Origin of the sequence: Methylobacterium sp. Leaf125, assembly GCF_001423085.1 — a bacterium.
GTDB lineage: Bacteria > Pseudomonadota > Alphaproteobacteria > Rhizobiales > Beijerinckiaceae > Methylobacterium.
This window is the reverse complement of the sequence record NZ_LMNU01000048.1, coordinates 38,319-151,188: the sequence shown is the minus strand read 5'-3', so window position 1 is coordinate 151,188 and position 112,870 is coordinate 38,319. Positions and strand designations below refer to the sequence as shown.

The 112,870-nt window shown below is 70.2% G+C and carries 99 protein-coding genes and 7 pseudogenes (1 of these 106 running past the window's edge); 56 read left to right on the top strand and 50 right to left on the bottom strand.

Annotation, left to right across the window (positions count from 1 at the left end):
* The 4 genes in view from ASF58_RS23635 to ASF58_RS23620 are tightly spaced (at most 51 nt apart) and all read left to right on the top strand, a layout consistent with a single transcriptional unit that may run on beyond the window.
* Window positions 1–246, top strand: partial view of a sigma-70 family RNA polymerase sigma factor gene (locus tag ASF58_RS23635; protein ID WP_055958572.1) — the final stretch only. Its footprint begins 285 nt before the window's first position; 246 of the gene's 531 nt are visible here — the last part of the coding sequence; the start codon falls outside the window, past its left edge; the stop codon is at window positions 244–246.
* Window positions 243–1,016, top strand: coding sequence for an anti-sigma factor (locus ASF58_RS23630; RefSeq protein ID WP_156375865.1), 774 nt, complete (start codon window positions 243–245; stop codon window positions 1,014–1,016). Before ASF58_RS23635 ends, ASF58_RS23630 begins: the two co-directional genes overlap by 4 nt.
* Before the next feature lie 51 nt (window positions 1,017–1,067).
* The gene (locus tag ASF58_RS23625; protein WP_055958569.1) at window positions 1,068–2,180 is read left to right on the top strand and encodes a catalase family peroxidase; all 1,113 of its coding nucleotides are present in this window, start codon (window positions 1,068–1,070) and stop codon (window positions 2,178–2,180) included.
* Complete coding sequence (locus tag ASF58_RS23620; protein ID WP_055958540.1) at window positions 2,177–2,725, top strand: cytochrome b; 549 nt, start codon at window positions 2,177–2,179, stop codon at window positions 2,723–2,725. Before ASF58_RS23625 ends, ASF58_RS23620 begins: the two co-directional genes overlap by 4 nt.
* 256 nt (window positions 2,726–2,981) lie before the next feature.
* Here the strand turns inward: ASF58_RS23620 and ASF58_RS27370 are convergent.
* Window positions 2,982–3,300, bottom strand: a pseudogene (locus ASF58_RS27370) (PLP-dependent aminotransferase family protein); the annotation flags it as partial.
* A 7-nt stretch (window positions 3,301–3,307) separates the two neighbouring features.
* Between ASF58_RS27370 and ASF58_RS26355 the strand changes: the two are divergent.
* The 4 genes and pseudogenes from ASF58_RS26355 to ASF58_RS23600 all read left to right on the top strand — a co-directional run.
* Window positions 3,308–3,711, top strand: a pseudogene (locus ASF58_RS26355) (IS3 family transposase); the annotation flags it as partial.
* Between the two features lie 127 nt (window positions 3,712–3,838).
* Window positions 3,839–4,222, top strand: a complete 384-nt coding sequence (locus ASF58_RS23610; protein ID WP_055958793.1) for a VOC family protein — start codon at window positions 3,839–3,841, stop codon at window positions 4,220–4,222.
* Between the two features lie 219 nt (window positions 4,223–4,441).
* Window positions 4,442–5,257 carry a methyltransferase domain-containing protein gene (locus ASF58_RS23605; RefSeq protein WP_055958534.1) on the top strand — a complete coding sequence of 272 codons (816 nt, stop codon included), beginning with the start codon at window positions 4,442–4,444 and terminating at the stop codon, window positions 5,255–5,257.
* A 351-nt stretch (window positions 5,258–5,608) separates the two neighbouring features.
* The gene (locus ASF58_RS23600; RefSeq protein WP_055958531.1) at window positions 5,609–6,472 is read left to right on the top strand and encodes a class I SAM-dependent methyltransferase; all 864 of its coding nucleotides are present in this window, start codon (window positions 5,609–5,611) and stop codon (window positions 6,470–6,472) included.
* Between the two features lie 563 nt (window positions 6,473–7,035).
* Here ASF58_RS23600 and ASF58_RS23595 read toward each other — a convergent pair.
* Window positions 7,036–7,944, bottom strand: coding sequence for a LysR family transcriptional regulator (locus ASF58_RS23595; RefSeq protein ID WP_055958528.1), 909 nt, complete (start codon window positions 7,942–7,944; stop codon window positions 7,036–7,038).
* Window positions 7,945–8,180: 236 nt separating this feature from the next.
* Between ASF58_RS23595 and ASF58_RS23590 the strand changes: the two genes are divergently transcribed.
* The 6 genes from ASF58_RS23590 (at window position 8,181) to ASF58_RS23565 (ending at window position 15,223) form a co-directional block, all read left to right on the top strand.
* Window positions 8,181–9,662, top strand: a complete 1,482-nt coding sequence (locus ASF58_RS23590; RefSeq protein WP_055958783.1) for an ABC transporter substrate-binding protein — start codon at window positions 8,181–8,183, stop codon at window positions 9,660–9,662.
* Window positions 9,663–9,716: 54 nt separating this feature from the next.
* Window positions 9,717–10,631, top strand: coding sequence for an ABC transporter permease (locus tag ASF58_RS23585; RefSeq protein WP_055958525.1), 915 nt, complete (start codon window positions 9,717–9,719; stop codon window positions 10,629–10,631).
* 50 nt (window positions 10,632–10,681) lie between these two features.
* Window positions 10,682–11,581, top strand: a complete 900-nt coding sequence (locus ASF58_RS23580; protein ID WP_055958522.1) for an ABC transporter permease — start codon at window positions 10,682–10,684, stop codon at window positions 11,579–11,581.
* Between the two features lie 41 nt (window positions 11,582–11,622).
* Entirely contained in the window at window positions 11,623–13,044 is a 1,422-nt protein-coding gene (locus tag ASF58_RS23575) for a M20 family metallopeptidase (protein WP_055958519.1), read from the top strand.
* 2 nt (window positions 13,045–13,046) lie between these two features.
* The gene (locus ASF58_RS23570; RefSeq protein WP_055958516.1) at window positions 13,047–14,660 is read left to right on the top strand and encodes an ABC transporter ATP-binding protein; all 1,614 of its coding nucleotides are present in this window, start codon (window positions 13,047–13,049) and stop codon (window positions 14,658–14,660) included.
* 140 nt (window positions 14,661–14,800) lie between these two features.
* A complete protein-coding gene (locus ASF58_RS23565; RefSeq protein ID WP_055958513.1) occupies window positions 14,801–15,223 on the top strand; it encodes a hypothetical protein in 423 nt (140 codons plus the stop codon).
* A 283-nt stretch (window positions 15,224–15,506) separates the two neighbouring features.
* On the opposite strand, the gene ASF58_RS23560 is transcribed toward ASF58_RS23565, so the two are convergent.
* The 12 genes from ASF58_RS23560 to ASF58_RS23505 all read right to left on the bottom strand — a co-directional run bounded on the left by ASF58_RS23560 (window position 15,507) and on the right by ASF58_RS23505 (window position 28,643).
* Window positions 15,507–16,754 (bottom strand): amidase, encoded by a 1,248-nt coding sequence (locus tag ASF58_RS23560; RefSeq protein ID WP_055958511.1) that lies wholly within the window; start codon window positions 16,752–16,754, stop codon window positions 15,507–15,509.
* 33 nt (window positions 16,755–16,787) lie between these two features.
* Window positions 16,788–18,107, bottom strand: coding sequence for an amidase (locus tag ASF58_RS23555; RefSeq protein ID WP_055958508.1), 1,320 nt, complete (start codon window positions 18,105–18,107; stop codon window positions 16,788–16,790).
* Window positions 18,108–18,176: 69 nt separating this feature from the next.
* Window positions 18,177–19,154 (bottom strand): ABC transporter substrate-binding protein, encoded by a 978-nt coding sequence (locus ASF58_RS23550; RefSeq protein ID WP_055958505.1) that lies wholly within the window; start codon window positions 19,152–19,154, stop codon window positions 18,177–18,179.
* A 128-nt stretch (window positions 19,155–19,282) separates the two neighbouring features.
* Window positions 19,283–20,185 (bottom strand): ABC transporter permease, encoded by a 903-nt coding sequence (locus ASF58_RS23545; RefSeq protein ID WP_055958502.1) that lies wholly within the window; start codon window positions 20,183–20,185, stop codon window positions 19,283–19,285.
* On the bottom strand, window positions 20,185–20,970 hold the full coding sequence (locus ASF58_RS23540) for an ABC transporter ATP-binding protein (RefSeq protein ID WP_055958499.1): 786 nt from the start codon (window positions 20,968–20,970) through the stop codon (window positions 20,185–20,187). Before ASF58_RS23540 ends, ASF58_RS23545 begins: the two co-directional genes overlap by 1 nt.
* Before the next feature lie 84 nt (window positions 20,971–21,054).
* Window positions 21,055–22,035: a quinone oxidoreductase gene (locus ASF58_RS23535; protein WP_055958498.1), complete on the bottom strand. Its 981-nt coding sequence runs from the start codon at window positions 22,033–22,035 to the stop codon at window positions 21,055–21,057.
* Window positions 22,036–22,263: 228 nt separating this feature from the next.
* On the bottom strand, window positions 22,264–23,220 hold the full coding sequence (locus tag ASF58_RS23530) for an acetamidase/formamidase family protein (RefSeq protein ID WP_055958495.1): 957 nt from the start codon (window positions 23,218–23,220) through the stop codon (window positions 22,264–22,266).
* Between the two features lie 22 nt (window positions 23,221–23,242).
* A complete protein-coding gene (locus tag ASF58_RS23525) occupies window positions 23,243–23,956 on the bottom strand; it encodes an ATP-binding cassette domain-containing protein (RefSeq protein WP_055958780.1) in 714 nt (237 codons plus the stop codon).
* An 11-nt stretch (window positions 23,957–23,967) separates the two neighbouring features.
* Window positions 23,968–24,678 carry an ATP-binding cassette domain-containing protein gene (locus ASF58_RS23520; RefSeq protein WP_055958491.1) on the bottom strand — a complete coding sequence of 237 codons (711 nt, stop codon included), beginning with the start codon at window positions 24,676–24,678 and terminating at the stop codon, window positions 23,968–23,970.
* The gene (urtC, locus tag ASF58_RS23515; RefSeq protein WP_082513285.1) at window positions 24,675–25,790 is read right to left on the bottom strand and encodes an urea ABC transporter permease subunit UrtC; all 1,116 of its coding nucleotides are present in this window, start codon (window positions 25,788–25,790) and stop codon (window positions 24,675–24,677) included. The genes ASF58_RS23520 and urtC overlap by 4 nt, the downstream gene beginning before the upstream one ends.
* On the bottom strand, window positions 25,787–27,424 hold the full coding sequence (gene urtB / locus ASF58_RS23510; RefSeq protein ID WP_055958485.1) for an urea ABC transporter permease subunit UrtB: 1,638 nt from the start codon (window positions 27,422–27,424) through the stop codon (window positions 25,787–25,789). The genes urtC and urtB overlap by 4 nt, the downstream gene beginning before the upstream one ends.
* Window positions 27,417–28,643, bottom strand: a complete 1,227-nt coding sequence (locus tag ASF58_RS23505) for a transporter substrate-binding protein (RefSeq protein ID WP_055958482.1) — start codon at window positions 28,641–28,643, stop codon at window positions 27,417–27,419. Before ASF58_RS23505 ends, urtB begins: the two co-directional genes overlap by 8 nt.
* 205 nt (window positions 28,644–28,848) lie before the next feature.
* Between ASF58_RS23505 and ASF58_RS23500 the strand changes: the two genes are divergently transcribed.
* Window positions 28,849–29,265: a transposase gene (locus ASF58_RS23500; protein WP_156375863.1), complete on the top strand. Its 417-nt coding sequence runs from the start codon at window positions 28,849–28,851 to the stop codon at window positions 29,263–29,265.
* Between the two features lie 280 nt (window positions 29,266–29,545).
* Here the strand turns inward: ASF58_RS23500 and ASF58_RS23495 are convergent, their stop codons facing one another.
* Genes ASF58_RS23495 through ASF58_RS23485 form a run of 3 tightly spaced genes read right to left on the bottom strand, consistent with a single transcriptional unit; the run spans window position 29,546 to window position 34,454 of the window.
* The gene (locus ASF58_RS23495) at window positions 29,546–31,003 is read right to left on the bottom strand and encodes an efflux transporter outer membrane subunit (RefSeq protein ID WP_055958476.1); all 1,458 of its coding nucleotides are present in this window, start codon (window positions 31,001–31,003) and stop codon (window positions 29,546–29,548) included.
* Window positions 31,000–32,991: an ATP-binding cassette domain-containing protein gene (locus tag ASF58_RS23490; protein ID WP_082513284.1), complete on the bottom strand. Its 1,992-nt coding sequence runs from the start codon at window positions 32,989–32,991 to the stop codon at window positions 31,000–31,002. Before ASF58_RS23490 ends, ASF58_RS23495 begins: the two co-directional genes overlap by 4 nt.
* Window positions 32,991–34,454, bottom strand: a complete 1,464-nt coding sequence (locus ASF58_RS23485) for an efflux RND transporter periplasmic adaptor subunit (RefSeq protein ID WP_244477465.1) — start codon at window positions 34,452–34,454, stop codon at window positions 32,991–32,993. Before ASF58_RS23485 ends, ASF58_RS23490 begins: the two co-directional genes overlap by 1 nt.
* 136 nt (window positions 34,455–34,590) lie before the next feature.
* Between ASF58_RS23485 and ASF58_RS27365 the strand changes: the two are divergent.
* The 5 genes and pseudogenes from ASF58_RS27365 to ASF58_RS23475 form a co-directional block, all read left to right on the top strand.
* Window positions 34,591–34,948, top strand: a pseudogene (locus tag ASF58_RS27365) (cupin domain-containing protein); the annotation flags it as partial.
* A gap of 1 nt (window position 34,949) precedes the next feature.
* Window positions 34,950–35,331, top strand: a pseudogene (locus ASF58_RS27360) (cupin domain-containing protein); the annotation flags it as partial.
* Between the two features lie 140 nt (window positions 35,332–35,471).
* Window positions 35,472–35,755: pseudogene (locus ASF58_RS25450) on the top strand (cupin domain-containing protein); the annotation flags it as partial.
* A gap of 1 nt (window position 35,756) precedes the next feature.
* Window positions 35,757–35,865 (top strand): annotated as a pseudogene (locus tag ASF58_RS27355) ((S)-ureidoglycine aminohydrolase); the annotation flags it as partial.
* Window positions 35,862–36,368: an ureidoglycolate lyase gene (locus tag ASF58_RS23475; protein WP_055958768.1), complete on the top strand. Its 507-nt coding sequence runs from the start codon at window positions 35,862–35,864 to the stop codon at window positions 36,366–36,368. The pseudogene ASF58_RS27355 and the gene ASF58_RS23475, both read left to right, overlap by 4 nt.
* A 49-nt stretch (window positions 36,369–36,417) precedes the next feature.
* Here the strand turns inward: ASF58_RS23475 and ASF58_RS23470 are convergent, their stop codons facing one another.
* A complete protein-coding gene (locus ASF58_RS23470) occupies window positions 36,418–37,656 on the bottom strand; it encodes an MFS transporter (RefSeq protein ID WP_055958470.1) in 1,239 nt (412 codons plus the stop codon).
* 94 nt (window positions 37,657–37,750) lie between these two features.
* Between ASF58_RS23470 and gcvA the strand changes: the two genes are divergently transcribed.
* Window positions 37,751–38,635 (top strand): transcriptional regulator GcvA, encoded by an 885-nt coding sequence (gene gcvA / locus ASF58_RS23465; protein ID WP_055958468.1) that lies wholly within the window; start codon window positions 37,751–37,753, stop codon window positions 38,633–38,635.
* Between the two features lie 44 nt (window positions 38,636–38,679).
* Here the strand turns inward: gcvA and ASF58_RS23460 are convergent, their stop codons facing one another.
* Together ASF58_RS23460 and ASF58_RS23455 are read right to left on the bottom strand one after the other, a co-directional pair.
* The gene (locus tag ASF58_RS23460) at window positions 38,680–40,098 is read right to left on the bottom strand and encodes a phosphatase PAP2 family protein (RefSeq protein ID WP_055958465.1); all 1,419 of its coding nucleotides are present in this window, start codon (window positions 40,096–40,098) and stop codon (window positions 38,680–38,682) included.
* 156 nt (window positions 40,099–40,254) lie between these two features.
* Complete coding sequence (locus ASF58_RS23455) at window positions 40,255–40,467, bottom strand: hypothetical protein (protein WP_055958462.1); 213 nt, start codon at window positions 40,465–40,467, stop codon at window positions 40,255–40,257.
* Window positions 40,468–40,642: 175 nt separating this feature from the next.
* Between ASF58_RS23455 and ASF58_RS23450 the strand changes: the two genes are divergently transcribed.
* From ASF58_RS23450 to ASF58_RS23430, 5 genes are all read left to right on the top strand, one after another.
* Window positions 40,643–40,873: a hypothetical protein gene (locus tag ASF58_RS23450; protein ID WP_055958459.1), complete on the top strand. Its 231-nt coding sequence runs from the start codon at window positions 40,643–40,645 to the stop codon at window positions 40,871–40,873.
* Between the two features lie 358 nt (window positions 40,874–41,231).
* Window positions 41,232–41,900, top strand: coding sequence for a DUF4142 domain-containing protein (locus ASF58_RS23445; protein WP_055958456.1), 669 nt, complete (start codon window positions 41,232–41,234; stop codon window positions 41,898–41,900).
* A 143-nt stretch (window positions 41,901–42,043) separates the two neighbouring features.
* Complete coding sequence (locus ASF58_RS23440; RefSeq protein ID WP_055958453.1) at window positions 42,044–43,354, top strand: MFS transporter; 1,311 nt, start codon at window positions 42,044–42,046, stop codon at window positions 43,352–43,354.
* Window positions 43,347–44,249 carry an amidohydrolase family protein gene (locus ASF58_RS23435; RefSeq protein ID WP_055958764.1) on the top strand — a complete coding sequence of 301 codons (903 nt, stop codon included), beginning with the start codon at window positions 43,347–43,349 and terminating at the stop codon, window positions 44,247–44,249. Before ASF58_RS23440 ends, ASF58_RS23435 begins: the two co-directional genes overlap by 8 nt.
* Before the next feature lie 32 nt (window positions 44,250–44,281).
* The gene (locus ASF58_RS23430) at window positions 44,282–44,542 is read left to right on the top strand and encodes a hypothetical protein (RefSeq protein WP_156375862.1); all 261 of its coding nucleotides are present in this window, start codon (window positions 44,282–44,284) and stop codon (window positions 44,540–44,542) included.
* A gap of 203 nt (window positions 44,543–44,745) precedes the next feature.
* On the opposite strand, the gene glmS is transcribed toward ASF58_RS23430, so the two are convergent.
* Genes glmS through ASF58_RS23415 form a run of 3 tightly spaced genes read right to left on the bottom strand, consistent with a single transcriptional unit; the run spans window position 44,746 to window position 48,212 of the window.
* Window positions 44,746–46,572, bottom strand: a complete 1,827-nt coding sequence (glmS, locus tag ASF58_RS23425; RefSeq protein WP_055958447.1) for a glutamine--fructose-6-phosphate transaminase (isomerizing) — start codon at window positions 46,570–46,572, stop codon at window positions 44,746–44,748.
* A 34-nt stretch (window positions 46,573–46,606) separates the two neighbouring features.
* A complete protein-coding gene (locus tag ASF58_RS23420; protein WP_055958444.1) occupies window positions 46,607–47,509 on the bottom strand; it encodes an NAD-dependent epimerase/dehydratase family protein in 903 nt (300 codons plus the stop codon).
* Between the two features lie 4 nt (window positions 47,510–47,513).
* Window positions 47,514–48,212 carry a sugar phosphate nucleotidyltransferase gene (locus tag ASF58_RS23415; RefSeq protein ID WP_055958761.1) on the bottom strand — a complete coding sequence of 233 codons (699 nt, stop codon included), beginning with the start codon at window positions 48,210–48,212 and terminating at the stop codon, window positions 47,514–47,516.
* 398 nt (window positions 48,213–48,610) lie between these two features.
* On the opposite strand from ASF58_RS23415, the gene ASF58_RS23410 reads away from it, so the two are divergent.
* Entirely contained in the window at window positions 48,611–52,042 is a 3,432-nt protein-coding gene (locus ASF58_RS23410; protein WP_055958441.1) for a PAS domain S-box protein, read from the top strand.
* 29 nt (window positions 52,043–52,071) lie between these two features.
* Here ASF58_RS23410 and ASF58_RS23405 read toward each other — a convergent pair whose 3' ends face one another.
* From ASF58_RS23405 to ASF58_RS27580, 3 genes are all read right to left on the bottom strand, one after another.
* The gene (locus ASF58_RS23405; RefSeq protein WP_156375860.1) at window positions 52,072–53,373 is read right to left on the bottom strand and encodes an SLBB domain-containing protein; all 1,302 of its coding nucleotides are present in this window, start codon (window positions 53,371–53,373) and stop codon (window positions 52,072–52,074) included.
* Between the two features lie 62 nt (window positions 53,374–53,435).
* Window positions 53,436–54,896, bottom strand: a complete 1,461-nt coding sequence (locus tag ASF58_RS23400; RefSeq protein ID WP_156375859.1) for a hypothetical protein — start codon at window positions 54,894–54,896, stop codon at window positions 53,436–53,438.
* Between the two features lie 954 nt (window positions 54,897–55,850).
* The gene (locus ASF58_RS27580; protein WP_280137574.1) at window positions 55,851–55,982 is read right to left on the bottom strand and encodes a hypothetical protein; all 132 of its coding nucleotides are present in this window, start codon (window positions 55,980–55,982) and stop codon (window positions 55,851–55,853) included.
* A 104-nt stretch (window positions 55,983–56,086) separates the two neighbouring features.
* Here ASF58_RS27580 and ASF58_RS26345 point away from each other — a divergent pair, with 104 nt between their 5' ends.
* The 5 genes from ASF58_RS26345 to pelG all read left to right on the top strand — a co-directional run bounded on the left by ASF58_RS26345 (window position 56,087) and on the right by pelG (window position 61,332).
* Window positions 56,087–56,251, top strand: coding sequence for a hypothetical protein (locus ASF58_RS26345; protein ID WP_156375858.1), 165 nt, complete (start codon window positions 56,087–56,089; stop codon window positions 56,249–56,251).
* Window positions 56,252–56,587: 336 nt separating this feature from the next.
* Window positions 56,588–57,496, top strand: coding sequence for a hypothetical protein (locus ASF58_RS23390; RefSeq protein ID WP_156375857.1), 909 nt, complete (start codon window positions 56,588–56,590; stop codon window positions 57,494–57,496).
* Window positions 57,496–58,416 (top strand): hypothetical protein, encoded by a 921-nt coding sequence (locus ASF58_RS23385; RefSeq protein ID WP_055958427.1) that lies wholly within the window; start codon window positions 57,496–57,498, stop codon window positions 58,414–58,416. Before ASF58_RS23390 ends, ASF58_RS23385 begins: the two co-directional genes overlap by 1 nt.
* On the top strand, window positions 58,413–59,984 hold the full coding sequence (pelF, locus tag ASF58_RS23380; protein ID WP_055958424.1) for a GT4 family glycosyltransferase PelF: 1,572 nt from the start codon (window positions 58,413–58,415) through the stop codon (window positions 59,982–59,984). The genes ASF58_RS23385 and pelF overlap by 4 nt, the downstream gene beginning before the upstream one ends.
* An 88-nt stretch (window positions 59,985–60,072) precedes the next feature.
* A complete protein-coding gene (gene pelG, locus ASF58_RS23375) occupies window positions 60,073–61,332 on the top strand; it encodes an exopolysaccharide Pel transporter PelG (protein WP_244477478.1) in 1,260 nt (419 codons plus the stop codon).
* Here the strand turns inward: pelG and ASF58_RS23370 are convergent.
* Window positions 61,310–61,699, bottom strand: a complete 390-nt coding sequence (locus ASF58_RS23370; RefSeq protein WP_156375856.1) for a hypothetical protein — start codon at window positions 61,697–61,699, stop codon at window positions 61,310–61,312. The two genes, pelG and ASF58_RS23370, sit on opposite strands and share 23 nt — an antisense overlap.
* Before the next feature lie 376 nt (window positions 61,700–62,075).
* On the opposite strand from ASF58_RS23370, the gene ASF58_RS27350 reads away from it, so the two are divergent.
* Window positions 62,076–62,408: hypothetical protein (locus tag ASF58_RS27350; protein ID WP_244477464.1), on the top strand; the 333-nt coding region annotated here is incomplete at its 5' end.
* Window positions 62,409–62,503: 95 nt separating this feature from the next.
* Entirely contained in the window at window positions 62,504–63,502 is a 999-nt protein-coding gene (locus ASF58_RS23360) for a GDP-mannose 4,6-dehydratase (protein ID WP_082513279.1), read from the top strand.
* A gap of 598 nt (window positions 63,503–64,100) precedes the next feature.
* Here the strand turns inward: ASF58_RS23360 and ASF58_RS23355 are convergent.
* Together ASF58_RS23355 and ASF58_RS23350 are read right to left on the bottom strand one after the other, a co-directional pair.
* Window positions 64,101–64,856: a Crp/Fnr family transcriptional regulator gene (locus ASF58_RS23355; RefSeq protein WP_156375855.1), complete on the bottom strand. Its 756-nt coding sequence runs from the start codon at window positions 64,854–64,856 to the stop codon at window positions 64,101–64,103.
* 428 nt (window positions 64,857–65,284) lie between these two features.
* A complete protein-coding gene (locus tag ASF58_RS23350) occupies window positions 65,285–65,833 on the bottom strand; it encodes a thioesterase family protein (RefSeq protein ID WP_055958409.1) in 549 nt (182 codons plus the stop codon).
* A gap of 341 nt (window positions 65,834–66,174) precedes the next feature.
* On the opposite strand from ASF58_RS23350, the gene ASF58_RS23345 reads away from it, so the two are divergent.
* From ASF58_RS23345 to ASF58_RS23330, 4 genes are all read left to right on the top strand, one after another.
* Window positions 66,175–67,083 carry a LysR substrate-binding domain-containing protein gene (locus ASF58_RS23345; RefSeq protein WP_055958755.1) on the top strand — a complete coding sequence of 303 codons (909 nt, stop codon included), beginning with the start codon at window positions 66,175–66,177 and terminating at the stop codon, window positions 67,081–67,083.
* A 135-nt stretch (window positions 67,084–67,218) separates the two neighbouring features.
* Complete coding sequence (locus tag ASF58_RS23340) at window positions 67,219–68,412, top strand: CaiB/BaiF CoA-transferase family protein (RefSeq protein WP_055958406.1); 1,194 nt, start codon at window positions 67,219–67,221, stop codon at window positions 68,410–68,412.
* Complete coding sequence (locus tag ASF58_RS23335) at window positions 68,409–69,365, top strand: hydroxymethylglutaryl-CoA lyase (RefSeq protein ID WP_055958403.1); 957 nt, start codon at window positions 68,409–68,411, stop codon at window positions 69,363–69,365. The genes ASF58_RS23340 and ASF58_RS23335 overlap by 4 nt, the downstream gene beginning before the upstream one ends.
* 154 nt (window positions 69,366–69,519) lie before the next feature.
* Window positions 69,520–70,842 carry an MFS transporter gene (locus ASF58_RS23330; protein WP_055958401.1) on the top strand — a complete coding sequence of 441 codons (1,323 nt, stop codon included), beginning with the start codon at window positions 69,520–69,522 and terminating at the stop codon, window positions 70,840–70,842.
* 44 nt (window positions 70,843–70,886) lie between these two features.
* Here ASF58_RS23330 and ASF58_RS23325 read toward each other — a convergent pair whose 3' ends face one another.
* From ASF58_RS23325 to ASF58_RS23310, 4 genes are read right to left on the bottom strand one after another with little or no spacing between them, the layout of a single operon-like run.
* Window positions 70,887–73,970: an efflux RND transporter permease subunit gene (locus tag ASF58_RS23325; protein WP_055958398.1), complete on the bottom strand. Its 3,084-nt coding sequence runs from the start codon at window positions 73,968–73,970 to the stop codon at window positions 70,887–70,889.
* A 48-nt stretch (window positions 73,971–74,018) separates the two neighbouring features.
* Complete coding sequence (locus ASF58_RS23320; protein ID WP_055958395.1) at window positions 74,019–75,263, bottom strand: efflux RND transporter periplasmic adaptor subunit; 1,245 nt, start codon at window positions 75,261–75,263, stop codon at window positions 74,019–74,021.
* On the bottom strand, window positions 75,260–75,889 hold the full coding sequence (locus ASF58_RS23315) for a TetR/AcrR family transcriptional regulator (RefSeq protein WP_055958392.1): 630 nt from the start codon (window positions 75,887–75,889) through the stop codon (window positions 75,260–75,262). Before ASF58_RS23315 ends, ASF58_RS23320 begins: the two co-directional genes overlap by 4 nt.
* A gap of 2 nt (window positions 75,890–75,891) precedes the next feature.
* Window positions 75,892–76,125, bottom strand: coding sequence for a hypothetical protein (locus tag ASF58_RS23310; RefSeq protein ID WP_156375854.1), 234 nt, complete (start codon window positions 76,123–76,125; stop codon window positions 75,892–75,894).
* A 249-nt stretch (window positions 76,126–76,374) separates the two neighbouring features.
* On the opposite strand from ASF58_RS23310, the gene ASF58_RS23305 reads away from it, so the two are divergent.
* From ASF58_RS23305 to ASF58_RS23295, 3 genes are all read left to right on the top strand, one after another.
* Complete coding sequence (locus ASF58_RS23305; protein ID WP_244477463.1) at window positions 76,375–78,240, top strand: glycoside hydrolase family 15 protein; 1,866 nt, start codon at window positions 76,375–76,377, stop codon at window positions 78,238–78,240.
* Window positions 78,241–78,325: 85 nt separating this feature from the next.
* A complete protein-coding gene (locus tag ASF58_RS23300) occupies window positions 78,326–78,541 on the top strand; it encodes a hypothetical protein (protein WP_055958383.1) in 216 nt (71 codons plus the stop codon).
* A gap of 67 nt (window positions 78,542–78,608) precedes the next feature.
* The gene (locus ASF58_RS23295) at window positions 78,609–79,487 is read left to right on the top strand and encodes an SDR family oxidoreductase (RefSeq protein WP_055958380.1); all 879 of its coding nucleotides are present in this window, start codon (window positions 78,609–78,611) and stop codon (window positions 79,485–79,487) included.
* A gap of 64 nt (window positions 79,488–79,551) precedes the next feature.
* Here ASF58_RS23295 and ASF58_RS23290 read toward each other — a convergent pair whose 3' ends face one another.
* The 3 genes from ASF58_RS23290 to ASF58_RS23280 form a co-directional block, all read right to left on the bottom strand.
* A complete protein-coding gene (locus tag ASF58_RS23290; protein WP_055958376.1) occupies window positions 79,552–81,102 on the bottom strand; it encodes a GMC family oxidoreductase in 1,551 nt (516 codons plus the stop codon).
* Window positions 81,099–82,505, bottom strand: coding sequence for an alpha/beta fold hydrolase (locus ASF58_RS23285; protein WP_055958373.1), 1,407 nt, complete (start codon window positions 82,503–82,505; stop codon window positions 81,099–81,101). The genes ASF58_RS23290 and ASF58_RS23285 overlap by 4 nt, the downstream gene beginning before the upstream one ends.
* Before the next feature lie 103 nt (window positions 82,506–82,608).
* Complete coding sequence (locus ASF58_RS23280) at window positions 82,609–83,097, bottom strand: MarR family transcriptional regulator (RefSeq protein WP_244477462.1); 489 nt, start codon at window positions 83,095–83,097, stop codon at window positions 82,609–82,611.
* 212 nt (window positions 83,098–83,309) lie between these two features.
* Here ASF58_RS23280 and ASF58_RS23275 point away from each other — a divergent pair, with 212 nt between their 5' ends.
* On the top strand, window positions 83,310–84,407 hold the full coding sequence (locus tag ASF58_RS23275; protein ID WP_055958370.1) for a branched-chain amino acid aminotransferase: 1,098 nt from the start codon (window positions 83,310–83,312) through the stop codon (window positions 84,405–84,407).
* A gap of 16 nt (window positions 84,408–84,423) precedes the next feature.
* Here ASF58_RS23275 and leuD read toward each other — a convergent pair whose 3' ends face one another.
* On the bottom strand, window positions 84,424–85,032 hold the full coding sequence (gene leuD / locus ASF58_RS23270) for a 3-isopropylmalate dehydratase small subunit (protein ID WP_055958367.1): 609 nt from the start codon (window positions 85,030–85,032) through the stop codon (window positions 84,424–84,426).
* Window positions 85,033–85,034: 2 nt separating this feature from the next.
* Entirely contained in the window at window positions 85,035–86,465 is a 1,431-nt protein-coding gene (leuC, locus tag ASF58_RS23265) for a 3-isopropylmalate dehydratase large subunit (protein WP_055958364.1), read from the bottom strand.
* 222 nt (window positions 86,466–86,687) lie between these two features.
* Between leuC and ASF58_RS23260 the strand changes: the two genes are divergently transcribed.
* Window positions 86,688–87,617, top strand: coding sequence for a LysR family transcriptional regulator (locus tag ASF58_RS23260; protein WP_055958362.1), 930 nt, complete (start codon window positions 86,688–86,690; stop codon window positions 87,615–87,617).
* 4 nt (window positions 87,618–87,621) lie between these two features.
* On the opposite strand, the gene ASF58_RS23255 is transcribed toward ASF58_RS23260, so the two are convergent.
* From ASF58_RS23255 to ASF58_RS23240, 4 genes are all read right to left on the bottom strand, one after another.
* Complete coding sequence (locus ASF58_RS23255) at window positions 87,622–88,734, bottom strand: hypothetical protein (protein ID WP_055958359.1); 1,113 nt, start codon at window positions 88,732–88,734, stop codon at window positions 87,622–87,624.
* Between the two features lie 145 nt (window positions 88,735–88,879).
* Entirely contained in the window at window positions 88,880–89,884 is a 1,005-nt protein-coding gene (locus ASF58_RS23250; protein WP_146056459.1) for a glycosyltransferase family 4 protein, read from the bottom strand.
* Between the two features lie 31 nt (window positions 89,885–89,915).
* Window positions 89,916–90,734 carry a hypothetical protein gene (locus tag ASF58_RS26585; RefSeq protein ID WP_210166884.1) on the bottom strand — a complete coding sequence of 273 codons (819 nt, stop codon included), beginning with the start codon at window positions 90,732–90,734 and terminating at the stop codon, window positions 89,916–89,918.
* A gap of 119 nt (window positions 90,735–90,853) precedes the next feature.
* On the bottom strand, window positions 90,854–92,083 hold the full coding sequence (locus tag ASF58_RS23240) for a lytic murein transglycosylase (protein ID WP_082513289.1): 1,230 nt from the start codon (window positions 92,081–92,083) through the stop codon (window positions 90,854–90,856).
* Between the two features lie 290 nt (window positions 92,084–92,373).
* Between ASF58_RS23240 and ASF58_RS23235 the strand changes: the two genes are divergently transcribed.
* Window positions 92,374–92,604 (top strand): hypothetical protein, encoded by a 231-nt coding sequence (locus tag ASF58_RS23235; RefSeq protein ID WP_055958346.1) that lies wholly within the window; start codon window positions 92,374–92,376, stop codon window positions 92,602–92,604.
* 13 nt (window positions 92,605–92,617) lie between these two features.
* Here ASF58_RS23235 and ASF58_RS26340 read toward each other — a convergent pair whose 3' ends face one another.
* Window positions 92,618–92,755 (bottom strand): hypothetical protein, encoded by a 138-nt coding sequence (locus ASF58_RS26340; RefSeq protein WP_156375853.1) that lies wholly within the window; start codon window positions 92,753–92,755, stop codon window positions 92,618–92,620.
* Window positions 92,756–93,030: 275 nt separating this feature from the next.
* Here ASF58_RS26340 and ASF58_RS23225 point away from each other — a divergent pair, with 275 nt between their 5' ends.
* On the top strand, window positions 93,031–93,828 hold the full coding sequence (locus ASF58_RS23225) for a lytic transglycosylase domain-containing protein (protein ID WP_055958339.1): 798 nt from the start codon (window positions 93,031–93,033) through the stop codon (window positions 93,826–93,828).
* A 45-nt stretch (window positions 93,829–93,873) separates the two neighbouring features.
* Here ASF58_RS23225 and ASF58_RS23220 read toward each other — a convergent pair whose 3' ends face one another.
* The 4 genes from ASF58_RS23220 to ASF58_RS23210 all read right to left on the bottom strand — a co-directional run bounded on the left by ASF58_RS23220 (window position 93,874) and on the right by ASF58_RS23210 (window position 96,766).
* On the bottom strand, window positions 93,874–94,248 hold the full coding sequence (locus tag ASF58_RS23220; RefSeq protein WP_055958336.1) for a hypothetical protein: 375 nt from the start codon (window positions 94,246–94,248) through the stop codon (window positions 93,874–93,876).
* Between the two features lie 121 nt (window positions 94,249–94,369).
* Window positions 94,370–94,516 carry a hypothetical protein gene (locus ASF58_RS26335; protein WP_156375852.1) on the bottom strand — a complete coding sequence of 49 codons (147 nt, stop codon included), beginning with the start codon at window positions 94,514–94,516 and terminating at the stop codon, window positions 94,370–94,372.
* A gap of 296 nt (window positions 94,517–94,812) precedes the next feature.
* A complete protein-coding gene (locus ASF58_RS23215) occupies window positions 94,813–96,165 on the bottom strand; it encodes an L-serine ammonia-lyase (RefSeq protein WP_055958333.1) in 1,353 nt (450 codons plus the stop codon).
* Between the two features lie 178 nt (window positions 96,166–96,343).
* Window positions 96,344–96,766, bottom strand: coding sequence for a hypothetical protein (locus ASF58_RS23210; RefSeq protein WP_055958330.1), 423 nt, complete (start codon window positions 96,764–96,766; stop codon window positions 96,344–96,346).
* A gap of 629 nt (window positions 96,767–97,395) precedes the next feature.
* On the opposite strand from ASF58_RS23210, the gene sfnG reads away from it, so the two are divergent.
* Both sfnG and ASF58_RS23195 read left to right on the top strand, forming a co-directional pair.
* The gene (gene sfnG, locus ASF58_RS23200) at window positions 97,396–98,511 is read left to right on the top strand and encodes a dimethylsulfone monooxygenase SfnG (protein ID WP_055958324.1); all 1,116 of its coding nucleotides are present in this window, start codon (window positions 97,396–97,398) and stop codon (window positions 98,509–98,511) included.
* A 43-nt stretch (window positions 98,512–98,554) separates the two neighbouring features.
* On the top strand, window positions 98,555–99,814 hold the full coding sequence (locus ASF58_RS23195; RefSeq protein WP_055958321.1) for an SfnB family sulfur acquisition oxidoreductase: 1,260 nt from the start codon (window positions 98,555–98,557) through the stop codon (window positions 99,812–99,814).
* Between the two features lie 188 nt (window positions 99,815–100,002).
* On the opposite strand, the gene ASF58_RS23190 is transcribed toward ASF58_RS23195, so the two are convergent.
* Window positions 100,003–102,873, bottom strand: coding sequence for an ATP-binding protein (locus ASF58_RS23190; RefSeq protein ID WP_082513275.1), 2,871 nt, complete (start codon window positions 102,871–102,873; stop codon window positions 100,003–100,005).
* Between the two features lie 517 nt (window positions 102,874–103,390).
* Between ASF58_RS23190 and ASF58_RS23185 the strand changes: the two genes are divergently transcribed.
* Window positions 103,391–103,885, top strand: coding sequence for a TadE family protein (locus tag ASF58_RS23185; protein WP_055958318.1), 495 nt, complete (start codon window positions 103,391–103,393; stop codon window positions 103,883–103,885).
* 3 nt (window positions 103,886–103,888) lie between these two features.
* A complete protein-coding gene (locus ASF58_RS23180) occupies window positions 103,889–104,536 on the top strand; it encodes a TadE/TadG family type IV pilus assembly protein (protein WP_055958315.1) in 648 nt (215 codons plus the stop codon).
* A 49-nt stretch (window positions 104,537–104,585) separates the two neighbouring features.
* Here the strand turns inward: ASF58_RS23180 and ASF58_RS23175 are convergent, their stop codons facing one another.
* Window positions 104,586–105,971 carry a pilus assembly protein TadG-related protein gene (locus tag ASF58_RS23175; protein ID WP_055958313.1) on the bottom strand — a complete coding sequence of 462 codons (1,386 nt, stop codon included), beginning with the start codon at window positions 105,969–105,971 and terminating at the stop codon, window positions 104,586–104,588.
* A gap of 152 nt (window positions 105,972–106,123) precedes the next feature.
* Complete coding sequence (locus ASF58_RS23170) at window positions 106,124–107,131, bottom strand: HD domain-containing phosphohydrolase (RefSeq protein WP_055958308.1); 1,008 nt, start codon at window positions 107,129–107,131, stop codon at window positions 106,124–106,126.
* 466 nt (window positions 107,132–107,597) lie between these two features.
* Here ASF58_RS23170 and ASF58_RS26830 point away from each other — a divergent pair, with 466 nt between their 5' ends.
* The 7 genes and pseudogenes from ASF58_RS26830 to ASF58_RS26900 all read left to right on the top strand — a co-directional run.
* Window positions 107,598–107,753, top strand: a complete 156-nt coding sequence (locus ASF58_RS26830) for a hypothetical protein (RefSeq protein ID WP_200930243.1) — start codon at window positions 107,598–107,600, stop codon at window positions 107,751–107,753.
* Window positions 107,754–107,832: 79 nt separating this feature from the next.
* Window positions 107,833–109,140 (top strand): acyl-CoA dehydrogenase family protein, encoded by a 1,308-nt coding sequence (locus ASF58_RS23160; RefSeq protein WP_244477461.1) that lies wholly within the window; start codon window positions 107,833–107,835, stop codon window positions 109,138–109,140.
* A 12-nt stretch (window positions 109,141–109,152) separates the two neighbouring features.
* Window positions 109,153–109,740 carry a class I SAM-dependent methyltransferase gene (locus ASF58_RS23155; RefSeq protein WP_055958747.1) on the top strand — a complete coding sequence of 196 codons (588 nt, stop codon included), beginning with the start codon at window positions 109,153–109,155 and terminating at the stop codon, window positions 109,738–109,740.
* An 11-nt stretch (window positions 109,741–109,751) separates the two neighbouring features.
* Window positions 109,752–110,477 carry a cytochrome b/b6 domain-containing protein gene (locus tag ASF58_RS23150; protein ID WP_055958300.1) on the top strand — a complete coding sequence of 242 codons (726 nt, stop codon included), beginning with the start codon at window positions 109,752–109,754 and terminating at the stop codon, window positions 110,475–110,477.
* Window positions 110,470–111,210: a molybdopterin-dependent oxidoreductase gene (locus ASF58_RS23145; protein ID WP_055958297.1), complete on the top strand. Its 741-nt coding sequence runs from the start codon at window positions 110,470–110,472 to the stop codon at window positions 111,208–111,210. The genes ASF58_RS23150 and ASF58_RS23145 overlap by 8 nt, the downstream gene beginning before the upstream one ends.
* Window positions 111,211–111,426: 216 nt before the next feature.
* Window positions 111,427–112,549: pseudogene (locus ASF58_RS26825) on the top strand (MCP four helix bundle domain-containing protein); the annotation flags it as partial.
* A 1-nt stretch (window position 112,550) separates the two neighbouring features.
* A partial coding sequence (locus ASF58_RS26900; protein WP_244477460.1) for a methyl-accepting chemotaxis protein occupies window positions 112,551–112,870 on the top strand: 320 nt, incomplete at both ends.

Sequence of the window (112,870 nt, the reverse complement as noted above, 5' to 3'; positions counted from 1 at the left end):
GAGAGCGGCCTGCGCCATCGGGACCTGATGACCGCCCTGGACGCCCTGCCGGAGGAGCAGCGCAGCGTCCTCCTCCTCGTGACGGTGGAGGGTCTGTCCTACGCCGAAACCGCCGACATCCTCGCGATCCCGACCGGGACCGTGATGTCCCGTCTGTCCCGGGCCCGGGACCGGATGATCCAGCTCATGGACGGCACCGACGCCGCCGTTCCCGCCAAGCGACCGCTCCTGCGGAGGGTAAAATGACCATGCGTCCGATCGGCGACGATGATCTCCAGGGCCTCGTGGACGAGCGGCTCGAGGCCAGCCGCAGGCGGGAGGTCGAGACTTATCTCGACGACCATCCCGAGGCGCGCATGCGGGTCGCGCGCATGGTCGGCCTGCGTGAGGAGATGCGTGCCGCGTTCGCACCCGTCGCAGCCGAACCCGTGCCGGCCCGCTTGAACCTGGCACGGATCGTCGAGGCGCGCCGTCGATCGGCGCGGCCCGCCTGGCAGGCGATGGCGGCCGGGCTTCTGCTCCTCATCGGGGGAGCGGGAGGCTGGGGCCTGCGCGAGGTGGTCTCGCCCGCGCCGACCGGCATCGAGGCGTTGGCCCAGTCCGCGAGCATGAACTACGCCGTCTACGCGCCCGACCACACCCGGCCCGTCGAGCTCGCCGCCGCGAACCGGGACGAACTCGCCGGCTGGTTCTCGGCGCGGCTGAAGCGGCCGGTGGGCGTGCCGGACCTCAGCGGCTCAGGCTATCGCCTGATGGGTGGACGCCTCGTGGCAACGCCGCAGGGACCGGCCGGGCTGCTGATGTACGATGACGGGCACGGCGCGCGCTTCGTCATGCTGATGCGGCCCATGCACGTGCCGGGCGATGCGCCGATGCGTCCCCATACGACGGAGACCTCGAGCGGCTACGCCTGGGCCCAGGACGGGCTGGGCTACAGCCTCGTGGGTGCGGCCGACGACAGCGTTCTGCATCCGCTCGCCGACGCGGTTCGACGCGCCACCGCCAAGTCTCTCTAAAAAATCGCAAAGTCTCTTTGAAGGCCCGCAAAGTCTCTCTGAAGGTCCACCATGTCTCTCCTGAACGACCTCATCGGCGCTAGTCCCGACTTGCGTCCGCGTGCCGTCCTCCTGCGTCTCGGCGCGATCGGCGCCCTGGTGACCGGCACCGCGGGGGCTTTCGCGTATGCCGGCGGTTGGCTCTCGCCGGGCATGCTGACCCAGGCGCGGATCGTGGATCGCTTCGAGGCGGTCAACGGTTCCCACCCGGGGTTCCGGCGCAACCACGCCAAGGGGCTCTGCCTCGCCGGACGCTTCGAGAGCAGCGGCCGAGGCGCGCGCGTGTCGAGGGCCTCGCTGTTCGCCCCCGACCGGGCCACGCCGATCACCGGACGCATCGCACTGGCGGGGGGCCAGCCCTACGCGGCGGACGCAGCCACGACGGTGCGCAGCCTCGCGCTGCGCTTCCAGCTTCCCGACGGCGAGGAATGGCGTACCGGCAACAACGACATCCCGGTCTTCCCCGTGCGCACCCCGGAGGCGTTCTACGAACAGCTTCTCGCCGCCAAGCCCGACCCGGCCACGGGCAAGCCCGATCCCGAGGCGCTGAAGGCCTTTTTCGCCGCGCACCCGGAGAGTGCGAAGGCAGCCGCCCAGATCAAGGCGCGGGCAATCACTTCCGGGTTCGCCGACGACACCTTCCGAAGCCTCAATGCCTTCCGGTTCGTCACGGCGGACGGCACGCGGACACCGGTCCGATGGGCGTTCATCCCGGAGCAGACCGCTACGGCGCAGAGCCCGGCTCAGGCTGCGGCCACGGACAAGAATTACCTGTTCGACGCGTTCGCCGACACGGTCCGTCAGACTCCCGTGCGCTGGCACCTCGTTGTCACGCTGGGAGACGCGGGCGATCCGACAGCGGACGCGACGCGTCCTTGGCCCGCCGAGAGACCAAGCCTCGACGTCGGGACGGTCATCATCGCCGAGACGCAAGCCGAGGCGGACGGCAATTGCCGCGACGTGAACTTCGACCCCCTGGTTCTGCCCGCCGGCATCATGGCGTCGGACGATCCGCTGCTCAGCGCCCGCTCGGCCGCCTACTCGGTCTCGTTCACGCGGCGCGCCGGCGAGCCGAAGGGGCCGAGCGCCGTCCACGACACACCCGTTTCAGGAGCCGGACTGTGAGCACCACCGCACGCTTCAACCGGCCGGCCCGACTTCTTCACTGGACGATGGCCGTCATGATCCTGGCCATGCTGTTGATCGGCGTGGCGATGGTGACCTCCGTGGCCCACTATCATGCGCTCGTCGCCCTGCACCGGCCGCTGGGCCTCGGCATCCTCGTCCTGGCCCTGCTGCGCCTCGCGAACCGCTGGCGCCATCCACCGCCGGAACTGCCGTCCGACCTCCCGGCCTGGCAGCGGCGGGCGGCACACGCCTCGCACCTCCTGCTCTACGGCTTGATGCTGGGGCTGCCGCTTGTCGGCTGGGCGATGCTGTCGGCCGCCGGTTACCCCATCGGGCTCGGCGGCGCGGTGGTGCTTCCGCCGATCCTGCCGCGCGATCCGAGCCTCTATGCGTGGCTGCGTTCGCTGCACACCCTCCTGGCCTATGCTTTATTCGGGGTCATCCTCGTCCATCTCGGCGCAGCTCTGATGCACGGGCTGATCCGCCGGGACGGGGTCTTCTCCAGCATGGCCTCGCGCCCGATCCCATACCGGTCCCGCTGAAGCGATGGCCGCCGCGATCCACGTCCGGCCAAGGAGCACCTGAGGGCGGACGCGAGCCGTAGGCCGGGGTCCGCCAGCCAGAGCGGGCTCTTCGCGACTGCGGCTTTAACGTCCGCTCGGGGACCTATGCGCTTCGTTCTGGCGCGGAAACCACCCGAAGACCATCCACTAGACTGCGCCTCGACTGTCTCCGTTGCCGGTCGGGGCGAGGTTTGGCGAGCCTTCAAACGCGTGGGCGTGCACCATCCAAGCCCTACGTGGTCTGCTGCCGGGTCGAGGGGCCGCTCAGGCTGAGGCGCACCGTCTCCGGTGGCGTCCCTGCCACGCAGAAGGGGTCGCTGCCGACCACGCCAAGCCCCGCCGGCCGTCCCTGACTGGCGAACGTCGCGCGCGTCCAGCCCTCAGGAAGCATGATCCAGACGGGGAAGCCGTGCGGGTCGGCGGTGTAGGTCCCCTCTGGAAGCAGCGAGGCCACGATGCGCTGGCGCAGCCGACTCCTGTCGAACGAATTGCACGATGGCGTCCGCCGTGCCGTCCATGATCCCGCGCGTCGTCAGAGCCGTGGAGATCGGCGAGGGCATGAAAGACGGTGGCCTGCAGATCGTCAAAGCGCGCCGGATGAAGGATCCGGAGCGTCAGAACGCGCAATTGCGCCGGCTCGTGGCTGACTCGTCCCTGGAGGGTCCGGTCCTGGCGGGTGTCGCCTCGGGAAACCTGCAGCCCCCGAGCGACGCCGTCAGGCGATCGACGGGATGCGGGAGAAGGACGGCCTCTCGGTGCACCACGCCTGCCGGATCATCGGCCAATACCGGGGCTCGCAACGCGACGTGTCGACGGTCCCCGCTGACGAGGATGCGTGGACCCGCGCCCTTGTCGCCCTTGCATTCGCGTACGGACGCTACGGCTCTCGCCGCGTCACCGCGCTGCTGCAGGCAGCCGGGTGGCAGGTGGGCAAGGACGGGTTTCAGCGCACCTGGCGCCGAGAGGTGCGGAGAGGCGCGTTGATGGATCGTCTCTCACCAGCATCCCGCCCAGACGCGGAAGGGCCCGCGGTTGCAGCCGGGGCACCGGACGCGGTAGCTCAGCGAGCGGATGATCGCGGAAGGGAACCACATGTTCAGCCATATGGTGGTCGGCAGTAACGACCTCGCCAAGTCGAAGACGTTCTACGACGCGCTGTTCGGAGCCATGGGTGGCGAGGCCGGCAAAACCGATGCCCTCGGGCGCCTGGTCTACGCGCATCGCGGCAGCCGCTTCGTCATCACCAAGCCGATCAACGGAGATCCGGCGACCGCCGCCAACGGGGGCACGATCGGGTTCGCGATGGACAGCCCGGACGAGGCCAAGGCTTGGCACGAGGCGGGGGTCACCCACGGGGGGACGTCCGTCGAGAACCCGCCGGGCGAGCGTCAGACGCCGATGGGCCGAATCTATCTGGCTTACCTGCGCGACCCGGACGGCAACAAGCTCTGCGCCCGCTACAAGGTAGCGGACTGACGGGCCCCTGGCCCCTGCCGGCAGGGGGAAGCGGCGCGAGGGCCGCACCCCATCGCGCCACGACCTGGCGACAACGGAGGGCGCTTGCTGGGCCTCCTGGTCCACAGCTGTGAAAGCGTCCCTCTGAGCGGCGACACGTCCGAGGCCGATGGCCCTCGCCAGAGCCGGGCGGGGGCGAGCGACTTGGCGGAGAAGCGCTTTGCTCCTACCGGTGAGGCCATGTCCCATGTCGCCTCGCCCGCTCTCGCATTGCCGCCTGCCGTCGCGCAGGCCGCCCCCAACCCGGCCAACGGACCCAGTGCCCGATTCTTCGCCGAGATCGGCCTCGCCCCCGGTATGCGCGTGCTCGATGTCGGCTGCGGGAACGGGGACCTGAGCCGCTTGGTCGCCCGCTTGGTGGGACCGGACGGCGAAGTCATCGCGATCGACCGGAGCCCGGAGGCGATGGCGATGGGCCATACGGCCGAGGCGGGACTGCAGGCGGCGCCGATCCGGTACCGGCAGGCGGACCTCGCGGGTGCGTTGCCCGAACTGGGCCGTTTCGATGCCATCGTCGGGCGCCGCGTCCTGATGTACCTGCCCGCCGCCGCGGCGACGCTCGCGCGTCTCGCCGCTCTCGGGAAGCCCGGGGCGATCCTGGCGTTCCAGGAGCACGGGCGTGCCGGACTGCCCGCCGGGCTCGGCCCGCTGACGCTGCATCGTCGGCTCTACGATTGGCTGTGGGACACGGTCGCAGCGGAGGGCGGCGATCCGGGGCTGGCGCTGCGCCTGGTGGACCTGATGCGGGCGGCGGGGCACGGCATCGAGGTGGCACGCAGCGAAGGGGTGCTCCTGCAGCCTGGCGAGCCGTCCTTCCTGGCGACGCTGGCCCAAGCCATGCTCCCCCGCATGATCGAGCGCGGCGTGACGAGCGCGGATGCGCTGGGCCTCGACACGCTGGCGGATCGTCTCCGGGAGGAGCATCGGGCGGCGGCCGGCACGATCGTCTGGGACTTGGCGTTTCTCGTCTCGGCGCGGATCGCGCGCGACGCGTAGGTGATCCGAGGCGTGCGCCGAAACTGCCAAACGTTCTTCTGCAATGCCACCATCCGAACATTCTGGATGACATTCGCGGTGCAGTCGGGGCGCCTGTGATTGCACGGTTCCGGGTGCACGAGGGACGCCTCTTCGACAGACATGGTGTTTTACACAGCGTCGTTCTCACCGATCCGTCGTGCGACTGGATTGGATGGGCTGCACCCGAGATGCAGTCGCGGAGGGATGTCGGCTTTCCGCGGCCTGAGCGCGACGAACGCGCATCGCTAGACTTTCTTTTGTCTTGTGCAGCCGATCTGTAGGGCACTATCAGATTCGACATGTACCCTTGGCTCTGAAAAAGGATCAGGCATGGCCGAGCGAAATGCCGATCAGATCGCCGATTGGAATGGCCGAAGCGGGGAGCGCTGGGTCGCATACCAGTCACGGCTCGACGCTATGCTGGCGGTGTTCGGCGAGGCCGCGATCGAAGCCGCCGCGCCCGGGACAGATGAGTGCGTGCTGGACGTCGGCTGCGGCGCGGGCGCGTCGAGCCTGGCTTTGGCCGCCCGCGTCGGCGCGGGGGGCCAAGTGCTGGGCGTGGACATTTCCGAAGCACTGATCGACCGCGCGCGCACGCTTGCACCACAGGAGATTCCGGCCCTGTTCCAGGTGGCGGACGCCGGCAGCGCGGCGCTGCCCCAGGGGGCGTTCGACATCCTCTTCTCGCGTTTCGGCGTGATGTTCTTCGACGAGCCGACCGGGGCGTTCTCCCATATGCGCCGCGCGCTCCGGCCGGGCAGGCGGGTCGCGTTCGTCTGCTGGCGCGGGGCGGCCGAGAACGATTGGGTGCGCCTGCCGATGGGCGCGATCAAGGGCATCGTCCAGCCGACTGAGCAGCCCGATGCCGAGGCGCCCGGCCCTTTCTCGTTTGGCGACCGGGGTCGGGTGGAGCGTATCCTATCGGCGGCCGGCTTCACCGAGATCGCGATCGCGCCCTTCGATGCGTCTATCCCGTACGGCGAGGGCGAGACGTGGGACGCGGCGATCGACGACGCGGTGGAGATGGCATCCAAGGTCGGCCCCTTGTCGCGCGCGCTCGCGGATCAGCCCGACGACATCCGCGCCCGCGCTTTGACCGCAGTCCGGGCCGCCTTCGCGAACCGCCCCGGCGCGCGGTCGGTGATGATCGACGGCGCGGCGTGGATCGTTCGGGCACGCAACCCGGCACGCTGACAGGGACGGGCAGGGGGAGACGCCCCGTCTCGCTGGCTCGGCGTCAGCCGGCACACGACTCCCCCCCCCCCGCACCCCTTGGGCGGCGGATCGAAGCTATCGTGTGGCGGGGTCGCACCTTGGTCTCAGCGACGGGAATCCGCGCGGGGCGCTGGATTTCCTCGACACCCCAGAACTCCAGGCACTTTTCGAGCTAGGCACAAGATTAGACCGAGAAACAAACTTATTCGCGAAACCTTCAGCAGCTCGGTCTCAGGACCCTCGGACGAGACGGTCTTCCCAATCGGTATCGCTGACAACGTCCCTGCTGCGCGCGATGCGCGTGACCGCGCGGGTCGACCCGTTTCGGTCGTCCCCCCCGCCGGCCCTGGGACCCGGATGGGTGGAGGTCAGAACGGCCAGCCTTCGCCCCGGCCTCCTGGCAAAACGGACCCGGGCCGGCGCCGCACCGAGGCTCTCGGCGGCTAGGCCGCGGACGTCGCCCATGGGGCGCTGGTCAGACCGGACGTGCGCGGGATCGGGGTCGCGGGACAACCGGTCAGGTCCCGCCGCTCCAGGCCTGATCAGATTGTTGCGCGCCCCGCCTGCGGCAGCGCAGCGATGAGCTGGCGCAGGAACGCCTGCACGGCATGTGGCAGCTTGCGGTCGCGCATGACCTGGACCTGGATGCCGCGCATAAGGCTCGCTCGGGCGCGCACCGGGATGCAGACGAGTTCGCCGAGACGCACCGGAGTCTGCACCGTCAGCGCCGACATCAGCGCCAATCCCTTCGTCCGGCGGACGAAGGGCAGCAGGGCCGAGAGCACGTTGGCCGTCAGGGTCGGCTCAATGGTGATCCCTTCCGCCAGGCAGGCCGCGTCGAAGACCCGGCGAGCCGTGGTATCGAGGGTCGGCACCGCGACCGGATAGGCCCGCAGGTCCGTGAGCTGGATCGCGGGCTGGCGCGCGAGGGGGTGATCGGGGGCGCTGAGCGCGACCATCTCGACCGCGTTGTCATAGACGACCGACACGAGGCTCGATGGCGCCATGGCGAAGGTGATGCCGATATCGGCGTCGCCCGCCGCCACCACCTGCGTGACTTGGGCCGGCGGCAGCATCTGCACCTCGAAGCGGATGCCCGGATGGACGGCGTGGAACTCCGCGATGGCGTTCGGCAACAGGTCGAGGGCGAAGCCCTCCGACGTCGCGACCCGGATGAAGCCGCGGGCCAGACCCTGCAACTCCTGAATCTCGGCCGCCACCTGCTCGGCCCGCATCAGGGTCTGGTGTGCGTGCGCCGACAGGAGCTCGCCCGCGGGACTCGGCACCATGCCGCGCGGGCGGCGCTCGAACAGAATACAGCCGAGTTCGGCCTCGAGATTGGCGATCTGCCGGCTGATCGCGGACGCCGCGACGTTCAGCTGTGTCGAGGCGGCAGCAATCGAGCCCGTGCGGGCGACGGCTAGGAAGTAACGCAGACTCGCACTCTGCATGGCCTCTCTCCGTCGGTGAAACCGTCGCTATCCGTTGCTGAATCGGCACGGCAGCAATCGCAAAATTCTACTTGTTGCGATGTTAATTGCACAACACCATGGCAGGGCTAAAAAAGTGGCAGGACGGAGCGGTCACGGCTTCGCCGGCTCATGCCAGCGCTGAGAGGAACCGGATCATGGCGAATGAGACTGGAGCGCGACACGGCTCCGCGCTGCGCGCTGCGCTCACCCTGCTGATGCTGGCGCCGAGCGCGCCCGCATTCGCCGGCAAGGCCAACGACACCTTGGTCTACGCCTCCGACACGGAGCCGGAGAATGTCAGCCCCTATCACAACAGCGCCCGCGAGGGCGTCGTCCTGGCTCGCAACGTCTGGGACACGCTGATCTACCGCGATCCGAAGACCGGCACCTACCAGCCGATGCTGGCCACCGCCTGGACATGGATCGATCCTGTCACCCTCGAGCTGACCCTGCGCGAGGGCGTGACCTTCCACAACGGCGACGCCTTCGGCCCCGAGGACGTGGCCTTCACCTTCAACTACGTGCTGACGCCGGACGCCCGCACGGTGACGAAGCAGAACGTCGACTGGATGAAATCGACCGAGGTCGTCGATTCGCATACGGTCCGCATCCACCTGAAGACGGCGTTCCCGGCAGCACTCGAATACCTGGCCGGCCCGACCCCGATCTTCCCCGCGGCCTACTTCAAGAAAGTTGGCCTCGACGGCTTCGCCAAGGCGCCCGTGGGCACCGGCCCCTACCGCGTCACCGCGGTGGAGAACGGGCGCGGCGTGAAAATGGAACGCTTCGCCAAGTACTGGCCCGGCAGCCCGATCGGTTCGGCGAAGATCGGCAAGCTCGAATTCCGCGTCATCCCAGACGCCGACAGCCGCATGGCCGAACTCGTCACCGGCGGAATCGACTGGATCTGGCGGGTGCCGAGCGACCAAGCCGACCAGCTGAAGGCCGCCCCGAACGTCACCGTGCTCAGCGCCGAGACCATGCGGGTCGGCTTCCTGCAGTTCGACACCCTTGGACGGGCCGCCGCCAACTCGCCCCTCAAGGACGCGCGCGTGCGCCAAGCGATCTCCTACGCCATCGACCGCAAGGCCATGGTCGACAACCTGGTGCGCGGCGGCAGCCGGGTGATGAACGCCGCCTGCTTCATCGATCAGTTCGGCTGCACCGACGAAGGCGTTCCGCGCTACGCCTACGACCCGGCCAAGGCCAAGGCGCTCCTGAAGGAGGCCGGCTACCCGGATGGCTTCGAGATCGACCTCGGAGCCTACCGCGAGCGCGACTACGCGGAGGCGGTGATCGGCTACCTGCGCGCGGTGGGCATCAAGGCGCGGCTGAACTACCTGCGCTACGCCGCCCTGCGCGACCTGATCCGCGGCGGCAAGGTCTCGATCGCCTTCCAGACCTGGGGCTCGTTTTCGGTGCTCGACGTCTCGGCCTTCACCGGCGTCTACTTCCGCGGCGGCGACGAGGACCTGACCAAGGATCCCGAGACCATCGCGGCCCTCCAGGCCGGGGACGGGGCCACCGATCCGGCCGTGCGGAAGGTGAAGTACGCCGAAGCCCTGACGCGCATTGCGGGCCAGGCCTATGCCCTGCCGCTGTTCTCCTACTCGACGAACTACGCCTTCACCTCGGACCTGACCTTCACGGCGCAGCCCGACGAGCTGCCGCGCTTCTACGCGGCCCAGTGGAAGTGACGGCCGGTCCCTGACGCCGAACCGACCGCCAACATCGAGCGAGGGAGCCGGACCATGCTCAGGTTCATGATCCAACGAAGTCTCGTGGCCCTCGCGGTCGCCGTGACGGTGTCGGTGGCGAGTTTCATGCTGCTGCACCTCTCCGGCGACCTCGCCACCGCCATCGCGGGGCCGGAGGCGACCTCCGTGCAAGTGGAGGCGATCCGCGTCCAGTACGGGCTCAACCAGCCCCTCCTGGCGCAGTTCGTCGCCTGGGCGGGGCGCGCGATCCAGCTCGATTTCGGCAATTCGTTCTATTTCCGCGAACGTGTGATCGACCTGCTGGCCGCCCGCCTGCCGATCACCCTGTTCCTCGGCGTGGTGGCGCTGGCGGTCGCGCTCTTCGTGGCGATCCCCCTCGGGGTGCTCGCCGCGGTCAAGCGCGACACCTGGATCGACCGGGCCGCCCTCTCGGTCTCGGTGCTGGGCCAGGCGATGCCGAGCTTCTGGTTCGGCCTGACCCTGATCATGATCTTCTCGGTGAACCTGCGCTGGCTGCCGGTCTCCGGCAACACGACCTGGAAGCACTTCGTGCTGCCGGCCGTCGCTTTGGGCTACTACGCCATGCCGGCGGTGATGCGGCTCACCCGCAACGGCATGCTCGAGGTGCTGGCCTCGGACTATGTCCGCACCGCCCGGGCCAAGGGCCTGCCCCCGCGGAAAATCCTGATCCGGCATGCCCTGCGCAACGCCGTCATTCCGGTGATCGCGCTCGCCGCCGTCCAGTTCGGCTTCATGCTCGGGGGCTCCATCGTGATCGAGGCGGTGTTCTCGCTCCAGGGGCTGGGCCAGCTCGCCTGGGAGTCGATCGCCCGCAACGACTTCCCCGTGGTGCAGGCGATCGTGCTGGTTCTGGCGATGATCTACATCGCCCTGACGCTGGCCGCCGACCTCCTCAATGCCGCCCTCGATCCCCGGCTGCGCCAATGACCCTCCAGCCATCCGTATCCCCGCTCCGCGCCGGCCTTCCGGAGACGCCCATGACCGGTCCGACCGACGCTGCGGCCTCGCTGCCCGCCGCCCGCTCGCCCACCGCCCTGGCCCTCCGGCGCGGCCTTCACCATGGCGGCTTCCTCATCGGTGCCGGCATCCTCGGGATCATCCTGCTCTGCGCCCTCGCCGCGCCCCTGATCGCCCCCCACGATCCCTATGCCCAGGACGTCTCCCGCCGCCTGATCCCGCCGATCTGGCAACAGAAGGGCACCTGGGAACACGTGCTGGGTACCGACAAGCTCGGGCGCGACTACCTCAGCCGCCTGATCTACGGCAGCCAGATCTCGCTCCTGATCGGGATCGCGGCCGCCGCCATCTCGGGCATGATCGGCACGACGCTGGGCATCTGTGCCGGCTATTTCGGCGGCCGGGTCGACGCGGTGGTGAGCTACGTCGTGACCACGCGGCTCGCCATGCCGGTGGTGCTGGTGGCCCTCGCCATGGCCTCCCTGGTGGGCGGCTCCCTGAAGGTCGTGGTCCTGGTGCTCGGCTTCCTGCTCTGGGACCGCTTCGCCGTGGTCACCCGCGCGGCGACCCGGCAGATCCGCGACCAGGATTTCATCGCGGCGGCGCGCGCCACGGGCTTTTCCCCGGCCCGCATCCTGTTCCAGGAGGTGCTGCCGAACATCCTCAACGCGCTCATCGTGGTGGCGACCCTGGAGATGGCCCACGCCATCCTGCTCGAGGCCGCCCTGTCCTTCCTCGGCCTCGGCGTCCAGCCGCCCCTGCCGTCCTGGGGCCTGATGATCGCCGAGGGCAAGCCGTACATGTTCTTCCAGCCCTGGGTCATCACCATCCCGGGCGTCGCCCTCCTGGTCCTCGTCCTGGCGATCAACCTGCTCGGCGACGGCATCCGCGACGTCACCGCCCCCGAGGGGCGGCGCTGAGCGCCCCTCCCACCGACCCGTCACCGAGATCGAGTGAGTCCATGTCCCGACACGATGCGATCGCGCGCGCCGCGCGCCACTACGACGAGGGCGCTTTCCTCCAGGTCCTGCAGGAGGCCGTCGCCCGTCCCACCGAGAGTCAGGCCCCCGGCCAACTGCCGAAACTGCGCGCCTACCTCGACGAGTTCCTCGTCCCGCTGATCGCGCCGCTCGGCTTCACCAGCCGTATCCTCGACAACCCGGACGGCACGCACGGCCCTTTCCTCATCGCCGAGCGCCACGAGGGATCCGACCTGCCCACGGTGCTGATGTACGGGCACGGCGACACCGTGCGCGGCTATCCCGAGCAGTGGCGCGACGGGCTCGCCCCCTGGACCATCACCATCGAGGGCGAGCGCTGGTACGGGCGCGGCACCGCCGACAACAAGGGCCAGCACATCCTCAACCTCGGCGCGCTGGCGGCCGTGATGGCGGCGCGGGACGGACGCCTCGGCTTCAACACCAAGCTTCTGGTCGAGATGGGCGAGGAATCCGGCTCGCCGGGCCTGCGCGAGATCTGCCGCGCCGAAGCCGAGGCCCTGAAGGCCGACGTGCTCATCGCCTCGGACGGACCGCGGGTCAGCGCCGAGCGCCCGACCGTCTTTCTCGGCTCGCGCGGCGGCTACACCTTCGAGATGCTGCTGGATCTCCGCGAAGGCAGCCACCATTCGGGCAACTGGGGCGGCCTCCTGCGCAATCCCGGCACGGTGCTGGCCAACGCCATCGCGACCCTCGTCGACGGACGCGGCAGGATCCTCCTCGACGCCCTGCGGCCGCCCGCGATCCCCGACACCGTGCGCGCAGCGCTCGCCGACATCACCGTCGGCACCGACCCGACCGCGCCGACGATCGATACGGATTGGGGCGAGCCCGGCCTCAGCGCCGCCGAGCGGGTCTTTGCCTGGAACACCCTCGAGGTGCTGGCCTTCAAGACCGGCGACCCGGACGGCCCCCTCAACGCCGTGCCGCCCACCGCCAAGGCAACCCTGCAGCTGCGCTTCGTCGTCGGCACCGATTGGGAGGGCATCCTGCCGGCACTGCGCGCCCATCTCGATGCGCACGGCTATCCCATGGTCACGGTCCGCGCCGCCCGGACCGAGGTGTTCCGCGCCACCCGGCTTCCCGTCGAGGACCCGTGGGTCACCTGGGCGCTGGATTCGATCGCCGCGAGCACCGGCAAGCGGCCGGCCCTGCTGCCGAACCTCGGCGGGTCCCTGCCCAACGACGCCTTCTCGGAGATCCTCGGGCTGCCCACCCTGTGGGTGCCCCATTCCTATCCGGCCTGTCTCCAGCACGGACCCGACGAGCACCTGCTCGGGCCGCCCTCGCGCGAGGCGCTGATGCTGATGGCGGGCCTGTACTGGGACCTCGCGGAGACCGGACCGGCGGTGCTCGCCCGGCGCGCCACCCTCAAGGGAGCCTGAGCATGACCGAGCCCGTCGTCCGCATCCGGAATCTCACCCTGGCGCTGCCGAAGGGCTCGGACCGGCCCCACGCCGTCGAGGACCTCTCCCTCGACCTGATGCCGGGCAAGATCCTCTGCGTCGTCGGCGAGTCGGGCTCGGGCAAGTCGATGAGCGCCTACGCGCTCACCGGCCTCCTGCCCCGGGCGCTGAAGCCGGTCGGCGGGGAGATCCTGTTCGAGGGCCAGGATCTCCTCACCCTGGGCGAGCGCGGCTGGCGCGGCTTGCGCGGTCGCCGCATCGCCATGGTCTTCCAGGAGCCGATGACGGCGCTCAACCCGGTCATGCGCATCGGCGACCAGATCGCCGAGATGTTTGAGGCACACGGTCTCCTCACCCCGGCCGAGCGCAGGGCCCGGGCGATCGCCCTCGCGACCGAGGTCGGCTTGCCCGACCCGGCCCAGATCGTGCGGGCCTACCCGCACCAGCTCTCCGGCGGCCAGCGCCAGCGCGCAATGATCGCCATGGCGCTCGCCCTCGAACCCTCGATCCTCGTCGCCGACGAGCCGACCACGGCCCTAGACGTCACCACCCAGGCTCAGATTCTCAAGCTGATCCGGGAGTTGCAGCAGCGCCGGGGCATGAGTGTCCTGTTCATCACCCACGATTTCGGCGTGGTGGCCGACATCGCCGACCACGTCGCCGTGCTCCAGCGCGGCCGGCTGGTGGAGCAGGGCAGCGCCGCGGCCGTCCTGCGGGACCCGCAGCACCCCTACACCCAGGCCCTGCTCGCCGCGGTGCCGAGCCTGGTACCGCCGGCGCGCGCCTCCCGTGCGACCGAGCCGCTCGCTCTCTCGGCCATCGGCCTGACCAAGACTTACGAGACTCGCACCGGCCTGTTCGGCAAGCCGCGCGTGGTCGCGGCGGTCAAGGCGGTGGCCTTCGACGTCCGCCGCGGGGAGACCCTCGGCCTCGTGGGTGAATCCGGCTCGGGCAAGTCCACCACCGCCCGCCTCGCGATCCGGCTGATCGAGCCCGACCGGGGCACGGTGCGCCTCGGTAGCCTCGACTACACGGCGCTGCCCCCCCGCGCCCTGCGGACCGAGCGCAAGCGCATCCAGATGATCTTCCAGGACCCCTTCGCGTCCCTGAACCCGCGCCGCACCGTCGAGCAGATCATCACCGCCGGACCGATCGCGCACGGCACGCCCGCGCGGGAGGCCCGCGCTCGGGCCCGCGACCTCCTCGACCTCGTGGGCCTCTCGGCGAGCGCAGCCGAGCGCTACCCCAACGCCTTCTCCGGCGGCCAGCGCCAGCGTATCGGCATCGCCCGGGCGCTGGCCATGGAGCCCGACGTGCTGGTGGCCGACGAGGCGGTCTCGGCCCTCGACGTCTCGGTCCAGGCGCAGGTGCTGGATCTCCTGGAAGACCTCAAGCAACGCCTGAACCTCGCGATGCTGTTCATCACCCACGACCTGCGCGTCGCCGCCAAGATCTGCGACCGCATCGCCGTGATGCATCGCGGCAGCATCGTCGAGATGCGTCCCACCGCCGAGCTGTTCCGCGCTCCGGAGCACGCCTACACGCGCGATCTCCTCGGAGCCGTACCGGGCCTGCAGACGGCGCGCCCCCACTAACCGTCGCTCCAGGGGGAGGAGGCTCAGGCCACGGATGTGCCGGTGGCGAGCCCCAGCGGCGCGGGCGCCTGATCCCTTAACGGGTGCGATTTCGACGACGACGTACCCGACGGCGCAGGTTTGAAGGTCGTGCATCGTCGGTGGCTCGAAGCCATATCTATCGGGAGAACCACGTTTCAGGGGCAGGCCAGACGCCCCTTGCCGATTGGCGGCACGGCCTGCGCATCACCTTCTCCAACCCGAAGGCCGCCGCGGCCTCTGCCTCCGTCGCGGCCTTCCTCTACGGTGCCGGTCTGACCCCGTTGCAGGTGCTCGGCTGCGCTTCCGCGCTCCTCATCACCCGCGGTTACCCACTGCTGGTCTCTACGGGACCGGTGCGGCGGATCCAGGCGCGGCTCGCGCGTACCACGGAGGCTCTGTTGGGACTGGCCTTCGGCGCGATCGGCACCCGCATCCTCACCGATGGCGTGCACGAAATCGTTCGGCCCCGACACTTGAACGGCCCGATCGCCGCCTTGGTGGGTCGCAGCGATCGCAGGACGTCCGTAGGCGGCGCGATTTGACCATCGGCGCCAAGTCCGAATCGGGTCGCCACCGGCCTGTCCGCGCTCGACCGGATCCAGCGGGATTCGACTGGTCCGGTCTCGATTGGCCGCCTTCCGAAAAGGGACAGGAAGCGGCGAGGGGGACCTAAGCAGACCTGCGATAAGGCCGGCGGCTCGGCGAAGATCGTGCGAATATCACAGCTCCAATGACTTACCCTGCTTCGGCAGATCAACGACGCCAATCAAGTATTCCGCAGGACTATCACCCTTACTCTAACGGGAAAACCCGTTGGCGAGAAACCTAGCCGCGCATTCGCGTTTCGACGAAATGGGCCGCCTGGATGGCGCGGGCATCGTCGCCGAGGCGGGCGATCACCTGCACACCCAGCGGCAGGCCCGCCGCGGTACTTCCCACCGGCACGGTCACGCAGGGGACGCCCATGAGGGTCCAGAGCCGGTTGAAACGGGAATCCCCCGTGCTGGCATAGCCTTCCGGCGCCGGGCCGGGGGCCGAGAGCGTCAGGATCACGTCGAGATCGTACGCGGCGAAGAAGTCCGGCAGTTGCCGCCGCGCGCGGTCCGCCACCGCCAGTGCCGCGTCGTAGGCGGCGGGGCGGACCGCTTGCGCGGCGTCGAGATGCGCGCGCAGAAGCGGGCCGAGATCCGCGCGATGGGTCGCGTATTCCCAGTCCAGGGACTGGGCCGCCTCGTAATCCTGGATCGTGCCGTGAAGGCCGAAGGCCTCGGCGAAGACCGCGGGCAGGACCAGGTCGCGCACGCGGGCTCCGGCGGTCTCGATGGCGGCACGCACCCGCGCGAGGGCGTCCAGGGCCTCGGGCTCCCCGGGGGCGCAGAAGTCCGGCAGCACGACGCCGATCCGCGGGGTGCCCGGGTCGGCGGCGGAGAGGTCGAGACCGGGGCGTCCCGTCATCAGCGCGAGGGCATGGGCGGCATCCGCGACGCCGGCGGTGAACAGGCCCAGCGTGTCGAGCGTCCAGGAGAAACACTTCATCCCCACCGTCGGCAGCAGTCCGAAGGAGGGTTTCATTCCCACGACGCCGCAATAGGCGGCCGGGCGGATCACCGAGCCTCCGGTCTGGGTGCCGAGGGCCAGAGGCAGCATCCCGGCGGCCACCGCGGCGGCGGAGCCCGCCGACGACCCACCCGGCGTATGGCCGGGATGGCGCGGATTGCGCGTCTCGGTCGGGTCGAGGAAGGCGAAGGCCGTGGTGGTGGTCTTGGCGAGGGGAACGGCACCGAGGCGCTTGAGGCGTGCCACGACCGCCGCATCGGCGCGCGGGCGCCAGCCGTCATAGATCGTCGAGCCCATCTGCGTCGGAAGGTCCGCAGTGTCCAGGATGTCCTTCACGCCGACGGCGAGGCCGGCGAGGGGCCCCCGCTCCGGCACGATCGGGTCGGTCAGTCGGCTGACCATGGCCCTGACGACCGGTTCATGGGCGGTGATGGCGGCTTCCGCATGTGCGATGGCTGCGCGCGGCGTGAGGGATCCGGCATCGATCTGCTTTCGCAGCGACAGGAGGGAGAGCATGGGAAAGTGGTCCGGTGACGCGAGGACGGCCCTTCAAAGGGCGGGGAATGCGAGGGGACGGGCGAGGGCCGTCTCGCACCAGAGAGCCGTGCTGAGCAATGCGCGATCGGTCCGGTAGGGGCCAACGAGCTGAAGCCCGAGCGGGAGACCCTCGTGCGTTCCGGCCGGGAGGGCGACGGCCGGAACGCCGAGGCAGGTCCAAGGCACGCAGAAGGCAGGATCGCCGGTCGAGGCCAAGCCTTCCGGGGCAGGCCCGGAGGCGGGCAGGGTCAGGACCGCGTCGTAGCCCGCGAGCACGGTATCGAGTTCCGCCCGGAGCGCGGCCTGCTGGTGCAGGGCGCCGAGATAGGCGACGGCCGGGATCCGCGCCCCCTCCGCGACGAGGTCCTTGAGGACCTGGCTCGTCCGATCCGGGAACCGGGCCACGAGGGGCCCGAAGCAGGCGCTGGCCTCGGCAGCGAGGAGGAGGCGGGCGCAATCCCAGAGGCCCTCGAAGGCCACCGGCAGCGTCAGGTCGGACACCTGCGCTCCGGCCGTTCGGAAGGCCGCCGCCGCGGATTCGAGCATCGTGTGCTGTTCCGGCTCGGCCCGATCCCACAGCGTCGTCCGAACCAAGGCCAGGCGCGGGGCGGCGCGCGGGGCGAGCTCCGTGTCCAGATCCAGGGCGAAGGCCGGCAGCGGGCGCCCATGCCGATCCGCGTCATCCTGGCCGATCAAGTGAGACAGGGCGAAGGCGGCATCCCGCACCGAGCGGGTGAACAGGCCGACGTGGTCGAGAGACGGGGCGAGGGGATGCACGCCGGTGCGCGGAATCGCACCGTAGCTCGGCTTGAAGCCGACGACGCCGCAATAGGCCGCCGGTCGGATCACCGATCCGAAGGTCTGCGTCCCGAGGGCGAGGGGTACGATCCCGGCCGCGACGGCAGCGGCCGAGCCGCTGGAGGACCCACCAGGCGTGAAGCCCCGCTTCCAGGGATTGTGGGTCGGTCCCGGGTGGCGCCAGGCGAACTCGGTGGAGACCGTCTTGCCGAGAACCGAGGCCCCGAGGGCGTTGAGGCGCGCGACGGTCCAGGCATCTGCGGCGGGCACCCGATCGGCATAGATCGGCGAGCCGTTCGTGGTCGGCATGTCGGCGGTGGCGATGATATCCTTGACCCCGACGGGGATGCCGCCCCAGGGACCGTCCTGCGCCGTGAGCTCAGGCACCGAGAGCTCCGGCACCAGAAAGGTGAACGCGGCCAGATCGGTGCGGGCGCGGGCCGCCTCATGGCAGGCCGCCAGGTAGGCGCCGGGCGACGCGCGCCCATCGCGGAACGCCCGCAGGGCATCGACGAGACCGAGGTGGTTGAGCATCGGGGGGTCCATTGTGTTGGGCGGGCGGAGGCCGCGCCGATGCGGCACGGCCTCCGGGGATGCACGCCGTCAGTTCGCCGCGAGGCTCTTCTCGATGAAGTCGCGGCGCACGAAGGTCGCGTAATCGGGCAGGGCCGAGAGGTTGCCCAGCGCCACCTGCGTTTCCATGCCTGTCTTGAGAGCTTCGGCCGTGATGTCGACGCTGTCCGGATAGACCTTCTCCCGCATCATCCGCTTGACGGCCGCCTCGACAACGGCCGGATCGAGGGTGGGAAACTGCTTCTTGGCGATGGCGACGGTCTTCTCGGGCTCGGCGTGCATGAAGCGGATCGCCTTCTGCAGTCCGGTGACGACCTTCTGGGTGACGGCGGGATCGACGTCCTTGCGGGCGCTCACGGCCGAGAAGGCGTAAGGTCCGTAGCGCTCGGGAAAGCCCAGCACGACCTTCATGCCCCGGGCCACGACCTGGTCCAGGCCGGGCTCGTACATCACGGCGATCTTGGCCTGGCCGGCCAGGAGGGGCCCCGGCTCGGAGCCGAGCTGGACCTGTGTCATCTCGACGTCCTCGGGCTTGAGCCCGCTCTCCTTCAAGAGCTTCAGGAACAGCGACGTGCTCGTGGTCGGCATCAGCCCGGTGACGATCTTCTGGCCCTTCAGATCCTTCACGTCGTTGAAGGTCACGTCGGGCGCGGTGGCGATCCAGACGGCGGCCCCGTTGACCACGTTCGCCACCACGTTGACCGGGGCGCCCTTCGAAGCGGCGATCGCGGTCCATTCGGGCCCGTGGATCGAGTATTGCGCGCTCTTCGAGATCACGGCCGAGAGCGCGACCGCGGGGGCGCCTGCCGTCTCCTTCGTGACCTCGACGCCTTCGCCCGCGAAGAAGCCACCATCCATGGCGACGTAGAACGGCAGGTAGAGCATGGACTGGAAGGCTTGCGAGATCGTGACCTTGTCCGCCGCCCGGGCCGGCAGCGTCGCGAGACCGGCGAACCCGAGGGTCGCCGCCAGGGTGGTCGAGAGACGCAGACGCTTGCAGCGGATCATCCGAGAGGCCCTTCTTCGAAAGATGGTCGGGAGGTTCGATGGAGGCAGGATCCAGCTGCGCCCGCCCGGCCTCGATTCAGCGCGAAAGCACGGGCCGGAGACACGGGCGGACCTGGCGAGAGGTGCGATCAGACCTGGACCTGCCCGGCCGTGGTGACTTGGCGCCAGGGCAGGATGCGACGCTCGGCGAAATCGATGACGTGGTAGAGCAGGAAGCCCACGAACATCAGCACGAACAAGCCGACCCAGACCGTGTTGAGGTCGTAGAGGCTCGAGGCCGCGTAGATCAGATGCCCGAGCCCGCGCTGGGATGAGATGAACTCGCCGACCACCGCGCCCACGAGGGCGAAGCCGATGTTGATGCGGAACATCCCGATGATGGCCGGCAGGGTCGAGGGCACGATCACGCTCTTGAAGATGCGGTTCTTCGAGGCGCCCATCGAGGCCAACAGCGCCTGCAGGTCGGGGTCGGCGTCGCGCGCGGCCTGATAGGCGGCGATCAGGGCGACGAGGGCGGTGAGGGAGACCGCGAGTGCCACCTTTGAGACGAATCCGGTGCCGAACCACAGGATCACGATCGGGGCCAGGGCGATCTTCGGCACCGAGTTGATCGCCACGATGAAGGGCTCGACGAGCCGGGCGACGAAGGCCGAGTACCACAGCCCGAGACCGGCCACCGAGCCCAGGAGGGTGCCGATCAGGAACCCGATGATCGCCTCGATCACGGTGTACCAGGTGTCGACGGGCAAGGACCCGTCGAGCAGGGAAGCGAGGAAGACCCGCCCGATGCCCGATGGGGCGCCGACCAGGAATTCCGTCAGCCAACCGGCCCGGACCGCGACCTCCCAGGCCAGGAAGAACGCCGCGACGGCCAGAAGTTGGATGACGGCGCGCCCCAGGGTCGTGTCCGCAGCCCGCGCGAGGGATCCCGGACCTGGGCGGGACCGCGCGGACGTCGCGCGTGCCGGCCGCGTCGCCGTCGCCGTCGCAGGCTTCAGGGTCGGGGAGGACTTCAGCGTCTGCGTCGCCATCAGGCAGCCCTCTGACGGGTCTGGATCTCGAGTTCGCCACAGAGGGTCTGGAAGTAGTCCGAGAAGCGCGGATCGCTCCGTGCGCCGATCGGCGATCGGGCATCGAGCCCGATCTCGTGGACGGACTTCACGGTCGTGGGACGGTTGCCGAGAACGACCACGCGCTTGGACAGGGCCACGGCCTCGTCGATATCGTGCGTCACCAGGACGACGGTCTTGTGGAAGGTCTCGACCGCGTCCAGCAGAACCCCCTCGAGGTAGAGTCTCGTCTGGTAGTCGAGGGCGGAGAAGGGCTCATCCAGCAGCAGGATGTCGGGATCCATGATCAGGGTCCGGATCAGGGCGGTCCGCTGGCGCATGCCGCCGGAGAGCATCTTCGGATAGGCGTTCTCGAAGCCCGAGAGCCCAAAGGTCGAGAGGTATTCTCGCGCCGTGTCGAGGGCCTGGGCCCGGTCGACGCCCTTCATCTCCAGGCCGAGCATCACGTTCTGCAGAACCGTCCGCCAGGGGAAGAGCAGGTCCTTCTGCATCATGTAGCCGACCCGGCCCTGCAGCCCGGACACCACCTCGCCGCGGAACGTCATCGTCCCGCTGTCGGGTTCGAGCAGCCCGGCAATCACGTTGAAGACCGTCGTCTTGCCGCAGCCGCTGGGCCCGATAATGCTGACGAAGTCGCGTTCGAAGATGTCGAAGCTCAGTCCGTCGAGAACCGGCACCGATCCGCCCTTGCCGGGAAATGACTTGCGAATACTGTCCAGGCGGAGTTGGACCGAGGAAGCCGTCATGAACCCTCCGTGTCTGTGACAGGGCTCCAGCAAACCTCGGGCCAACCGAATTATGGATGCAACATCGGCCCGGTGACCGATCGTCTACGGTGTAATGAGGAGTGCTCCGCTGCAGCGACGCTCCTCCGCCGCGCGGTGGACCTCCACGATCGCGTCGAGCGCGAAGCGGCCGCCGATGTCGACGGTCACGTGCCCCCGGGCGATGGCATCGAAGAGGTCGGCCGCGTTGGCCCGGAACGTTGCCGGATCGGCGTTGTGCGGGAAGACGGAGGGGCGGGTGAGGAAGAGGCAGCCCTTCTTGTTGAGCAATTCGGGATCTACCGCCGGAGCCTTGCCGGACGACGCGCCGTAGCAGACCACGAGCCCGAAGGGCGCGGCGCAGTCGAGGGATCGGATCAGGGTGTCCTTGCCGACCGCATCGTAGACGACGCGGGCCTTGCGACCGCCGCTCGCCGTCAGGAACGCCTCCGGCCAGTCCGGGTCGTTCAGGTCGACCACCGCGACGCATCCGGCGGCACGCGCGGCTTCGTGCTTGTGCGGCGAGCCCGTGGTTCCGATCACCTCCGCCCCGAGCGCCGTCGCCCAGCGGGTCAGGATCTGCCCGACGCCGCCGGCGGCCGAATGAACGAGCAGGAGATCCCCCGCCTGGACCGGGTATGTCCGGCGCAGGAGGTACTGGGCGGTCATGCCCTTGAACAGGAGGGTGGCCGCAGCCGCGTCGGTGATCGTCTCGGGCAAGGTGACGAGCTTGTCGGCGGGCACGTTGCGCAGGTCCGCGTAGGCGCCGACCCCGGCATTCATGTAGGCGACCCGGTCGCCGACCCGAAGGCCGGCGACCTCCGACCCGACCGCGTCGACGACGCCGGCCGCCTCGAAGCCGAGGCCGGTCGGCAGGGGAAGGGGATAGACCCCCTTGCGCTGGTAGATGTCGATGAAATTGAAACCGATGGCGGTCTGGCGAACCCGCACCTCACCGGGCGCGAGCGGGGCAAGCGCCTCCCGGACGATCGAAAGGACCTGCGGCGCGCCGAACGCGGTGAGCTTGACGACTCGTCTCATGACCATGCGGCTGAGATTCCCTGGCGGCTTGGTTGGGTCAGACCTCAGTAAGCCGCGAGGCCGGCCGTTGCACGCACCAAACCCGGCTCCTCCGCGAGGATGTCCGCGAACAGCCTCGTCCATCCGGCCCTGGCGGCTCGGTTCGCGACGGCTCAACGCCCCGGCGTGAGCCCGGCCTCAGGAGGCCGGCCTTCGCAGCCCGGGGCCCGCGCGAGCCGCGAGGGCCCTTCGGGATCAGAGGGCACGCTTCGACATCAGAGCCTTCTTCGGCATCAGCATGTGCACGCCCTTGTTACCGTCCACCGTCTGGGTGATCCGCAGGTTCCCGGCGAGGGAGCACAGCATGTAGGCCTGGTTGCGGGTGAGGTTCGTGCGGTCGCAGACGTGACGCACCATCTCGCGCACGGCCTGGCGCATCGCCTCGTCCAGGCTCTCGTGCAGGCCGATCGACATCAAGTCCGTGGGCGTCTCGGCGAAGGGCCACGCGTAGCCGAGATCCTTGCGCACGGTGAGGCGGAACGTGCCGGTGAGGCCCGTCTCCAGGGCCGTGATGCAGACCTCGCCGTCCCCCTGCACGCCGTGTCCGTCGCCTGCGTAGAAGCCGGCGCCCGGATTGTAGACCGGCAGGTAGAGGGTGGTGCCGACCCTGAGCTCCTTGTTGTCCATGTTCCCGCCGAAGCCGCGGGGGACCGGGGTTCCGACCCGGCCCCAGGCGGCCGGGGGCGCCGTGCCCATGATGCCGAAGAACGGATCGAGGGGCAGTTCCGTGCCCCAGGGCAGCACGGCGACGCCGCGGGCGACGTCGATGTCGGGGTGGATGATCTCGTAGTCGGTGAACTCGTCCGGCAGGGTACCGAGGAGCGGCAGGATCGCGACGAAGCCCCAGTCCATGCGGAACTTCAGGTCCAGGATGTCGACCTGGAGCACGTCGCCGGGTTCGGCACCGCGCACGTGGACGGGTCCGGTGACGAAGTGGGGGCCGGGCCCCTGCGCCAGGGTGTCCAGGGCGAACCGGTAATCCGCGGGCACGCGGGCGGGATCGGGGTGGAGGGATTCCCGTCCGCCGGCCGGGAACGAGTGCAGGGTCACGGTGTCGCCGGAGGCCACCTCCAGCACGGGGGGCAGGGTGGCGTCGAAGTAGCCCAGCACCATGCTCTCGGGGGTCGCGGGGATCTCGTGATGCGTCGACATGCGGGCTCCTGGGTCGGGCGGGTCAGACGGCGATGTGCCGGGAAACGGCGTCGTGGTTCAGGTCCTGGCGCAGGCCCTGTTCGACCACGGCGCCGCGCGAGAGAACGACGAAGGCGTCCGCGAGCCGGATCGCGAAGGCGAGGTACTGCTCCACCAGGACGACGGTGACGCGGCCCTGGAGCCCGGCGATCACGCCCTCAATGGCGGAGACGATCGAGGGCTGGATGCCCTCGGTCGGTTCGTCGAGGAGCAGGACGCGGGGCCGCGTCGCCAGGGCCCGGGCCATGGCGAGTTGCTGCTGTTGGCCGCCGGAGAGGTTGCCGCCCGGGCGGTGCCAGAGGTCGCGCAGGGCCGGGAACAGCGAGACGGCGTCGTCGACGGCGCCACTCCGGTCCAGCCCGTGCGCCCGGGCCGCGACCCGGAGGTTCTCCGCGACGCTGAGGTCGGCGAAGATCTCGCGGCCCTGCGGCACGAGGGCGAGCCCGGAACGGGCCCGCCGGTCGCAAGGCTGACGCGTGAAGTCCACGTCATCGAGGGTGACCGTCCCCCGAGTCACCGGAATCAGGCCGGTGAGGCAGCGCAGCAGGGTGGTCTTGCCGGCGCCGTTGCGGCCGAGCACCGCGAGGCAGGTGCCGGGCGCGACGCTGAAGCCGACGTTCCGGAGCACCTGGGCGCTGCCGTAGTGCTGGTCTAGCCCCGTCACCGTCAGGCTGGCCGGATGTGCGGGGGCTGGCATGGGGGCGCGCGTCATCGGCCGAGGAACACGTCGATCACGCGGGCATCGGCGCGGGCTCCCGCCATCGCGCCTTCGAACAGGGTCCGGCCCTCGTGCAGCACCGTGACCCGGTCGGCCACCGCCTCGACGAAGGCCATATCGTGCTCGATTACCAGGATGGCCCGGTCGGGCCGGCGCAGGGCGCCGATGAGTTCGGCGGTACGCGCGGTCTCGTCGTCGGACAGGCCCGCCACCGGCTCGTCGAGGAGGAGGACCCGGGGCTCGGACGCCAGCACCATTCCGATCTCGAGCCATTGCTTCTCGCCATGGGCGAGGGCGCCGGCCGGCACGCTGGCGCGCGCTTCGAGGCCGGTTTCCGCCAGGGCCCGCGCCAGGCGGACCGGCCGCTCCCGCGCCGGACAATCCGGGCCACAGCCGAGGCCGAGATTCTCGCGCACCGTCAGGGCCGGAAAGACGCTCGGCTTCTGGAATTTGCGGCGTACCCCCGCCCGGGCGATCTCGGCCTCCGAAGCCTGGGTCAGGTCGCGCCCGTCGCCGAGGAGGATGCGCCCGGATCTCGGTCGGGCAATCCCCGTGATCGCATCGAGCAGCGTGGTCTTGCCGGCCCCATTGGGACCGATCACCGCGCGGACCTCACCCGGATCGACGGCAAGGGAGAGGCCGTCCAGGGCCCGGAAGGCACCGAACACGACCTCGAGGCTGTCGATGACGAGGGCGCTCACGGCTGCGGTCCCGCGCGCTGGAGCCAGTTCGGCTTCAGCCGGAGCGTGGCGAGGTCGAGGAGACCGTTGGGCAACCCGAGGACCACGACAAGGACGAGGCCCGAGAGGATGAAGGGCCAGGCTTCCGGCATCGCCGCGCTGAGCCAGAACTTGAGGGCGTTGACCGCGATCGCGCCGATCACGGCGCCGCCCAGCCGGCCCATACCACCGATGGCGACCCAGACCGCGATCTCGATCGACAGGTCGGGGCTGAGCACCCGCGGATTGATGATGCCGACCTGGGGCACGTAGAGGAGACCCGCCAACGCCGCGATGGCGGCCGAGAGGCACCAGATTCCGAGCTTGAGGCGCGTGGTGCCGTAGCCGAGGGTGCGCAGCCGCGCCTCGTCGTCCCGGCAGGCCAGCATGCGTCGCCCGAGGGGGCTCGCCACCAGGGCCCGCGCACCGACCAGCACGGCCGCGAGGGACAGGAGCGTCGCCACAGCGAGACCGGTGACGACCCCGGGGGAGCCCATGGGCCAGCCAAACAGCAGCGAGAACCCCGTCATGCCGTTGTTGCCGCCCAGACCCGTATCGTTGCGAAACATCAGCAGCATGGCGACGTAGACCAGGGCCTGGCTGATGATCGAGAAGTAGACGCCGTTCACCCGGGAGCGGAACGAGGCGAGACCGAACACGAAGGCGACGGCCGCCGCCAGGCCCAGCGCCAGGGCCAGGGCGTAGGGCGCACTGGTCAGGCCGGTCCAGTAGACCGGCAGGCTCTTCCAGCCCATGAACTGCATCAGGTCCGGGGCCGTGCCGGTGACCACGTAGGCATGGGCGAGAAGGTGCATCGCGCAGACGTAGCCGCCGATAGCGAAGAACAATCCGTGCCCGAGGCTGAGGATACCGAGATAGCCCCAGACGAGGTCGAGGGAGACCGCGAGAATTGCGAAGGCCGCGAGCTGCCCGATCATGTTGACGAGGTAGGGGGCGGGTGGGAGCAGCACGAGGCCGAGGGCCGCCGCCAGGACGAGCCCGACGAGGCCCGCCAGGAGCGGGTCGCCCCCGAGGATCAGGCCGCGCCGTCGGGCCGCCGGAATGCCGGGCGACAGGTCGAGAGCGCCGCTCATCGCCGGCGCCGCACGGCGAACAGGCCCTCGGGGCGGCGCTGCAGGAACAGGATGATGCCGGCGAGCACGATGACCTTGGCAGCCACGGCCCCGTAGAGCGGCTCGATCAGGACGTTGGCGCCCCCGATGCCGAGCGCCGCCACGAGGGTGCCCACCACGGTGCCGACGCCGCCGAGCACCACCACCATGAAGCTGTCGATGACGAAGTTCGCGCCCATCCCGGGATTCACGCTGTAGATCGGGCAAAGGGCCACCCCGGCGAGGCCGGCCAGCCCCGAGCCGAAGCCGAAGGCGAGCCGGTCGACCCGCCGGGTGCGAATGCCGAGGCAGGCGGCCATGTCGCGGTTCTGCGTCACCGCGCGGATGTCGAGGCCCAGCGGCGTCCGCTTCAGGATCACGAGGGTCAGCACCAGGGTCACGGCCGCGAAGGCGATGGCGAACAGGCGATTCCAGGTGACCACGAAGTCGGCATAGAGCGGGACGCCACCGCTGACGTAGGGCGGCATCGCGAATTGCAGGTTCTGCGACCCCACCGCGACCCGTACCCCGTTGATGAGGAACAAGCTCACCGCCCAGGTGGCGAGCAGGCTCATCAGCGGTCGTCGATAGAGATGGCGCAGGATCAGGGCCTCGATGGCGATGCCGACCAGCGCCGAGGTCAGGAACGCCACCGGGATCGCGGCCAGCAGGTACGCGTCGAGCCAGCCCGGCGCGATGCGCCGGACGGCTTCCTGTACGCCGTAGGTCGCGTAGGCGCCGATCATGATGAATTCGCCCTGGGCGAGGTTGATGACGCCCATCAGCCCGAAGATGATCGCGAGGCCGGCCGCCGCCATGAACAGGATGCTGGCAAAGCTCAGGCCGTTGTAGAGCACGGCGAGACCGTTCCCGATCGACACGGCCCGCTCGACGCGGGCCAGGGCGGCGTCGAGGGCGCTGCGGAAGGCGGGATCGCTGCCGTAGGCCGCGTCGGCCTTGAGAGCGGAGAGCCGCGAGAACGCCGCGCCCGAGGGCGCCTCCGACACGGCCCGGATCGCCGCGAGGCGGCGCGCCGGATCGACGGAGGACAGGGCGGCCGATTGCGCGATCGCCGCGAGGCCGGCCCTGAGGCCCGGATCGCTCTCGGCGGAGGCGGCGCGCAGGAGGAGGGCTTCCGGAACGGTGGCGATCCGGCGCTCCAGGGCGGCAAGGCCGGCCCGGCGCAACTCGACATCCGCCCCGGTCAGCAGCGACGCCGCTCCGGAGGCGGTCTCGATGAGGGCGCGCTGGCGCAGGCCGAGCACCGGCGAGCGCCCGCCCGTGACCGGGCGCGCCGTGCCGGTGGCCGCGTCGCGACCATCGGTGGCACCGGCTCGGTCGAGGACCAGGGCAGACTCACCGAGGCAGGCCAGGCGCCGATCGAGGAGGGCGCGCAGGATCGTGCCGGCCCAGGCGAGGTCACCGGATGTCGCCTCCGCAGAATTGCGCAGGACCCCCTCCACCGCCTTGGCCTGCGCCGCGCCGTCTCCGCAGAGCGCCGTGGCGAGGGCGCCGCGATCGAGCGTCGCTTCGGCCGCCAGGGCCGGCGGCATCACCAGGCTCGAAGCCCAGAGCAGGAGAGCGACGAAACCGAACCGTCCCGGGCCCTTAACCATACGGGCTGAACGGCACGGGCTTGGGAGCATCGGGCGATTGCCAGAGGATGTCGAAGCCCTGCTTCTCGTTGACCGAGCCGATGAAGACGCCCCGGGCGACGTAGTTGTTCTCGCTCCCCATGGTCAGCGTGTAACCGGACGGGTCGGCGAAGCTGAGGCCGGGGAAAGCCTTGCGGACCTCCGGTACGTCGAAGCTGCCGGCCTTGGCGGCGGCGAGCGCCCAGAGCTGGACGCTGTCATAGGCCGACACCATGGGGTCGATGACCGTGTCGGCACTGAAGGGGACGCCCTTGGCCTTCACGTAGGCTGCCCACTCGGACAGGAACGTCGTGTTCGCCTCGGCCTTGGCGGCCTGGAGATAGGCCCAGCAGTTGAGGTGGCCGACGAGGGGGGCGGTGTCGAGGCCCTCGAGGTCCGCCTCCACCATGTCGAGGCCGAGGATCGGAACGTCGGTGGCGCGGATGCCCTGATTGGCGAATTCCCGCAGGAAATCGGGAATCGAGGAGCCGACCACGGTGAGTACTACGATAGGCTGTCCACCGGGCTGCGCGGCGAAGCTGCGGATCTGGTTCACCAGGGTCTGGAAGTTGGAGAAGCCCAGCGGCACGTATTCCTCGCGCCACGCGGTCTCGGGCACGCCCTTGGACGTCCAGTAGGCCTTGAGCTGCTTGTTGATGGTCCGCGGCCAGACGTAGTCCGAGCCGATCATGAAGAACCGCTTGGCCCCGACGCCCTCCGCACCCATGAGGTAATCGACCGCCGGCAGCACCGAGCTCGCCGGGGGCGAATTCACGTAGACGATGTTCTTCGAGTTCTCGTCGCCCTCGAAGTGGAGCGGATAGAACAGCAGCCCGTCATTCTGCTCGACCACCGGCAGCACGGACTTGCGTGAGACGGAGGTCCAGCAGCCGAACAGGGCGGCGACCTTCTCCTGCTGCAGCATCTGTCGACCGATCTGCGCGTAGAGCGGCCAGTCGGAGGCCGGGTCCGAAGTCACCACCTCGAGGCGACGCCCGTTGACGCCGCCCTTCGCGTTGATGCCGTCGGCGGCCATCCGCACCACGTGGTTCAGGCGGCCCTCGATGTTCGCCATGGTGCCCGAGGACGAGAACAGGCAGCCGAGCTTGACGGTGTCGGCGGCCCAGGCCGGGCGGATGATGGCCGGAGCGGACAGGGTCGCCGCCGTTCCCAGGAAGCTGCGTCTCGTGAATTCGACCATCGCTCTCGCCTCGTTCCGTGACCGGCGAATTGTCCGAGTTGAGCGCTCGGGGAGGAAGGCCAAATAGGCTGCAGAGCGGCGGCGGCTTGCGTAAAACCACGGCGTTCCGCCCACGACGCGTGCGCTCCCGCAGGTCGAACGTCAAAAATTGCATTCTGGACCGAGCGACAGGTCTTTCCGCACCCATCGGTCGGCGGTGCGTTTCTTGCTGGGCCGCGTCCTCGGAGACTCGCTCGATTGGCTGAGGCGCATGCGTCGATCCCAACATACCGATCAAGAGATCGCTTTCCTGCTGCAGGAGGCGGCCAGCGGAACCGCCATCGCGACCATCTGCGCGACCGCCCACGTCTCCATCGGCACGTTCTACCGCTGGCGCCGACGCTTCGGTGGCCTGTCGCCGGCCGGTGTCACGCGCCTGGGGGACGTCGAGCGCGAGAACGCGCGCCTGCGGAGCGAAGTCATGTCTCTCCGGCAGGCACTTCTCGCATCGGCATCGGCCGGGAGGGAGCGTGGATCCCCGCCACGCGCGACCCCGATGCCCGGATCGGCAGGTCCGGCGACCGGCTTCAGGGGCGGCCACGCCTCGGTCGGTCGCTATGCCGGTCTCAGGACCGCGACCTGAGCTCCGAAGGACCGGACGGGCGCGGGCCAGGTCCACGGGGCTCCATCGATGCGGACCGGATCGGGACCCAGACCCCGGCAGTGCCATCCCAGAGAGACGACACAGCCCGGCAGGGTGAACCGATCCAGGTCCCGGGGGCAGAGCCAGCGACCGCCGGCGCAGCGCCCCGGGGCCGGGCAGGCGGGATCGTCGTCGAGAGGGCCACGGTGCAGGTCGATCGACAGGATCGCCGTAAACTGGCGCCGTGGCCTTCCGCCTTGGACTTCAGACCGGATCGCGATCAGTCGATGTCCGGCTGGAACCGGTTCCGGCCCAGGGCCTGCTGAAGCGCCACCGTGTCGATGAGGCGTTGGCTCTGAGCCGCGAGACGGGTGAGCGTTGCCGAGGCGTAGCGGACCTGGCTCAGAAGAAGGCCCGAATAGGCGAGGGACCCAGCCTTGTACTGAACTTGGGACGCCGTGAGCGCTTCCTGAGCGAGAGTTTCCGCCTGCATGGCGCCGGTCAGAATCTTCGCATCCGCCTCGAGCGCCGTCAGCACATCGGCAGTGTTCTGGAACGCGTTCAAGACCGTCATGCGGTAGGTCGCCAGGGCGATCGCGTAGCCCTCCGAAGCCGCCGCCTGTCGGGCCGCCAGGGCTCCTCCGTCGAAGAGCGGCTGCGCCAGCCCGAGCCCGGCCCCCCAGACGCTCGATGCCGCCAGGCTTGCGAGGGTCGCGGCGCTCGCAGCCAGGTTGGCGCTCAGGGTGACGTTGGGCAGCCGGTTCGCGGTCGCCACACCGATGCCGGCCGAGGCGGCGTGCAACTGAGCTTCGGCCGCGCGGATGTCCGGACGCTGCTCCAGCAGGCGGGACGGCAGGCTGATCGGAAGGCGCCGGGGCAGCGTCAGCTCGCGAAGGCGAAAGCTCGGGCGTTCGTACGCGCTGGGCAGTCGCCCCAGGAGCACGGCGAGTCGGTGCCGCGTCTGGATCCGCGCGGCTCGGCTGGCGATGATCGTCACCTCCTGCGAACGGATCAAGCTCTCCTGACTCAGGACGTTGGCGATGGGCTCGGCCCCCGCGTCGTAACGGACCTTCACGAGCGCCAGTTGATCTCGGTACTGGCGCAGGATCACCTCGGAGAGGGCGATCTGCTCCGACACGGTCGCTTCCTGGATCGCCGCGGTGACGATGTTGCCCGTGAGCGCGAGCGTCGCCGCGCGCAGCTGCTCGCTCGCCACCACCTCCAGGGCCGCCTGGGCTTCGACGGCGCGGCGAATCCCGCCGAACAGGTCGGGCGTGTAACCGGCCGTGACGCTGGCACCATACAGCCCGTACGAGACAGGGCCGGCCTGTCCCAGGCCGCCACCGCCGGCGCGCGTGGCACCGACGGAGAGGTTCGGCAGCATGTCCGCCCGCACGGACTGGGTCAGGGTCTGGGCTTGGCGGAGGGCGGCCTCGGCCTGCTCGACGGTGGGGTTCGCCGAGAGGCCTTCGCGCACCAGGGCATCGAGACGACGGGAGCGGAACAGGTGCCACCACGCGTCGGGCAGGTTGGCTCCCGCGATCAGAACCTGCGTTCCCCCGACCCCGGGGGCGACCAGATGCGTCGGATCGGCTCGCTCGCCGTACCGGGAAACATCCGGCGGGACGGGCGGCACGAAGTCGGGCCCCACCACGCACCCGCCCGCCATCAGCAGGGCGGCCGTCAGGAGGGCGGCCATCGCCAGAAACGGCATCGGGCCGGTGGCGGGTGGTGTCATCGGGTCAGCGCCTCGACCGGATCGACCTGAGCGGCCCGCCGCGCCGGCACGACGCCCGCCCCCAGGCCGGCGAGGCTGGCACAGAGGAACGCGGCCACCGCCGAGCGCCAGCCGAAGGCCAGGGTGAAGGGCAGCGTGACGACCTGCGCCACTTCTCCGAGCGCGAGGGCCAGGCCGGTTCCAAGGGCCCCGCCCACGACACACAGGGTGGAGGCCTCGATGAAGAACTGCAGCATCACGTCCGAACGCCGTGCGCCCAGCGCCATCAGCAGACCGATCTCACGGGTTCGTTCGGTCACCGCAACGAGCATCATGTTCATCACGCCGACGGTGGCGATTACCAGGGCGATTCCAGCGATGGAGACGGTCACCAACCCGAGGATGACCTTGGCTTTCAGCATGGCCTCTCGCTGGGCTTCGGCGTCGAACAAGATGAAATCCTGAGCGCCGTGCCAGGCGCGCAACGACTTGAAGATGGCGGCCAGGGCCACGTCGCGGTCCACGGTCTCGGCGATTTGGAGCGTCAGATGTCCGAAGTACGCGTGGCCCGAGATGCGATAGCTGAAGGTCTTGTTGAGGATGGCGGCGAATGGCCGACGCCCGAAGCGGGACGAACCATCGATCTGCGCGATGCCGACGACGCGCGCCGGAACCATCCCAACCAGGATGAGGGCGCCGAGCGGATCTTCACCCGGTGCGAACAGCGACGCACGTATCGACGCATCGATGATGATCTCGACGCCTGAACTTCGCGCGCCGCCTTCCGTAAAGTTTCGCCCCAAGACGATCGGAAAATCGTGAATGCGAAAGAAGGCCGGCTCGACACCGTACACCGTCCCAGACATGACCATGTTCTGATGGCGAAGAACGCTCGGCTTCTCCTCACTGGGCGTTGCCCCCGTCACGAAGGAGAAGGCCGAAAATCGGTCGAGGTCCGCCTGGGACAGGGATCCCCTCTGACTTCCCAGGCCGGAACTGTAGTAGGATCGAGACAAGACTTCGGTCCTGTTGCTCCCGAGGCCCTTCATCTTTTCCAGCACCTCTTGCTCCGAGCCCTGGCCGATCGCCACGGCAAGGATGACCGCGGCGATCCCGATCACGATCCCCAGCATGGTGAGGACGTTGCGCAGACGATGCGCGAGGAGGGTGCCGATCGCACTCTTGACCGCCTCCGGAATCTGATTGGCCCAGCGGCGCGATCCGTCCGGGATCGGCTGGAGGGGCGGGCGGGTCCCCTGACCCATCCGCTGCGTGCGATCCGTGCGGATGCGCCCGTCGGCGATCTCGACGACCCGGTCGGCCGTCGCGGCCACCTGGGGATCATGCGTCACGATCACCACTGTGTGGCCCTCGTCGCACAAGGTCCTGAACAGGGTGAGAAGCTCCGCGCTCGTGCGGCTGTCGAGCGATCCGGTCGGCTCGTCCGCCAGGATGATCCGCCCACCATTCATGAGCGCCCGGGCGATGCCGACGCGCTGCTGCTGTCCACCGGAAAGCTGGGTTGGACGATGATCGAGGCGTTCCCCGAGGCCGAGCCGGACGAGCAGGGTGGCGGCCCGCCGTTTGCGCGAGGCGGCGGCTTCCCCGGCGTAGATCGCCGGAAGGGCGACGTTGGCCCAAGCCGGGAGTCGCGGCAGCAGATTGTGGCTCTGAAAGACGAAGCCGAAGGTGTGCCGGCGCAGCGCTGCCATCGCGTCGGGATCGACCCCGGCGGTATCGCGCCCATCGATGCAGTAGCGGCCCTCGCTCGGTCGATCGAGGCAGCCGAGGAGGTTCAGCAGGGTCGACTTGCCGGAGCCCGACTGCCCGATGATGGCCACGAATTCCCCGGCCCGGATCCGCAGGTCGATCCCGTCGAGCGCCGCCACGATCTGGTCGCCCATCCGGTAAGTCCGGTGCACGTTCTCCAGGACCAGCAGGACCGGCGCCTCGGCGTCGGGGGCCGTGCCCCCGACGCGCGGCGTCTGCGGAGCCTCGCGCCGTTCCATTACGAGCGCTTCCGGGAATTGGCAAAACTGGCACCGTCTCGCGGGTCGGCGATGATCACCACCTCCCCGGGGGCGACCCCCTCGAGGACCTGAAGCTGTGCCCCGTTGCTCAAGCCGGTCCGAACGCTGCGCTCCTCCGGCCGTCCGTCCCGACCCAGGATCCGCAAGCGGCCCTGGCGCGGACCGGTCCGCTCGACGGCGGCGGCAGGCACCAGGACCGCATCCTTGGCTTCCTCCAGGATGAAGCTCACGAGGGCGGTCATCAGCGGCTTGAGCGCCCCATCCGCGTTCGCGATCTCGAACCTTGCATTGAAGTAGACCGCCGGGTTCTCCGTGCTGGACGCATTGGCGCCGCCGGCCTGCGTGGAGGCATTCGCCTCGATCGCGATCTGATCGGGCGCCGGATCGATCGTCTTCAAGGTCGTTTCGTAGCGCCGGTTGGGCTGCGCCAGGGTACTGAGGAGGACGGACATGCCCGGCTTGAGACGTCCGATATCGGCCTCCGAGACCCTGGCCTTGACCGACATGGTACCGAGATCGGCGAGGCGGACGATCGTCGGCGCGGTCTGGGACGAGATCACCGTCTGTCCCTGCTTCGTGACGATCGCCACGACGGTGCCGCCGATCGGGGCGGTGATCTGCGTGTAGGTAAGTTCGGTGCGTGCGTTCCGGACGTTGACCGTCGCTCCCTCGATCTGCGCGTCGAGGGCGGCGATGTCGGTCTGGGCGATCCCGTAGGCCGCTTCGGCCGCCTCGTAGTCCTGACGGGTCCCGGCCTTTCCAGCCACGATGTCGCCCTGGCGGCGAAAGGCCGACTCGGTCTGCTTGAGAACCACCTTCGCGCGCTCGCGTTGCGCCTGGAGGGCATTCAGGGCCGCTTGATTGCGCTGCACGGCGTTCATCTGAGGCATCGAGTCGATCTCGGCGATGCGCTGCCCTTCCGTCACCTGCTGCCCGAGTTGGACATGAAGGCCCACCACCCGTCCGGACACCTGTGCGCCGACGCTGACGAGTCGGATCGGCTCAATCGAGCCGCTGGCCGCGATGATGGTGGTGATGTCGCCGCGATAGGCCGGCGCCGTCACAAAGCTTCCCTGTTCCGTGCCACGGGATCGGAAAGCCACATAGGCTCCCGCCAAGATGACAAGCACAGCAACCGTGGAGACGAATGCCTTGAGCTTTTTCGGCATATTGTTGCCCTGACGCCAGACATACGGATCTGTTGAAGAGATCAACGACCATAAAAAGCCGGGATCGTTGGCAATCGGCGAATGGCGCCGCGACGCCGTGTTGCGAGCCCGTTTCTCGCGGCGATCCCGTGAGCGCAAGCCAGGACGCCGCCTCCGAAGCCGACGCGGCAAGCTTGGCAGGGTTTCACATCCCCTGTGAAACGAGATCGAAAAACCGCCACGCCGTGTGGCGGGTGCACCGGCAGCTTGACGCGTTCCGGGGAAGTTCGTCACACCTGTCGGACACGGAGCCCTTTGGATGCCCCCCTTGCCCTACCACCCGCCCTGCGGCGGCCTGCCGCCCCAGACCGCGCTGATGACCGGCCGGGCCGTGTTCACCGAGGCCTACGCCGTCATCCCCCGGGGCGTNGCCCTACCACCCGCCCTGCGGCGGCCTGCCGCCCCAGACCGCGCTGATGACCGGCCGGGCCGTGTTCACCGAGGCCTACGCCGTCATCCCCCGGGGCGTGATGCGCGACATCGTCACCTCCGTGCTGCCCTTCTGGGAACACGCCCAGGCCTGGATGCTCGCCCGACCCCTCTCGGGCTTCGCCGAAACCTTCGCCCAGTACCTCGTCACCCTCGCCCCCGGCGGCGGCAGCGAGCGCCCCGAACCCGACCCCGAAGCCCAGGCCGTGCTCTTCCTCGTCGAGGGCCAGGCCCGCCTCGTCTGCGACGGACAGGCCCACGCCCTCACCCCCGGCGCTTACGCCTACCTGCCCCCCGGCNAGGCCGTGCTCTTCCTCGTCGAGGGCCAGGCCCGCCTCGTCTGCGACGGACAGGCCCACGCCCTCACCCCCGGCGCTTACGCCTACCTGCCCCCCGGCWCCACCTGGARCCTGCGCAACGACGGAACCGGACCCACCCGCTTCCACTGGATCCGCAAGGCCTACGCCCGCGTRCCCGGCCTCGAGCCGCCYCCCGCCTTCGTCACCCACGAGACCGCCGTTACCCCCGTGCCCATGCCCGGTACCGACGGGGCCTGGGCCACAACCCGCTTCGTCGCCCCCGATGATGTCCGCCACGACATGCACGTCAACATCGTCACCCTGCGCCCGGGCGCCTCCATCCCCTTCGAGGAGACCCACGTCATGGAGCACGGCCTCTTCATNCGTGGCCCTTGCGACGAGGATTTGAGGGAGAGGGCCTCCCATCCTGCGCCCGCCATCCCCCCTCATCCGACCGTGATCGCGCCGCGAAGCGGCCCCCCTCACATGTTCGGGTAGTTCGGTCCGCCCGGTCCCTCCGGGGGCCCCCGATGATGTCCGCCACGACATGCACGTCAACATCGTCACCCTGCGCCCGGGCGCCTCCATCCCCTTCGAGGAGACCCACGTCATGGAGCACGGCCTCTTCATCCTCGAGGGCAAGGCCGTCTACCGGCTCAACCGCGACTGGGTCGAGGTCGAGGCCGGCGACTTCCTCTGGCTGCGCGCCTACTGCCCCCAGGCCTGCTACGCCGGGGGACCCGGACCCTTCCGCTACCTCCTCTACAAGGACGTCAACCGACACCCCGCGCTCGACCCCATCCGGGCNCTACTGCCCCCAGGCCTGCTACGCCGGGGGACCCGGACCCTTCCGCTACCTCCTCTACAAGGACGTCAACCGACACCCCGCGCTCGACCCCATCCGGGCTCGCCGATGAACGACCGCCGGATCGTCGCCGCACCGCTGACGGCGGAGGCCTTCGCCCCGTTCGGCACCGTGATCGACAAGGACGCCGTCGCGCCGCGCTCCATGAATGCCGGCAAGGCCCGCCGCTTCCACGACCTCGCACAGGTGCGGGTGGCGGGCGAGGATGGGCATGTGGTGATCGGCTACGTGGAGGCCGAACCCTACGGCCTGCCCCTCGCCGTGAGCCTCGTGGAGCGCCACCCGCTCGGAGCACAGGCCTTCCTGCCCCTGGATGCCGCGCCGTTCCTCGTGGTGGTCTGCCCCGACGAGGGCGGTCGCCCCGGCCGGCCGCACGCCTTCGTCACGGCGCCGGGGCAGGGCGTCTGCTACGGCATCGGCACATGGCACGGGGTGCTGACCCCCTTCGGCGCGCCCCAGGACTTTCTCGTGATCGACCGCGGCGGGCTCGGCACGAACCTGGAGGAATACGTGTTCGACCAGCCCTGGACGATCGAGGCCCCCGCAGCGCCCTGAGCGGCTTCGCGCTTCTGGAACGCACAGGCAGCAGGCGTGCGCCCGCTCGTCAGCGCGCCTTTGCGGCGGGGGAGGCGAGGCGGGGCGACAGGACGATCATAAGCGGCACGACGGCCAGCGCCGTCGCGGCGGCAGCCAGCATCGCGACGCGGGGTCCGGCAGCATCGCCCAACCGTCCGTAGAGCAGGGGGGCTGCCAGGGCGCTTCCGCCCAGGGTCCAGGTGTAGAAGACCGCGAAGGCCTTCTCGACCTGCCCCCCAGGCGCCAGATCCGGCACCGTGCCGTAGAGCACGGAGGAAGTCCCGTTCAGCATGATGCCGAGCACCGGCAGGAGCGCCAGGGCCGGCCAGAGCGGGAGCACCACCACGGCCAGGATCGCCAGCGCCGTGCCGGCCTCCGTCAGGATCACGGTCCGGGTCACGCCGAACCGCTCGCCGAACCGCCCGCAGACGGCTTTGCCGAGAGCGCCCCCGATGAACACCGCCGAGAGGGCGAAGCCCACCGTGGTCAGGCCGGCGCCCTTCTCCTGAAGCAGGAACGGCAGGTAGAGCAGGAAGGCCGGGCGGGCGGCATTGTCGAGGGTGCCGATCGCCACGAGCAGCCGGAAGCCGGCGCCTCCGGTCCCGTCGGGCGTCAGGGGTCGCGGCGTCCTGGCCGGGCTCCCGTCCCGTGATGCCGGGTCACGCGGCAGCAGGCGCAGGAGGCCGAGTGCCACCGCGAGGCCCAGGGCGGCGATGAGCCAGAGCGCCGAGCGCCAGTCCATCAGCGACAGCAGCAGGCCGAGCAGGGGTGGTACGCTGGCCTTCCCAAGATCGCCCGTGAAGTTGTAGGTGCCGAGCGGCCCGCGGGCCGACCCGCCGTAGGCGCGGGTGATCACCGCCGAGGCCAGGGGATGCTGGGTGCTGCTGCCGATGCCCCCGAGCGTCAGGGCAAGGCAGAGACCGGCAAGGCTCCCCGAGAGGCCGGCCAGCGCATAGCCCCCGGCGCTCAGCAGGGTCCCGAGCACCAGCACCCGCCGCGCGCCGAAGCGCGCCGCGAGCCTGGCCGACGGCATCTGCAGGGCGGCGAGGGCCCCGTTGTACAGGCTGCGCAACAGGGCGAGAGCGGCGTAGCCGAGGGCGAACTCCGCCTGCCAGACCGGCAGAAGCACGTAGATCAAGTCCGTATAGCCGTCGTGCAGGGCGTGGTTCAGGCCGACGGCCACCAGCGTCCGCTGCGCCTCCGGATGAGGCAGGGCGTCGACGGCGGACGCTCGACATGAGGCGCTCAGGTCCTGGGCGGACGACATGCGGGAATGATCCTCGTTTGCCGACGCAGGATCGCCCGCTCGTCCACGGCTGACAAACGTCTTATGTTGACGCTCGCGTGAGGAAACCTGACCCGTGCTGCGTCGTCTGCCGCCCCTGAATGCGCTGAAGGCCTTCGAGACCGCCGGGCGCCATGCCAGCTTCACCCGGGCTGCCGAGGAGTTGCGCGTCACGCACGGGGCGGTGAGCCGGCACGTCCAGGCCCTGGAAGCCTGGCTCGGCCAGCCGCTGTTCGAGCGTCACAACCGTCGCGTGGTCCTGACGGAGGCGGGCGCGAGCTACCTTGCCGAGATCGGCGCCGCCCTGGACCGCATCGCCCTGGCAACGACGCGACAGTTGGAGCGCGGACGGCCACGCCTGCTCCGCGTGAACGCCCTGGCGACCTTCACCCTGCGCTGGCTGATCCCGCGGCTCTCCGGTTTCCAGCGCGCCCATCCCGCCGTAGAGGTGCGGCTGACGACTTCGAACGTGCCCTTGGCCAACCTGGCCGAGCCCTTCGACGTTGCCATCCGGGGTGGCCCCGACCTGCGGCCGGGCCATATCGGGCGCCCCTTTCTCACCGAGCGCCGCATCCCCGTCTGCAGTCCTGGCCTGCTGCGGCGCCTGCCCCTGACCGAGGCGGGCGCGCTTCGGCACCACACGCTGCTGCACGCAGCGACGCTGCCCCAGGTCTGGCCGCAATGGCTGGAAGCCGCCGGCGTGCCGGGCCTGGAGCCGCAGGCCTCGGTGACGCTGGAGCATTTCTACCTGACGCTCCAGGCGGCCCTCGACGGCCTCGGCGTAGCGATGGGGCCCGACCGGCTGATCGCCGACGACGTCGCGGCCGGCCGGCTGACCTGCCCCTTCGCCGGCCCCGCGCTGCCGGCCCGCAGCTACTTCACCTACGTGCCGGAGGCCCGCGCGGACGATCCCGCGGTCCGCGCATTCTGCGCCTGGCTGGTCGCCGCGGCCGACCCTTGAGGCGCCGGCCCGCCGCGCTCCCGGCGGGGCCCGCCCCGCCCGTCTTAGCGGGCGGTGGGAGAGGGGGCGGCCTTGCGGGCGGCCAGGGCAGCAGCCTTGCCGGCAGCCGCGTAGAGATTGAGGCGCGCATACACGCCGAAGGCCGATCCATCGTCCAGGAACCCGCCGCCCGGCCCCTGGGTCTCCGTCAGGATGGCGTTGGCCTCCGCGAGGCTGAGCGCCGGGAAGGCGGCCGTGAGCAGGTGTCCGGCCTCCGGCGCGATCCGGCCGACATCGTCCGTCGTGCCCACCCGCTGCGGATGCACGACGGGCAGGCCGTAGGTCTGTGTCGCGTCGTAGAGGGCCGCATTGGCGGCGGCATCGCGGAAGCGGCCGGTATCGGCGCGCGCGCAGGTCGCGACCGTGTCGCCGCAAGCCTCCTTCAGGAAGGCGGTCAGGTCCGTGCGGGCGGCTTCAAGGGCCGCACGATAATCGGTGACCGTCACGGCCGTGTTCGTCCCGCGGCTCATGTCGTTGACCACCGCCGGGTTGCGACGCATCTGGCCCACATAGGCGGGATCGTTGGCGAGGAGATGGGCGACCGCGTGCAGGGCGACGGCCCGTCCGCCGAGCACATCCATCGCGTAATGCGCCCCGACGACGATGCGGTTGGTGCCGTACTCGGCGGCGCGCGTGATCATCTGCTGGTAGCGCTCCGGCACCAGGATCGCGAGCACGACGGATTCGGTATAGCCGTAGGTGGTGTGCCCGCTCGGATACGAGGGGCTGTCGAGCAGGTTCATGCGCGGGCCTCGCAGCCAGTCCAGACTGTGGGACGGCCGGCCGAAATAGTCGATGCCGCGATAGGCGAACAGGCTCGGCAGGGTCTGGAACGGGCGGGCATCGCCGTGGACATCGCTGCCCGGCGTCCCGGCGGGTCGGCCATAGGCCTTGCCGAATACGTCCGTCGTGCCGCCGCGCTCCGTCAGGATGACGGCGGCAGCCTCCGAGACCGGCGCCTTGCCGTTGGTGGTGGCGTTCGCGAAGAAATACTTGCCCGCATTCGAATCCGACTTGGCGACGTTGTTGGTGTAGCCGAGGAGGTCGGTGACGGACGCGGCCACGTTGGTGAAGGTCTCGTCAGCGGCGTAGCGGGCCTTGGCCTGATAGAGGCCGCCGAGCTTGCTGCCGAGCCCGTCGGCGAGTTCCGTCGCGTTTCCGTCGGTGATGAAGGAATCGCGCAGGGCGAGCTGACGCTGCTCGCTGAGCGGCAGCAGGAAGGGCACCTTGCCGGCACCGGCCTGAATCGTGCCCGTGACCGTCAGGTTGGCGTCGAGGGCGTCTCGTCCTGCCGCGCTCTCGCCCAGGGCGCTGACGGGCGCGAGCCCCCTGAGGGCCGTCAGGTTCTGCGCCGATTGCGCGGCGGCCGGGAGGGGCGCCAGGAGGCACAGGGCCGTCGTCCAGGATCTCAGGGTCTTCGCCATGGGGTCGTCTCCGGTGCTCGCTGCCAGGTCCGGTCCAGAGGCTCCGGAACCCTAAACTCCGAGCCCAGACGCGGCGGAATCGGGCAGCTCGGATCGGGTCATAGAAGTTGCACGTGACAGGCGGACGTCAGGAGCGTGCCCGAAGCAGTCGAGTGTTCAGGCCGATCGAGCCGGGCCGATCGCGGCGCCCCGGTCCGCGTCGAGCTGGAGCATCAGCTCGGCGAGCCGTGGGTCGAGCGGCTCGTCGATGACGGGCTCGTAGAGGGCTTGCAGCTGACGGCCGAGACGGAGCCGGGTGGTCTCGTTCAAGGTCGGCAGGGTTATCTCATCGGGACGGCGATGCCGTTCGTGCTCAAGATCGCTGGCCATGAGCCTCATGTGGCGGACGAACGGTTGCCGGCAATGGGTGCGGCCGTCCCCAACCACAGCCTTTCGCGCCCTCGCTTGCCCCTCCCCGACCCGTCCGGCGCCGGAACACGTTGATCCTGCATCCGGTTGGACGCTCACGACGAGCGGAAGAATTACCCGTCAAAAGGAGTCATCCATGAAAATCAGTCTCGCCTGTACGGCTGGCCTCGCCCTGGGTCTCATCGCCCTCGGGGGTCAGGCGGATGCCAAGGGCTGCATCAAGGGCGCGGTCGTCGGCGGCGTCGCCGGGCACATGGCCGGGCATGGAAAGATGGGGGCCGCCGCCGGCTGCGCCGTCGGGCACAGCAAGGCGAACAAGAAGGACCAGCAGCCGAGCGGAGGTCAGCAACAGCCGCAACAGAACTGAGGCCTTGAAGCCCCTCCCGCGGCGGCAGCCCCGAACGTGGGTGGGACCGGAGACGCAGGCCGGCCTCCTTTGGGACAGGCCTCCTCTTCGAGTCAGGTTGCTTCGAGCCAGTTTTCTCCGGGCAAAAATTCTCGAAAATGCCTCTGCGCATCCACGAGGAAGCTGCGGAAGGCTTTGTCGAACAAGACTTGGTCGAACAAGACTTGGTCGAGCGAGATTTTCTCGACCAAGTCTTGCGTGAGGGTATCGCGGGGCGATCGAAGTTCAGGGAACAGGGCCTTCAGAAAACCGGTTCCCGAGGACGTGCCCTGAGCTGCGTGTTGCTGCCCGGGTGCCCCCTTTCCCTTGGAGTTCCTCGATGCATCGTCGCGATTTTCTCTTCAGCATGCTGACGGCCACGGCGGCCTTGGCGGTGACCCGCACGGCGGTCGCGCAGCCGACGCCCGCCGGTGCCATCCCGACCCCCGTCTACCTGAACATGGCGACCAAGGGCGGCCTGTTCCTCGAGAACACGGCGCGGGATGCCTTCGACAAGACCCAGAATCCACGCGTCAAGAAGTTCTCCCGGGCCGAGGTGGTCGAGCAGGTGAACCTCTCGAAGAAGCTCGCGCCCTATACCGGTGGTATGGCGGCCGCGGCGGCCGGCGGCCCGCCCGGACCGGGCGGCCTGATCGGTGGCCTCGTCACGGCACCCCTTGCCGTCGCCGGCGGCGTCGCGGGGGCGACGGTGGGTGCAGTGGGCGGTGTCCTCGGCGCGCCCCCGTCCGGCGGCATGACCTCGGACGAGCAGAAGGCGCAAATCCTGTCGCAGCTGTCCGGGATGCAGCCAGGGCCGCAATACGACGCAGCCTTCGTCAACGCCTCGCTGCAGGGCCACCAGGAGGCCTACGCGATCCACGGCGGCTACGCGGAGACCGGGGAGGATCCCCAGTTGCGCCGCATCGCCCGGGGCGCCATCCCGCTGATCCAGCTCCACATCTCCCAGCTCACGAAGATGCAGGGCATGATGGGCGGCCGGGCCGGCTGAGCCCAGCGCGCGCCCGGGCATCTTCCGGGCGCGCGGAACGCTGCGCACTCCCGGAGGCGCCGGCTACCCAGGGCCGGCGCCGTGCGCTAGCCTCCCTGCATCGCATTGGCCCGGCACCGGCGGGCCGGGCGAGGGGAGGCGGCATGAGCGGAACGACCCAGGCGCAAGCTGGCCTCTCCACCCCCGCGGCCGTCCCCATCGAGGACACGAGCCGCACCGGGTTCTACGCCGACATGACGACGCCCGAGCGGCGCACCTTCTGGGCCTGCGCGGCCGGGTGGGCCCTCGATGGCATGGACTTCATGATCTATCCCCTGGTGATCGGGACGATCATCAAGCTCTGGAACGTCGATGCCGGGACGGCGGGTCTCGCCGGTACGGTGACGCTCCTCGCCTCGGCCCTCGGGGGCTGGGGCGCAGGGTACCTCGCCGATCGGATCGGTCGCGTCCGCACGCTGCAGTTCACCATCCTGTGGTTCTCGTTCTTCTCCCTGCTCTGTGCCTTCGTCCAGGACTTCAACCAGCTCCTGATCTGCCGCGCCCTCCTCGGGCTCGGCTTCGGTGGCGAGTGGGCGGCGGGGGCAGTGCTCATGGGCGAGACGATCCGCGCCCAGTACCGCGGCCGGGCCGTCGGCTCGGTGCAGTCGGGCTGGGCGGTGGGCTGGGGGCTGGCCGTGCTGGCGCAGGCCGCGCTGTTCTCCCTTCTACCGGCCGAGCAGGCCTGGCGCTGGATGTTCGCCCTCGGCGCCCTGCCGGCGCTGCTCGTGTTCTACCTGCGGGCCTATGTCGAGGAGCCGGCGGTAGCCGCTGAGGCCCGGGCGCGGGCGGCGGCCGCCGGGGACCGGCCGGCCCTCTGGGAGATCTTCTCCGGCCCGATCCTGAGGACGACGGTGCTGGCTTCCCTGGTGGCGACCGGATGCCAGGGCGGCTACTACGCCATCACCTTCTGGGTGCCGCGCTTCCTGACCACGGAGCGCAAGCTCTCGATCGTCTCCTCGACCGGATACCTCGCCGCGCTGATCGCCGGCTCCTTCGCGGGCTACCTCGCCGGCGCCTGGTTCGCCGACCGATACGGGCGCCGTACCCTGTTCCTGGTCTTCTCGCTCGGAGCCATCGCGGTCATCCTCGTCTATACCCAGGTGGCGCTCTCGAACGAGCTGCTATGGGTCCTCGGGTTCCCCCTCGGCTTCTTCGCCTCCGGCTACTTCTCCGGCATGGGGGCCTTCCTCACTGAGCTCTACCCGACGCGGCTGCGCGGCTCGGGACAGGGATTCTGCTACAACTTTGGCCGCGGCGTCGGCGCCCTGTTTCCCTTCCTGGTCGGTGCCCTGTCGCAGACCACGACCCTCGCCAACGCGATCTGCCTGTTCGCGGTGGGTGCCTACATTCTCTTCTTCGCGGCCGCCTACGCGCTGCCGGAAACCCGGGGCCGCGTTCTCCATGCCGATGCGTGAAGCCGTTCCCTCCGTCGACGAGGCGCCCGCCTGCCCTGGGCCGCAGCCGCACCCGCGTGGGCCGACCCGCTACACCGTTCCGCCAGGGGCCGTCGACACCCACGCCCACGTCATTGGACTCCCGCCGGACGATCCCTTCGTCCGGCCGCGCAGCTACACGCCGCCGGCCGCCGCCGCGCCGGATTACCTGGCGATGCTCGATGCGACCGGGATGGCCTACGGCGTCCTCGTCCAGGTCAGCGTGCACGGCACGGACAATCGCCTCCTCCTCGAGACCCTGCGGGCGCATCGCCAGCGCCTGCGCGGCGTCGCGGTGATTCCCCTCGGCCTGCCCGACCGGGCGCTCGCCGCACTCCAAGAGGCCGGCGTGACGGCGCTCCGTCTCAACGTGCTCTTCGGCGGCGGCGTCGGTCTCGCTGACGTCGAGGCCTACGGGCAGCTCGCCCGCGAGATGGGCTGGCACCTGCAGTTCCTCCTCGACGCGCGCGACCTGCCGCCGGTGGCCACCCGCCTGTCGCGGCTGCCGGTGCCGGTGGTCATCGATCACATGGGCCATCTCCCCACCTCCGCCGGCCTCGACGATCCGGGCTTCCGCTCCCTCGTCGACCTCGTGCGCGACGGCGCCTGGGTGAAGCTCCAGGGCGCGTTCCGCACCTCTACGGCGGGGCCGCCCTACGCCGACACGGTCCCGTTCGCGCGGGCCCTGAACGAGGCCGCGCCGGATCGCTGCCTCTGGGGCTCGGACTGGCCGCACGTGGCAACCTGGGGGCCGATGCCCGCCATCGGCGACCTGCTCGACCTGATGGCCGACTGGGTTCCGGACCCGGAGCGACGGCGAAAGCTCTTCGTCGACAACCCGCACAGGCTCTACGGCTTCCCGCCAGGGCTTCGTTAAGGCTCTGTGCAGGACAGGCGGATTACGGTCCGGTGATGCGCTACATCCCGGCCGCCGGCCTGCTCCTCTGCGTCTCGCTCCACGCCTCGGCCGTGGCGGCTGGACCGCTCGATAGCCTGATGGGTGCGCCCGACACGCCCGGCGTGGTCACCGGCGGCACCTTCGGACCGAGTGGCAATGACTATTACGGTGACATGCGCCTGCAGCGCCCGGCTTCCGGGCCGCGCGCGACCCGATACGCCAGGGTCAAGCCGCGCCACACCAAGGTCGACAAACCGTTTCCGAAATCCTGACGCGGACACAAGAAACCCGCCGCGGCCGGAGCCGGGCGGGTGGAGGTGTTCGCCTTGGGAGGAAAGCGTCTGTCCTTCCTACCGGGTCCTCCGACCGGCACCACTTCGCCGGGCGCGGGTCTGGTATGCCACGGTGGCGCGCCGCCTGGGGCCGGGCCGTCCCCCTCGCATTTCGACCCCGCATGGTCACGCCATGGTGACGATCACTCTACGGTGACAGACTTGGCGAGGTTGCGGGGCTGGTCGACATCCTTCCCCATGGTCACCGCCGCGTGGTACGCCAGGAGCTGGATCGGGATGGCGTAGAGGATCGGCGCCACGGCCGGCTCGACCTCCGGCATCATCACCGTCGCCAGGGTATCCAGGCCGTGTGCGGCCGCGCCGGTGGCATCACCGATGAGGACGATCCGTCCCCCGCGCGCGGCAACCTCCTGCATGTTCGACACCGTCTTCTCGAACACCGCGTCGTGCGGCGCGATCACGATGACCGGCATCGCCTCGTCGATCAGGGCGATCGGGCCGTGCTTGAGCTCGCCCGCCGCGTAGCCCTCGGCGTGAATGTAGGAGATCTCCTTCAGTTTCAGGGCACCTTCGAGGGCGAGCGGATAGGCGGTACCGCGGCCGAGATAGAGCACGTCGCGGACCTTCGCGATCTCCTGGGCCAAGCCCTGGATCTCGGATTCCTGGCGCAACGCCTGCGCCATCAGGCCCGGCATGGCGATCAGCGCGTCGACGAGCCGGCGCTCCTCGGCCGCGTCCAGATGTCCCCGGGCGCGGCCCGCCGCGATGGCGAGGCACAGGAGCGTGGTCAGCTGGCAGGTGAAGGCCTTGGTGGAGGCGACACCGATCTCAGGTCCGGCGAAGGTCGGCAGCACCGCATCCGATTCCCGCGCCATGGTCGAGGTCGGCACGTTGAGGACCGCCAGGATGTGCTGGCCCTGGGCGCGGGCGTAGCGCAGGGAGGCCAGGGTGTCGGCGGTCTCGCCCGATTGCGAGATCACCAGGGCGGCCTCGCCCGGGCTCAGCGGGGCCTCGCGGTAGCGGAACTCGGAGGCGACGTCGATCTCGACCGGCAGTCGGGCCAGGCGTTCGAACCAGTACTTGGCCACGAGGCCGGCATAGTAGGCCGTGCCGCAGGCGGTGATGGAGAGGCGCGTCAGGTCGGCGAAGGCGAACGGCAGCGTCACGGGAAGCCGGACGCGGCTCGCCGCGAGGTCGATGTAATGGGCCAGGGTCCGGCCCACCACTTCGGGTTGCTCGTGGATCTCCTTGGCCATGAAGTGGCGGTGGTTGCCGCGGTCGACGAGGTAGTTCTGGGTCACGATGGTCTGGCGCGTCCGGATAGCCGGCGCTCCGGCTGAATTCCGGATCTCGGCCCCCTGGCGCGTCAGCACGGCCCAGTCGCCGTCCTCCAGGTAGGTGATCGAATCGGTCAGCGGAGCTAGCGCAAGGGCATCCGATCCGAGATAGGTCTCGCCCGCACCGAACCCCACCGCCAGGGGAGCGCCGTGGCGGGCTCCGATCAGCAGGTCGGTCTCGCCGGCGAAGAGGAAGGCGAGGGCGAAGGCGCCGCGCAGCTGGGGCAGGGTGGTGGCCACCGCCTCTACCGGGTCCAGGCCGCGCTCCATGTGCCAGCTCACCAGCTGGGCCACGACCTCGGTGTCGGTCTCTGTCTCGAAGGCGACGCCGTCGGCCTCCAGCCTCCGTTTGAGCGTGCGGAAGTTCTCGATGATGCCGTTATGGACCACCGCCAGCCGGGCGGTGGCGTGCGGGTGGGCATTGGTCTCGTTGGGCCGCCCATGGGTCGCCCAGCGGGTGTGACCGATGCCGATGGGGCCGGTGAGCGGCGACTGGATCAGCTTGAGCTGGAGGTTGACAAGCTTGCCCTCGGCCCGGCGTCGTTCTAGCCGCCCTGCCTCCAGGGTCGCCATCCCGGCGGAATCATAACCCCGGTACTCGAGGCGCCGCAGCGCCTCGACCACGGGCCCCGCAACAGCCTCGCGGCCGACGATTCCGACGATTCCGCACATGGGTGGTCTCCTCAAGGCTGAGTGGAAGGCAGGATCAGGCGGCGCGCAGGGGAGCCGTCAGCATCGTACCGGCGGCTTGGCGCAGGTCGCGCCGCGGCGGCTTCGCGCCGAGGGCGGCCAGAGCGTCGGGCGAGCCGACGATGACCCGGCGCTCGCCGCCGCGCAGACGGGCCGGCGAGGCCAGGATCATGCCCTCCAGCAGGTCGCCGATGCGGGTGGGTACGCCCGTGCACAAATTGACCACCCCGGAAGCGGCCGGATTGGCGGCGAGTTGGGCGAGGGCCCAGGCCACGTCGTCGACGAGGAGCATGTCGCGGCAGACCTCGATGTCGCCGGTGACGAGGGTCCCGCCGCCCGGTCCGATCGCGTCGATCTGCCGGGCGAAATCGCCCAGCGCGAGATGGCCGGGCAATCCCCGGCCGATCGGGTTGAAGATCCGCGCCACGAGCACGCGGATCCCGGTCTCGGCCGCAAAGGTGAGGGCGGCCCGGGTCTGGGCGAGCTTGCTCCGGCCGTAGGCCGTGAGSGGTGCACAGGGCGCATCCTCTCGCACCGGTACCCCATCGACGACGGCGTCGCCGTACTCGGCGGCGCTTCCCGCCACGATGACGGTCGGCCGCAGCCCGGTGCGGCGCAGGGCGGCGAAGAGCGCCTGGGCTAGGCCGAGATTGACCGCCTGCAATCCCTCCGGCGTCCCCTGCGTCGCGCCCGCCAAGTGGAACACCGTGGTGGGCCGGAAGTGGTCCAGGGCCTTTCCCCAGGTCGCGACGCTCCAGTGCCCGGGCGCCACGGTCCAGTGCTCGGCCCGGACATCCCGCCGGGTGCCGACCGTCGCGACGGGCAGCCCCCGCCCGTCGAGGTGGGCGGCGAGGGCCCGGCCAATGAAGCCTCCCGCGCCGCTGATCAGGATGCCGCCGCCCGGCTGATGCGACGACATCGCGTCACGAGGCCAGGAACAGGCTGCGATCCGAGACGAACATCTGCTGGGCGAGGGCGAAGTCGTCGGGACGCCCGATGTCGAGCCAGACGCAATCCTCGTGGAAGCAGGCCACGTCGCCGCCGGCCGCCTTCACCTTGGCGATGAGGTTGGGCATGTCGAGGTAGGTATTGGGTACGAGGTGCTGGCGGACCGCCTCCCGCGACAGGGCGTAGACCCCCATGCTGACGAAGTGCGTGCTCTTCGGCTTCTCGCGATAGGCCGTCATGCGGCTGCGCTCGTCGATCTCGATCAGGCCGAAATCGATCTTCACCTCGCGCTCGAACACGCCGATCGAGATGTCGGCCCCGGCCTCCCGATGGGCAGCCATCATGTTCTTGAGGCTGAGGGTCGTGAGAAGGTCGCCGTTGGTGACGAAGAAGGCCTCGTCGAGGTCGTCCAGCATGGCGCCGAGGGCGCCGGCGGTRCCGAGGGGCTGGTCCTCAAGCCGGTAACGGATGTTGAGGCCGAGGCGCTCGCCGTCCCGGAAGAAGGCCTCAAGCAGGTGACTGAGATGGTTCACCGCCAGGATCACATCGGTGATGCCCGCGCATTTCATCTGTCGCAGCAGCAGCTCCAGGACCGGCATGTCGTTGAGGGGCATCAGGGGCTTGGGAAACAGCGCCGAATAGGGATGGAGCCGCGTCCCCTTGCCACCGGCCATGGTCGACGTGACCTGCGGCACCAGACGCGCGGATGACGCGTCGTAGAGATGCAACGCATGCGCAGCTTCCGAAGATCTCAGATGATGATCTGTCCGGTCTGGAACGACTTCAAGCATTGCACCCTCCTGAATAATTTGATAGAAATTGAATTTAATTCTCTCGAATATTATCCCCACAGATAAGATTAACGGATTTTTAAGACTTCATAGCAACCGCCTTGGTGGGCTTAGCAGCCGTATCCAAGGGAAGCGCGCACTAACCCGATTTCGCTACGGCGTAGGGCAGTTGGGGGGAGCCTCGCCAAAGCGTGATGGCCGGACATCGTTCCGAGCTTGGAAGCAGGGCCCTCACCGACTTACCGTTAAGTCGCATTTACGGACTTCCGTCGAAGAGGTTGATGCGTGGCCTCACCGGTCACAGCTCCGCTCCAGGCCAGCTCACCCGCATGTCGCCGATGTCATCCAACGAGGCCGCACGCCTGGCGGCGCTACGAGCCCTGGCGCTGGTCGGCAGCCCGCCCGAGCCGCATTTCGATGCGGTGTGCCGGACGGCACAGGTGCTGTTCGACGTGCCGATCTGCCTGATCTCGATCGTCGAGGAGCGGGAACAGTGGTTCAAGGCCCGGTGTGGGCTCGACCTGGAACGGACCCCTCGGGAGATCTCCTTCTGCAGTCACGCGATCCACGCTGATGCGATCCTGGTCGTCGAGGACGCCAGCCGGGACAGCCGATTCGCCGCCAACCCCCTGGTGACGGGTGAACCGCACATCCGATTCTACGCCGGCGCCCCGATCATCCTGCAGCCGGGCATCCGGGCCGGCACCCTCTGCCTGATCGATTCGAAGCCCCGCACCTTCTCGGCGCAGCAGGCCGACCAACTCGCGGATCTCGCCCGAATCGTCGCCGCCCATCTCCGCCTGCAGCAGACGCTGGTGGCCAACAGGGCCCATGCGGACGAGCGGGCCCGGGCCGAGCGGGCACTCCAGGCCAGCGAGGCCAATTACCGCCGCCTCGTCGAAGGTGTGAGCGACCACGCCATCTACATGCTCGATCCGGCCGGGCTGGTGCGAAACTGGAACGCCGGCGCCGAGCGGATCCAGGGCTACCGTGCCGAGGAGATCATCGGGACGCACATCGCGCGCTTTTACGGCGAGGACGACCGGCGGCAGGGCGCCCCGAAGGGCGCCCTCGACACTGCCCAGCACCTCGGTGTCTTCAAGGACGAGGGCTGGCGCCTGCGCAAGAACGGCGAGCGTTTCTGGGCGAGCGTCGTGATCCACCCGATTCGGGACGAAGCCGGGACGCTCCTCGGCTTCACCAAGATCCTGCGGGACTCCACGGAGCGGCGGGCCGCGGAGATCGCCCTCCAGGCGAGCGAGACGCGCTATCGGCTCCTGGCCGAAAACTCCTCCGACGTCATCATCCAGAGCGACCTCGACACGACCCGGCGCTACGTCTCGCCGGCCTCCCTGAACGTCCTGGGCTACACCCCGGAAGAGATGATCGGACTGCGCCCGACGGACTGCGTGCATCCGGAGGATGCCGAAGCCTACCGGGTCGTACTCGACAGCCTGACATCCGAGCGCGTGGAGCGGACCGCCAGCCAGCAACGCTACCGGCGCAAGGATGGCACCTGGATCTGGACGGATATTTCCTTCACCCTGACCCGGAGTCCCGTCGACGGCCGCGCCACCGGCTACGTCGCATCCCTCCGGAACATCGATGCCCGCAAGCGGGCCGAACGCGCCGCGGCGGAGAGCGAGGCCCGCTACCGGGACGTGGCCGAGACGGCGCACAACGCCATCCTGGCCCAACTCGCCGAGGGCGTGATCGTCACGGATACGGCGGGCCGGATCACTCTCGTGAACGAGGCCGCCGCCGCGATCCACGGGGTCGCGCGCCTGGACGTCGAGCCGGACGACTACAGCAAGTCCTATCACCTCTACACCGAGCACGGGGCGCCCTACGTTCCGGGGAACCTGCCCCTGGCGCGGGCGGTGCGGGGCGAGAGCGTGCAGGATGCCCGCTGGCGGGTGCGGCGGCCGGACGGCGTCGAGGTCCTGGCGATCGGTTCGGCCCGGCCCCTGGTCGGTCGCGACGGACATCAGGTCGGCGCTGTCCTGACCATGCGCGATGACACGGCGCGCGACGCCGCCGAGCGCTCCCTGCGCGCGAGCGAGGCGGCCCTGCGCGAACTGAACGCGACGTTGAGCGATCGCGTCGCGGCCCGGACCCGCGACGCGGAGGCGGCGCGCCTGGAGGCGGAGCGCGCGAGCGCGGCCAAGACCGATTTCCTGGCCTCCATGAGCCACGAGATCCGGACGCCCCTCAACGCCATCATCGGCTTCACCGACCTCATGGTCAGTTCCGGCCGGCTCCCGCCCGACCTGCAGCGCCAGGCCGAACTCGTGCGCACCTCCGGGGGTGCCCTGCTCACTGTCGTCAACGACATCCTCGACTTTTCCAAGGTCGAGGCCGGCGCGATCGACCTGGACCGGCAAGCCTTCGACCCCTACGCCCTGATCGACAGCTGCCTGACCATCATCCGCGGTTCGGCCGAGCAGAAGGGCCTGGAAATCCGGTCCGTCGTCGATCCGGCAATCCCGCACAGCCTGTTCGGCGACGAGGCGCGCCTTCGGCAGGTGCTGCTCAACCTCCTCAACAACGCGATCAAGTTCACCGCATGCGGCGGCGTGACTCTCAGCGTCCGGCACGCTGGAACCGACGAGGCCGGCGAGCGCCTGCGCTTCGGCGTGTCGGATACCGGGATCGGGATCGCGCGGGACCGGCAGGACCGGCTGTTCAAGCGGTTTTCCCAGGTCGACGGCTCGATCGGGCGGGATTTCGGCGGCACCGGCCTCGGCCTGGCCATCTGCAAGCAGTTGATCGGCCTCATGGGCGGTGAGATCGGCGTCCTCTCCGAGGCGGGCGTCGGCGCCACCTTCTGGTTCGCCCTGACCCTGCCGCCCGGTACCAACGCACGGCCCCTCGCGCTGGTGAGAACCGCACGCCCGCCTCGCCGGAGCGGGCGTCTGCTGGTCGTCGAGGACAATCCGATCAACCAGGAACTCGCCCGCGCGGCCCTCGAGATCGGCGGCTATGCGGTCGACGTGGTCTCGGACGGGGCATCCGCCGTCCGGGCGGTGGCGGAGACCGCATTCGACCTCGTGCTGATGGACGTGCAGATGTCCGGCATGGACGGGCTCACGGCGGCCCGCCGCATCCGGACCCTGAACGTGGCCGCCGCCGCGATGCCGATCATCGCCATGACCGCCAACGTGCTGCCCGAGCAGATCCGGATGTTCCGAGAGGCGGGGATGGAGGACCATATCGGCAAGCCGTTCAACCGGGCCGCCCTCTACCAGATGGTCGACAAATGGCTGTCGTCGGGGACGGGGGCGGTCCCGCCCGCCGATCAGGCGGCCGCGGAATCCAACCTCCTCGATCGCGGCATCTACGACGAGATCGTCGCCCTGATCGGCGCACCGCGCACCACCGGCCTCCTCCAGGCCCTCGCGGAGGAACTGGACGCCCGCTTCCTGCACGAGGCCGAGACCGAGGGGGAACGCAACAGCCTGCGCTTCGAGGCGCATAGCTGCGTCTCATCGGCGGGAACCCTCGGCTTCACGGCGCTCTCGGACGCCTGCCGCGCCCTCGAACGCTGCGACGAGCGGCGGATCGCGCAGGCTGGCCCCGAGACCTTTCGCCGGCTGCTCGGCGAGGCACGGATGCTGGCCCGCCAATCCGCCGAATGCGCGGCGGCGCTCGCCGCCTGGGGCCGGCCGCGGGCGACCAGCCCGACGACCCATCCGCGATCCGCCGTCGGCTAGGACCGACCTTCCGGTGTTCGATCCGGGGCCTAGGGTGCCGGGTCGGTCCGGGATGGCGCGGCCTCGGCTGTGGCGTTCCGGGAATGCTCGTCCCCGCGCGGATCGATCACGACCTTGAGCACGTCGCCGGGCTCGAGGGTGTCGGTCTCCGTGGCGGAGAGGACCTGTGCGCCGCCGGCCCCGCTGCGCACGATGCGATAGGCGAGGGCCGGATCGCGAGCCCAGCCTGCACTCATCGTCGCGCCCACGACGGAAGCCGTCGACAGGGCCCGTTCGGCGGATGCGATCTCGGCATCGACCAGGGCGATCTCGCGCTCGGCGGCGAGGCGCTGCCGGGCATTGCCCTGGTCCAGGGCCTCGCGGGCCATCCTCTGGCGCTGCTCCGCCTGAAGGATCCCGACTTCGTAGTCGCGCCGACGCCCCTCCATGTCGATGAAGTCGCGGCGAACGTCAGCGACGCGCTCGCTCTCGACCACCTGCCGGGAGAACAGCGCCTCCATGGTGCGCAGCCGGTCGCCACGGGCCGCGATCTGGGCTCCATAGGTCTCCAGGCGCTTGCGCAGGAGGTCGACCTCGGTGCCGGAGGCTTCCGCCGCGGCCTTGCGCGATCCCTCGTCGCTGGTCTGCAGGCTCGCCTCCAGGCGCAGCACCTTCGCCTCGGCGCCCAGGAGAGCCGCCGCCTCTTCGGGGCCCGCCAGGGTCCGAAGCCGCTCCTGCACCTCCGTACCCATCCGTCCCGCGGTCAGCGCGGCCTTGCGCGCCAGAGCGCGCTTCAGCCGCGTGCGGGCGGCGTCCTCCCGCTCCCGCTCCCGCAGCGTCTCCACAACCCCCGAGAGGGTGGCGGGATCCCGGTCCCGCCCCCCCGCGAGGGCCACCACCTGCAGCACGATCATGCCGCCGGTATACGGGTAGGCGCCCGGCGCGCGGACGGACCCCACGACGAAGACGGGCGCACGCTGCACGAGGCCGACCGTGACGCCGCCGTGCCGGCCGAAGGCGGTCTCGAAGACGCCCATCAGGTCGGCCTTGAGGGTCTCCAGGGGCTTTCCGGCCGCCGGAACGAAGCCGAAGAACGGCAGCGAGAGGGCGCCGCCCTGTTCGATGGCGTATTCGCCCGAGAGGTCCACCCGCTGGTAGAAGGTCTGGATTACCGCGGCGGCGCCCGCGGCCTGGCCCTTGTCGCCGGGTGCCGGATTGGGAATCTCCATGGTCTCGTAGAAGGTGATCTTGAGCCGGTCCCCTGAGCGGAGGACCGGCCCGCCATCGGCCAGGGCCGCCCGACCGGCCAGAAGGGTGAGCACCGCTAAGGCGACGGCTCGGCATCTCAACATGACCTCGGCTCCTTGTGTTCGTGGGTTTCGGCCCGGTGATCGGGGTGTCGTCGGGGCGCCGTTCACTGCACCCTCCGGGCGTCGGGCCCGGCCTTCGCTGTGGATTGAACCTGTGCCTGCTGGGCCTGGGCCTGCCGCGCGAGAGCCACCGGCGCGAGGGCACTTCGACGCAGGGCCTCAAGGCCGAGGCGTTGCTCCCCGCCGTTGCCGAGGCGCTCGGCCAGGCGCAGCTGGACCGGGAGCAGGTCGGTCGGGAGCCGGTCCCGGCGCAGGAGATCGCCCAGGGCCGCCAGGGCCGCGGTGTCGCCGGAGATCAGGCTGACGAGCGCCACCCACTCGATCCGAGCCGGAGCGGTCAGGGTCGCCGGATCGACCGATCCGAGGACGTGTCGGGCCAGGACCGTGTTGCCCTCGTGCAGCGCCAGCCGCGCGGCGAACAGAGGCTGGCGCTGCAAGGCGGCCCAGGACAGGCGGGGCCGCAGGGGCCCGATCGCATCGAGGCCGTAGCGCAGGGCCAGGGCTTCCACGATCGCGATCTGCGCCTCGTACCAGCCGGGTTCGGCGAGGATCCGCGCGGCCTTCCTCCAGAGCGCCGGAACGTCTCCCACGGCGTAGGCGGCCGCCACGTAGCCGGCCACAGCGTCTGACGAGGGCTGTGGACCGTCCTGCGCCCAGTCTTCGAGGAGCGTGGTGGCGATGCGTCGGTTCCCGTCCTCGGCCACCACCCGCGCCAGGTAGAAGCGCGTATCCGGGCTGAGGGCGGTCACCTGCGCGCCGAGAGCGACGGCTGCAGTCGGATCCCCCCGCGCCGCCATCCGGCGCACCACGTGCACGCCGAGCCAGGGCTTGTCGCGCCAATCGGCGATCCAATGCCCGGCGCGCTCGGCGGCCTCCGCCCGCAGGCCTTCGGCCAGAAGGAGGTCGAACAGGACGATCCGCCCGATTTCCTGCGTGCCCGGCATCAGCGCGTCGGCCCGGCGCAGGGCGGCCAACGCCGCCGCGCGATCCCCGGCCCAGGACAGGAGAATGCCGAGGCGCTCGACGTCCACGGGCCGCAGCAGGGTCTCGTCGACGATGCTCTTCAGGAATTCGCGCTCCTCGTCGAGGCGCTCCTGGGCCCGGTAAAGATCGAGGAGCGCCCACAGGCGCGGCCGGGTCGGAGCCAGGGCCACCAGGGCCACCAGGGTGCGGGTGGCGGCCGGACGATCGTCGGAGACCCGGTAGAGATTGGCGAGCCATTCCAGGACCTGCACGTCCCCGGGCCGCTCCACCAGGTACCGCTCGAGCAGATCCTCCGCGAGCCCCCGGTTGCCGGTGGATTCGAGGGCACGAGCCGCAGCCGCGAGGAAGGCCGGATCCCGGCGTCCCAGGGCGAGGAGCCGCGCCAATTCGCTCGCAGCCTCGCTGGTTCGCCCATCCCGCGCCAGCATCGCGAGCTGCTCCTCTGAGCCGGGCGAGAGGGCGTAGGCGGTCGCGGCGGCGGCGAAGGCCCAGAGACCGAGGAAGCGCCAGCCGATCCTCATGTCCGCCCCGCTGCGCCCGCGCACCCGGGGTTTACGAGGAAGACAGATCGACGATGTGCCGTGACTGGCCCACATGAATCGTTGTCCGCGCCCAAGCTCCGATGCACAGCATCAGACCAAGTAAAAAAACGAAAGACAAGAATCCAGAACTAAGGTTTTCACGCCGTTTCATACCGCGAATGCGCTCGAAATCGAGCGATCTAATGCATCTTTGTTAGACGAAAGACTCTTTTTGGCTCGGGATATATTCGCCCGGCGGAGACGGCTTTCGATGAACAGGGGAACGAGAGCTCTGGCGCAGCCGATCCGGAACGGGTCCGTTCAATCCTGATCGGCCCGCAAGGCAACCCCTCGGCCTCACGCGGCAAGGCCGTCGACACCAGTGCTCTCAAAGGTTTCCCGAGAGAATTCGAAGTCGGTTTTGCGCAATCGACTCCGGGGAGGCTCGATGATTTTCGAATTCGGAAGTCGAAAAACCACCGATCTCTTATCAAAGATTAATGCCAAACCGATCTTCAAGTAATCGCTTGTAATCCACTCAATCCCAATGTAGCTAATCAAATCGTCGAGGCACACATCTCGGATCTCACGAGTGGTGCCGGAGTCGGCGCATGCCGAAGATCGCATGGGAGGGCTGACTATGTCACTCGTCGCAATCGAATCGGACATTTCAGTTGCGAGGTCTGAGCAATCCACAGTCGTCATCATCGACCCCCGGGTCCTGTTTCGGGAGAGCTTGATCTCCCAGATCCAGAGAAGTGCCGACGCGCCCCAGGTCCTGGGCTTCTGCACCGTACTTTGGCAGAAGGCCGCCAAGGACCGGCCCCCGGCCTCCGTCATCGTGATCGCCGCAACCCATCGCAGCATCGCGCAGATGGAGAGTGAGCTGGAGACCCTCGCCAGCGTCAGTCCCGGCGTTCCGGTCGTCCTCCTGTCGGAACTTGAGGATTACCATCAGGTCACGGAAGCGATGCGGCGGGGACTCAGTGGATTCATCCCCATGACGAGTTCCGTGAAGGTGGCCCAGAGCGCCATCGCGCTGGTGCTGGCCGGCGGCTGCTTCGTCCCGTCCGGGATCGTCTGCACGCCCCCAGCCCCACCGGCCGCCGAGGCGCGCGGACGCGGGTCGGTCCGGCTGACCGAGCGCGAGGCGGCTGTCCTCGGCGTCCTGCAGATCGGCACGCAACATCATGAAGAAGCTCCAGGCCAAGAACCGGACCGAGCTCGCCTATCTGGTGAACACCAAGGGCGTGGTGTCCTGGGCCCCCCATCTCGGCGGGGCCTGGTTCCACGCGCGCCCCTCCGCAGATCAGGCGAAGGCTGCGCAGTCCCTGACGGTCACGCACAACGCCTAACACGCGGCGGCGTCCCCCTTCCCGAGTCCGATCCGAGCCGCGCCCGGTCAACCGGGCGCGCCCACGGCCGGGCAAAAGACTTGCCCCTGGAAAGACTTGCCCCTTGACGGATAACACGGACGGATGAGCGAAGTGGTCTTGTGGTAATCCAAGTTCGCTAGTTCCGGCGATATTTCTTCCCAACGAAATTCCTGCTCTTTTCAAGATGTTTCCGGACCTTGCGGCGCACCGACGATCGACTTCGGTGACCTGCCGCGGATGCCTGTGGGGGGCCATGCTGTGACGGCTGCGGCGGCGGGTGAGCGGGGCGCCTCGGATCAGGATCCGTCCAGCCCGTTGTTGGGATGGCGGCGCTACGTCCCGGAGGCAATCGGGCTCGTCCTGCTCCTGGTCCTGATCGACCATCTGGTCTTCGACGGCAGCCGCTACGCCTGGATGACACCCCGGCCGTTCTGGATCCCGGTCATCCTGATCTCGGCGCAGTACGGCCTCGCGGGCGGCGTCTTCGCCACCCTGGTGGCGACCCTGGCGCTGTACAGCTCGGCACTGCCCTCGCAGCTCGCGACCCAGGATTACTACGCCTATTCACGTCAGGTCGTCGCCGAGCCGACGGCGTGGCTGGCCTGCGCCCTGGTCCTCGGCGGGTTGCGCAGCCTCCACATCTTCCACGCGGCCGAGTTGCGCCAACAGCGAGACGACGCCCTCGACGAGGCTGACAGTCTCGGCCGGGGCCTCTCTGCCGCCATGGCGGAGATCGGTCGCCTCGAACTCCGGATCGCCGCCGAGACCCGCTCCCTCGGCAGCGTGAGCAAGGCCTTCGCCTGCCTGGATGCCGAGGACGGTCTCCGCTTGGCCACGAGCCTCGCGGAGCTGGGCCGCAGGCTCGTGGGAGCCTCCCGGCTCACGGTCTATGCGGCCACGCCCCGGGGCCTCGTCCCCCTGGCCACGGTCGGGGAGGGCGGGCCGCGCGACCGGGTCACCGCACCGGCTATCGACGGCGCGCTGGCCGAAGCCGTCGCGCAGGCGCCGGATCGGCTCTGGCGCCGGGATCGCGCGGCGGATGCCCGGAAACTGCCGGGCGGCGCAGTCCTCGCCGTCGCCCTTCCGGCCCACGGCGCCCCGGGCCCGCGCGGACTGCTCCTGGTCGAGGGCCTGCTGCCCAACCAAACCCTCGCCGAGGCCGCGCCGCGCGCGCTGGACATGGCCCTGGCCATGGGCAGCCTGATGGCCGGGGCGGAGCGATGATGATCGACGTCCCGGATCCCCTCGCCGCCGCGCGGCCCCGGCCGGCTTGGGACGTGCCCGTTCGCCTCCCTCGCTCTCCGACCGCGGTCGCCCTCGCCACGGCCCTCGGGGAGATCGCCCTCGCGGCGGCGCTGCTCCATGCCCTCGTGGGTCCCGTCGTCGTCCTCGCCGGGCATGTCGGCCTGTGCCTGATCCTCAGCCTGCGCACCCTGCAGGACGCACAGCCTCCGGGCGACGCGGCGCGGCTGGCTCACCTCACCCTCTGGACCTTCATCGGCGGTCCCTTCGGCACTCTCCTGGCGATCGGCCTCGCCCTTCTCGATCGCGCCGCGGCACATCCGCGACCGGCCGAGGCTTTCGGAACCTGGCTCGAGGCGGAGGGCCATCTCGATCCGCGAACCGATTGCGGCCGGCTCAGCAGCGACCTGCGCGATGGGCGCCTCCGGGTCGGCAAGGCCAGCACGGTGGTTCCCCTGGCGGACATCCTCGAGGGCGGCGTCAAGGAAGCCAAGTTCGAGGCGCTGGCGATCGTGGGACGACGCTTCGATCCGTGCCTCACCCACGTCATCCATGCCGCGCTGCAGGACGCGGACGCCTCCGTGCGCGTGCTGGCCTCGACGGTCCTGGCCAAGCTCCAGATCCGCTTCACCCGGGATCTCATCGCCCTGGAGGAGGCCGCCGCCCAGACCCCGGGCGCGGCAGGCCCCTGGCTCGCCCTCGCGAAGGCGCGCCGCGCCTATGCCAAGTCGGGCCTGACCGAGGCCCTGCAGGCCCGCACGGACATGGCGGCCGCGCGCGTCGCCGCGAGCCGGGCCCTGGCGGCTGAACCGCAAAACAAGGCCGCCCGGGCGCTGCTCGCCGCCATCGAGGCCGAGAGCGCGGCTCGGACAGCGTCCCTCCCGCGGGAGGTTCTGCCGTGAACGTAGACGCCGCCGCCGGCCCATCGGACGTGTGCCTGCTCGTGGAGGGTGGGTACCCCTACCTCCTCGGCGGGGTCTCCTCCTGGACCGACAGCTTCATCCGCAGCTTTCCGGCCAAGCGCTTCAGCCTCGTGGCCTTCACGACCTCGGACCAGGAACGGACACGGAAATTCGACCTTCCGGCGAACGTCGAGCGCATCGTCGATGTGCCGATCGATGCCTGCCCGGCGGGACGCCTGCCGCTCCTGCGCGGGCGGGAGGCGATCGCGCCGCTGATCCGGGACCTGCACGCCGTCCTCACCGATGGTGGCGCGCCGGCCTGGGTCCGGTGCGTCCGGGAGCTCGACCGGTGCGATCTCCGGCAGCGGGCCCTGCTCGATTCCCGCCCCGCCTGGACCGCGCTCGAACGGATCTACGAGGCAATGCTCCCCGGGGCGCCCCTGGTGGATTTCTTCTGGACCTGGCGCTTCCTGGCGCGCAGCCTCATCGCGATCGCCACTGCGCCGATTCCGCCGGCGCGGATCTACCATGCCATCTCGACGGGCTATCCGGGGCTGTTCGGGGCCCGGGCCAAGGCCCTGACGGGGCGGCCCTTCGTGGTGACCGAGCACGGCATCTATACCAACGAGCGGCGGATCGAGCTCTCCATCGCCGACTGGATCTACGAGTCCGGTGCGGGCGGGTTCGCCGTCACCGGCACGGATCCCGAGTTGCGCCGGGTCTGGCTGAACGCCTTCAACGCCATGGCGCGGATCACCTATGACGCCGCCGACCTGATCACCACGCAGTTCCGCACCAACCAGCTCTACCAGATCGAGGACGGGGCACCCGAGGCGAAGCTGCGCATGATCCCGAACGGCATCCGCTTGGACCAGTTCGCCGACATCCCGCCCGGTCCGCAGCCGCGCCGCCCCACCGTCCTCCTGGTCGGCCGCGTCGTCCCGATCAAGGACATTCGCACCTTCATCGAAGCTGCCGGCCTGCTGCGCCGGCAGGTCCCCGACGTCGACGCGATCATCATCGGGCCTGAGGACGAGGATCCCTCCTACGCGGCCGAGTGCCGGACCCTGGTGCGCCAGCTCGGCCTGCAGAACACCGTCCGGTTCCTCGGCCGGGTTCGGGACGTGAAGACTTATTTTGGGCAGACCGACGTCATCGCCCTCACCAGCATCAGCGAGGCCCAACCCCTGGCGATCCTGGAGGCGGGGGCCGCCGGCGTGCCCGCCGTGACGACCGATGTCGGCTCCTGCCGCGAGATCCTCGAAGGATCGGACGGGCCCGATTCCGGCACGGTGGGCGGATTCGTCGTGCGCGCCTGCGACCCGCAGGCGACGGCCGATGCCCTCGCGCGCCTCCTGCTCGACCGCGACCTGCGCGCGCGCATGGGCCGGGCCTTGCGTGCGCGCATTCATGCGGTCTTCGATCAGGACCGGATCGTCGGCCTCTATGAGGCGCTCTACGACTCCGTCGACCCGGCCGCTCTCGACCCACCAGCCTCCGGACGGTCCGAATCCCTACGGGATACCGGACCGGCGGGGGAGATCGGGAGGATACCATGGCCGGCCTAGGCTTCGCCCTGGAGCGCATGACGCAGGGGCGCTCCCTGACCAGCACCGCCGGAGCCTACGTCTACGACTTCCGCTCTTCCGCTCGGTCATCATCTACAACGCCCTGATCTCGGCGATTCTCACCGGTCCGATCGCCTTCGTCGGCACGCGTTTCGTCTCGGATCAGGTCTGGCTGAAGCGCGACACGAGCGTCACCTACGCGTTCGTGGTCGCGCAAGGCCTCTTCGCCACCGTGGCTTTCCTCGTCGCCGGCCCGCTCTACCTGTTCGCCGCGGACCTACCCGGCCCGGATACGGTGGCTGGCTTGCAGAACCTGCTGCTGATGGGCGCGGCCTGGCTGCTCATCCCCTTCATGGGCGCGATCCGGAGCCATGTCATCGTCGCCGTGGCCTTCGGTGCCGGTGCCGGTGCGGCCGTCATGGTGGCGCTCATCGCGATCGCCCCGAGCAGCGAGCCGCTGCGGCTCCTCACGGCCTTCAACATCGGGCTGACCATCATCGACCTCGTCCTGGCGCGGCGCCTGCTGCAGGATTACGGGATGGCGCTCGTGCCCGATGCCGCGCTGGCGCGGACCCTGCGGACGCATTGGGATCTGCCGCTGATCGGACTCACYTGCGCCMTCGGMCTCTGGGTCGACAAGCTGATCATGTGGGTCGCCGCGCCCGTCGGCGTSTCCACGGTGGGCGGCGCCTTCCGGACCATGCCGAACTACGACACGCCGATGTTCTGGGCGCAGCTCGCGTCGATCCCCATCCTGGCGGTGTTCTTCGTCCACGTGGAGACCAACTTCTTCCGCCTGAGCCGGGCCTTCTACGGCAGCCTTGCCCACGGGGTCAGCCGCCGCGACCTCGCGCGGATGCAGGCCCGCCTGTCACGCTTCGTGATGGCCAAGCTGTTCGGGTTGTTCATCGCCCTCGCGGCCGTCGCCCTCATYGCCATCCTGGTCTCCTACGTGGCGATCGAGCCCCTCGGGTTGCGGGCGAGCCAGATGGGCATCCTGCGGGCGGCCCTGGTCGGGATGGTGTTCCAGACCAGCGCCTCCTTCTGCTTCATCTTCCTGCTCTACTTCGACCTGCGCCGCCACGCCCTCGCGGTCTCGGCGACGTATTGCATCCTGAACGGAACGCTGACCGCCGCCCTCCTGCCCCTCGGATTTCCGTTCTTCGGCTACGGCAACCTGTTCGCCTCGGCCCTCACGTTCCTCCTCGCGGTGATGCTCCTCGCGCACGAGCTGCCCTGGCTGCATTTCCATGCCTTCGTCACCAACAACACCTCCCTGCGGTCGGCCGAGGCACGGGCCCGGCCGGTTCGCCGCTACTTCCGCCTCAGAAGGTCGAGCGATGCGTGATCCCGCCGACGGTCGCGACAATGCCGGGCGCCCCAGTCGCGTGCGCCCCGGTATCCTGCGCCCCAGACTCCTGCGCCGAAGCATCCTGCGCCGAAGCGTCCTGCGGCTCCTCGCCGGCCTGGGGGCCGCCGGCCTCCTCCTCGACCGGCCAGCGCGCGCGCGCGACCGGCTCCGCTACCCCCATCTGGCCTGGACGCTGTTCTACGGCGAAGACCTGGAGCCGGCCGCGTTCGAGGGCTTCGACCTCGTCGTGCTCGATCCGGGCTTCAAGGGCCCCCTGACGCCGATGCGAGATCGCGGGACCGAGGTGCTGGGCTATCTCAGCCTCGGCGAGATCAAGCGCACGAGACGACCCGGATCTCTTCATCGGAGACAACCCGAACTGGCCCGACACCGTGCTGTGCGACGTGCGCCGGCCCGCCTGGCGGACCCTGATCCTGGACGTCGCGGTTCCAGCCCTGCTGGAGCGCGGGTTCTCCGGGCTGTTCTTCGACACCCTCGATACGCCGCCCCATCTCGAGCAAACCGACCCGGAGCGCTATGCCGGCATGCGCCTGGCCGCCATCGACCTCGTGCGAACCATCCGCCGACGCCATCCCGACCGGATGCTGCTGATGAACCGCGGCTACGCCCTGCTGCCCGAACTCATCGGGCAGGTCGACGGGGTCGTCGCCGAGAGCCTGCTGACGACCTACGACGCCCCGGCGAACGGCTACCGCTGGACCGAGCCCAGCGAGCTCGANCTCATCGGGCAGGTCGACGGGGTCGTCGCCGAGAGCCTGCTGACGACCTACGACGCCCCGGCGAACGGCTACCGCTGGACCGAGCCCAGCGAGCTCGACCCGCACCGACAGGCCCTGCGCCCCCTCACCGAGGCGGAACCACCGGTGCCGATCCTCAGCCTGGATTACTGGGACGCCGAGGACAGCGCGACCATCGCCAAGATCTACACCTGTGAGCGCGACCTCGGCCACCGCCCTTACGTCGCTCAGATCCTGCTCGACCGGGTCCTGCGCGAGCCGCGCGCCAGTGCTGAGCGCTCGCCATCCTCCGGCCAACGCCCGGAAACTCAGTGAAATCTTCATAATACTTTTGTGTCTATTGCAGAAATCCCGGACTTGCGCTGAATTACCGGAAACTGTGCTTCGGAAAAGCCGTTGGGGAGCATGAGATGGACGGAACAGCATGGCAGGGTAAGCGGGTTGCGGTGACCGGCGCCGGCGGATTCATCGGCAGCCACCTCGTGGACGCCCTGGCGCGGGCCGGAGCCGAGGTCACCGCGATCGTGCGCTACAATTCCGGCGCTCGGGTCGGCAACCTCGACTTCCTCGACCCTGAGGTCCGGGCGGCGATCACGGTGGCCTTCGGCAATATCGAGGACAGCGACTTCATCTACCAGACCCTTGAGGGGATGGACGTCGTGCTGCACCTCGGCGCCTTGATCGCGATCCCTTATTCCTACGAGGCGCCCCGCAGCTACGTCCGCGCCAACATCGAGGGAACCCTGAACGTACTCCAGGCCGGGCGCCGCAGCGCCGTGGGGCGTATCGTCCATACGAGCACCTCGGAGGTCTACGGGACGGCCCTGCGCACGCCGATCGACGAGACCCACCCACTCCAGGGGCAGTCTCCCTATTCCGCCTCCAAGATCGCCGCCGACAAGCTCGCCGAGAGCTATGGCCGCTCGTTCGAGCTGCCGGTGGTGACCCTGCGGCCCTTCAACACCTACGGCCCGCGCCAGAGTGCCCGCGCCTTCATCCCGACCATCATCTCGCAGGCCTTCGCCCGGGACGAGATCCGCCTCGGCTCCCTGACACCGGAGCGCGACATGACCTACGTCTCCGACACGGTGGCGGGCTTCCTCGCAGCCGGCTCGCAGCCGGGCATCGACGGGATGACGATCAATCTCGGCACGGGCGAGACCTACTCGGTCGGCTGGTTCGCCCACCGCATCCTCGAACTGATGGGCGTCGACAAGCCGATCGTCACCGAGGCGCAGCGGATGCGGCCGGAGCAGAGTGAAGTGCTCAAGCTGATCTCCGACAACAGCCTGGCACGCCGGGCCATGGGTTGGACGCCGCGGATGTCGATCGATGACGGACTCTGCCGGATGATCGACTTCGTCCGCTCCAACCCCGGCTTCTACGCCACCGACCGCTACATCACCTGATCCGGGACGGCCCGTCCCTGGCGCAGCGTTTCGCGAAACCGCCCGGACCGGCACCGGACGCCAGCCGGTCGGGGCCAACCCGACCCTCGGTCTCGGCCAGTCGCTTTGCCGCAGGATCTCTCCGGCAATCTCGCGCTGGCAAGCACGCTCCTGCAGGCGCGCGCCGGCGCGGAGTCCGGGCCTCCCCCGGTGTGGCGGGTGGTTCTGATCGGCGCACGCGGCCCGTGATCAGCTAGCAACCAGGGTTCGATGCCACACAGGGCGGCCGAGTAGACCGGATGGTCCTTCTTCTCGTCCGTCACCAGCACCGCGAAGGCTTGGCAAGGTCCATCCGCCCGACCTTCGTGGCTCGCGATCTCGGGCAAAATGCGCTTGGCATGAAGGGCGGCTTCGCGCGAGCCCGCGATCACCGGGCGCAGATCGGGTTCAGCACGCGGGTGAGCGGCATTGGTCTCTCGCAAAGCAGGCGAGAGCCGTCGGATCATGGCCGGCGAGCTGTTCCGGATGGTAGCCGCTACCGCTGGTATCTGGGCCACTCCAGCTTGGTGCGGATGGTGGCGTCGTGCCTGCGAACGCCCGCGGCCTTGGGGCTGGCCGCCTACGCCACGCGCGGAGCATTCGTCTCGGGCGCGAGGTGCAGGTAGGCCGGGTCGAACATCGCGAAGTCCTTGAGCGCTTCGACATCGGGGATAGCCACCTGCTTGCCTTCGAGGGTGACCAGTCTCCGGCGCTTCAGGCTTCCGAGCGTCCTGTTCACGTGAACGGGCGATAGGCCGAGCGCATCGCTCAGGTCGACCTGCGTGAGGGGAAGCTCGTACCGGTTGGCGGTTGCCAACCCGACGGACTGGAAGCGCACCAGAAATTCACAGAAGACATGCGCGAGCCGCCTGTCGGCCGGGCGATGCCCCACGACGAGCAACCACTCGCGCAGGATCGCCTCGTCGACCAGCGCGGCGCAGCGAAGGACATGATCCAGCGACGGATAGCTGGCTGTGAGCCGGCCCAGAACGTCGTGCGGGACGCGCGCCACCTCGCACAGGGTGAGCGTCGCGATGGAATGGTCGAGCGCACCGATGACCGGCACGTTGAGGTCGCAGACATCCCCCGGAATGAGGAAGGCGAGGATGACCCGTGTCCCGTCCGGCAAAAACTTGCAGCGGCAGGCCAGTCCGCTGCGGATGATGTGAAGGTGATCCGGAACGTCGCCCTCCGAGACGATATCCGTCCGGGGACCAACGAACCGGCCGTGGACGTTGGCCTGCTCGAGGGCGTCCCGATCCGCATCCGAAAGACTGAAACGTGGTTCGAACTTGCGGAGAAAAGACCTGAACACATGCCCCTCTGAAGTCGTCACCGATGATCAACATTTGATATTAAATCATAGCGATCATCTAAAATATATAGTCAAAAAGTATGACCTCCTCCGATCGGCCGGAGGCTCGAATAAGCCGATTTTTAACGGTTTTGGCTGGGTCCGCTTCTCGATATCGTCATCATCCAGACCAGGATGCTTGGGCAGTTGCAGAGAATGCGAAGTGTTCCCCGAAATCCTGACCTTCGGTAGATCGCCGCGACCCTGACGCATCGCACGGCCTGTGATGGCGCGCTCACGCCGGCCCCAATGGTGCCTTCGCCTCTCCCGGGCCACTCTGTGCCCCGTAAGGCGTTCGACGAGTGCGATCGGATGCGGTGGGGCCGGGGCGGCGCCGGGACCCTCTAGGCTCCGCAGGCGACCCCAGCGAACGCTGGGTGCTTGGGAAGGGGCCGCGTCGCAGCGGTCCCTCAGGCCGGGGCCGTCGTGTCGCGAAGGGCGCGCTCCGCGGCGAGGAAGGCTTCGACCGCGTCCGACATCGGCGGCGCTTCGGCCGCGATGCCGATCGCCGCGAGCAGGGTTCGCATCGGCACGTAGCTGCGCCGCCGGCGGTCATAGAGCCCGGCCTGAACCAGCGCGATGGCCGCGACCGTGCCAGTCTCCCGGACCACCATCCGGTGCTCGATGACGAAGCGGGTCTCGTCCCAATGCGCCAGACGGGTCTCCAGGTCGAAAGTCTGGAACGGCCGGAGTTCGCGGCGAAAGCGGATCTGGCCGGCGCTGACCACCGGGGTCCAGCGCTGGCGCATTACCGCGCGCCACAGGCCGGAGCCGAGCATGAGGTCGGTGCGGCCGAGATCCATCAGGGTCCAGTAGCGCCCGTTGTTCAAGTGCAGCGACGTGTCGAGGTCGTGGGGCCAGACCCGGAAGCCGAGGCGCGAGACCCCGAAGGGCAGGGCGAGCTTCGGTCGCCGCCACGCGGTCGCGATGAGCCAGAGGAGGCGCAGCCAGAGATTCATGGGCGTCCCGGAACGGAGCCTCGGATCGGGGCTCTCGGCAGCGCCCGGATTGGCAGAACCCCGTCGCCCGCGCCAGCCTCCGACGGGAGTCGGGTGATCGTGGTCGCGCCGGCGCTCCCGAACCCGTCACCGTCCGCGCCGAGCGGAGGCCGAACCATCGCCCCCGAGGGCCGGCTCTCCGGGCATTCGAACACGGACGTGGCTTGCTACCCCAGCGCTGAGGATCGCCCTTCGCGCCGATCAGCCACCGCCGGGCTGGTCCGCCGGGCCGTCCGGCACTGTAGTCTCACCGGAGCCCCGGGTGCGGTCCGCGCCGGTGGGGGTCGGTGAGAGGAATGGACATGCTGGCCCCGACGCTCCTGCGGCGCCTCGATCCGACGACGCTGCGCCTGTTCGTGGCGATGTGCGAGGACGGCACCCTAACCCAGGCGGCCCGGCGGGCGGCGATCGCCCCCTCCGCCGTCAGCAAGCGCCTGGTCGAGCTGGAGCAGAGCCTCGGCGTCCAGCTGATGACGCGCCAGGCGCGGGGCATGGTGATGACCCCGGCCGGGGAGACCCTGCTGCATCACGCCCGGCGCATGCTGCACGACGTCGAGCAGATCGTGGCGGAGCTTGCCGAGCACGCCAAGGGCGTCCGGGGCATCGTGCGGATGTTCGCCAACCTGTCGGCCATCGTGCAGTTCCTGCCCGAGGACCTGCGCGCCTTCCTGGCGCGCCAGGAGGCCATCAAGATCAGCCTGGAGGAGCGCCCGAGCGGCGGCGTGGTCGCGGGCGTCGAGGCGGGCCTGGCCGAGCTCGGCATCTGCGCCGGCAGCATCCCGGCCCGCGACCTGACCAGCGTGCTCTACCGCCGGGACAGCCTTGTCGTGGTCATGCGACACGACCACCCCCTGGCGGACCGACCCGCACTCGCCTTCCGGGACACCCTCGACCACGACTTCGTCGGGCTCCACGCCGAGAGCTCGATCTATGCCAGCGTGCGCGGCGAGGCCCAGAGCATCGGCCGCCCCTTACGCCTGCGCGTCCATGTTCCCGGCTTCGACGCGGTCCTGCGCATGGCCCAGGCCGATATGGGGCTCGGCGTGGTGCCCCTCGGGGTCTTCGCCCTCCTGGGACGCGCCATGGACCTCGCCGCGATTCCGCTCACCGACCCCTGGGCCCAGCGCGAATTGCGCATCGTCAGCCGCCCCGGCACTCTGTCGCCAGCGGCGAGCCTGCTCGTCGCCAGCCTGACCGCGGACGTCGCCTGAGCCTCGATGCGTTCTCCGAACGCGAACGGTCGTCGCCGAAAGACGGTTGGCCTTCCCCGGCCCTGCGCAGCTATCGATGTGACAAGAAGACGATCCCAGAAGACCATCGCCGACAGACCCCCGGAGGAATCGTTCATGGCCGGACCGCTCGCCGGAATCCGCGTTCTCGAACTCGGACAGCTCATCGCCGCCCCCTTCGCCGCCCGCCTGATGGCGGAGTTCGGCGCCGAGGTGATCAAGGTCGAGGCGCCGGGGGAGGGCGATCCCCTGCGCAAGTGGCGCAAGCTGCACGAGGGCACCTCCCTCTGGTGGTACCTCCAGTCCCGCAACAAGAAGTCGATCGCCGTCGACCTGAAGTCGCCGGAAGGCGTCGCGGTGGTGCGCGCCCTGGCCACCAGCGCCGACGTGGTCATCGAGAATTTCCGCCCCGGCGGCCTGGAGAAGCTCGGGCTCGGCTGGGCCGACCTCTCCGTCCTCAATCCCAACCTCGTCATGGTCCGGATCTCCGGCTACGGCCAGACCGGACCCTATCGCGACCGGCCGGGCTTCGGCGCCATCGGCGAGGCCATGGGCGGCCTGCGCTTCACCACCGGTCATCCGGACAGCCCGCCGGCCCGCGTCGGCGTCAGCATCGGCGACACCCTGGCCTCCCTGCACGGGGTCATCGGGGCGCTGATGTCGCTCCTCCACGTCAAGACCGCCGGCGGCAAGGGTCAGGTCATCGACGTCTCGCTGGTGGAGAGCGTGTTCAACGTGATGGAGAGCCTCGTCCCCGAATACGACCTCCTCGGCGAGGTCCGCACCCGGACGGGCGGCGCCCTGCCGGGCATCACGCCCTCGAACACCTACCCGACCCAGGATGGCGGCTACGTCGTCATCGCGGGGAACAGCGACCCGATCTTCCGGCGCCTGATGCAGGCGATCGGCCGGCCCGACCTCGCCGACGACCCGGCCCTGCGCAGCAACGACGGCCGCTCGGCCCAGGCGGCGATGCTCGACGCGGCCATCGCCGATTGGTCGGGCTCGCGCAGCATCGCGGAGGCGCTGGCAACCCTGGAGGCGGCGCAGGTCCCCGCCGGGCGGATCTACTCGGTGGCCGACATCGTCGCCGACCCGCACTACCAGGCCCGCGACATGATCCTCCCGACCGAGCTGCCCGGCGGCACGGCGGTGAAGATGCCGGGCATCGTGCCCAAGCTCTCCGAGACCCCCGGGGCGGTGCGCTGGTCCGGCCCGGCCCTCGGGGCCCATACCGACGCGGTGCTGGCGGATCTCGGCTACGACGCCGCGGCGATCGCGGCCCTGCGGACCACGGGAGCGGTGGCATGAGCGGCGGCGAGACTGGCAGCACGGGCGACGAGACGCCCCTGATCGTCCAGGAGGTTGCGCCCCGCGACGGCCTGCAGATCGAGCCGGCCTTCGTCGACACAGCCGACAAGGTCGCGCTGATCGACGCCCTCTCGGCGACGGGCTTTAGCCGGATCGAGGCGACCTCGTTCGTCTCACCCAGGGCCGTCCCGGCCCTGCGCGACGCCGCCGAGGTGCTGGCCCGGATCACCCGGCGCCCGGGCACGCTCTACGTCGCCCTGGTGCCGAACCTGAAGGGCGCCGAGCGGGCACTCGCGGCGCGCGCCGACGAGCTCAACCTCGTCATGTCGGCGAGCGAGACCCACAACCGCGCCAACATGGGCCTGACCCGCGAGGCCTCCCTCGACGGCTTCGCGCGCATCGTCGCAGCGGCCCGCGGCGGCGGGGTGCGACTCAACGCGACGGTGGCCACCGCCTTCGGCTGCCCCTTCGAGGGCGCCCAGCCGCCGGAGCGGGTCCTCGGCCTCGTCGAGCGCTACCGCGCCCTCGGGATCGACGGCATCACGCTGGCCGACACCACCGGCATGGCGAACCCGCGCCAGGTCGGCGACCTCGTGGCCCGGGCCCTCCGGCTCGTCCCGGTGGAGGCGCTGACGCTCCACTTCCACAACACCCGCGGCCTCGGCCTCGCCAACGTGCTGGCGGCGCGGGCGGCCGGCGCCCGGCGCTTCGATGCGGCCCTCGGTGGCCTCGGCGGTTGCCCCTTCGCCCCGGGCGCCACCGGCAACATCTGTACCGAGGACCTCGTGAGCATGGCTCACGAGATGGGCATTCCCACCGGCCTCGACCTCGACGGACTGATCACCCTGTCGCGCGGGCTGCCGGCCCTCGTGGGCCATCCCGTGCCGGGGCAGGTGGCCCAGGCCGGGCGCCCCGGCGACCTCCACCCGCCGCCGCCCGGGATCGCGGCCTGACGCTGGGGTTCGGCGCATGACGAGCCGAACCTGCACCACGAGCCGAACCAAGAGACTGCCCGAACGCAAGAACGCCGAACACGAGACTACCGAACATGCAAGACCGCCCGGATAAGGGCGGCGCGCCATCGAGACGCCTCCAGGGAGAGACACCATGACCCTCGCCGCCCCGGCCGCCCTCGGCGTGCCCGCAGAGACCAGCGAAGCCGCCACCTACCGCAAGATCGCCTGGCGGCTGATGCCGCTGATCATGGTCTGCTACCTGTTCGCCTTCTTCGACCGCATCAACATCAGCTTCGCCAAGTTCCAGCTCCAGAGCGACCTCGGTTTCAGCAACACCGCCTACGGCCTCGGCGCGAGCCTGTTCGTGGTCGGCTACGTCATCTTCGAGGTGCCCTCGAACCTGATCCTGTACCGGGTCGGCGCCAGGCGCTGGATCGCCCGGATCATGATCTCCTGGGGGCTCGCCACCGCCGCCATGGTGTTCATCACCCAGGAGTGGCACTTCTACGCTCTGCGCTTCCTCATCGGCGCCATGGAGGCGGGCTTCGCCCCCGGCATCCTCTACTACCTGACCCTGTGGTTCCCGGCCTCGCGGCGGGGGCGCATCACCTCGATGCTGTTCGTGGCTTCGGCCTTCTCGGGCATCTTCGGCGCCCCGTTCTCGGGCCTGATCCTGACCTCGCTCAACGGCGTCGCGGGCCTCGCCGGATGGCAGTGGCTGTTCCTCGCCGGCGGCCTGCCCTGCCTGCTCCTCGGCGCCCTGGTGATGAGCCGCTTCGACGACCGCGTCAGCGATGCCCGCTGGCTGACCGACTCCGAGAAGACCCTGGTGGCGAGCCACATCGCCGAGGCCAACCGCGGCATCGGCGACCACTCGCTCCTGGGCGCCATCCGCAGCCCCGGCTTCCTCAAGGTCGGGCTGATCTACTTCCTGCTTCAGATCGGCTCCTACGGCCTGAATTTCTGGGGACCGGACCTGATCCGCACCGCGAGCGGCGCCAGCACCGGCACGGTCGGGCTCCTGGCGGCGCTGCCCTACATCTGCGGGGCGATCAGCATGGTGGTGATCGGGCGGCTGTCCGACGCCTCCGGCAACCGGCCGAAATTCGTCGCCGGCCTCGCCATCGCGGCGGCTCTCGGCTTCTTCGGCGCCGGCCTGTTCGACCGGCAGATCGTGCCGCTGATGCTGGCCCTCTGCCTCGTCGGCACCGGGATCGTCGCCTCGATCCCGACTTTCTGGACCTTGCCGCCGAAGCTCGTCACCGGCGTCGGCGCCGCCGGCGGCATCGCCCTCATCAACACCCTCGGGCAGTTCGGCGGCATCGTCAGCCCGGTGATGGTGGGCTGGGTGAAGGATCTCACCGGATCGACCACCCCGGCCATCTGGGTGATCGCCGGCCTGTGCCTCACGGCCGCCGCCATCAGCCTGTTCGCCCTGCCGGCCCAGCTGCGCCGCAGCGACCGGATCGACTGACCGTCCGTCGGAGCGCCGCCTGGTCGGGGGCGCTCCGTCCGACCTCAGGCGTGCGGGACGGGGAGAGGCGCCTCGTCCGTCGCGCCGACGAAGCGACCCAGGACCCGACCGAGGACGGCGCTGAGGCTGTCCATCAGCAGGAACACCGCCGGCACGAAGACCAGCGAGAGCAGGGTCGAGACGATCAGGCCCGAGATCACCGCCACCGCCATGGGCGCGCGGAACTCGCCGCCGATGCCGAGCGCCATGGCGGAGGGCACCATGCCGGCCGCCATGGCGATGGTCGTCATCACGATGGGGCGGGCGCGCTTGCGGCCCGCATCCACGATGGCAGTGACCCGGTCGACGCCGCGGGCCATCTCCTCCACGGCGAAATCCACCAGCATGATGGCGTTCTTCGTCACCAGCCCCATCAGCATCAGGATGCCGATCACCACGGGCATCGAGATCGGCATGTTCAGGATCAGGAGGCCGAGGATCGCGCCGCCGATGGAGAGCGGCAGCGAGAACAGGATGGTCAGCGGCTGCAGGAACGAGCCGAAAAGCAGCACCAGCACGGCGTAGACCATCATGATCCCGGCGCCCATCGCCATGAGGAAGCCGGAAAACACCTCGCCCATGATCTCGGCGTCGCCCGTCTGACGGATGGTGACGCCCGGCGGCAGGGTCTTGGCCGTGGGCGTCTCCAGCGCCTGGGCGATCAGGGAGCCGAGCGCGTCGGAGCCCTCCATGTTGGCCTCCACGGCCACGCGCACGACGCGGTCGTAGCGCTCGATGGCGCCGGGGCCCTGGTCGAGTTCGATGTCGGCGACGGCCGCGAGGGGCACGGCGGCGCCGTTCTTGGCCGGCACCTTGAGGTTCTCCAGGCGCGAGACCGCGCCGCGGGCGCTCTCGGGAAGCTGCACCCGGATCGGGACCTGGCGGTCGGGCGCGTTGAATTTCGCCAGATTCAGGCCGATGTCGCCGATGGTGCCGACCCGCACGGTCTCGGCGATGGCGTCGGTGGAGACGCCCAGATCGGCGGCCGCCCCCTCTTTAGGCCGGATGCGGACCTCGGTGCGGTTGAGGGGGGCCGTCGACATCACCGAGACGAGGTGGGGGATCGCCGCCATGTCGCGCTGGAGCCGGGCGGCGACCTCCGCGACCACCGCGGCATCGGGGCCGCCGACCACGAGGGCGAGGTCGCGCTGGCCGCCGTCGCGCAGGGTCCAGGAGCGGATGTCGGGTTCCTGGGCGAGCAGGCCGGCGATCTCGGTCTCGATGGCGGCCTGCTTGCGGGCGCGCTGGTTCTTCGGCGTCAGGTTGACGATGAGGGTGGCCAGCCGGGTCTCCTTCTTGCCGCCGGCCTGGCGGCCACCGTCGACGAAGACCGAGACCACCTCGGGCAGGGCCCGGATGCGGGCCACCACCCGGTCCGAGACCGCGACGGTGTCGGGCAGGCGGGCGCCAGGCGCGAGCTCGACCATGAACAGGGTGCGGGCATTGTCCTGCTTCGGCACGAACCCCGAAGGCAGCAGGCCGGTGGAGGCCAGGGAGCCGGCGAACAGCGCGAGGCCGACGATCAGCGTGATGACGCGGTGGCGCACCGACCAGCCGACGAGGCGGCCGTAGGCGCGCATCACCGGTCCCTCGCGCTCTTCGGCATGGCCGTGGTCGCGCAGGAAGTAGGCCGCCAGCATCGGGGTGATGAGGCGCGCCACGAGGAGCGACATGAACACCGAGACTGCGATGGTGAGTCCGAACTGCATGAAGTAGCGGCCCGCGATGCCGCCCATGAAGGAAACGGGCGCGAACACCGCGATCAGGGTCGCCGTGATGGCGATGACGGCGAGCCCGATCTCGTCGGCGCCCTCGATGGCGGCGCGGTAGGGCGATTTACCGAGCCGCATGTGCCGGACGATGTTCTCGATTTCCACGATGGCGTCGTCGACGAGGATGCCGGTGACCAGGGTGATGGCGAGCAGGCTGATCCCGTTGAGGGTGAAGCCCATGGCGTCCATCGCCCAGAAGGTCGGGAAGACCGAGAGCGGCAGGGCGATGGCGGCGATCAGCGTCGCGCGCCAGTCGCGCAGGAACAGAAAGACCACGAGCACGGCGAGCGCCGCCCCCTCGATCAGGGTGTGCATCGCCGAATCGTAGGAGCCGATGGTGGCGGCCACCGAGGAGTCGATGGTCGCGAACTGGATGTCGGGATAGGCGGTCTTGAACTCGGCGATGCGCTTCTCGACGCCGGCCGCGACCTCGGCGTCGCTGGCACCCGAGCCCCGGGAGACCGCGAAGGCGACCACCGGCTCGCCGTTGAAGCGCGCGAAGGTGCGCGGCTCCTCGATGGAATCCTCCAGCGTCGCCAGTTCGTCGAGGCGGACCTTGCGGCCGCCCGGAAGCACGATGGAGGTCGCCTTGAGGTCGCGCAGCGAGCGCGAGGCGGCGAGCGTCCGGATCGACTGCTCGCGCCCGCCGACCTCGCCGCGCCCGCCCGCCATGTCGGCAGAGGTCAGGCGCAGCTGACGGTTCACGTCGGCCGCCGTGATGCCCAGCGCCAGCAGGCGGTCGGGGAGCAGGGTGACGCGCATCTCTCGGGCGACGCCGCCGACGCGCTCGACGCCGCCGACGCCCTTCACGCCCTGGAGCGAGCGGGCGACCTTGTCTTCCACGAACCAGGACAGCTCAGCCGGCGTCATCCCGGGCGACTTCACGCCGTATATCAGGATCGGCAGGCCGGTGATCTCGACGCGCTGGATCACCGGCTCGTCGATGGTGCGGGGCAGGTTGATGCGGATCTTCGAGACCGCGTCCTTGACGTCGTTGACGGCCCGGTCGGTGTTCACCTCGAGGCGGAACTCCACAGTGGTGACCGAGGAGCCCTCCGTGATGGCCGAGGTGATGTGCTTGACCCCGCGCACGCCCGCGATCGAATCCTCGACCCACTTCGTCACCTGGGTCTGCAGCTCGGAGGGTGCGGCGCCCGACTGCGTGATCGTCACCGAGACGATCGGCACGTCGACATTGGGCATCCGCGTCACCGCGAGGCTGCGGAAGCTGACGAGGCCGAGCACGATCAGCACCAGGAACAGCACGAGCGGCGCGATCGGGTGGCGGATCGCCCAGGCGGAGATGTTCAGGCGCATGCGGCGACTCGATGGGGGTTTCGTATCGGGAGACGAGGAGGCACCCGGTCAGGGCGTCCCCGCCTCGGCGGTCTCGCGCGGGGAGGGGGCGGCGGCGACGGCAGGCTCGGGTACGGCCAGCGCCACCGGGCGGACCCGGTCGCCGTCCCGCAGGAAGCTGCCGGCGCGGGCCACCACGCGCTCGCCGTCGGCGAGTCCGGCACGGATCTCGATGTCGTCGTCGTCGGACAGGCCGGTGCGGACCTCGCGGGCCTTGACCACGTCGTCCGCGACCACGAGGACAGAGCTGCGCTTGCCCCCGCCGTAGAGCACGGACGCCTGCGGCACGGTTACGCCGCGGGTGCGGGCGAGCTCGACGGCGCCGCGCGCGAAGGTGCCGATGCGCAGGCGCGGGTCCGGCTCCAGGCGGATGCGGACCTTGCCGAGCCGCGTCGCCTTGTCGACCTCCGGGTAGACGGTGCGGACGCTGCCGGGGATACGGGTGCCGTCGCCGAGGTCGATCCAGGCCGGGGCGTTGTCACGGAGCTGCGGCAGCTTGGTCTCGATGACCTCGCCCTCGAGCTCGATCTCGCCCCGGGCGATCAGGCGGAACAGGGGCTCGGCGGAGGCGGAGGCGGCGAGGCCGACGCGGGCGCTGCGGCGGCTGACGATGCCGGCCTCCGGCGCGCGGATCTCGGTGCGGGCCAAGCGCAGGTTCAGTTCCTCCAGCACGGCCCGGGCCTGGGCGAGGTCCGCCCGGGCGATGCGCAGGCCGTTGCGGGCGAAGGCGCGCTTGCCCTCGGCCTGGCGCAAGGCAGCGGTGCGGCCCTCCATCACGGCCGCGGTGGCGTTGCCGGTCTTCAGGAGCTGCTGGGCGCGTTCGAAGGCGAGGCGCGCCTCGGTCTCGGCGGCCTCCGCCTGCTCAATGCTGCTCTGGGCCTGGGGCACGGCGGCCTCGGCCTTCTCCACCAGGGCCGCCTGCTGGGCGAGCTGGCGGTCGATGAGGTCGCGCGAGAGGCGGGCGAGCACTTGGCCGCGGGCCACCCGGGCGCCTTCCTCCACCAGCACCTCGGTGACCCGGTAGCCCTCGATCTCGGGCGTCACCAGGATCTCGTCACGCGGGACCAGGGTACCGGTGACGACCACCGACTCGACGATCTCGCGCCGCTTGGCTTCGACCACGCTGATCGTCGGCACGAGGCTGGCCTTGCTCGGCTGAGCGGAGGCGGCCGGCGGCTGGGCCGGGCCGGCGAGGGCTGCTGACGCGGGTAGCGCCCAGGCGAGCAGGGCGAGACCGAGGCGGGCGACGGTCATGGGCGGGGTTCCGTGACGGGAAGGGGGGCACGGCCGGCGAGCCCGGCCTCGATCAGGGCCTGGAGCTGCGCCACGGCGAGACTCGTGTCGAAATCGGGCAGGATGGCCCGGCTCAGGACGATCCCCTTCAGCTGGGGCGCGAGCAGGGCGTAGAGGGCGACGGGATCGCAGTCCGGCGCGGTGGCGAGGTCGGCGAAGGTCTCCTCGAACCAGGCCCGGGCTTCCGCCTCGGTCTCCGCCGTCAGGGCGGCGATGGCCGGGTTGCGGGTGCCCTCGGACCAGATTTCCAGGCGCAGCACCGCCGCCTCCCGGGTCAGGGCGCCGAAATACTGCCCGAGCACGCCGAACAGCGCGCTGCGCCGGTCGCCCTCCTGCTGGAGACGCGTCACCAGCTGGGCGCCGCTGATGCGCTCGCGCTCGACGAGGCCGAGGACCAGCGCCTCCTTGGAGCGGAAGTAGTGGTAGAAATTGCCCGCCGTCATGCCGGCCTCGCGGGCGAGATCCTGCATCGTGGTGCGGTGGAACCCGTTGCGCACGAAGCAGGCGCAGGCGGCGTCGAGGATCTGTTCCCGGCGCGCGGTCTGGCTGGCGCGGGCGTCGATGAGGGTGCCGACCGGCGAGGCCATGGTCAGGAGACCCGTCCGTCCGCCGAGGGCGCGACCACCCGGCAGGCGGCGACCGAGGCGTCCGCATCGGCGCAGAGGCGAGCCTGCCAGCCCACCGCGCCGTTTCCGGTCCAGGCGATGAGCGCGGCCCAGCCGAGCACCAGCACGGCCCCGAGCAGAAGGTGCTCCGGTGCGACGAACGCCCGCGCCTTGCCCACCAGCGCCTGAAACGGGAAATCTTCGTGCGTCCGCTGCATCGCATCCTCCACCCGACCCCATCGTTGTATTGAATGTTCATTCACTGGTCAATGAGCGTTCATTCTGGGGGTGCGGGAGAACACGGTCATGCGGCCTCAGGGACACGACCGGCCTCAATCCTCGAGCCGCCGTGTCAACGTGAAGCAAGCCGGGGCCGGAACGGCGGAGCGCCGCGCGGGTTCGAGCAGACCCCCGCGGAGGATCCCGGTCGGCCCGGTTCGGACAGAGGCGACGCGCAGGGATTGCCCGTGGCGCCACGCCCGGCCCCGGCCGGACTCGTCCGCTCACCATCCGAGGTCGCCCGCGCCGTGCTGAAGCCTTTTCCCCGCGAGGGCGGTGCCGTCGCCCGCACCGACGGATTCCTCCCGATCGAGGGCTACGCCGCCATCGGCGAGGGTCGCTCGGTCGCGCTCTCGGGCGCCGACGGATCCATCGACTGGTGGTGCTGTCCCAATCTCGATTCACCGCCGCTGTTCGACCGCCTGCTCAGCCCGGAGGAGGGCGGCTACTTCGCGATCACGCCGGAGGAGCCCTTCACCGCCGAGATCGGCTATCGCGGCGGCAGCAACGTCCACGAGACCGTCTTCACCACGAAGACCGGGCGGGCGCGACTGACCGAGAGCCTGAACAGCGGCCCGGCTGGGCGCCTGCCCTGGGCGGAACTGGCTCGCCGGATCGAAGGCCTGGAGGGGCACGTGCGCTTCCGGGTCTCTCTGGTCTTCGGCACGCGGGGCGACACGGCCGCGCCCTATCTCTCGGGCAACAGCAACGGCACCGCCTTCCACGTGGCCGGCATGATGGGCCTGTTCCGCACCAGCGACGGCATCCGGATCGAGACGGAGAACGACCATGCCATCTCGGGCTTCGTCGAGGTGCGCGCGGGCCAGCGCGAGGTCGTCGCCATCGTGGCGGCCGAGAACCAGCCCCTGGTGGTGGCATCGATCGACGAGATCGACGGGCGCATCGACGTATCCTGTCAGGAATGGCGCGACTGGACCGAGCGTCTCGCCTATCGGGGTCGCTATGCCGAGCAGGTCGAGCGCAGCGCCCTGGCGCTGAAGCTGCTGCTCTACTCGCCCACCGGCGCCATCGCGGCGGCGGCCACGAGCTCCCTGCCCGAGGGCATCGGCGGCTCCAAGAACTACGATTATCGCTACGCCTGGATCCGCGATGCCGGCTACGTCATCAAGGCTTTCCTGCGTTTGGGCGCCCAGGCCGAAGCCAACGCGGCCCTGTCCTGGCTGATGCGCCACATCGGCGAGCACGGGGCGCAGGTGCTCTACACCCTCGACGGCGGCTGCGTACCCGGCGAGCGGGACATCGACCTGCCGGGCTATCGCGGCTCGCGCCCTGTGCGCACCGGCAACGCCGCCACGAGCCAGCACCAGCACGGCATCTACGGCGACATCTTCGAGACCGCCGAGCGCTTCGTCGCCGACGGGAACATGCTCGACCTGCGCACCGGGGCGCTGCTCGCCCAGCTCGCCGACCAATGCGCCGAATCCTGGAAGCTCAAGGATGCGGGCATCTGGGAGTTGCCGGAGGCCGAACACTACACCGGCTCGAAGATCAGCTGCTGGCAGGCATTGGCCCGGGCGGTGGAACTCGCGGATGGCGGCCACCTGCCGGGCAATTGCCGCGAGCGCTGGGCCCGGGCCCGCGACCGCGTGGCGGAGTGGATCGACGGGAACTGCTGGTCGGAGGCGCAGCAATCCTACGTCATGTATCCGGGCACGGAGAAGCTCGACGCCTCGATGGCGCTGGCCGTGCGCTTCCGCTTCGGCAACCCCGAGCGGCTCGCAGCCACCTGCCGGGCCATCGACCGGGAGCTCGGACGCGGCCCCTACCACTACCGTTACACCGGCGCCGAGGTGGAGGAGGGCTGCTTCCTGGCCTGCACTTTCTGGCTGGTCGAGGCCAAGGCCCTGCTCGGGGAGACGGCGGAGGCGCAAGCAGCGTTCGAGGCCCTGGTGAAGGCCCTCGACAGGAATTCCGGCACCTACTCGGAGATGGCCGACCCCGCCAGCGGCACCTATCTCGGCAACCTGCCCCAGGGCCTGACCCACCTCGCCCTCATCCAGGCTGCCGCCACCCTGTCGGGCCTCAGCCTGTGAGGCTGCGGCATTCGGCGGGAGCATTGGTCGCAGATCCGACCCCCATCCTGCCGCGTTGCCGGGGACCACGACAGGAGACGGCAGCATGGCCAAGACCACGGATAAGACCACGGATAAGACCTCGGACGTGACGACCTACACCCTCAAGCAGGCCCTGGCCGCCCGCGTTGACGATCACGTGGAGATCGCGGTCGAGGCGGAGGACGGTACCCGGTTCAAGATCCGGGCGACCGCAGACCAGCTCGACGCCCTCACGGGCGACCTCGAGACCATTCTCGAGGCCGACGACGCGGACGCCTGATCGTCCCGGGGCCCGCCGCCAGGCGGGCCCTTTCTCTGGAAGACAGCCCTGGAAGGCCGAGACGCCGATGACCATCGATCCCCGTGACGCCGGCCCGCGGCCGCCCTTTCCCGGCGACCAGCAGCAGGAGCGGCCGGGCCTGACCTCGCGGATGCGTCCGGCTCCCGACCACGGCGAGACGAGCTACGTCGGAAAGGGACTTCTGACCGACCGGGTCGCCCTGGTGACCGGCGGCGATTCCGGCATCGGCCGGGCCGTGGCCATCGCGTATGCCCGCGAGGGCGCCGACGTGGCGATCGCTTACCTGCCGGTCGAGCAGTCCGATGCCGAGGACACCGCCGAATGGGTGCGCAGGGCGGGCCGGCGCGTCCTGCTCCTGCCCGGCGACCTGCGGGACACGGCCTACTGCCGCGACCTCGTCGCCCGCACCGTCGCCGAACTCGGCGGCCTCGACATCCTCGTGAACAACGCAGCCGCACAGGTGGTCAACGAGGACCTTGACGACGTGACGCCGGAGGATCTCGAGGGATCGTTCCGCGCGAACGTCTTCGCGATGCTCTACCTCGCCCAGGCCGCCGTGCCGCACATGAAGCCGGGCTCGGCCATCGTGAACTCCACGAGCCAGCAGGCCAAGGTCGCCGACAAGACCATGCTGGTCTACGCCGCGACCAAGGGCGCCATCGCGAGCCTGACCATCGGCCTGTCCAACCTGCTGGCGCCCAAGGGCATCCGGGTGAACTGCGTCGCTCCGGGCCCGGTCTGGACCCCGATTCAGCCCATCGTGAAGAGCCCCGAGCAGATCGCGTCCCTCGGTGCCGACACGCCCCTCGGCCGTGCCGGTCAACCGGCCGAACTCGCCCCCGCCTACGTGCTCCTCGCCTCGCGCGAGGGCAGCTACATGACGGGCGCGCTGGTGCCGGTGACGGGCGGTACGCCGATGTACTGATGAACCCGACGCTCGTGGCCGTGGCGGTGTCCTCGCACCATCGCCGCCGAGGCATGCCGATCGCTTAGCGCCCCTCTTTCAGGAACGCCTCGGCGCTGCGCAGGCTCAGGGCCATGATGGTCAGCGCGGGGTTGGCGGCGAGCGAGCTCGGGAAGGTGGAGCCGTCGCAGACCCAGAGGTTGGGGACCTCGAACGTGCGGCCGAAGGGATCCACGACCGCCGTGTCGCCGTCCCGGCCCATGCGGCAGGTGCCGATAGTGTGCGCGACGCGCTCCAGGGTCCAGAGGTCCGTCGCCCCCGCCGCCTCCCAGACGCGGTTCAGGAAGCGGGTCGCGTGGGCGTTGAGCCGCTCCTCGTTCCGGCTGTAGCCGAAGCTGATCGCGGCCTTGCGCATACCCAGCGCATCGACCTCGTCGGACAGGGTCAGCACGTTGGCGTCGCAGGGCAGCGTCTCGCCGTTGATGCCGATGCCGGCCATGTGATTGTAGCGGGCGAGCTGGTCGGCCAGCGCGCGTCCCCAGAGCTTGCGGCCCCGCGCCACGGAATTGGCGAAGGTGAGGGGCACGACGCCAAGGCTCTGCACGAGGTAACCGCCAGCGAAGTCCGCGTCGGCCGGGCGGATCATGTCCTCGGTGATGAGCGAGGACGGATAGCCCTTGTTCATCCGCATCTCGGGCTCGAAGGTGCCCCAGACCTGGGTGGCGACGTGGCCCATGTAGTTGCGCCCGACCTGTCCGCTGCCGTTGGCCAAATCGAGATGCAGCAGGAGGCGCGCGGATTCCACCGAGCCGGCGCAGAGGAAGACGTTGCGACAGGGCTGACGATGGTCGACGCCGCCCTGGCGGTAGATCACCGCCGTCACCCGGCCGTCCTTGGCGCGCTCGATGCCGTGGACCCGCGCCTCGGCCCGAATCTCGGCGCCATAATGGACGGCGAGCGGCAGGTAGGTCACGTCCATGCTGGTTTTCGCGCCGGTGCGGCAGCCCTGGTGGCAGTAGCCGCAATTGATGCAGCCGGGCCGGGTCGGGCCGTGCTCCTGTGCGAAGGCGCGCGAAACCACGGCCGCCGGCGCATCGGCGTAGCGCACACCAAGGGCCGTACAGGCGCTCGCCATCGCCTGGGCCGGGGCGTTGCGGGCGACGGGGCTGAGCGGATAGGCGCGCGACGCGTCCCACGGATAGGCGGCGGGGCCGGAGACGCCGATGAAGGCCTCGACACGCTCGTAGAACGGCAGCAGCTCGGCGTAGTCCAGGGGCCAGTCGACGCCCTCGCCGGTCTCGGTCTGGAGGCGCAGGTCGCGGGCGTCGGCCCGAGGCGTGAAGGCGCCCCAGTGCAGGGTTGAGCCACCGACGCCGGTGCCGCTGTTGTTGCCGCCGAAGGCCTCGGGCGTCGAGCCCCCGCTGATCCGCTCCTCGGTCCAGTAGATCTCGTCGGCCAGGGTCTCGTCGAAGGCGAATCCCTTCGGGTCGAAGTTCGGCCCCGCTTCCAGGGCCACGCAGGAGAGGCCGGCCTGGGCGAGGCGCGCCAGCAGGGGCGCGCCGCCGGCGCCGGTGCCGATCACCACCGCATCGACGGTCTCGGAGGTTGCGTGGCGACGCATCGCATCGAGATTCATCGGACAGTCTCCAGGGGGGCGTTCGGTTCCCAGGCCTCGCGCTGGCCGATGCCGACCTCGTGGAAGCCGGGCAGGGGTTCGGTGTCGCCGCCGGCGCCGATGCCGCTGAAGTTCATGCGGGCCAGGGCGACGGGGTGGGCGAGATAGGTGCGGGCCACGTCCGCGCGCAGGTCCTCGAACCAGCAGCCCATCTGCTCCGCGTCGAGGTCACCGGAGACCGCACCGGTCTCCAGGCTTCCCAGCAGCGCGTCCTGCGCCTCGGCCTCGAGGGCAACGAAGGGCGCGCCGTGGGCGGCGCGGGCGGCAGCGTCCAGGGTCTTCAGGGCGCGTCGGTAGGCCTCCGGATCTGGGGGGAGCCGGGCGAAGCGCCAGCCATCCCCCGCTCCGCTCGCCAGCCGCGCATCGATGCGGGCGGCAAAGTCGATGGTCCCGCCGCTCTCCTGCGGCAGCACCCGGGCGCAGGCGGCCCGCAGGATGGCGAGGCCGACCGGATCGAGGGCCCGAGGCTGGTAGGCCGGGTCGTCGGGCTCTGCACGCTGCCGCAGGGCCGCGCGCAGGCGGGCATTGACCCGATCGGATCGGATCAGGGCCGCGTAGGCGTCCGGGAGCGCGAGCGCCTCGGCTGTGGCTGAGACCGCTCCGGCCGCAAGGCTCCGCACCGCCTCGGCCACCGCCTCCGGGCGCTCCAGGGGGATGAGGTGCCCCGTCTCCGCCAGGGACACGAGGCGGTGATGGGCGAGATGCGGCGCCGTCAGCGCGGCCTGGGCCGCCGGGCCGAGATCGGCATCCTCAGCCCCCGCCAGGAGGACCGCCGGGCTGCGCAGCACGCCGATGCGTGCGCACCAGTCTTCCCGGCTGCCCCCGGTCAGCCAGCGTTTCCAGGCGTCGGGGCTGGCACGCAGGACATCCGCCACCGTCCGTGCCATCCGGTCCGGGTCGAGGGGCCGGGCGATGTTCGCGGCAACGAAGGCCTCGGCCTCCCGCTGCCGGGTTTCGGGATCGGCATCGATCCAGGCGATCATGGCGGCGCGCCTGTCCTCGCCCATGGGCTCGGGGGAGGGCGGCGAACCCGCCATGAGCACGAGGCCGGTCAGACCGTAGAGACCCGGCGCACCATCCTCCGCCTGGCGAGCGACCACGAGGGCGACCTTGGCACCCATGCTGTTGCCGGCCAGCATCCACCGGCCCGGCGCGTCGGCGCGGATCCGGGCGGCCACGCCGTCCGCCATGGCGGCCACATCCCGGCCTGAACCGGCGCCGTCCGCGCCGAAGCCCGGCAGGTCGAGGGCGACGCAGGACACCGCGTCCGCAAGGTGTTGCGCGACCGTCGCGAAAGTCCCGGCACTGCCGCCGAGATAGTGGAGGCAATATAAGACCGGCTGATCGGATGATTTGATAGACATTGCCGGGAAAGAGCGCGCGGCGGCGTCCGTTCAAGTCATCGGGGACGCGGCGTTCGGCAGCAGCCCGGCCGGGGAACGAACGCCCGCAGCGGTTGCACGTCCGTCAGCGGGTCGCGGAGGCCTGCAGAACCGCGAAGACGCGCAGGCTCGCTTCCAGGTCGGCGGTGCTGACCTCGGCGAAGACTTCGGCGCGCAGGCGGGCGAGATCGGCCTCCATATGGGCGACCACGGCCGTGCCGGCCGGCGTCAGGCTGAGCACCTTGGCCCGGCGGTCCGTGGGATCTTCGCGGCGGACCGCGAGGCCGGCTTCGCAGAGCTGGTCGAGGAGACGCACCAACGACGGTCCCTCGATGCCGACGGCCTCGGCCAGGGCGTTCTGCCGCGGCGCACCGTCGAGACGGGCGATCATGATCAGCGGCACGGCGGTTGCATCCGAGAGGCCGTGCGCCTCCATCACGGCGTTGGCGGCGCGGCGCCAGTGGCGCCCCGTCAGCAGCAGGGTGTGCGTGTAGGCGAGGCGGAGCTGGTCCAGGCTGCGGGAGGGCGGCGGATTGACCGGCGCCGGCTCCGCGGACGGTTTTGGAGGCGACACGCACCAGGCTCCTGTGACACCGACCGGTGGATGATCCGGTTCTCTTTTCGTTTGCGTATTATTAGGATGCAAGCCGTTTGATCGCAAGCGGACATCGTCGTATCAGGACACCAGCCCACGTCTCGTCGTCCGGATGCGCCCGGCGGCCCGCGCCGTGGCGGGCGCTGCACCGGCCCTTGATTGATCCGACGAGACGTAAGTAAGGACTGACGATGAGCGCCCCCGACGACCTCTCCTTCACCACGCAGCCGCATGCCTCGCCCGTCTCACCGGAGCGCCGGGCCGAGCTCCTCGTCGATCCCGGCTTCGGGCGGGTGTTCACCGACCACATGGTGACGATCCGCTACGTCGAGGGACGCGGCTGGCACGATGCCCGCGTCGAGGCGCGCGCGCCGATCGCCCTCGATCCGGCGGCTGCGGTGCTGCACTACGCCCAGGAGATCTTCGAGGGGCTGAAGGCCTACCGCACGGCCGATGGCGGTGCCGCCCTGTTCCGGCCGGAGGCCAACGCCCTGCGCTTCCGTCGCTCGGCCGAGCGCCTGGCCATGCCGCCGCTCCCCGACGCCGCCTTCGTCGAATCGGTCAAGCAGCTCGTCAGCGCCGACCGCGACTGGATTCCGTCGAGCGAGGGCGGCAGCCTGTACCTGCGCCCCTTCATGATCGCCAGCGAGGTGTTCCTCGGGGTCAAGCCGTCCTCCGAATACCTCTACCTCGTCATCGCCTCGGCAGTGGGCGCCTACTTCAAGGGCGGTTCCGAGACCGTGACGGTCTGGGTTTCGCGGGACCAGACCCGCGCGGCGCCCGGCGGCACCGGTGCGGCCAAGTGCGGCGGCAACTACGCCGCCAGCCTGCGCGCCCAGGCGGCGGCCGTGGAGCATGGCTGCGCCCAGGTGGTCTTCCTCGACGCGGTCGAACGCCGCTGGGTCGAGGAACTCGGTGGCATGAACATCTTCTTCGTCTTCGACGACGGCTCGATGGTCACCCCGCCCCTGAGCGACACCATCCTGTCGGGCATCACCCGCGACTCGATCCTGACCCTGGCCCGGGCGGACGGCATCTCGGTCGCCGAGCGGCCCTATTCCATCGACGACTGGAAGGCGGACGCCGCCAGCGGACGCCTGCGCGAGGTCTTCGCCTGCGGCACCGCCGCGGTCATCACGCCGGTCGGGACCGTGCGCAGCGCCGACGGGGAGTTCTCGGTCTCGGACAACGTCGCCGGGCCGGTGACGAAGCGCCTGCGCTCGGCCCTCGTGGACATCCAGCGCGGCAACGCCCCCGATCCCCACGGCTGGGTCACGCGGGTGTATTGAGCGGTCGTCGCCCGGCTCAGGCGAGCCAGGGCTGGGCCGCGAGGTGCCGAACCTGGAACGCCCGGATCGCCTCCGCGTGGTCGAGGGTGGCCCCGATCGCGTCGAGGCCCCGGACGAGGTGATCCTTGCGCCGGGCCGGGATGTCGAAGCGCTGCACCGCGCCGTCCGCGGTGGCGATGGTCTGGGCCGGCAGGTCGATCGTCATGCGATTGCGGACGGGGTCGGCCGCCAGGGCCGCCAGGTCCGCGACAGGCTCGGGCGAAAGCTCGATCAGCAGCAGACCGTTATTGGCGGCGTTGTCGGCGAAGATGCCGGCGAAGCTGGTGCCGATGACCGCGCGGATGCCACCCTGGAGCAGGCCCCAGACCGCATGCTCGCGCGACGAGCCGCAGCCGAAATTCGGGCCGACCACGAGGATGCACGCCCCCTGCCAGGCGGGTCGGTTGAGGACGAAGTCCGGGCGCGGCTGGCCGGGGCCGACGTAGCGCAGGTCGTGGAAGGTGGCCGCGCCCAGGCCGGCGCGGTCGATCCCCTTCAGGAACTGCTTGGGCATGATGACGTCGGTATCGATGTTGGCTCCGGGCAGGCCGGCGGCCGGACCCGCGACGATCGTGAACGGCTGCATGGTCAGGTCTCCGGCGCGAGGCGGCGGCTGTCGGTGAGGTGGCCCGCGATGGCCGCGGCTGCCACCATGGCGGGGCTCATCAGGTGGGTGCGCCCGCCCGCGCCCTGGCGGCCCTCGAAGTTGCGGTTGGTGCTGGAGGCGCAGCGCTCGCCCGGCGCCAGCACGTCGTCGTTCATGGCCAGGCACATCGAGCAGCCGGATTGGCGCCACTCGAACCCGGCATCGCGGAAGACCCGGTCGAGCCCCTCGGCCTCGGCGGCCCGGCGCACGCTGGAGGAGCCTGGAACCACCATGGCCTGGACCCCGTGTGCGACCCGCCGGCCGCGCACGAGGGCGGCGGCCTCACGCAGGTCGGAGAGCCGGGCGTTGGTGCAGGAGCCGATGAAGGCGCGCTGGATCGGGATGGCCGCGAGGGGCGTGCCCGGCACCAGGTCCATGTAGGCCAATGCCCGGACCATGTCCCGCCGCCGGGCCGGATCGGGCTCGGCCGCCGGATCGGGCACACAGCCGTTGACCGGGCCGGCCTGGTCCGGGCTGGTCCCCCAGGTGACCATCGGCTCGATCGCGGACGCGTCGAGGGCGACCTCGCGGTCGAACACGGCCCCGTCGTCGCTGCGCAGGGTCCGCCAATGGGCCGCGGCGGCCTCCCAGAGGGCGCCCTTCGGCGCGCGGGGCTTGTCCACCAAGTAGTCCAGCACGGTCTGATCGGGGGCCATGACGACGCCGCGGGCGCCACACTCGACGGCCATGTTGCAGATCGTCATGCGCCCCTCGACGGACAGGGCTGCGACGGCGGGGCCGGCGAACTCGACGGCGTAGCCCGTCGCCCCGTCGGCGCCGATCCGGCGGATCAGGGCCATGACCACGTCCTTGGCGGTGACGCCCGGCGCCAGGGCGCCCGAGACCGTGACCCGCAGGGTCTTCATCCGCCGGTACACCAGGGTTTGGGTGGCGAGGTAGTGCTCGATGTCCGAGGTGCCGATGCCGAAGCCGAGGGCGCCCAGCGCCCCGTAGGTGGTGGTGTGGCTGTCGCCTGCCGCCACGATCATGCCCGGCAGGACGAAGCCTTGCTCGGGGGCGACCACGTGCTCGATGCCCTGGAGGGGGTGCAGCACGTCGAGGAGTTCGATCCCGAAATCCCGGCAGTTCTCGTCGAAATACGCGACCTGCCGCGCTCCGCCCGGATCGGGCATGGCGGCGACGCGCTGGGCCGCCGTGGGATTGACGTGATCGACCACCGCCAGGGCGGCCTCCGGTCGCCAGACCCGACGCCCGGCGGCGCGCAGGCCGCTGAAGGCCTGCGGGCTGGTGTACTCGTTGAGCACGGTGCGATCGACGTAGAGCAAGACGCTGGCCCCGGGGCCCTCGGCCGCGTCGAGGCGGCGCACGGTGTGAGCGTCCACCAGCTTGTCGTAGAGGGTGCGGGCCTGCATCGATCGGCTCTCTGGCTCAGGCGGGACTTGGGCGTGGGACTTGGGCGTGGGACTTGGGCGTGGGACTTGGGCTCAAGCGGGACTGAACCCGATCCGACCCTGCGAGGCCAATGCCGATGCGGCATCGGGTGATGCCGGGCTCCCCGGCCGGTTGACCCTGGGGCGGCCCGCTCGCAATCTGCCACCCTCGACGATCCCAGACCTCTCGAGAGCACCGACGCGATGGACTCCGCCTGGCTGGAGGATTTCCTGGCCCTGGTCGACGGCGGCCACTTCTCCCGGGCCGCCGAGCAGCGCGGCATCACCCAGCCGGCCTTCAGCCGCCGGGTCCGGGCCCTGGAAGACTGGGTCGGCGGCCCGCTCTTCGACCGCGAGAGCCAGCCCGTGACCCTGACCCCCGCGGGCATCCGCTTCCGCCCGGTGGCGGAGGAGACCCTGCGCCGGCTCTACCAGGGACGCGAGGCCGCCCGCGAGGCCGGACGCGCCGCCGCCGAGACCCTGCGCTTCGCCTCGACCCAGGCCCTGTCGCTGACCTTCTTCCCGCGCTGGCTGCAGGCCCTCGAGGCGCGCGAATCGTTCAGTGCCACCGTCCATCTGACGGCGGCACACATGGCCGCCTGCGAGCAGGTGATGCTGCGCGGCGAGGCGCAGTTCCTGCTCTGCCACCACCACCCGGCGGCAGCGAGCTTCCTGATGTCGGATCAGTTCCACAACCTGCCGGTCGGCGCGGACCGGCTGCTGCCCGTGAGCGCGCCGGAGGCCGGAGGAACGGCGCCGCTGTTCTCCCTGTCGGCGCCCTCGGACACCCCGGTTCCCCTCCTGAGCTTCAGCGGTGAATCCGGGATCGGGCGCATCCTCGCCGCCACCCGGGCGGTCGAGGAGAGCGGCGCACGGCTCAGCCCGAGCTTCACCTCGCATCTCGCCTCGGTGCTGGTGGCCATGGCCCGGGCGGGCCGGGGTCTCGCCTGGGCGCCGATGAGCCTGGTGGCCGACGACCTCGCCCGCGGCACCCTGGTACGGGCGGCGCCGGCGGAGCGGGACGTCGCCATCGAGATCCGGCTCTACCGGGCTCGAGCCCGCCAGAGCCCGCCGGCCGAGCGCCTCTGGGCGGCGTTGGCGCGCGGGCCCGGCCCGGCCGAGGGGACGGTGTGAGGGATCAGGGCAGCGCGGCGCGCTTGCGCAGGATCATGTCGCCCCGGAACAGGAACTTCTGGGCACGCTTGCCGGTGTCGACCTCGGTGGTGAAGACGTTGCCGTGGCTGTCCACCGCGAGGTTGTGGACCCAGTGGAAGTCGCCCGCCATCCGGCCGTTGCGGCCGAAGGCGCCGAGCACCTCGCCGGTCTCGCGGCTCAGGGTGCGGACCTCGTTGTTGGCCCCGTCCGCGTTGAGGAGATAGCTCTGCTCGGCGTCGGGCCAGAGCACCAGCTCCCAGACGGAGCCGTTGGCCCGGGTGTTCTTCTCGACGAAGAACTCCTTCACGAAGGTGCCGTCGCGGCGGAAGACCTGGACCCGGTCGTTGGTGCGGTCGCAGACGTAGACAAGACCGTCGCGGGCAATCTGCACGCAGTGGACGGGATTGCGGAACTGCTGGGCCGGGGCCGCCGCCGGGTCGTAGGCCGGCAGGGTCTCGTCCGTGGGCGGCTTGCCGTAGGCACCCCACATCCGCTTGAACGCCCCCGTCTCGGCATCGAACACGATGACCCGGTGGTTGAAGTAGCCGTCGGCGACGTAGAGCTCGTTGGTTTCGGGATCGACCTGCATCGCGGCCGGCTTGCCGAGCCGGGTGGTGTCGAGGCTGTTGGTCTGCGGGCCCTGCTTGCCGATCTGCAGGACGAACTTGCCCTCGGCCGTGAACTTGAGGATCTGCCCGTCGGTGTCGCCGTTTCCGGCGAGCCAGACGAAGCCCTTGTGATCGATGTGGATGCCGTGCTCGTTCTGCGGCCAGTCGTAGCCCTCGCCGGGACCGCCCCAGCTTCGGATCAGGGTGCCGGCCTGGTCGAACACCAGCACGGGGGGCGCGGGACGGCAGCACTTGGTACGCGGCGGCGACAGGCTCGCGGCCTTCTCGTCGTCGGTGAGGGTGCGCGGGCGCTGCACCACCCAGATGTTGTCCTGCCCGTCGACGGCGACGCCCGAGGCCTGCCCCATGATCCACTGGTTGGGCAGCGGTTTCGGCCAGGCCGGATCGACCTGGAAGGTCAGTGGATCCGCATACGACACAGTCGCCCACGCGACCGTGAGCGCGGCCAGACCAAGCCGAAGCCTCATGCTTTCCTCCCGATGTCGTCCGGCCTTGGCGACCGGCTCTTGATGATCGGTTCTTGAACACAGTATTCGCGCCCGGCGGGGAGGCGTCCAGTCGCGGCGGAGCGGAGGCGTGTCGCCGACCCGGATCTGTCACCCGGTCGGGGCGTCAGGCGCCCTCGCGGGACGGCCCCCGGAGGATCGCCTCCCAGAGGATTGCCGCCCGCTCCCAGGTCAGGGCTCGGCGCTGCAGGAGCGCCCCGGCGCTGAGCTCCGACCAGAGGTCGTCCTGGGTGGCGAGGCTCACGATGGCCTCGGCGAAGGCCGCATCCGTCCCGGCGATCCAGCCGTTCACGCCGTGCTGCACCCGCTCGGCGAGGGCGCCGATGCCGGCGGTCACCACCGGTAGCCCCATGGCCTGGGCCTCTGCCGCGGCGAGGCAGAAGGTCTCGTCGGGGGAGCCGGGGCAGACCATGGCCCGCGCAGTGCCGTAGAACGCCGCCAGGGCGGCGGCCCCACGGCGAGGATGGAACACCACCGGTCCGCGATCGTCGGGCGAGTCGGGCTGTTCGGATCCGAAGACGTGGAGCTTCGCGCCCGAGGCGATCAAGGGTGCGGCGCCGCGCCAGAGCCGCAGCATCCGGTCCAGGCCGCGCTGGGGCTGGGAGGCGTAGACGAAGTCCCGGCTCCGGCCCCGCGTCGGCTCGGGCGTCAGGAACACGGGCGAGACGCCGTGCGGGACGACGTGCCGGCGCCGGAAGGGGTAGAGCGGCGACATGATCCGCGCCGCGAGGGTGCCGACGAAGACGGCCTCGGGCCGCAGGGACAGGAAAGGCAGGAGGTAGCCCTTCCGCACGGACTTCTCGACGTTCAGCGGATTGTGGACCCAGACGATGCCGCGCCGGCCCGGATGGGCCCGGAGCGGGCGGGGATCGTTGCTGGTGACCACCGCGTCGGCCTCGCAGCCCGCCGCCTCGCCGAGCGGGATGTTGCGGACCCCGTCCCGCTCGACCGTCCCGCTCCGGCGCGTGGCCAGGGTCACCGCCCAGCCCCGTCGGGCCAGGGCGCGGGACAGGGCGATGTTCGTGCTCTCGATCCCGCCGAGGCCGATCTCGGGCGGCGTGTCGAGGCCGAAGGCCACCGGCGTCGCGCAGATGAACAGGACCCGACGCATCGACATCTCCAGGGATCGCGTGTCCGGCCGGTCAGAGGCCGAGGCTCCGGGCCTGCTGGCCGAGCCAGGAGGCGGGCGGCGGGGGAGCGTCCCGGCCGATCGACCAGAGCTTGCCGCGCCAGGCATGCACCGAGACCGTCTCGGGCCCGATGAGCGCGCGGGCCGCCCGGTCGTCCGCCTCTGCCAGGAGGTGGGCGTCGTCGTCGCCGAGGGGATAGAACACCTCCCGCGCCTGGGCATGGCCCTCCAGGCGGAGCTTGCGCACGAAGTAGGTGAGGGCGCGCGGGCCGATCGCCAGGCGCTCCGGGTGGAACGGGATGCGCTTGCCGATCAGCAGTTCGAGGCGGCGCTTGACCCGGATGTGTCCGGTCGCCCAGGGCGCTCGGATCGGCACCGTCGAGATCGCGTCCCAGTAGCGGGTGACGAGCTCGGATTCCGGGGGAGCCGACAGGATCGCGTTGTTGAGGCGGCTCGCGTTGAGCCAGCCGAAGACGTACGCGGCCGCGCCGGCGGGCGTTTCGAGGGGGCGCTGGAAGACGCAGTCGAGGTCCGACCAGATGCCCTTGCCGTCGCGGATCAGGCTCAGCCGCAGGTAGTCGGCGTAGAAGGCGAGGACCCCGCGGCTGCGATAGAGATCCGCCATGAAGTTCGGCCCGATCCCCTCGCGGGCATCGATTACCGTGCCGGGCAGGCCCTGCGCGCGCAGGGCGGCGACATCATGCGCGTAGATGTGGAGCGGGTGCCCCGCCGCGACGATCGAGGCCGCGCTGAGCCGTTCGAGCCAGGTCACCGGCCCTTCCCAGTAGGTGACGATGGTCCTGGGTGGCGTTCGCTCGGGCGCAACGGGCATGGCCGCGGATCGACTCATTCCCTCTCACGCCCCTCCGTCTCGCCGCCGCGCGGTCTCGGTTCCTGGGGGCTGCTCTATCGCGGCCCCTCCGGCACGACCACCGCTAAATCCGGTCCGGGTCACGGGGAGGCCAGGATCCGCTCCCGCAGGGGAGCGTCGGCGTAGCCGTCGGGTGGCAGGCCGTTGGCGGCTTGGAAGGCCCGGATCGCCGCCCGCGTCCGGGGGCCGATCTTGCCGTCGGCGCTACCGGCCGGAAACCCGCGCTCGGCCAGGCGCAGCTGCAGTGCCCGGACGTCCCCGGCACTCGGCATCACCGTGTCACGCGGCCAGTCCCGGGTGAAGGCCGGCTCACCGCGCAGGCGGTCGGACAGGTGCGCCACGCTGAGCGCGTAGGCGAGGGCGGTGTTGTAGCGCAGGATGATCCGGAAGTTGGGCTGGAGCAGGAAGGCGGGCCCGCCCGCGCCCGCCGGCAGGACCAGCGTCGCCGGGCCGCCCTCTTCCGCCAGCGGCTGGACCGGGATCACGCCGCGTTCGCGCCAGGCGGCGATGCTCCGCTCCGTGGTCTCGTCGGCCAGCGCGAGGTCGAACCCCTCCGGCAGCCGCGCCTCGCTGCCCCAGCGCGCCCCGGAGCGCCAGCCCATCGCCACCAGGTAGTTGGCCGTGGAGGCGAGGGCATCCGGCACCGAGGTCCAGATGTCGCGCCGGCCGTCCCCGTCGAAATCCACCGCGTAGGCCTGGTAGACGGTGGGCATGAACTGGGTGTGGCCCATGGCCCCGGCCCAGGACCCGGTGAGCGGCCCGGGGGGGCCCTTGTCCTGAGCCTGGATCTCCAGGGCAGCGATCAGCTCCGCGCGCCAGTAGGGCGCTCGCGCCGTCTCGGTGCAGGCCAGGGTCGCCAGGGCGCGCAGGACGGGGCGGACGATCCCGGGATCCTCAAGGACGCTGCCGTAGGTGGATTCGACCCCCCAGAAAGCCGCCAGGATGAAGCGGTCAACGCCGTATCGGGCCTCGATGGCGTCGAAGGTCGCGGACCACTCCGCCAGCTTGCGGCGCCCCTCGGCGATCCGCGTCTCCGTGAGGTTGGCATCGAGATAGGACCAGATCGGTGTCACGAATTCCGCCTGGCCCTGCGGCGCAGCGGCCACCGCGGCATCCGGCGAGAGGGCGCGCAAGCCGTCCGCCACCCGCGCGGGAACGCCGCGCGCCTCCGCCTCGGCGGCGATCGCCCCGGTGCACCGCTCGAAGGCGAGGGGTTGCGCCCCGCCCCCGGATGCGGCACCCGCGGCGGGGGCCGCGGTCTCGGCCAACGCGGTACGGCCCGCGCCCGGAAGCAGGAACAGGGCGGCCATGACCGAGCGCGCGGCGGCAGGCCCGAGCAGAACCCCAGAGCGTCGCTGGCAGCACCACATGCGGGTCGTCTCCCTCCCTCGTTCCGTCGGGAGCCTAGCGTCGCCGACCCGAAGGCGAAAGCGGCCCCTCGCGACGCGTCGCCCTCCGCGGACCTTCACGTGATCGGCGCGCGCTGGCCCGGCAGCGGCATCAACCGACCGTTGCGAAACCGACGCTGCGCGTTGAGGATGCGGCGAGGGAGGACCACCATGCGTTGCCGGAACCGGCGTGATCGCTTGCGAGGCGGCCGATGCTGATCGCGCTGCTTCTGTTCGTGAGCGCGATCGCGGTCGGCTTCTACAGCCGGGTCATGACGGCCGTCGGATTGTCCGGTCTCGTGGTCGTCCTCTCCGTCGTGGTGTGGATCGCCCGGGGCGACGCCTCCGCCGTCGGCGGGCTCGTACTCCTCGCCCATCTCAGCGCCCTGCAGGCCGGCTACCTGCTCGGCGCCTATCTGCGCGTCCGCGCCGACGACCCCTGACGGTGCGGACGCCTCACCAGAACCAGACCGCCGTCTCGCTGAGTGCCAAGATCGGCCACCACAGGAGCAGGGCCGTCGCGCAGAGAACCAGCACCAGCGACAGGGGCGGACGCCGGTTCGAACCAGGACGGCGTGTCTTGAAGCGGAACATGATCGATGCGGCCCGGGACAGTTCGACGTTCGTCTTGGGCTGAACTGCACGGTCCGGGCCGTCGCGGCGGCGAGGGCGACGCGACGACCCGGCGGTGCATTCGGACATCTCTGCGTAACCAAACGCGGGGAAGTGATGTCCGAGGCCCGGTTCGCAAGCAAAATTGCCGCAATGTGGCTCGACTCCCGACCACGTTTGCCGCCTTGCTCCGCGCAAGGGGTCACCATCGATCCGTGCGGCCCCGGGGCGGCGCCGCGCGGCCAGGGAGTTTTGACATGATCGGACGTGGGTATCGGGCGCCGTGGATCGCGGCGGCCTTCGCGGCGCTCGTCTGTGCGACGGGCGGGGCGAACGCGGCGCAGTGCGGCAACAGCGCGGCCGGCTTCGAAGCCTGGAAGCGGGAATTCGCCGAGGAGGCGCGCGGCCGGGCCAGTGCCGCGAGCCTCGCCGCCCTGATGGGCACGTCCTACTCGACGGCGACCATCTCGGCCGATCGCGGCCAGAAGAGCTTCAAGCTCTCCCTCGATCAGTTCCTGGCCAAGCGCGGCGGCACCACCATCGTGTCGCGCGGCCGCGCCCTGAAGGCGCAGAACGCCGCCCTGTTCGATTCGATCGAGCAGCGCTACGGCGTGCCGCCCGGCCCGCTCCTGGCGATCTGGGGCATGGAGACGGGCTTCGGTGCGGTGAAGGGCAACGTGAACACGCTCTCGGCGGTCGCGACCCTCGCGTACGATTGCCGCCGCTCGGCCTACTTCACCGATCAGCTCTACGCTGCCCTCACCCTGGTGGATCGCGGCGTCCTGACCGCGAGCACCCGGGGCGCGGCCCACGGCGAGGTCGGCCACACCCAGTTCCTGCCCAAGAACGTCCTGAACTACGGTGTCGGCGGCAGCCTCGACAGCAGCGCCAACGCCCTCAACTCCACAGCGAACTTCCTCAAGGGCCATGGCTGGCGCGCGGGCGCCGGCTACCAGCCGGGCGAGCCGAACTTCGCGGCCATCCAGGGCTGGAACGCCGCGTCGGTCTACCAGCGCGCCATCGCGCTGCTCGGCGAGCGCATCGACGGCCGCTAGCGGACCCCGCCTCGCTCCGCGCGCCGGCGCGGAGCGAGTTCGGCCTCAGGGCCGCAGCCCGGCGACGTCGTCGCTGCAGAGCATCAGGTCGGTCGCTCCCGCCACGAGACCGGCGACGGCGCGCAGGTCCTGCGGCTCGCGCGGGCTCGCCGCGACCCGTCCGGCATCGCGCTTGAGGGCGCGGTTGCAGCCGCAGGAGGGCAGGCCTCCGTCGGGGGTACAGGCGTAGTGCTTGCGGCAGGCGGCGTCGAGGGCGTCGATCGGGGCCACATCCATGCCGTCGTTGCCGGGGCCGCAATAATGCCCGTGCATGAGCAGGGTGGGGCGCGGCGTCTGACCGGAACCCGTCAGGTCCTGGGCGGCGACGGGCGTGGCGAGGGTGAAGGCTCCGAGAATCAGGGCGAGCGTCAGGGTCCGCATGGCGGGTCTCCGGTCAGAAAATCAGGTCGAGGACATCGTGGCAATCGAGCCCACCGAACGCGTGGCGGCGCCGACGCAGCGGTCGGGCGCGCGCGCCCGGAGGCGGCCGCGTGCGGCGCGCTCAGGACGGGGCCGCGTCGCGGATGAGCGCCGGGGCGCGATCCGGCCCGGGGCCGGCGGTTCCGATCGTCGGCGATGCGAAGGTCATGGTGGTGAAGGTCATGGTGGTGAAGGTCATGGTGGCGAAGGTCATGGTGGCGAAGGTCATGGTGGCATTGTCCCGCGTCTTGGCAGGACGGATCGAACGCGGGCCGCACGCGCTGGCCGCTTCCGCCGTCCGGTAGACCCCTCGGGCGTTACAACCGGATCGGAACCACGGCGTTCCATAATTTTCAGAGAGCAGCCGGCTTGGACCCGCGAACGCTGGCCGCGCTCAAGCTTGCGTTCGGTCATGCACCATGGAAGCTCGGCAATGAGTCGGAGACCCGTGCCAAGACCCGCGCGAAGGCCCGCGCCGGTCTGGCGCCATTAGGAAACCAGTTCGTTCCTTTTGAGCGGTGGGCCTCAACAGGCCGCGACGTTCACCGCGAGGCCACCGAGGGAAGTCTCCTTGTACTTCGCCTGCATGTCGTGGCCGGTCTGGCGCATGGTCTCGATGACCTCGTCGAGGGTGACGCGGTGAATGCCGTCGCCGCGCAGGGCCAGGGACGCCGCCACCACCGCCTTGTTGGCCCCGAAGGCGTTGCGCTCGATGCAGGGGATCTGCACCAGCCCGCCGATGGGGTCGCAGGTCATGCCGAGATGATGCTCCATCGCGATCTCGGCGGCATTCTCCACCTGGGCCGGGCTGCCGCCGAGGAAGGCCGCGAGCCCCGCCGCCGCCATCGCGGCCGCTGAGCCGACCTCCCCCTGGCAGCCGACCTCGGCCCCCGAGATCGACGCGCGGGTCTTGATCAGGCCGCCCACCGCCGCGGCGGTGAGCAGGAACTCCCGGGCGCGGGCCTCCGACCAGTCGGGGCAGAAGTCCCGGGCGTAGCGCAGGACGGCCGGCACGATTCCGGCCGCGCCGTTGGTGGGCGCCGTCACCACCCGTCCGCCCGCCGCGTTCTCCTCGTTCACCGCCAGCGCGTAGAGGCTGATCCAATCCACGATCTCGTGGGCGGCGCGCGCATTGCGCAGGCGCCCGGCGGTGAGGTCGTCGTGCAGCCGCTTGGCGCGCCGGCGGACCTTGAGGCCGCCGGGCAGCTCCCCGTCCTGGCGTAGCCCCCGGTCGATGCAGGCGAACATCGCGTCGCGGAGGGCATCGAGCCCGGCCTCCACCGCCTCCGGGGCGCGGGTGCCGCACTCGTTGGCGAACTGCACCTCGGCGATGGAGAGGCCCTCGGCGACACAGAGCGCGAGGAGGCCGGCGGCACTGGCATAGGGCAGGGGGCAATCCGCCTCCGCCCCCGATGCGCCCTGCGCCTCCGCCTCCGTCACCACGAAGCCGCCGCCGACGGAGTAGTAGATCTCGCTGTCGAGGATCGCGCCGGCGGCATCGAGGGCGCGAAAGCGCAGACCGTTCGTGTGCAAGGGCAGCACGTCGGTGAAGTTGAACGCAAGGTCTTCGGCCGGGTCGAAGGCCGGGCCCGCGGGAGCCAATCGCTTCTCCGCGCCGAGCGTCGCGACGAGGCCGGCCACCCCGTCCGGGTCGACCGTGCGAGGGTCGTGGCCGAGGAGCCCGAGGAAGATCGCCGTGTCGGTGCCGTGCCCGCGCCCCGTCCAGGCCAGGGAGCCGAAGATCTCCGCCTGAATGCGGGCGAGCCCGGGCAGCCCCGCGGTCCGGGTACGGAAGCGGTGGGCGGCCACCATCGGGCCGACGGTGTGCGAGCTCGACGGGCCGATCCCGATCTTGAAGAGGTCGAAGGCGCTGATCATCGGGTCTCGCGTTCCGGGTGGGACCGACACCCGCGCAGGAACCGCGCCACCGCACGTCGACGATGCGGGCGGGACGTCGGCCGGGGGGCGGCGCCTCGCCTGATACACTGCGGGGTCGGGGCCGCGTATCCCGAATTTGTGCCGTCGGTCCTGGACGGCGGGACCCGATCCCGGCGAATCAGGCCGCCGCGCGGTCGTAATCGGTCCGGTCGACGGCCGAGGCCAGGAGCTCGGCGACCAGGGCGACGAGCTGGTGCCCGTGATACGGCGTGCGCAGGCGCAGCGATCCCGGTTCCAGGGCCTCGGCGTCGAGCTGGCGCAGCGAACGGGCGGTGTAGACGACCCCCACGGCCGGGTCGAGACAGCGGGCTACGCCGGCGAGCGAAAGGCCGTCCACCGTGTCGCGCACGTCGGCATCGGTCACCAGCACGTCGACGCGGCGCGCGGTGGTCTGGGCGAGGAGCAGGCTCTCGACCTCGCCGGCCGTGCGCGCGCCGAGCACCTCGTAGCCCGACATCTCCAGGCAGCTCGTGGTGATGGAGCGGGTCAATTCGTCTCCGGCGAGGAGAACCACGAGCGGTTGGCGGGACGCGGCCATCATGCGTGAACTTCCTGGGTAAACCGATCTCGCGCGCTTCGGCTTTCAAGTGGATGGTGGCTCGATCGTAGGATCGACCAATTAACGCGTGCTTAAACGACCGGTTTCACGAGGCAACATCAATTCTTTCTATAAGCACACAAGATCGGCAATTTGCAGCACATGCCCACCTTATCAGCATCGACCTGCCCGAAAAGATATCGATCCAAGCAGGCCGACTGCGTCGACTGGATTTCACCCCCGATCTCCGCCTGGAATAAGGGCATTGCCTGGGTGAAAACCGTGCCGCTCCTCATCTCCCCGTGCCTCCGCGTGCACCAGATCGAGGCCGGGCGGGCGATCCCGCCCCGCACTTGGGCCGGTGAAGCAAACTTCCGGCCAGTGCTCGCGATCGGGGAAGGAGCTTTTCCGTTCGGACCGAAAAAAGCCGTTTGCTTCCTTTGACGCACGGACAACTTCGCGCAATCCTAGGAACACAACGACAAACCGGAACACTAATCGAGACAATATCAGTCTTCACAAGCATGTGATGCTCCCGGTTTTTGTATTCATTCCGTCAAAGGGTCGGTATTGGGGCGCGGCCCCATGGGCCCTGCCGGAACGCCTGGCTCGATCAACGCAGGGGTGGGAAGATGGCCTTTCAAGCCGAAATTCGTGACGGCAGCGAACCGATCCGCTTCGCCTACTGGGTCCCCAACGTCTCGGGCGGCCTCGTCATCAGCAAGATCGCCCAGCGCACGAGTTGGGACGCGCCCTACAACCGGCGCCTCGCGCAGATCGCAGAGGAAGCCGGGTTCGACTACGCCCTCACGCAGATCCGCTTCACCGCCGGCTACGGCGCCGAGTATCAGCACGAATCCGTCGCCTTCAGCCACGCCCTGCTGGCAGCCACCTCCAAGCTGAAGGTGATCGCCGCTCTGCTGCCGGGTCCCTGGAACCCGACGCTCGCCGCCAAGCAGATCGCCACCATCAGCCAGATCACGGAGGGGCGTATCGCCATCAACGTGGTCTCGGGCTGGTTCTCGGGCGAGTTCCGCGCCATCGGCGAGCCGTGGCTCGACCATGACGAGCGCTACCGCCGCTCGGAGGAGTTCATCCGGGCCCTGCGGGGGATCTGGACCCAGGACAATTTCACCTTCCGGGGCGATTTCTACCGCTACAGCGACTATACCCTGAAGCCGAAACCCGCCGATCCGCAGCCCGAGATCTTCCAGGGCGGCTCATCCCGGGCGGCGCGCGACATGGCGGCCCGCGTCTCGGACTGGTACTTCACCAACGGCAACACGCCCGAGGGCATCCGGGCCCAGGTCGACGACGTCCAGGCCAAGGCGCGCGCCAACGGCCACGCGGTGAAGGTCGGCGTCAACGCCTTCGTCATCGCCCGCGACACCGAGGCGGAGGCCCGCGCCGTCCTCCAGGAGATCATCGACCACGCCGACCCGGACGCCGTGAAGGCCTTCGGGCACGAGGCGAAGAACGCCGGCAAGGCCTCGCCGGAGGGCGAGGGCAACTGGGCCAAGTCGAGCTTCGAGGATCTCGTCCAGTACAACGACGGCTTCAAGACCAACCTGATCGGCACGCCCGACCAGATCGCCGAGCGCATCGTGGCGCTGAAGGAGGTCGGCGTCGACCTCGCCCTGCTGGCCTTCCTGCACTTCCAGGAGGAGGTCGCGTATTTCGGCGAACACGTGATCCCGCGGGTGCGGGCCCTGGAGGCCGCGCGCCGCGAGCGGGCGCAGGCGGCCTGAGCCGAGCCCGTCCCGAACGCGCCCCCTGATCCGGAGACATCCCATGACCATCGCCGTCAGCCCGCCCCCGCGCGACACCGATCGCTGGCCCGACGGGGCACCCGGCCCCGCGCGGCCGGTCGCGCCGGCCCACGTCATCCGCGACGCGGCCGAGGCCCTGCGCGTCGCCCACGCCCTGGCGAAAACGTTCCGGGCCGGCGCCTCCGAGCGCGACCGCACCGGGCGCCGCCCCCTGGCCGAGCTCGACGCGTTCTCCCAGAGCGGCCTGTGGTCGATCACCGTGCCGCGGGCCCATGGCGGGCCGGGGCTGTCCTACAGGATCCTGGCCGAGGTGATCGCCCTCATCTCGGCCGCCGACCCGTCGATCGGTCAGATCGCCCAGAACCACCTCGGCATCGTGGCCGCCATCGACACGGTCTCGGACGAGGCCCAGAAGGCCCTGCTGTTCGGCCTCGTCCTGGCCGGTACCCGGTTCGGCAACGCCTTCTCGGAGATCGGCACGCCGCGCGCCGCCGACTTCAAGACCCATTTCGTGGAGGACGGCGACCACGTGGTGGTGCACGGCACCAAGTTCTACGCCACCGGTGCGCTGCTCGCCCATCTCGTGCCCATCGTGGCCCTCGATGGCGAGGGCCGGGCCTGGTACGCCATCGCGCAGCGCAACGCGCCCGGCCTGACGGTGATCGACGATTGGTCGAGCTTCGGCCAGCGCACCACCGCGAGCGGCACCGTGCGGATCGACGGCGTGCGCGTGCCGAAAACCCACCTGGTGCCGGCCTGGAAGGGCTACGCGCAGCCGAGCGCCGACGGTGCGATCTTCCAGATCATCCAGGCGGCCGTGGATGCGGGCATCGCCCGGGCGGCGCTCGCCGAGACCATCGACTTCGTGCGCACGAAATCGCGCCCCTGGATCGACAGCGGCCTGGCGCGTGCCTCCGACGACCCCCACACCATCCGCATCGTCGGCGACCTGACGATCCGCCTGCATGCGGCCGAGGCGCTGCTCGACCGGGCGGGCCTCGCCCTCGACGCCGCCGTGGCCGCCCCCGCTGCCGAGACGGTGGCGGCCGCGCAGCTCGCGGTAGCGGAAGCCAAGGTGCTCACCACCGAGGTGGCGCTCAGCGCCAGCAACACCCTGTTCGAGCTCGCCGGCACCCGTGCGACGCTGGCCGAGCACAACCTCGACCGGCACTGGCGCAACGCCCGTACCCACACGCTCCACGACCCCGTGCGCTGGAAATACGCGATCGTCGGCAATCACGCCCTCAACGGGGTGAACCCACCCTTCCATGCATGGAGCTGACCGGGGACGCCGCCCCCCCGACGCCCTCGACGCCGCCTCACGGCTGGCTCGTGCTTGAGAGCGGGCGCCCGCGCGCGAACGGAGGCGCCGGTTCCCACCGAGCCTCTGGCCGTGCGGGCAGAGGCTCCACACCGATCAGACCCGCCGGGATCCTCGCATAGACACCGCCCGCTCCGGGGCGGAGCCGCTCAGGCCGAACGCCGCGCCGCCCCCACCTCGTCCGGATCGAGCGCCTGCCCGAGCCGGGCCGCGAGGGCCTCCAGGGTCCGGTCCAGCAATGGCGACAGACCGGCGATCTCCGCGTCCGTGGCACGGACGGCGCCGGCGCGGGCCTCGGCCTCGATTTCTCCCAGCACCAGACCCAGGGCGCGGCCACCGATGTTCAGGCTCATCGACTTCAGGCTGTGCGCCGCGCGCGCGATCGCATCGGCATCGCCGCGGCTCGCCGCCACCCGGAGGTCCGCGAGGGCCTTCGGCGCGTGGTCCCGATAGAGGCCGAGCACGCGCGCACTGAAATCGCCGCCGGCCCGGGCCGCCATGTCGATCAATCCCGCGAGTACGTCCTCGTCGAGGAGGCCGGCCGTCTCCCGCTCGGGCGCGGCATCGGGCGCGGCATCGAGCACGGAGAGTCTCGGCGCGCCCGCGCTTTCCGCCTCGGGCACCAGGAAGGCCGCCAGCGTGTCGGCGAGGGCCGCCAGGGTGAAGGGCTTGGCCAGCTTGGCGTCCATTCCGGCCTCGCGCCACGCCTCGGCACCGGCCCCGACCACATGGGCCGTGAGAGCGACGATGGGCGTGCGGGCGCGGCCCTGCGCGAGGGCCTCGGCCCGAATGGCCTCGGCCGCCGCGTAGCCGTCGAGGACCGGCATGCTGCCGTCCATCAGGATGAGGTCGAACGCCCGGTCGCGACAGGCTTCGAGTGCGGCGCGGCCGTCCTCGACCAGGGTGAGGGCGGTGACGCCACAGCGGGCCAGGGCCTCGCGGGCGACCTCGCGGTTCACCGGGCTGTCGTCGGCCACCAGGATGCGCGCGGCGGGGAATTGCGGCAGGCGCCTGCGGGCGGACAGGCGGGTGCCCGGTCCGGAGGCGAACGGCGTCCCGCCGGCCAGGGAGTCCAGGGCCCCGCGCCACTCCTCCTGGACAACCGGCCAGCTCAGGAGATGATCGGCCCAGCCCGCCTCCAGGACCGGGGCCGCGGCGGCATCGCCGAGGCGCGCCAGGGCCAGGACCCGGCCCGGACCGGTCGGGCGACGCCCCAGGGCCAGGATCGTGGCCGCATCCGCGATCCAGTGCGCCGCCTCTGCCCCGGCCGCCTCCGCCGGACGGCAGGTGAACCCGGCTTCCGCGAGGCAGAGCCCGAGGCTCTCTCGCGTGGCGTCGCCCGACAGCGCGAGCACGATCCCGGCCCCGACCGCGTCCGCACGCCGGACGAGGGTCGGCGCGCCGGAACCGATCGCCTCCAGGGGCAACTCGGCCCAGAAGGTCGAGCCGGCACCGAGCACGCTCTCGACACCCATGCGACCGCCCATGGCGAGGGCGAGGCGATGGGCGATTGAGAGGCCGAGGCCGGTGCCGCCGAAGCGCCGGGTGGTCGACTGATCGGCCTGCGCGAAGGCCGAGAACAGGGTCCCGACCTTGTCGGCCGGGATGCCGACGCCGGTATCCCGGACGCTGAGGCGCAGCATGCCGGCCGCGCCGCGCTCCAGCCGCACCAGGACCGAGCCGGACGGGGTGAACTTCAGGGCATTGTTGACGAAGTTGCTGAGGATCTGGCCGAGGCGCACCGGATCGCCGAGCACCTGGCGCGGTACGTCCGGCGCCACGTAGGCGGCGAGGTCGAGGCCGGTCTCGACGGCCTTCTCGGCAAAGAGCGAGACCACGGTGTCGACGATCTCGGACGGATCGACGGCGATGCGCTCCAGATCGAGCTTGCCCGCCTCCACCTTCGCGAAGTCGAGGATGTCGTTGATGATCGCCAGCAGGCTCTGCCCGGAGCGGGCGACCACCTCGGCGTAACGCTGCTGCCGCTGGGGCAACTCGGAAGCCGCCAGGAGTTCGGCCATCACCAGCATGCCGTTGAGCGGCGTGCGGATCTCGTGGCTCATGGTGGCCAGGAAGGTCGACTTGGCGGCGTTGGCGGCCTCGGCCGCCTGCTTGGCCTCGTGCAGGTCGGCGGTGCGTTCCGCCACGTCGGCCTCCAGGCGCTGCATGTGCTGCGCCAGGCGGGCGTCGCGCTCCCGCACGGTGTCGAGGAGCGCGTTGAACGAGCGCGCCAGCACGCCGACCTCGTCGTCCCGCGCGATCACCGCGCCCTGCGTGTAGTCCTGCGCGACGCGGACGCGGTCCATGGTGCCGGCGAGCGCCGCGATCGGCTGGGTGATCGCCCGCTGGATCGCGTAGGAGATCGCGAAGCCCAGGACCATGACCAGGCTCGAGATCAGGGCCGAGGTCCGCAGCAGCGCCAGCAGGCGGTCGTTGAGGTCGGCCAGGTCGGAGACGAGGATGAGATTGCCGACTGTCCGGCCCGCCTCCTCGACGGTCACCGCCACCAGGGCGGTCCGGCTGGTGAGGAGGGCCAGGGGCGACTGCCCCTTTCGAAGGTCGAAATCATCGGTAAGGCGGGCCGTGAGGCCCCGGTCGGCCAGGATCGAGCCGTCGGGGCGCTCGATGGCCGCATAGACGAGCTCGCTCCGGTCTCCCTCCCCGGTTCGGTCGTCCACCGTCTCGCCGTCGCTCGCCTCGCCGTTAAGGACCCTGGCGTCGCGGGTCTTGCCGATGGCGTTCAGGACGCGGGCCGCCGCCGCCTCGTCCCCGGCCGCCGTGGCCCGCGCGCTCGCCGCCGCGAGCACGTTGGCGATGGCGACGAGGCCGTCCCGCTTGTCGTCGGCGTAGCGATTCACTTCCTGCCAGAGCGAGAGCAGCGTTCCGGCGAGGAAGGCGATCGCCACGGAGGCGCAGACCGCCAGGGCCAGGCGTCCGGCCAGGGTGCGCTGCCGACCCGGACGCCGGGCGGACGGAGGGGTTTGCCGGGAAGGGTCGGGGGCGCGCCGGGGATCGGTCATGGTGGCGCCAGCGTACCGGGTGTTGGTTGGAAGGGTCTTAATCGTTCTCCGAGCGCGCCGTCGCGATACGTCCGGAACGGACCCGGAGACAGGCATTCGAGCGGCCCCATCCGCAATCAGCACGCGCATCGAGCGTCGAGCCGCGACCAGGCACTGAACCTCTCCGTCCCGATCCGGTGATCGGGGGAACGGTTCCACGCGAAGTCTTGGCGGCGCAGCCACGAATGCCTCGATGCCTTTCCGGCGGGACAGCGCTTCGTCCGGCTTGCCGGAATCTTAAGTGGTCGGCGCTAGACCAGGGCAGGGCTGCCGACGCCCCCTCGAACGCGTTCCGATCGGCCGCCCGATCCGTATGCCGCCCGTATCCATGTGCGATCCCGCAAATCCTGAACTCGTGAATCCCGATCGCGTTGCCGCAGGTTCTGGCCACGCACCCGGCGGCGGGGGCGGGACGTCGCTGCGCATCGTCCTGGCGCGATCCGGTCCGCGGCGGTTCCGGCAGGATCAGTCGGGCGCCATGGCGGTCGAATTCGCCCTGGTCCTGTTTCCCCTCTGCATCCTGATCTTCTTCGTCCTCGAGAACGCGCTGGTGTTCTGGGTCACGTCTGCGCTGGACAACGGCCTCGATGCCTCGATGCGGCAGTTCTACGTCCAGTCCGGCGCCTCGGCCACCTCGCTCCTCGACGCCGTGCGCAGCGAGGTCTGCCGCCAGGTCAATCCGTTCGTCCGCTGCGAGAACCTGAAGATCGATATTGGCGTCTACGACAGCTTCACCCGGATCGACCGGACCAGCCCGATCGACCCCGCCTCGGGGACCTGGCGGGCGGATTTCGGCGTCCAGCACGGCTGTCTCACGAAGGGCAGCGTGGTGGTGGTCCAGGCCGCCTTCGCGCAGCACACGTTCCAGAAGTTCGGTGTCGTGAAGACCCAGTTTCAGGACGGGAGCTGGCTCATCAACGCCACGTCCGTGCTGCAGCTGGAGGGCAACTCCACCGGCGGCAGCGGCTGTTGAGCCATGGCGGTCGCGCGCCTTCGCTCCGTGATCGCACGCCGTCGGATGGGTGAGCGGGTCGCCGCGGGCTTCGCACGGGCGGAGGACGGCGTCGCGATCGTCGAATTCGCCCTGATCGTACCGGTGCTGCTGCTCATCTACTTCGGAGCGGTGGAGATCACGAGCGTGATGCGCAACGTGCGCAAGGTCGACATCCTGTCCCGCACCATCGGCGACACGCTCTCCCAGCGCACGATGCCGACGGCGGACGAGGTGAACGACGTGTTCCAGGTGGCGCCCATCGTGCTCGCGCCCTTCGACGGCACCGGGGTGCAGATGACGGTGAGCGCGGTGGGGGTGGTGGGCGACACCGAGACGGGCCCGCTGCAGATCTGCTCCAGCGTGGCCGCGGCGGGGTCGCCGGTCCGTGCCCCCGGGGCGCCCGCCCCCGTCGCCGTCGCCGACAGCCTGCAGCCGAAGGGGACGCGCCTGCTGCTCGTGGAGATCAGCGCGCCCTACAAGCCGGTGACCGGCTCGTCCCTGTTCAGGGATGGCGGCCCGGGCTTCGTCATCACCCGCAAGACCCTGTGGCCGGTCCGCTACGGCCGGCGCTACGCGAGCATGAGCCCCGAAGTCGTCCTGGGTAGCGGCACCGCCTGCCCGCCGCGCTGAGCGGCCGGGCCGGTCGGCCAGCACGAGCCGCCTGTCGGTGGCGCCCGGCCTACTGCGTGAGCTGCGTGTCGGCCGAGCTCGGTCCGACGCCGGCCGGCACGGGCACGTCGGTGCTGCCGTAGCGGGCGTTCAGCATCAGGTTCGGGCCGTCATAGAGGTTGATCGTCCGGGCGATGATCACCGTGTAGGCCGACTGATCGGCGACCGGCTTCTTGGAATCGATGATCAGGCGGCCGAGGGGCAGGTAGATGGTCCCCAGGAGCGTGCGGGCATTGTCGCTGATGATGCGGTATTCGCGCAGGGCGATGAACCCGCCGGGCGCGGGCTTGGGCTTGCCTTTTCCGCCGAGCGGCAGCGGCAGGATGGACGGAATGGTCGCGTTGCGGTCCTCGAAGAACAGCAGCCCCGCCAGCAGGCCGGTCTTCGGCGCGGTGAGGCTGATGATGCTCTTCTCGTCGAAGAGCAGGCCGCCGCGCACGCCGGTGAAGTAGAAGCCCGTGTTGACGCCGCTCAGGCTGGCATCCTTGTCGACCACGAGGGGGCCGTCCTTGAGGATGTAGATCCCGGGCTGCAGCGTCACGACCGCGCCCTTGGTGATGTGCAGGCCGCCGCAATAGGTGCCGGGCTGCAGGGTGACGATCCCGCTCACGACGTTGACGCCGTAGGTCGGGTCGTCGATGCCGTCGATGAACTTCTTCGGATCGACGAAGAAGCCGAGGCTGACGCAGGAGCCCGGCGTCGGGCCCTGCCGATCGATCAGGGGATCACGCAGGGCGGGGCACCCGGTGGCCGGCGGCGGCGTGAAGTTGGCGCCCGACCCGGAATAGCCGCCGGCGGAGCAGGTGGAGAGGGCGGTGGCCACCGCCGCGTTCTCGCCCTGGATGCCCTCCGGGTGGGTGGAATTCGAGTAGAGCGAACAATCGGTGGCGGTGATGCGGGCCGCGCTCTCCAGGTGGAAGGCGCCCATTGCCTGGCGGTCGAGGGCGAGCAGGCACAGCCGCGTGGTGCCGGCGAGCTTCGCCGTCGACGAGACGCTCACCTCCAGGCTCGGGATGTTGAGGAGCTTGCCGAAGGACAGGGCGACCTGCTCGCTGAGCGTGAGGCGGACGCCGGAATGGTTGTTGAGCACCTCGGCCGTCACGGCCGGGGGCGCCGCGCTGCCGCTGCGGGCCTGGGCCAGAGCCATGGCCTTGGCGGTGCGGATCGCGGCCGCGTCGTCCGCATTGGCGAGCTTGAACTGGTTGACCCCCGCAATGCTGCCGCTGTCGGCGGCGCGCTGGAGCTCGGCCCGCCGCTTGACCAGGGAGGCGTAGTCGATCGCCACGGCGCTCAGGCCGGTCAGGATCGGAAACAGCAGGGCGACGAGTACAAGGACGCCGCCACGTTGGTCCGTGCGGAAACAGGCGGCAAACTTGGCGGCGTGGGCGGCAGTCATGCCGTTACGCTTACGAGGGGCGGGTTACCGACCTCCTGAAACCGTCCCCGAAAAATCACTGTGTTCGGGCGAAGACAGGATCAAGGTTAAGGTCACGCAACAGGATCCTGGAGTCTTCCTGAAGTTGAGCGCCGCGCCACGACCGGTCTGCTTCAGCGGGCGCGAGACTTCAGGAAGGCTTCCACGCAGGCGGGATCGAAATGACGCCCGGCCTCATCCTGGAGATGGGCCAACGCTTCCGCCGGCGACCACGCCGTCTTATACGGCCGATCGGAGGTCAGGGCATCGTAGACGTCCGCCACGGCCACGATCCGCCCCGACAGGGGAATGGCCTCCCCGCGGAGGCCGGCCGGATAGCCGCGGCCGTCCCAGCGCTCGTGGTGGGTGGCCGCGATCTCCGCCGCGAGGCGGACCAGACGCGAGTCGCTGCCTTCGAGGATGCGACGGCCGCGCTCGGCATGCGCCTCCATCGTCCGGCGCTCGTCCGCGGACAGGCGCCCGGGTTTCAGCAGGATCGAATCCGGAACGCTGAGCTTGCCGATATCGTGCATGGTGGAGGCCAGGCTGAGTTGCTCCACCTCCTCCGCGGCAAAGCCCAAGCCCTCGGCGATCCGGGCCACGTATTCGGCGACCCGCGCCACGTGGTTGCCGGTCTCCGAGTCGCGATGTTCGACGGCCTTCATCAGCAGGCTGATGATCTCGCGCTCGCGGGCGACGATGAGGGCGGTGGCGGCCTTCACCTCGCGATCGAGCCAGGCCGCACGGTCGATCTGCGCCAGGCGCGCCTGGTTGAGGGCGAGCAGGTTCGAGACACGGGCGCGCACTTCGACCGGATCGAAGGGCTTGGCGAGGAAATCGGTGGCGCCGGCGGCCAGCGCGTCCCGGCGCAGCGCGCGCTGGTCCAGGCTCGTCACCATGATCACCGGCACATGCTCGAAGCCCGGGATGTCCCGGGCGGCGCGGATGAACGCGATGCCGTTCATGCCCGGCATCTCGAAGTCGGAGATGGCAACGCCGATCTCGGCCGGGTGCTCGCGGACGAACGCCAGGGCATCGTCGGGCCGGAGGAAATCACGGGCCGTGCAGCCGGGGAGGTCGCGGAGAGCCTCCACCATCAGCATGTTGTTCAGGGGCGCATCATCCAGGATGAGCACGAACATCAGAGCAGCCTTGAGTCAACGCGCCTCGCCGAGGCCTTCCTTATACCGGAGGGATTGCCGCCGGACCTTTAACGAAGATACCCAGGGGCGCTCGACGGGCGCTCGACCCGCCTCCGGGGACGCTTGCTCCGCGCCTGCGCGGCCAAGCCCTGTCCGGCTCCCGCGCGAGGTCGCCCCCCTCGATCCCGCTCCGCGCTCGCAGCCGGAAACACCCGCACGCCCCACCGGCTTCGAAGGCGGACGACGCGCTCGATCCGTGGCCGGCGGCCGGCCCAAACAGGTGTGCTCCCCCGGAGCCGCGCCGGACATCCGTGTGCGGCCGCACCCGCCGGACCCGGATCGCTGCATGCCAGCGTTTCGTCGGGCGGGTCTGCCGGGTTCCGGCAGCAAGGCGTATCTTAAGACCGTGATCATCGTTTTCATCGCGGAATGCGGTGACGCACACCTGTATTCGGGAACCTGGACCGTGGATATCGAGACCGCCAAGATGCTGGTGGGGGCTGCCCTGATCGTGGCCATCGGCAGCTTCACTTTGCTGACTGTGGGCTGGACCGTGCGGGACATGCTGACCGACCTGCGGGCCGGCCGCGCCGAGCGGGCACGGGCGGCGACGGCGGATTAATCCGGGGACGCTCCAGCGCCCTTTGACGCGGGGAAAACCGGCCTTCTAAACGCGCCCGCCATCTGGAGATCGCGCGGGCGTGATCCATGTGCTGGGTATGAACTTCATCCCATCGCATCGGCATCTTCAGGATCGTTCGGAGACCCACGCCGTCCGCATCCAGGCCGCGGCCCGCGCGGTCGCGGACCGCGCGGGCGAACGCGCCGATGCCCTCGATCGGGACGGCGGTTTTCCGGCCGAGGACATCACCCACGCGCATCGGGCCGGGCTGCTCGCCGCGCCGCTGCCGGTAGCCCTGGGCGGGGCCGGTCTCGACGCCCCCGCGATGGCGCCGGTTCTCGCCGATGTCCTGGCGCAGATCGGCCGGGGCAGCCTCGCCCTCGGTCGCCTCTACGAAGGCCACGTCAACGCCCTGTCCCTGGTGCTGCGCTATGCGGAGCCGGCGGTGATGGAGCGGCTGGCCGGCGACGTCCGTGCCGGACACCTGTTCGGCGTTTGGAATACCCAGCCCCAGGCCGGCGGCCTCAGCCTTGAGAAAGTCGGCGGCCTCAGCCTCGAGAAAGCCGGCCTCAGCCCTGAGGAAGCCGGCGGCCCGAGCCTGGCAATCCCCGACGGCCCCGCACCGGCCGGGGACGCCTGGATGCTGGCGGGGGTCAAGTCTTTCGCCTCCGGGGCCGGCTCGGTCACCCGCCCCCTGGTCACGGCGCGCCGGCCCGACGGCCGCCAGCAGATGCTGATCGCGGATCTCGAGACCGGGACCCGGGCCGACCTGTCCGGCTGGCAGGCGCAGGGTATGCGGGCCTCGACCTCCGGTCTCCTCGACTTCACCGGCCTGCCCGCCGGCCCCGGTTGCTTCGTCGGTGGCCCGGACGACTACTTCGCCGAGCCGCACTTCTCCGCCGGCGCCTGGCGCTTCGCCGCGGTACAACTCGGCGGCATCGAGGCGGTGTTCGACGTCCTGCGGGCGCATCTGCGGGCCACAGGCCGCGGCGGCGACCCGCATCAGGCGGCCCGCCTGGGTGAGGCCGCGATCGCGGTGGAGGGCGCCCGCCTCTTCGTGGCTCAGGCCGCCCGGCTCGCCGCCGACCCCGGGGCGGAGCCGGACCGGGTGATCGCCTACGTCAATCTCACGCGTCTCGCGGTGGAGCGGGCCGGCCTCGACGTGCTGGAGCGGGCCCATCGCTCCGTGGGATTGGCGGGCTTCCTCAGTCCGCATCCCCTCGAGCGGCTGGCGCGCGACCTGGCGACCTACCTGCGCCAGCCCGGGCCCGACCGGGCCCTGACCAGCGCGGCGGCCTACGTCCTCGGCGATGCGCGACCGGCGGACCGGCTCTGGCGCGATTCCGCCGGGGCGCCGGGCCCCGACGAGGGTCCGGCCGATCTTTAGGCGGTGACGGTGATGACACGCTCCCCACATACGCTGCCGCCGGATTACTTCACGGACCTCTACGCCGCGAACCCCGATCCGTGGGACTTCACCACCAGCCCCTACGAGCACGCCAAGTACGAGGCAACCCTGGCGGCGCTGGGCCGCGAGACCTACCCGGAGGCCCTGGAGGTGGGCTGCTCGATCGGCGTGCTGACCCGCCGGCTGGCCGACCGCTGCGCGGCGCTGCTCGCCCTCGACGTGGCCGAGACGGCCCTCGATGCCGCCCGCGCCCGTTGCACGGCGTGCCCCCAGGTCGCGTTCCGGCGCGCCGCGGTGCCGGCGGAGTGGCCCCCCGGCCGGTTCGACCTCGTGGTGCTCTCCGAAGTGCTGTACTTTTTCACGCCCGAGGACCTGGCCCACATCGCCGTGCGCCTGGCGGCGGCCCTGAAACCGGGGGGCGAGGTCATCCTGGTCCACTGGCTCGGGGAGACGAACTTCCCCTTGAGCGCCGATGCGGCGGTCGAGACGCTGATCGCTCTCACCCGCGGTGCCCTCGAACCCGACCGCAGGGGCCGCACCGAGCGCTATCGCCTCGACGTGCTGCGGGCCCCCGCGTGAGCCGCCCGCCGATGGCGGAGGATCCGGGACCGTCCCTGGTTCACCGGCACGCCGCCTGGGTGCGCCTGACGCATTGGCTCAACGCCGTCGCGTTCCTTGCGCTCCTGGTCAGCGGCATCGCGATCCTGCTCGCCCTGCCGCGGCTGTTCTGGGGCGAGACCGGAGCCAACGGGGCGCCGGCCGCCCTCGACCTGCCGTTGCCCGTGAACCTCGAACAGACGGGCTGGGGCCGCAACCTGCACTTCCTCGCGGCCTGGGTGCTCGTCCTCAACGGGATCGTCTACCTCATCGTGGCCTTCGTGGGCGGTCACTTCGCCCGCGACCTCGTGCCGGATCGCGATCAGCTGGCCCCGGGCCACCTCGCCCGCGAGATCGCCGACCATGCCCGCCTCAAGCCGGCGCGCGGACGCGAGGCCCTGCGCTACAACGCCCTGCAGAAATTCGCCTATCTCGTCGTCCTGTTCGTGCTGTTTCCGCTGATGGTGCTCACCGGGCTCACCATGTCGCCGGGGGTCACGGCGGCCTATCCGGAGCTCTTCGCCCTGTTCGGCGGCCGGCAATCGGCGCGCACCCTGCACTTCGCCGTCGCCTGCCTGCTCGTGCTCTTCCTCGTGGTGCACGTGGCCCAGGTCTTCGTCGGCGGGGCCGGCAACCTGATGCGGTCGATGATCACCGGACGCTTCCGGGTTCCGCCGGCGACGACCCGCCCCCCCTTCGCGGAGCCCCCCGATGCGTGACCTCTCGCGCCGCCGCCTCCTCACCGGCTCCGGCAGCCTGATCGGCGCCGGCCTCCTCGGCGGCTGCGACGCCCCGGCGCTCTCGCGGCTCGCCACCCCCTACGACTGGAGCAACGGCCTGACCTTCGCGGTCCAGCGCTGGCTCCAGCGCCACCAGCCCCTGGTGCGCGAGTTCGGGCCGGAGGCGATCTCGGCGGTGTTCCCGACCATCAACACCACCGACCCGGACAATCCCGATTACCGGCGTTCGAAGGCGCTGGGTTTCTCCGACTGGACGCTTCCGGTCACCGGCCTCGTGGCGCGCCCGGGAGGCTTCTCGCTGGCCGATCTGAGGGCGATGCCCGCCCGCACCCAGATCACGCTTCATGCCTGCGAGCAGGGCTGGTCGGCCATCGGCGCCTGGACCGGCGTGCCGCTGGCCCACCTGCTGACCCAGGTCGGGCTGCGGCCGGAGGCGCGCTTCATCGTGGTGCGCAGCGTCGATGGCTGGTGGGACAGCTACGACCTGTTCGACGCCCTCCATCCGCAGACCATCCTCGCCTACGGCATGAACGGCGGCGACCTGCCGGTGGCGCACGGGGCGCCGGTGCGCCTGCGGGTCGAGCGCCAGCTCGGCTACAAGAGCCTGAAGTACATCAGCGCCATCGAGGCCGTGGATCGGGTCGAGGGCCTCGGCAAGGGGCGCGGCAGCATGGTCGCCGAGCTCGGCTTCCCCTGGTACGCGGGCATCTGACCTCACGCGGCGCGTGTAACCGGGCGCTATCGGACCATATAGCGAGCTTCGGCGACCGTTGAACGGACAGCATTGGACGTAATCGCTCCGGCGGCATCGATCGTCGGAAACATGACAAATCAGTCCTCGTTACGTTCCAGGCCAATCTGATAACGCCATGTTAAGCATGCAGTTGTTTCCTCCGGTCGGAATGCAAATCCGGACGGTTCCACAACGATGCGTGTGTCTCTGAAATCCATCCTGATCGGTTCGGTAACCCTGCTCGGCGTGGCCGCGGCGGGTCAGGGCGTGGTCAGCGTCGTGAAGCTCAGGGCGATCGAGCACGAGGTGAACGAGGTCGCGACGAACTGGCTTCCCTCCGTCAACGTCGTGAACACGATCAGCACGGCGACGCGCGACGTGCGGGTGAAGCTGTACCGCTTCGTCGTCGCCTCCGAGACGCCGCAGGCGCTGGCCGAGAACGAGGCGGGCCTGAAGACCGCCATGAAGACCCTCGACGGCCTGCGCCGGACCTATGAGCCGCTGATCAGCTCCGCCGAGGAGAAGGCGCTCTACGACACCTTCACGCCCCTGTGGACGCGCTACGGCGAGGGCCAGCAGCAGGTCATCGACCTCATGAAGGCCGGCCGCCAGGCCGACGCCCTGGCGCTCACCACCAGCGCCGCGATGGCCGACCTGAACAACGGCGCCATCCGGGCCCTGCAGCGGGCCGTCGACTTCAACCGGGAGGGCGCCCAGAACAGCACCGCGCTGAGCCTGGCCAGCGCCGGCTCGGCCATGCTGACGGCCTGGATCGCGATGACGATCTCGATGGTGGCGGCCATCGGCACGATGCTGTTCAGCCTGTTCGGCGTCGCGCGTCCGATCGAGCGCATGACGCGCACCATGGGCAGGCTGGCCGGGGGCGACACCAGCGTGGACATTCCGTCCCGGACCCGTCGCGACGAGATCGGCGACATGGCCGCCGCGGTGAGCGTGTTCCGGGACAACCTGCTCCAGACCCGCAAGCTCGAGGAGGAGACGGTGCTGGCGCGGGCCGGGGCCGAGGCGCAGCGCAAGGCGGCGATGCGGGCGATGGCCGACAGCTTCGAGGGCGCGGTGGGCGGCATCATCAGCATGGTGACGAGCTCGGCCACCGAGCTGCAGGCCACCGCCCAGAGCATGGCCGGCACCGCCACCCAGACCGCCAACCAGTCCAGCAGCGTGGCGGCCGCGGCCGACGAGGCCGCCGCCAACGTCAACACCGTGGCGGCCGCGGCCGAGGAGCTCGGCTCCTCGGTGCAGGAGATCGGCCGCCAGGTCGGCAGCTCGGCCGCCATGGCCCAGACCGCCGTGGCCGNCGACCATGGCACACGGCGCCGTCCAGGAAGCCGCCGAGACCGCCGAACTCGTACAGCAGCTCAACACGGCGGTGGCGCGCATCGGCGACGTGGTGACGATGATCACCTCGATCGCCGGCCAGACCAACCTGCTGGCGCTGAATGCCACGATCGAGGCGGCGCGGGCAGGGGAGGCGGGCCGGGGCTTCGCGGTGGTGGCCGCCGAGGTCAAGGAGCTGGCCAACCAGACGGCGCGGGCCACGCAGGAGATCGGCGAGCACATCAGCCAGATCCAGGGCTCGACGGGCCAGGCGGTGGCGGCCATCGACGGGATCGCGGCG

What these genes read in the sequence shown, in the direction of transcription:
- ASF58_RS23630 (WP_156375865.1), top strand. Translation starts at nt 243, where the DNA reads ATGACCATGCGTCCGATCGGCGACGATGATCTCCAGGGCCTCGTGGAC.
- ASF58_RS23625 (WP_055958569.1), top strand. Translation starts at nt 1,068, where the DNA reads ATGTCTCTCCTGAACGACCTCATCGGCGCTAGTCCCGACTTGCGTCCG.
- ASF58_RS23610 (WP_055958793.1), top strand. Translation starts at nt 3,839, where the DNA reads ATGTTCAGCCATATGGTGGTCGGCAGTAACGACCTCGCCAAGTCGAAG.
- ASF58_RS23605 (WP_055958534.1), top strand. Translation starts at nt 4,442, where the DNA reads ATGTCCCATGTCGCCTCGCCCGCTCTCGCATTGCCGCCTGCCGTCGCG.
- ASF58_RS23600 (WP_055958531.1), top strand. Translation starts at nt 5,609, where the DNA reads ATGGCCGAGCGAAATGCCGATCAGATCGCCGATTGGAATGGCCGAAGC.
- ASF58_RS23595 (WP_055958528.1), bottom strand. Translation starts at nt 7,944, where the DNA reads ATGCAGAGTGCGAGTCTGCGTTACTTCCTAGCCGTCGCCCGCACGGGC.
- ASF58_RS23590 (WP_055958783.1), top strand. Translation starts at nt 8,181, where the DNA reads ATGCTGGCGCCGAGCGCGCCCGCATTCGCCGGCAAGGCCAACGACACC.
- ASF58_RS23585 (WP_055958525.1), top strand. Translation starts at nt 9,717, where the DNA reads ATGCTCAGGTTCATGATCCAACGAAGTCTCGTGGCCCTCGCGGTCGCC.
- ASF58_RS23580 (WP_055958522.1), top strand. Translation starts at nt 10,682, where the DNA reads ATGACCGGTCCGACCGACGCTGCGGCCTCGCTGCCCGCCGCCCGCTCG.
- ASF58_RS23575 (WP_055958519.1), top strand. Translation starts at nt 11,623, where the DNA reads ATGTCCCGACACGATGCGATCGCGCGCGCCGCGCGCCACTACGACGAG.
- ASF58_RS23570 (WP_055958516.1), top strand. Translation starts at nt 13,047, where the DNA reads ATGACCGAGCCCGTCGTCCGCATCCGGAATCTCACCCTGGCGCTGCCG.
- ASF58_RS23560 (WP_055958511.1), bottom strand. Translation starts at nt 16,754, where the DNA reads ATGCTCTCCCTCCTGTCGCTGCGAAAGCAGATCGATGCCGGATCCCTC.
- ASF58_RS23555 (WP_055958508.1), bottom strand. Translation starts at nt 18,107, where the DNA reads ATGCTCAACCACCTCGGTCTCGTCGATGCCCTGCGGGCGTTCCGCGAT.
- ASF58_RS23550 (WP_055958505.1), bottom strand. Translation starts at nt 19,154, where the DNA reads ATGATCCGCTGCAAGCGTCTGCGTCTCTCGACCACCCTGGCGGCGACC.
- ASF58_RS23545 (WP_055958502.1), bottom strand. Translation starts at nt 20,185, where the DNA reads ATGGCGACGCAGACGCTGAAGTCCTCCCCGACCCTGAAGCCTGCGACG.
- ASF58_RS23540 (WP_055958499.1), bottom strand. Translation starts at nt 20,970, where the DNA reads ATGACGGCTTCCTCGGTCCAACTCCGCCTGGACAGTATTCGCAAGTCA.
- ASF58_RS23535 (WP_055958498.1), bottom strand. Translation starts at nt 22,035, where the DNA reads ATGGTCATGAGACGAGTCGTCAAGCTCACCGCGTTCGGCGCGCCGCAG.
- ASF58_RS23530 (WP_055958495.1), bottom strand. Translation starts at nt 23,220, where the DNA reads ATGTCGACGCATCACGAGATCCCCGCGACCCCCGAGAGCATGGTGCTG.
- ASF58_RS23525 (WP_055958780.1), bottom strand. Translation starts at nt 23,956, where the DNA reads ATGCCAGCCCCCGCACATCCGGCCAGCCTGACGGTGACGGGGCTAGAC.
- urtC (WP_082513285.1), bottom strand. Translation starts at nt 25,790, where the DNA reads ATGAGCGGCGCTCTCGACCTGTCGCCCGGCATTCCGGCGGCCCGACGG.
- urtB (WP_055958485.1), bottom strand. Translation starts at nt 27,424, where the DNA reads ATGGTTAAGGGCCCGGGACGGTTCGGTTTCGTCGCTCTCCTGCTCTGG.
- ASF58_RS23505 (WP_055958482.1), bottom strand. Translation starts at nt 28,643, where the DNA reads ATGGTCGAATTCACGAGACGCAGCTTCCTGGGAACGGCGGCGACCCTG.
- ASF58_RS23495 (WP_055958476.1), bottom strand. Translation starts at nt 31,003, where the DNA reads ATGACACCACCCGCCACCGGCCCGATGCCGTTTCTGGCGATGGCCGCC.
- ASF58_RS23490 (WP_082513284.1), bottom strand. Translation starts at nt 32,991, where the DNA reads ATGGAACGGCGCGAGGCTCCGCAGACGCCGCGCGTCGGGGGCACGGCC.
- ASF58_RS23475 (WP_055958768.1), top strand. Translation starts at nt 35,862, where the DNA reads ATGAACGACCGCCGGATCGTCGCCGCACCGCTGACGGCGGAGGCCTTC.
- ASF58_RS23470 (WP_055958470.1), bottom strand. Translation starts at nt 37,656, where the DNA reads ATGTCGTCCGCCCAGGACCTGAGCGCCTCATGTCGAGCGTCCGCCGTC.
- ASF58_RS23460 (WP_055958465.1), bottom strand. Translation starts at nt 40,098, where the DNA reads ATGGCGAAGACCCTGAGATCCTGGACGACGGCCCTGTGCCTCCTGGCG.
- ASF58_RS23455 (WP_055958462.1), bottom strand. Translation starts at nt 40,467, where the DNA reads ATGGCCAGCGATCTTGAGCACGAACGGCATCGCCGTCCCGATGAGATA.
- ASF58_RS23450 (WP_055958459.1), top strand. Translation starts at nt 40,643, where the DNA reads ATGAAAATCAGTCTCGCCTGTACGGCTGGCCTCGCCCTGGGTCTCATC.
- ASF58_RS23445 (WP_055958456.1), top strand. Translation starts at nt 41,232, where the DNA reads ATGCATCGTCGCGATTTTCTCTTCAGCATGCTGACGGCCACGGCGGCC.
- ASF58_RS23440 (WP_055958453.1), top strand. Translation starts at nt 42,044, where the DNA reads ATGAGCGGAACGACCCAGGCGCAAGCTGGCCTCTCCACCCCCGCGGCC.
- ASF58_RS23435 (WP_055958764.1), top strand. Translation starts at nt 43,347, where the DNA reads ATGCGTGAAGCCGTTCCCTCCGTCGACGAGGCGCCCGCCTGCCCTGGG.
- glmS (WP_055958447.1), bottom strand. Translation starts at nt 46,572, where the DNA reads ATGTGCGGAATCGTCGGAATCGTCGGCCGCGAGGCTGTTGCGGGGCCC.
- ASF58_RS23410 (WP_055958441.1), top strand. Translation starts at nt 48,611, where the DNA reads ATGCGTGGCCTCACCGGTCACAGCTCCGCTCCAGGCCAGCTCACCCGC.
- ASF58_RS23405 (WP_156375860.1), bottom strand. Translation starts at nt 53,373, where the DNA reads ATGTTGAGATGCCGAGCCGTCGCCTTAGCGGTGCTCACCCTTCTGGCC.
- ASF58_RS23400 (WP_156375859.1), bottom strand. Translation starts at nt 54,896, where the DNA reads ATGAGGATCGGCTGGCGCTTCCTCGGTCTCTGGGCCTTCGCCGCCGCC.
- ASF58_RS26345 (WP_156375858.1), top strand. Translation starts at nt 56,087, where the DNA reads ATGAAGAAGCTCCAGGCCAAGAACCGGACCGAGCTCGCCTATCTGGTG.
- ASF58_RS23385 (WP_055958427.1), top strand. Translation starts at nt 57,496, where the DNA reads ATGATCGACGTCCCGGATCCCCTCGCCGCCGCGCGGCCCCGGCCGGCT.
- ASF58_RS23370 (WP_156375856.1), bottom strand. Translation starts at nt 61,699, where the DNA reads ATGAAGAGATCCGGGTCGTCTCGTGCGCTTGATCTCGCCGAGGCTGAG.
- ASF58_RS23360 (WP_082513279.1), top strand. Translation starts at nt 62,504, where the DNA reads ATGGACGGAACAGCATGGCAGGGTAAGCGGGTTGCGGTGACCGGCGCC.
- ASF58_RS23350 (WP_055958409.1), bottom strand. Translation starts at nt 65,833, where the DNA reads ATGAATCTCTGGCTGCGCCTCCTCTGGCTCATCGCGACCGCGTGGCGG.
- ASF58_RS23345 (WP_055958755.1), top strand. Translation starts at nt 66,175, where the DNA reads ATGCTGGCCCCGACGCTCCTGCGGCGCCTCGATCCGACGACGCTGCGC.
- ASF58_RS23340 (WP_055958406.1), top strand. Translation starts at nt 67,219, where the DNA reads ATGGCCGGACCGCTCGCCGGAATCCGCGTTCTCGAACTCGGACAGCTC.
- ASF58_RS23335 (WP_055958403.1), top strand. Translation starts at nt 68,409, where the DNA reads ATGAGCGGCGGCGAGACTGGCAGCACGGGCGACGAGACGCCCCTGATC.
- ASF58_RS23330 (WP_055958401.1), top strand. Translation starts at nt 69,520, where the DNA reads ATGACCCTCGCCGCCCCGGCCGCCCTCGGCGTGCCCGCAGAGACCAGC.
- ASF58_RS23325 (WP_055958398.1), bottom strand. Translation starts at nt 73,970, where the DNA reads ATGCGCCTGAACATCTCCGCCTGGGCGATCCGCCACCCGATCGCGCCG.
- ASF58_RS23320 (WP_055958395.1), bottom strand. Translation starts at nt 75,263, where the DNA reads ATGACCGTCGCCCGCCTCGGTCTCGCCCTGCTCGCCTGGGCGCTACCC.
- ASF58_RS23315 (WP_055958392.1), bottom strand. Translation starts at nt 75,889, where the DNA reads ATGGCCTCGCCGGTCGGCACCCTCATCGACGCCCGCGCCAGCCAGACC.
- ASF58_RS23310 (WP_156375854.1), bottom strand. Translation starts at nt 76,125, where the DNA reads ATGCAGCGGACGCACGAAGATTTCCCGTTTCAGGCGCTGGTGGGCAAG.
- ASF58_RS23300 (WP_055958383.1), top strand. Translation starts at nt 78,326, where the DNA reads ATGGCCAAGACCACGGATAAGACCACGGATAAGACCTCGGACGTGACG.
- ASF58_RS23295 (WP_055958380.1), top strand. Translation starts at nt 78,609, where the DNA reads ATGACCATCGATCCCCGTGACGCCGGCCCGCGGCCGCCCTTTCCCGGC.
- ASF58_RS23290 (WP_055958376.1), bottom strand. Translation starts at nt 81,102, where the DNA reads ATGAATCTCGATGCGATGCGTCGCCACGCAACCTCCGAGACCGTCGAT.
- ASF58_RS23285 (WP_055958373.1), bottom strand. Translation starts at nt 82,505, where the DNA reads ATGTCTATCAAATCATCCGATCAGCCGGTCTTATATTGCCTCCACTAT.
- ASF58_RS23275 (WP_055958370.1), top strand. Translation starts at nt 83,310, where the DNA reads ATGAGCGCCCCCGACGACCTCTCCTTCACCACGCAGCCGCATGCCTCG.
- leuD (WP_055958367.1), bottom strand. Translation starts at nt 85,032, where the DNA reads ATGCAGCCGTTCACGATCGTCGCGGGTCCGGCCGCCGGCCTGCCCGGA.
- leuC (WP_055958364.1), bottom strand. Translation starts at nt 86,465, where the DNA reads ATGCAGGCCCGCACCCTCTACGACAAGCTGGTGGACGCTCACACCGTG.
- ASF58_RS23260 (WP_055958362.1), top strand. Translation starts at nt 86,688, where the DNA reads ATGGACTCCGCCTGGCTGGAGGATTTCCTGGCCCTGGTCGACGGCGGC.
- ASF58_RS23255 (WP_055958359.1), bottom strand. Translation starts at nt 88,734, where the DNA reads ATGAGGCTTCGGCTTGGTCTGGCCGCGCTCACGGTCGCGTGGGCGACT.
- ASF58_RS23250 (WP_146056459.1), bottom strand. Translation starts at nt 89,884, where the DNA reads ATGCGTCGGGTCCTGTTCATCTGCGCGACGCCGGTGGCCTTCGGCCTC.
- ASF58_RS26585 (WP_210166884.1), bottom strand. Translation starts at nt 90,734, where the DNA reads ATGCCCGTTGCGCCCGAGCGAACGCCACCCAGGACCATCGTCACCTAC.
- ASF58_RS23240 (WP_082513289.1), bottom strand. Translation starts at nt 92,083, where the DNA reads ATGGCCGCCCTGTTCCTGCTTCCGGGCGCGGGCCGTACCGCGTTGGCC.
- ASF58_RS23235 (WP_055958346.1), top strand. Translation starts at nt 92,374, where the DNA reads ATGCTGATCGCGCTGCTTCTGTTCGTGAGCGCGATCGCGGTCGGCTTC.
- ASF58_RS26340 (WP_156375853.1), bottom strand. Translation starts at nt 92,755, where the DNA reads ATGTTCCGCTTCAAGACACGCCGTCCTGGTTCGAACCGGCGTCCGCCC.
- ASF58_RS23225 (WP_055958339.1), top strand. Translation starts at nt 93,031, where the DNA reads ATGATCGGACGTGGGTATCGGGCGCCGTGGATCGCGGCGGCCTTCGCG.
- ASF58_RS23220 (WP_055958336.1), bottom strand. Translation starts at nt 94,248, where the DNA reads ATGCGGACCCTGACGCTCGCCCTGATTCTCGGAGCCTTCACCCTCGCC.
- ASF58_RS26335 (WP_156375852.1), bottom strand. Translation starts at nt 94,516, where the DNA reads ATGACCTTCGCCACCATGACCTTCGCCACCATGACCTTCACCACCATG.
- ASF58_RS23215 (WP_055958333.1), bottom strand. Translation starts at nt 96,165, where the DNA reads ATGATCAGCGCCTTCGACCTCTTCAAGATCGGGATCGGCCCGTCGAGC.
- ASF58_RS23210 (WP_055958330.1), bottom strand. Translation starts at nt 96,766, where the DNA reads ATGATGGCCGCGTCCCGCCAACCGCTCGTGGTTCTCCTCGCCGGAGAC.
- sfnG (WP_055958324.1), top strand. Translation starts at nt 97,396, where the DNA reads ATGGCCTTTCAAGCCGAAATTCGTGACGGCAGCGAACCGATCCGCTTC.
- ASF58_RS23195 (WP_055958321.1), top strand. Translation starts at nt 98,555, where the DNA reads ATGACCATCGCCGTCAGCCCGCCCCCGCGCGACACCGATCGCTGGCCC.
- ASF58_RS23190 (WP_082513275.1), bottom strand. Translation starts at nt 102,873, where the DNA reads ATGACCGATCCCCGGCGCGCCCCCGACCCTTCCCGGCAAACCCCTCCG.
- ASF58_RS23185 (WP_055958318.1), top strand. Translation starts at nt 103,391, where the DNA reads ATGGCGGTCGAATTCGCCCTGGTCCTGTTTCCCCTCTGCATCCTGATC.
- ASF58_RS23180 (WP_055958315.1), top strand. Translation starts at nt 103,889, where the DNA reads ATGGCGGTCGCGCGCCTTCGCTCCGTGATCGCACGCCGTCGGATGGGT.
- ASF58_RS23175 (WP_055958313.1), bottom strand. Translation starts at nt 105,971, where the DNA reads ATGACTGCCGCCCACGCCGCCAAGTTTGCCGCCTGTTTCCGCACGGAC.
- ASF58_RS23170 (WP_055958308.1), bottom strand. Translation starts at nt 107,131, where the DNA reads ATGTTCGTGCTCATCCTGGATGATGCGCCCCTGAACAACATGCTGATG.
- ASF58_RS23155 (WP_055958747.1), top strand. Translation starts at nt 109,153, where the DNA reads ATGACACGCTCCCCACATACGCTGCCGCCGGATTACTTCACGGACCTC.
- ASF58_RS23150 (WP_055958300.1), top strand. Translation starts at nt 109,752, where the DNA reads ATGGCGGAGGATCCGGGACCGTCCCTGGTTCACCGGCACGCCGCCTGG.
- ASF58_RS23145 (WP_055958297.1), top strand. Translation starts at nt 110,470, where the DNA reads ATGCGTGACCTCTCGCGCCGCCGCCTCCTCACCGGCTCCGGCAGCCTG.